Below are 109986 nucleotides of genomic sequence, written 5' to 3' on the forward strand. Positions count from 1 at the left end.
ATCACGCGGATCATCGGCAACCTCGGCATCTACACGAAGATCAACTTTCCCGGCCGTGAAGTCGTGGAGTGCCGGAGCACCTCCTCCATCTTCCGCGGATACAGCGTGTTCATGAAGGGCAAGGACCCGCGGGACTCGCACTTCATCACCAGCCGCATCTGCGGGATCTGCGGCGACAACCACGCCACCTGCTCCGTGTACGCCCAGAACATGGCGTACGGGGTGAAGCCGCCGCCGCTGGCCGACTGGATCATCAACCTCGGCGAGGCGGCCGAGTTCATGTTCGACCACACGATCTTCCAGGACAACATGGTCTTCGTCGACTACTGCGAGCGCATGGTCAGGGAGACCAACCCCGGGGTGCTGGAGCGTGCGGAGCGCACTCCGGCACCCCGCGGCGAGCAGCACGGGCACCGCACGATCGCCGACATCATGCGGTCCTTCAACCCGTTCGAGGGCGAGACGTACAAGCAGGCGCTGGTGATGAGCCGGCTGACCCGTGAGATGTGCTGCCTGATGGAGGGCCGCCACGTCCATCCCTCGACGCTCTACCCGGGCGGCGTGGGGACGGTCGCCACTCCGCAGCTCTTCACCGACTACCTCGTACGCCTGATGCGCTGCATGGACTTCGTCAAGCGCGCGGTCGCCATGAACGACGACGTCTTCGACTTCTTCTACGAGGCGCTGCCCGGCTACGAGGAGGTGGGCCGCCGCCGCACGATGCTCGGGTGCTGGGGCTGCTTCCAGGACCCCGACGTCGTCGACTACGACTACCGGACGATGAACACGTGGGGGAACTCCATGTTCGTCACCCCCGGCATCGTCGTCGACAACGAGCTGGTCACCACCGACCTCGTCGACATCAACCTCGGCATGCGCATCCTGCTGGGCAGCAGCTACTACGAGGACTGGACGGGCGAGGAGACGTACGTCGAGAAGGACCCGCTGGGCAACCCCGTCGACAAGCGCCACCCGTGGAACCAGACCACGCTGCCCGCCCCCCAGAAGCGCGACCTGGACGGCGGCAACTACAGCTGGGTCGTCAGCCCCCGCTGGTACGACAAGCGCACGGGCGACCACCTGGCTCTCGACACGGGCGGCGGCCCCATCGCCCGGCTGTGGGCGACCGCGCTGGCCGGCAAGGTCAGCACCCCGTACGTGCGGTCGACCGGCCGCAGCGTGCAGATCGACCTGCCGAAGACCCCGTCGACGCCCGAGACGCACCTGGAGTGGACGCCGCCGCCGTTCCCCAACACCCTGGAGCGCAACCGGGCCCGTATGTACTTCGTCGCCTACGCGGCCGGCATGGCCATGTACTTCGTGGAGCGGGCGCTGGCGGAGGTGCGGTCGGGGCACACCAAGGTCTTCGAGGACTTCAAGGTGCCGGAGGAGGCCATCGGCGTCGGCTTCCACGAGGCCGTGCGCGGCGTGCTCTCCCACCATCTCGTCATCCGCGACCGCAAGATCGCCAACTACCACCCGTACCCGCCGACCCCGTGGAACGCCAGCCCGCGCGACCACTACGGCACGCCCGGACCGTACGAGGACGCCGTGCAGGGCATGCCGATCTTCGAGGAGAACAGCCCCGAGAACTTCAAGGGCATCGACATCATGCGCACGGTGCGCAGCTTCGACCCCTGCCTGCCGTGCGGTGTGCACATGTACCTCGGCGGCGGCCGGACTGTGCGGGAGCACCACTCCCCCACCTTCGGCGCGCTGGCGTAAGGGCCGCTGCGATGGTCTGGGAAGAGCGCGAAGCACGCGAACACGTCGCCCGTACCGAGAAGTTGCTGTCCGGCCTCGGCGGGATCGCCGACGCCGGCGCCCGCGAGCAGGCACTCGACGCGCTGCACGCACTCGCGGAGCTGTACGGCGAGTGCCTGGCCAGGGTGATGCGCTGCGCGGACGAGAAGACCACCGATGCCGTAGCGGCGGACGAGCTGGTGAGCCATCTGCTCCTCGTGCACGACCTGCACCCCGAACCGGCCGGGGAGCGCGTGCGGCGCGCCCTCGACGGCATGCCGGGGGTGACCGTACTGGCGGTGGAGGAGCCGGTGGTCCGCGTCGCCCTTCGTCCTCAGGGCTGCGGCGCCCCCTCCGGGGAGCAGCTCGCGAGTGCCGTGCGGGAGGCGGTGGCCTGGGCGGCACCCGAGATCGAGCAGGTGGAGACGGAGAAGGCCGCCGCGGACACCGAGACCCTGATCCCGGTGGATTCGCTCTTCCGCGGGCCGGTGCAGCCGGCCGGGAACCGGTGAGCCGGGTGGACCAGGTTGGGCCGGAGGCCGTGCCCCTCGTGGAGGACGCCGCGAGCCCCCGCGGGCTGCGGGAGCTGCTGCGCAGGCCGCGAGCCGGTTCGCGCACGGTGCCCGAGCGGTGCGACCTGTGCTCCGAGCCGCTGCCGGATGACCACCGCCACATGCTGGATGTGACGCAGGACGCCGTGCTGTGCGCGTGCCGGGCGTGCTCGCTGCTGTTCGACCAGAGCGCGGCCGGCGGGAGGCACTACCGGCTCCTGCCCGGGCGGCGGACCGAGCTGAGCGGCCTGCGCTTCGACGACGCGTTGTGGGCGGCGCTGGGCGTGCCCGTCGGGCTCGCGTTCTTCGTACGCGACGGCGCGTCCGGCGAGGTGAGCGTCGGGTATCCGAGTCCGCTCGGCGCGACGCGGGCCGCGGTCGACCCGCAGGTCTGGGAGGAGGTCGTGCGGGGGTACCCGGGCCTGGTGGATCTGACGGACGACGTGGAGGCGCTGCTGGTGCACCGCTCCGGCACCGTCCAGGAGCACTGGATCGTGCCGCTGGACGACTGCTACCGGCTCGTCGCGCTGGTCCGCTCCCACTGGCGGGGGCTGTCCGGCGGCTCCGAGGTGTGGGAGCACATCGGAGCCTTCTTCGCCGGGCTGTCCGAGAAGGACTGATCACGCACAACCAAGGAGTCGGCATGGGCGACATCAAGATCGGCAAACCGGACGTACGGCTCGACAAGAGCGCGCACACGCCGGGCGTACGGCAGGGCAACCACGAGGGCGGCTTCAAGCACCAGCCCGGCCACCTTCCCGACGACACCTCCACGGCACGCAGGTCCACGGGCATCCGCGCGAAGCACATGGACCCGATCATGCCCGGCATGCCCAACCTCTCCCCCGCGTGAAGGCGACCGCTGCCGGGCCCGTCCACAGCGGCGCGGGCCGGACGGACGACGAGGGCCCCGAGCTGGACTTCGCCGTCACCTCCGTACGCCCGATGCCCGGCCAGGCCGTCCCGGCACTGGCCTTCCGGATCGCCGTCACCCGCAGCGGCGGCGGGCCCGTACGCTCCCTCAGCCTCACGACGACGGTGCGGATCGCGGTGGCGCGGCGCCGCTACGAGCACGCGGACCTGCTGACGATGGCGAGGCTCTTCGGGCAGCCCGAGCAGTGGGCGACCAGCATGCAGCCGCTCACCTGGGCCAGGGTCACGACCGTGGTGCCGCCGTTCGACGCACGGACAGAGACCGATCTGCCGGTCCCCTGCACCCGGGACGCGGAGCTGGCGGTGACCTCCTACTTCCACTGCGTACGCGACGGCGAGGTGCCGCTGGACTTCCTCTTCAACGGGACGGTCTTCTACGAAGGCCCCGGGGGCAGGCTGCGCACCGCCCAGATCGCCTGGACCAAGGAGGCCTCCCACCGGCTGCCCGCCGGCATGTGGCACGAGACTCTGGGCCGCTACGGGCAGGGCACGAGCTGGGTGCCGCTCTCCTCCGACGCCCATGACGCGCTCGTCGCACACCGCGACCGGCACGCACTCTCGGGCTGGGAGGAGACGGTCAGAGATCTGCTCGCCCGTGCGGAGACGACCGGCGGGGCCGGGCAGCGAGCGGTACGGGGAGCCACGTGGACGCCGTAGAGAAGATCGCCCGCACCTGCCTCTACGAGGGGTACCTGCTCTGGCCGTACCGGCGGACCGCGCTGAAGAACGCACAGCGCTGGACGTTCGGCGGGGTCTACCCACGAAGCTGCGCCGACGGTCTGGGCGAGCCCTCGCGGATGCGCACTCAGGTGCTGCTGGAGGCGGGGCCCGCCGCGAAGCTGACCGTCCACCTGCGGTTCCTGCAGGTCGTCGACCGCCAGGTGTTCCGGCACGGGCCCTCCGGGCCCGTCCCCGTCGACGAGCTGCGCGTCGCGGGAGAGCGGCACCTGACCTGGCAGGAGGCGACCGAGCGGCGCTGGGTCTGCCCCCCGTGGTCGCCCCGGCGCGGCCCCCGCACCTCCACGGTGGACATCGCGGCGGGCACGGACCGGGAGGCGCTGCGCGCGGAGTCGGGCAGCGTGGCGGGCACGCTGGTGCGGGGATGGAAACGGCTCACCGGCACGGTGCGGCTGGAGACGGAGGCGGTGACCGACAAGGTGCAGCGGGTGACCGTGGAGGTCGAGAACACCACCCCCTGCCCGGTGCCCGTCCCCGGCGCGCGCCGCGCCAGAGACGCGGCGGCCCCCTACGCGTTCGTCTCCACGCACGCGGTGCTGCACACCGACACCGGCGCCTTCGTCTCGCTCACCGACCCTCCGGGCGAGCTGAAGGAGGCCGCCGCGGCGTGCCGCAACACCGGCGTCTGGCCGGTGCTCGTCTCCGACGATCCTGACGCGGCGAGGAGCAGTCCGCACCGCGCCCGGGACGTGCTCTCCTCGCCGATCACGCTGTACGACTATCCGGCCGTGGCCCCGGAGAGCCCGGGGGACATGTTCGACGGGGGCGAGATCGATCAGCTCCTGATCCTCGGCATCCTCAGCCTGACCCCCGAGGAGCAGGAGGAGGCCCGCGCCACCGATCCCCGCGCCCGGGAGATCCTCGACCGTTGCGCGGCGCTCGGCCCGGGCGAGCTGTCCGCGCTGCACGGCACCATCCGCGGATTCCGGCCCGTCCTGGAGGAGAGATGAACGAGGTGCGCGACCGCACTGTGCTGACCGGGGGCGCGGAAGTGGGACGCGGCAGCCGGGTGCGGCTGCGGCCCAGCCACACGTCGGACATCTTCGACCTCGAACTGGGCGGCCGCACCGCCGAGGTCGAAGCGGTCGAGGAGGACATGGAGGGGCGGGTCCACCTCGTGGTCACGCTGGAGGACGACGACGGACGCGACTTCCGCACCGGCCTCGGCCACCGCTTCTTCTTCTCACCGGACGAGGTCGAGCCGCTCGACGGCGGCCACGCGGGACCGCGGATCCTCATCGCGGGCATCGGGAACGTCTTCCTCGCCGACGACGCCTTCGGTCCCGAGGTCGTCGCGGCGATGCGCGGCCGGGAGGTGCCTGCCGGGGTGCACGTCGCCGACTTCGGCATCCGCGGCATGGACCTCGCCTACCGGCTGCTGGACGGCTACGACGTGGCCGTCCTCGTCGACGCGGCGCCCCGTGGGGGCACGCCCGGGACGCTGTACGTCATCGAGGCCGGTACCGAGGCGGACACGCGGGCGGAGACGGCGGACGGAACGGGTGCCGGCGGCCTGCCGGAAGCACACGGCATGGACCCCGTCCAGGTGCTGGCGCTGGCAAGACAGCTCGGCCGCGAGAGGCTGCCGCGCGTCGTCATCCTCGGATGTGAGCCCGCCGTGCGGATGCGCGGCGACGAGCCCGACGTCGTCGTCGGGCTGAGCGAACCGGTGGGAGAGGCGGTCGGCGAGGCGGTCGTGCTGCTGGAGGAGCTCACGGGCGAGCTGCTGCGCGACCCGGGAGGCGACCTCGGCGGTGATCCGAGCGGCCGTCCGAGCCGTGACCTGAGCAGGCGGACAGTGACCGAGTGAGGAGTTGAGAGCATGAGAAGAGGGATCTTCGTCCCGGCGGTGGCGGTACGCATCGCCGTGGGGGCCGTGGCGGCGGCGGTCGTCGCCATGGCCGCGGCCAGCGCACCCGACGCGGTGCGCTACTTCAAGATGAAGACCATGTAGCGCCGCCCCCGGCTCCGGAGGGCGGGAGCGGACGGTGCGGCACAGCGGTGCCCGAGGAGTTCTCCTCGGGCACCGCTGTGCTGCATCTGGAGGCGCCGGATCAGTCGTGCGTCAGGCGCCTTCGGGCGCGTGGGAGTGCACGGTGAACAGACCGCCCTCGGGGTCGAAGAGGCGGGCCGTCCGTCCGAAGGGGTTGTCGGCGGGACTGCTCGCGATGGCACCGCCGGCCGATACGGCCGCCTTGGCCGCGTCGTCCACGTCGTCGACGAAGAAGGACACGTGCCAGCGCGGGCGGATGTGCGGGTCCGGCGCCGACTCGACGGCACCGCCGCGGATCGTGGCGACGGCCCTCCGGTCGACGCGGACGACCACCGCCTCGTACTGGTAGTCGACCTCGCAGCGTCCGCTCTCCGACGCCCAGTCGAAGACCTCGGCGTAGAAGATGGCCGCGGCGAAGGCGTCACGCGTGCGCAGCTCCAGACGCGCGGGCGGAGCGACGCGGGAGACGTCCCAGGCGGGCAGGACCCGGCCCTCCCAGAAGCCGAACGTGGCACCGGCGAGGTCGGCTGCCAGAGCGGTGCGGCCCTCGCCCATGCGGATCGGGCCGACCGCCACGGTCGCGCTCCGCTCGCGCACCCGGGCGGACGCGGTGTCCGCGTCGGGTACGGCGAAGAAGGGCGTCCACTGGACCGCCACACCCATGGTGCGGACGATGGCGCCCATGCCGGCGACGGGAACGTCGCCCGAATAGGCGACGCTGAAGTTCTCGCCGAGGCTTCCCCGCCGGAAGGTCCAGCCGAGCACCTCGGCGTAGAAGCGCTGTGCCGACTCCAGGTCGGCCGTGGCCAGGCTCACCCAGCACGGTGCCCCGTCCACGGGCGCGACTCCGGAGTGCACTCCCGTCCCCTTCGCCTCGTTCGCGTAGCCGATCAGCGGTTGAGCGCCTTCTCGAGCTGCTTCTTGTTCATCGAGGAGCGTCCCTGGATCCCGCGCTGCTTCGCCTCGTTGTAGAGCTGCTCGCGCGTCGGGCCGCTCTTCGGGGGCATCCGGTTCCCGGAGCGCTTGCCGCCTCGCTCGGACGCGGACTTGCCCCTTAGGGACGTCCGGCTCTTCCGGTCGGCCTCGCCGGTGCGCGCCCGCTCCTTGTTGACGGTGCGCGAAGCTATCTCCTTGGCCCGGCCGGTGGGGGCGCCGCGCTTCTTCGCGCCCTCCTTGATGTGCTCGTACTGCCTCTCGCGCTTCGAGTTCGACCCTGCGGGCATGACTCCTCCTCTTCCGTTTCGGAATCAGCCCCCCGATTACCCCTCCAGCCCGTTTGCTAACAACAGCGTGCGAAACGGCACACACGGACGCAATCGGCCGACGGGAAGGTTGAACACGCGACGAGTTCGGCGCCGGGCCGCTACGGCTTGCGCGCGACGGCTGCGTAGCAGGCGGCCTCCGCGTCGGTGACCTGGTACATGTCCTGCTCGGCGTCGGGGCGCCAGCGGTGCGTGACGGTGACCCCAGGCTCCAGCAGCTCCCAGCCGTCGAAGAAGCGGGTGAACTCCTCGCGGTCACGGGCCTGTACGGGAGAACCGGCGGCCTTGTAGGTGCTGACGGTGCGGGCGATGGCTTCCGGGTCGAATTCGGCCGTGACGTGGCTGATGGTGAGAGTGCTGCCCGACGGCAGGACGTCCTTGAAGTATTCGACGACCTCGTGCGCGGTGCGCTCCCCGGGGATGAAGTGGAGGAGGGCGATGAGGCTGAGGGCGACGGGACGGCCCAGGTCCAGGGTCTCCACGAGCTCCGGGGACTTCATCAGGGCCTCGGGGTCCCTGGCATCCCCCTGCGAGTAGGCCGTGCGCCCCTCGGGGCTGCTGCGGAGGAGGGCCTGGGCGTGGGTGAGGACGATGGGGTCGTTGTCGGTGTAGACGACCCGCGCCTCCGGCGCTGTGCGCTGGGCGACCTCGTGCAGGTTCGGCGACGTGGGAATGCCCGTGCCCACGTCCAGGAACTGGCGCATGCCGAGCTCGGTGAGATGGCGCACGGAGCGGTGCATGAACTGGCGGTTCGCCCGCGCCGCGACGAGGACTGCCGGAAAGACGGACATGGCGCGGCCCGCCTGCTCGCGGTCCGCGGGGAAGTTCGTGGTGCCGCCGAGGAAGTAGTCGTACATCCGCGCCGGATGGGCCCGGTCCAGCTCCAGGTCCACAGCGCCTTCGTCAACGGCCACGGCGTCCCGCCTCTCTCGTCTCACTGAACGGATGGCCCGTCATGGTGCGTCATTCCGGCGGACTTGCCCAGGCGGGGCCCCTGGCAAGGGAGAAGACCGGCCACGCCGGGGCATGCGAAGCAGTGAGGGCGCAGGGGTGACGGGGTAGCCACACATTCACCCTGTGTAGTATTTTCCCGGACTCCCGCCGGCCCGCTGAGGGAGCGTCAGCGGAGCCCGCAGTCCGATCTGCCACTTCTCCGCGAGAGGGCTCCTGCATGGGCGCCGAGGACGACCGGCCGCGAGGTCTGACCGAAGCCGAGGCCCGGTCCTGCGACGACCGCCGCCGGTTACTGCTCTCCTTCGACGCCTTCGACACCGCGCACCACCGTCTCTGGCTGCGCTACGCCCACACGCAGGTGGGCAGCCGCGAGGCCGCGCACCGCGTCGTCGAGGACGCCTGCCGGCACCTGCTGGAGCACTGGGAGCACGCCCTGCGGCAGGAGTCGCTGGCGGCGTACGCCTGGACGGTGCTGAAGGAACATGTCGCAAAATGGCTGGCCGAGCGACGTCAGCGGCCCCTGCTGGCGGAGACGGCCGCCTTCCACGCCGCGGCCCGCAAGCCGCTGCTCTGCGAGCTGCGCGACGAATTCGCCGTGCTGGAGGGCGAGATGGGGCTCTACGCCGCCATCGCCCGGCTCCCGGAGCGCCAGTACGACGCCGTCGTGCTGCGGTACCTGCTGGGGTGCACCGAGGAAGAGGTCGCCGACTATCTCGGATTCGAGACGGCGACGGTGCGCTCGCACATAAGCTATGCGAAACGGAAGCTCGCCCGGGAGCTGCGCACCCCTGCCGGGCCCGGGACGGGGATCGGTTGATGCGGGGCCGGCATGAACACCGCACCATCGACGCGCTGTTGAACGAAGCGGAAGTCCTCGCGGACGACTACGACGAGCGCGACGTGGCGGCTATGAGGGAACGGGTGCTGGCCGACCTGACGCTCTCCACTTCGGAGCCGGGCGGTACGGACGGCTCCGCCTCCCCCGCGGACGGCACCGCCGGCGGCCGCGCCGCGCGCTCCCCGTCGGTACGGGCACCCCGGTACTCCACCGAATGCGAACAGGCCGCCCACGACCTGGACTTGGCGGTCTCTCTGGTGCTCAACGCACCCGAGGCGGCGGCGAGTCTCTCGCGCTTCGTCGAGGACGAGGAGTGCGCCGCACCGCAGGGCGCCCTTGTCTTCGGAAGTCTGCTGCACCTCGCCCGGTACCGCGAAGCGGCCCAGTTCTGGTGGCAGTTCGCTGCCGGCGGCGGTTCCCGTACCGCCGCCTTCTGCCTGTACCTGCTCCACCGCCGGCACGGCGAGTTCCGCGACGCGGAGTACTGGCGCGCCCACTCGGAGCGGCTGCCGCGTCGGCCCCGTACGGAGGGGCTTCCGCGCCCGCGGGGCGGCACGCGGCCGCTGCTTCCCGACGGCGTGCTGCACGGGCTGCTCAGTGAATGCCATGGGGGCGGCCGTCCGCGGCTGCCGCATGCGCTGGAGAGCGTCATCCACCGTCTTCCGGTGACGGACGACGACGAGGACTTCGGTGAGATTCCCCAGCCGGCCCGGGACCTGACCCGCCGTCTGACGGCGCCCCGGCCGCGTCACTGACCGCCCCCTGGCATTCCTCTGAACCCTTGTGACCGACACCGGCGGACCGGCCGCGGCGTCCCGTCCCTGGCGGGACGGAGCCGGTGGGCCAGGAGAGCCGGTGTGCCGTCGTCTACAGGCGCCCGCCGGTCATCCGGGTGAAGGGCCCGGCTGCCCGCTTCGCCGAGTAGCGTCCGGCGGCGAAGGACGCGGCGACCGCGGTGACGGCTCCGGTCCCGATGCCGGCGACGATGCCGCGGCGGTTCTTCACGATCGTCCACGTCGCCGACGCCGCCGTGGCGGCGGTGCTGGAGACGGACGCCAGCTTCTGGCGGCCCACTTCGGCGCCCTGGCTGGCGACGCTGCCGACGCGCTTGGTCGCGGCGCCGACGCTGCGGCCGCCGCCCTCGACGGCCTCGCCCACGGAGTGGGTGGCCTCACCGGTCTTGTCGGCGGCCTTGCTGATCCCGCGACCCGCCTTGGCCCCGGCTTCCGCGGGCTTCTTGGTGGCGTTCGCGGCCTTTCCTGCGGTACGTGTGCTCTTGCCGTTGTCAGTCATGGCCAACGGGTTGCCGAGAGTGGCGCCGTTGAAACGTCCCGTACTCCGGCGGCTCGCTGCCCGGCCCGGGACGCGGCGCACGGGAAGCGCGCGTCAGCCCTCGTCACGTGGCAGGAGCGAACCCAGCGGCCCCAGATCGAGGTTGAGGTCCGCCATGGTCAGGCCGTAGCGCTCGCACAGCTCGGTCATGCGCTCCTGGAGGATCATCAGCGTCATGCCGATGCGCTCCTCCTGGTCCTCGGTCAGGTCTCCCTGGTCCACACGGTTCAGCGCCGTGCGTTCCATGAGCTGGCGCAGCAACTCGACGATCGTCAGGACGAGCTTCATCAGGTCCCGCTCGACCGTGTCGGGATCGGTCCTCAGCCGCTGGGCCAGCTTGCCCTCGCCCCGCGCCGCCGCCTCCTCCGGGCCCGCCGGGAGCAGGTCGAAGGCGCGGGCCGCCGAGCGCGCGACGTCGTCCAGCCTGCTGCCCGGCGAGAGCGCCTCGGGAAGCTCTCGCGGGGGCCGTGCGGCCTCCTCGGGCTGCTCGTCGGTCATGGCTGCTTCTCCTCTCCACCGCACCGCGGAGAGCTTCCGCAGGCGCGGGGGGACGGGGCGTCGGACGTCACCACGGTGCCGGGTCGTCCGGTGTGACGGAGTGGATGACCGCGCGCAGGTTGACGCGTACGAGGTCGACGTCGGCGATCGACAGCACGAGGTCGCCCGTCAGGACGGCCCCGCCGGTCAGCAGCCGGTCGAGCAGGTCGATGAGGGCGACCTGGCGTCCCGCGAGCGAGTCCTCCTCGCCGAAGCCGTCCGAGGCCGACCGGGCGCCTTCCTCGACGGCGTCGGCGAAGCTCCTGCCCGTCAGATCACTCTCCATCGGCGTCCGGCTCCCCTGGGCCGCCCGGCTGCCGCGGTGCGGAGGGCGGAGTGGCGAAGGAGTACGGCGCCCACGGACCCGTCAGCTCCACCCGCACGCCCGGGACGTCCTCCGCGAGGCCGCCGACCGCCGCGCGGAAGTCGTCGCTGCGCGCGGCCGGAACCAGATAGGCGTCGTTGACGATGTTCTCCCCCGGCCCCGAGGCGAGCTCGCCCTGCTGCGGCCGGTGGGACACCTTCGCGGTGGCGATGCCGTCCGCGAGTGCGGCAGCCCGTTCGGCGACCGCTCCGGCGGCGCGGTAGGTGTCACGGTGGGTGTTCCGCTGCTTCCTGCGCTGCTGCAGATAGGCCCGCCCGGGGCTGCTCCCGCCACCGGACGTGCCGGAGCCGCCGGCGGGGGCGGCGGGCGCCTCCGAGGGGTTCGCCGCCGAGGCGCCCCGCGGGTCGGCGTACACCTTCACGCCCCACTCGACCTGGCCTTCCAGGCGGCTCAGCAGAGCGGCGAACTCGTCCTTGCGTCCGGTCAGCATCGCCTCGACGCGGCTGTCGTCGAGGTAGACGGTGGCCAGCCGCATCGGCAGCACCGTCGTGTGCTCGTACGCGGACGCGACCACGGCGTGGTGGGAACGGGCGAGGGCCTCCAGCCGCTCCATGTCCTCGAGCTGTGCCTTGAGCCCCTCTTCGTCGTACAACCCGGCCGGGACGCTGCTGACCAGCGCGCCGAGTCCGGCCGCGTACACCGCGCGCACGCCGGCACCGGTGGGCCCTTCCAGACCCTCGGCCGCCGCCTGGAGCGGTGCGTCCTCACGGCCGACCGCGAAGACGTAGCAGACCTGCGCGGCATCCTGCTCCTGCTCCGCACCGGGGGCACGGTCCGCCATCAAGCTCGTCCTCCGCGCTTGCCCTTGTCCTCAGCGCCGGCGGTCTCCGCGCCGGCCTCGTCCGCGCCCGCCCCCTCGGCGGCGGGCAGCTCGGACTGCGTGCGCAGCCGCTCGATCTCCTTGCGAAGACGCTCGTTCTCCGCCGCCAGCTCGCTCTGCCCGTCCGGCTCGGCCGGCACGGATGTGGCGTTCTCGCGGCGCAGCTGCCGCGCGCCCGACGAGAGCGACGGGTCGTTCTCCCACCAGTCGATCCCCATCTCCTTCGCCTTGTCCACGGAGACGACGAGGAGGCGCAGCTTGATGGTGAGCAACTCGATGTCGAGCAGGTTGATCTGGATGTCGCCCGCGATGACGACACCCTTGTCGAGTACACGCTCAAGAATGTCCGCCAGATTGGCGGAAGTGCCTTGCTGCTGGCCGTACGGGACCGCCCTGCTGGAGGACGGTCCCATACGGCCGGCCAGTGAATCGGACACGTGGTATCAGCCTTGCCTGCTGGGTGTCGGTGGCCTCCGGACCGCCGCGCCCGGACAGGCCCTCACGGGGTCAGCGCCGGGCGGCAGCGGCACGGCTCTCCTCATTCTCTTCCATGTCGCTGTCCTCGTCATCGGCCTCGAAATCGTCGTACTCGGCTTCGGGCTCCTCCTCCGCTTCTACCTCGTCGTCGTCCTCGTACTCGGAATCGGCGTCGGCTTCGGCGTCCTCTTCGTCCTCGTACTCGGAATCGGCATCGGAATCGGCATCGGCTTCGTCCTCGTACTCGGCGTCCTCTTCGAGGTCCTCGGGCTCCTCGCCGTCGTCCTCGGAGGGCTCCTCCGCGGCGGCCTCTCCGGCGTCCCCGCCCTCTTCGGACCCTTCGGCTTCGGACCCTTCGGACCCTTCGGACTCTTCCGCCTCGACGGCCTCGTCGTGGTCGAGGACGACCTCGCCGTCACGGATCTCGCCGCGCCAGCCGTCCGTCGCCTCGCCGCGCATCATGATGAACTTGCGGTACAGCTTCAGGTCCAGCCGGGCACGGCGGCCCTGAGCCCGCCAGATGTTGCCGGTCTTCTCGAAGAGCCCCTTGGGGAAGTACTCGAGGACCAGCAGCACCCGGGTCAGGTCGTCGGTGATGCGGTGGAAGGTCACGACGCCCTTGACGGTGCCCTTGGCACCCTCGGTGGTCCAGGTGATGCGCTCGTCCGGGATCTGCTCGGTGACGTTGGCCTTCCAGCTCCGTGTCGACTTGGCGACCTTCACCTTCCAGTTGCTGCTGACGTCGTCCGCCTTCTCGACGCTGACGACGCCCTTGGCGAAGGTGCTGAACTCCTGGAACTGGGTCCACTGGTCGTACGCCTCGCGGACGGGCACGCCGACGTCGATGTCCTCGACGATGGTCACGCTCTTGGACTTGCCTCCGCCGCTCTTGCGTCCCTTGCCGAACATTCCCTTGACCTTGTTCTTGAGCATGTCCTTGACGTGCGACGATCCGACGGCCATCGCCGCCTGCGCGGGCGACTTCCCCTCGCTGAGGGCCTGGCCGCCCTTCGCCAGGCTCCCCGCCAGTCCGGCTCCCGGGAGGCCCTGGCGCGGGTCGGCGAGCTTGGTCACGCTCTGGCCGAGCTTCGAGCCGAGGTCGGTGACCGCCTTCTGCGCGCGTGCCTGGAGGTACGCCTGAAGCTCCTCCTTCAGACGGTCGGTCGCGGGGTTCTTCGCCACCTCGTCCTTGATCCTGTTCAGGGTGGAGTCAGCCATCGCGTCCTCCCCGGCCCGTGGTCTTGCGCGTCCCGGAAGCGGCCGCCTTGCGCGCGGTCCCGCCCGAGCGGCCGCCGCTGGCCGGCTTCGCGGCCTTCTTCGCCGTGCTCTTCGAACTCCGGCCTGCCGCCGCCGACTTGGCGGCGGGCTTCGCGGACTTCGCCGCCCCGGCGGACTTCCGGCCCGCGGCCGGTGCCTTGCGCTGCGGGCGGGGGCGCTCCTCCGGCTCGTCGCCGCCCGGCTCGTCCTCGGCGTCCGCCGCGTGCTCGTCCTCGGGAGGATCCTCGTCGGGCTCTTCGTCGTCCTCGCCGGCCCGGCGGCGCCGTCCGGCGGGATCGCTGAGGTCCCGCGTGCGCTCGTGCAGGGAGTCGGCGAGGCCGTCGGCGCGCTTGGTCACCGCGGAGGTCAGGGCTGACTTCGTGCCGTCCATAAGGTCCCTGCGGACCTGGTCGCTCAGACCGCCGAGGACGGGCGAGTTCGCCGCCATCTTCAGGAGCTGCTGCGGGCTGAGATCGAACTTCTTGCCGGCCAGGACCATTCCCAGGCCGATGGCCAGTTTGGCCTTCTTCGTGCGCCCGAGCAGGTATCCGCCCACCAGGGCCATGCCTATCTTGCCGTTGTCGTTCATCTCTCCGTCACCTCGGTCTTCCCGTACGCGTCGACGGGATCGGTCTGCGGCAGTTCATGAGCGCACCCCTGTCTGTCGCTGGTACGCCTGTCGCCACTCGAGCTCGTCCAGCAACTCGTCCTCCCGCCGGTCGAACTCCTCGTCCGTGATCAGTCCGTCGAGCAACTCCTGTTCCAGTTCAGCCAGTTGGCGGCGTACGGGCTCGGGGTCGTAGTACTGCTGCTCGGCAGTGAGAACGACCTGGTCCATGACCCAGACCGCTCCCCTCACAGGCGCGAGCGGCAGGGTCAGCAGCTGGGTGATGAGGCCCATTGCCAGGCTCCGATCACAGGTCTCAGACGAAGCTGTACGGGGGCAGCGGGCCGTAGAGGGTGAGCTTGTACTCCTCGCCGCGCCGCTGCGACTCCTCGTCCACCGCCTGGGAGAAGGCCGCGGCCTTCTCCCGCCGCACCAGGAACGAGACGTTCACGAAGTGCTGCTGCGTCGACTCGCCGATGTTGTACTGCTGGGCTCCGCCCGCCAGACGCTCCACCAGGTCCTTGGCGTCCGCCTCGTTCCGGGCCTGGACCTCGTTGGAGACCAGCTCGCCCAGCCGCATCTTCTCGTCCTGGGCCTCGGGGTGCTCCCTGGTGAACTCGCGGAGGCGGCGGATCTCCTCGGACTGGCCGATGATCTCCCGCAGCAGTCCTTCCTCCTCACGGGCGGCCTTGAGGTTGTACTCCAGGCAGCCGTCGAGCTCCGACAGCCGCTCCGTGTACCCGCTCTGGCTCTCCTCCAGCACCGAGACGACCGAGTCGTCGTCGGGCCCGACCAGACCGAAGCGCATCGGCAGGGTCGCCCCCTCGGCCATCAGCGCCTCCAGGACGGCCTGATGCGCGGCCAGGTCACGGCGCTTGGCGCGCAGGTCCTCGGGCGCGTCGCTCACGACGGCGCTCAGGGCCTTCGTCTTCACCGAGCGCAGCTCCCCGCCGGGGTCTCCCACTCCCGTCAGCCCTTCGAGCTTCTGCGGGTGGTCCGCCGCGGTGATGGCGTAGATGTAGGTGGCCACGCTCAGTCCTCCTTGCGGCGAGCGGTACGGCGGCTGGACGAGCCGGACGAGGCCTTGCGCGGCTCGCGCTCTTCCTCTTCGTCGTCGCGGCCCCGCTGGATGGACTCGCTGAACGCCTCGACGGCGCCGGTCAGCGCGCCCTTCGACTTGCCCTTGGCGCCGCTCTCCATCGACTCGCCCACGATGTCGGTGAGCTGCGTCGGCTTCTTGCGGCCCGCCTCGAGGTCGAGCCGGTTGCACGCCTCGGCGAAGCGCAGGTAGGTGTCGACGCTGGCGACGACGACCCGGACGTCGATCTTGAGAAGTTCGATGCCCACGAGGGAGACGCGGACGAACGCGTCGATCACCAGACCGCGGTCCAGGATGAGTTCGAGAATGTCGTACAGGTTGCCGCCACCGGCACCACCGGTCGACTGGGGGGAATTCGTCTGCGGGACTACAGTCACGCTCTTTCTCCTTTCGGGATTGCGCGCGCAGCGGAGAAGTCCGGTGATCGCGGAACAGCGGCCGGATCACCGGCAAATGTCATTTCCGCTGATCGATCTGACCGCGTGCGTAACGGCGGGTCCGCTCGTAGCCGAGCAGGTTGCCCTGGCCGTCCAGCTGCACCCGGTAGGAGCCCATGACGCTGGTCGTCTCCGGAATCCGCTCGACCTCGACCACCTCGACGTCGGCCGTCCAGCCCTCGGAGGTGGCTTTGACGGACGAGACCGAACCCGGTTCGCACTGAAGGAGTTCGGCGAGCTGGCCCGCGGCGAGCCGCATGGCCTCGGCGATCGGGACACGGCTCTTCTGCGAACCGCTGCTGCGGTCGGACCGCTTCTCTTCCTTACGGTTCCGACCGTCTTCGTTGGTTTTCTCACCAGTTGTCGCCATGGTCACACTCCTTTCCGATCGACCGAGTTGCATACGTGTGTTCCGGATCTCACCTTGAAAGGCGAGAGGTCTGGTTGGGTGCCCCCGGTGCGCGGACCTATGCGCAAAGCTTGGCGGCGGATCACGATGCACGGGTTCCGTCTCGTCGTCGTAGACGGACAACCGAGGATCAACACCGGCTGGTGGAAGGCGCGTTGAAAGCACCCGGGATGCGGGCGACATGCATTCCGGATCCCGGTGCGACAGGCGTCCCCGCGGGGACGGGGTCTCAGGTCAGACGGCGCTTTCGCGGACGACCAGGCGGTGCGGGACGGTCACCTGGCGGGCCGGGTGACGGCCGAGCCGCCCGTAGACGCGGTCGGCGAGGCACTGCAGGGCCCGCTCGGCGATCTGCGGCTTGTCGGGCGCGACGGTGGCCAGGGACGGTACGCAGTACCGTCCGTCCTCGATGTCGTCGAAGCCGATCAGCGCGACGTCCGACGGGACGCGCAGACCGTGGTCGTGGCAGACGCGCAGGGCACCGAGCGCGAGTTCGTCGCTGAAGCAGAAGACGGCGTCGGGACGGGGCCCGGCGTCCAGCAGTTCACGCATCGCACGGACACCCTCCGCACGGTGCAGCGAGGCCACGGACTTCACCAGCGACGGTTCGGCGGGCAGCGCCGCGGCGGCCAGCGCCTCCCGGTAGCCCTGCGCGCGCTGCTCGGCCGTGCCGTTGGTCAGCTGCGGCTGCAGGCCGATCGCGGCGATGCGCCGTCGGCCGAGCCCGGCCAGGTGGGCGGTCGCCTCGCGGGCGGCCGCGACGTTGTCGATGGCGACGTGGTCGGCGGTGCCACCCGTCTCCTGCTCGCCGAGGACGACCAGGGGCATCGAGGCACTGTGCCGGCCCAGCTCCTCGGGCGTCAGCGACCACGGGCTCATGATCATGCCGTCCACCGTGTGCCGCTCCGAGCCCTCCAGCAGGCGGCGTTCGCGCTCGGCCGTACCGTCCGTACGGTCGATGAGCACCGTCCAGCCGCGGTGCTGGGCCGCGTCGATGAGCAGTTCCGCGATCTCGCCGAAGTAGGGGGAGCTGACTTCGGGGACGGCGAGGCCGATCAGGCCCGTGCGGCCCTGACGCAGGTTCCGGGCAGCGAGGTTGGGGCGGTACTGCAGCTCCTCTATGGCGAGCAGCACGCGCTCCCGTGTGGCGGGCGCCACAGCCGGCGCGTTGTTGACCACGTTGGAGACGGTGCGCACGGACACCCCGGCGCGGGCCGCCACGTCCTTGAGCTTCGCCGCCACCTGGAACCTTTCCTTCCGCCCTGCCCGTCCCGCGTTCTCCGCGCGGGACGGCACCGATCATCCCACGCCACATTCAGCTCGCGGAAGGTTTGCCTCCTCCTATTGCCACGATGCATGCAACGTTGCAAAGTGGCTGGTCACGTAGACGGCCACCCGAGAGCCGCACCGAGAGAGGAGAGCGCCATGACGACCGTGAGCACCGGCCCGGCCGGCGGGACCAGCGCCGCGCAGACCCCGTCGAGCGCGCAGAGCGACGCCCGGACCGTCGACTTCGCCACCGTCGGCGACGTCGTACGGGACCTCTACACCGACGGCGTCAGCGCCCGTAAGGGAGCCTTCTCCGCGGAGTGGGCGGACCGTATGCGCGAGGACATCGAGCACGCCTTCGAGGAGGCGCGGCACCGCCCCGGCGGCGCCGTGGGACGCGGCCCGCACCGCTACTACGTCGAGATGCACCCCGAGCAGATGCGCGGCTTCGTCGACCTCGTCGACCACCCGTGGGTGCGGGCGGTGTGCGAGGCCGTCCTCGGCCGCGACTACTCGATCGTCGAGCTCGGCTTCGACATCCCCTTCGCCGGGGCGGTCAACCAGCCCTGGCACCGCGACTTCCCCATGCCGGACGTCACCCGCGAGCGGCGCCGTCTGAACTCGCTCGCCTTCAACCTCACCGGCGTCGACACCACGGAGGACATGGGGCCCTTCGAGATCGCCCCCGGCACGCAGTGGGACGTGGACGACGGCTTCGAGCACGCCATGTTCCCGCCGCGGGAGGACTACCCCCGGTACCGGGAGCTGGGCGTGCGGAAGTTCCCGCAGCGCGGTGACATCTCCGTACGATCGGCACTGACCATCCACCGGGGAACCGCGAACCACTCCCAGCTCTCGCGCCCCGTGCTGGTGCTCGGCGTCGACGCCCCCGGGGCCGGCAACGACGGCCACCACGACATGGCCGTCACCCACGAGTACTGGCGGACGCTCCCGGAGCGCGTGCGAGCGCATCTGCACTGCCCTGTCGTCGACGAACTCATGCCGATCACGCAGAAGCACACCATCGAGGGCCTCGTCATGGGCGACGCCGAGCCCGACTCCCCCGGCGCCGGTTCGGGCATGGGCATGGGCGGCGGCATGGCCGGAGCGGCCCCCGAAGAGCCCGAGGACGACGACAGCTGACGGCGTGACGCCGTGTACGACCGCAACACGAAAGAGGGCCGCACGTGACCACGCCCGCACCCCCGCAGACGGCCGGCTCGGCCGCTCCGGTTCAGCAGCCTCCGCTGCTCTACGCCGTCGCCGCGATCTCCGCGCTCGGAGGTCTGCTCTTCGGCTACGACACCGGCATCATCGCCAGCGCCCTCGTGGACCTCGGGCGTGACCTCCATCTCTCCTCACGGGCACAGGAGATCGTGGTCAGCGCCATCCTCGTGGGCGCCATGGTGGGCGCGCCCGTCTCCGGGACGCTCGTCGCCCGCTACGGCCGCAAGCCCGTGGTGACCGGCGTCGCCGTCCTCTTCGCCGTCGGCGCCGTCGCCGCGGCCGTCGCGCCCGGGACGGGCACGCTCATCGCCGCCCGCTTCGTGCTCGGGCTGGCCGTCGGCGCGGCCTCGAACACCGTCCCCGTCTACATAGCAGAGACCGCGCCCGCCGCGACCCGGGGACGGCTCATGGTGCTCTTCCAGCTCATGGTCGCCATCGGCCAGCTCGTCTCCTACCTCGTCGGGTACGCCCTGGCCGGGCCGGGCGGCTGGCGCTGGATGTTCGCGCTGGCCGCGATCCCGGCCGCGGTGCTCGCCGTGGGCATGCTGCCGCTGCCCGAGAGCCCCCGCTGGCTGGTCGGCAAGGGACGTACGGACGAGGCCGCCGCCGTGCTCCGCAGGCTGAGGGTCCCCGGCTCGGACATCGACGGCGAGATCGCCGAGATCGTGGACGTGCGGACCAGGGAGCGCGGCGCGGGCTGGCGTGCCCTGCGCGGAAGCTGGGTGCGTCCGGCGCTGGTCGTGGCGCTGGGCATCGCCGCGTTCTCGCAGCTGACGGGCATCAACGCGATGGTGTACTACGCGCCGAAGCTGCTCACCGACGCGGGCTTCGGGGACAGCACCGCACTGCTCACGGGTGTCGGGATCGGCGTGATGCTCGTCCTCGCCGGGATCGCCGGGACCCTCCTCGTGGACCGGACGGGGCGGCGCCGGCTGCTGCTGTGGCTGCTGCCGGGATCGGGGCTCGCCATGGCCGTGCTCGCGCTGGCCTTCCTCGGCGGCGACGGCACGGCGGGGCAGAAGTGGACGGTGATCCTCTCGCTGTTCGCCTACATCTTCCTGAACGGGGCGAGCATGCAGGCCGTCGTGTGGCTGATCGGCCCGGAGGTGCTGCCGCTGGCGGTGCGGGGCCCGGCCATGAGCCTGGCCACGACCGCCGTGTGGGGCTTCGACCTGGTCATCGCGCTGACCGCGCTGACCGCCGTGGACACCTTCGGGCGCACGGCGACCTTCATGGTCTACGCGCTGATGAACGCCGCGTGCTGGATCTTCGTGCTGCGGCGGGTGCCCGAGACGCGGGGCCGGACGCTCGAAGAGATCGAGAAGGCGCTGCGCAGGCCCTCGGCCAGGGCCGAAGAGCCGGTGAACGCCTGAGGGTGCCGTTCCCGTCTCCGTGGCGCAGACCGCGGAGACCGGGGCGGCCGGGGCGGCGGCGCCCGGAGCCGCCCGCGGGTACCGGTGCGGGCCGGCGGGCTCGCGGCGGCCGGGCCGCACCGGGGTGCGGCCCGGCGGTCCGCGTCACTCCTTGACCGCGCCGGTGAGCATGCCCTCGATGAACCGCCGCTGCAGCACCACGTAGACGATCACGACGGGCAGCGCGATCAGCACGGACGCCGCAGCGAGCAGCGCCGTCTCCGAGCTGTGCTGCCCCTGGAAGAAGGCGAGCCCGAGCGGGACGGTGCGGTGTGCCTCGTCGCTGACCATCACCAGCGCCATCAGGAACTCGTTCCACGTCCACATGAAGACGATGACGACCAGGGTGGAGACGGCCGGACGGCCCATCGGGACGAGGACGCGCCACAGCGTGCCCCAGCTGGACGCGCCGTCGAGCCTGGCCGCCTCGATGACGGAGGCGGGCACGCTGCGGAAGTAGCTGCGCATCCAGAAGACGCCGAAGGCGAGGGACTGCGCGGTCTGCGGCAGGATCAACGCCCAGTAGGTGTCGGTCAGTTGCCAGTACCGCAGGTCGAAGTAGAGCGGTACGACGAGGGCTTCCTGCGGGAGCGTGAGGCCGAGCACGAAGGTGTAGAAGAGCAGGCCGGAGCCCGGGAAGCGCATCACGCCGCAGGCGTAGGCGGCCGGCAGGGACAGCAGGGACGTGACGAGGACGACCGCCACGGCGACCAGCACCGAGTTGGAGAGGTAGGTGCCGAAGTGCCCTCGGGTCCAGGCGTCCGCGAAATTGGCCCAGTTGAGGCCGTCGGGCAGCGAGAAGCCGGTGTCCAGGGACGACTGCCTGCCGAACGCGGTGGAGAGGATCCCGGCGACGGGCGTGAGGCTCAGTGCGGCGAAGAGCAGCAGGATGCCGTAGGTGACGGTGCGTTCGAGGCGTCCGGTCATCGGTTCCGTCCTTCCACGAGGCGGGACACGGTGACGGTCAGCGCGAAGATCAGCACGGTGAGCCCCATCCCCATCGCGGCGGCCGCCCCGACCTCGTTGGTCTCGAACGCCCGGTGGTAGACCTCGTACGCGGGCACCGACGTGGCGTTGCCCGGGCCGCCGCTCGTGGTGATGTAGATCAGGTCGAAGTTGCGCAGTCCGGCGACGATGGTCAGCGTGAGCGCGACGGCGATCTCGGCGCGCAGCCCGGGCAGCGTGACGGCGAAGAACTCCCGCAGCGGGCCCGCCCCGTCCACGCGCGCCGCCTCGTACAGCTCGCGTGGGATGCGCTGGGCGCCCGCCAGGAAGAGCACCACGCACAGTCCCGTCTCCACCCAGGTGCCCACCGCGCCGACCGACGGCAGTGCCCACGTGTAGTCGCCGAGCCAGGACCGCGTCAGGGAGTCCAGACCGACGGCGCGCAGCGCGTCGTTGAGCAGCCCGTCCGGTGCGAGGATCGAGCGCCAGGCCACGCCGACGACGACCATCGCCAGCACCTGCGGCAGGAAGAGCACCGTCCGGAAGAAGGCGGCTCCCCTGACGCGGAACCGGGAGAGCGCCGAGGCCAGCAGCAGGCCGAGGGCGACGGGCAGTGCGGAGTAGAAGAGCAGCAGGACGATCGCGTGCAGGAACGGCCCGCGCAGCGACGGATCCGTCAGCAGCGCGGTGTAGTTGTCCGCTCCGGCCCAGGTGGCCGCCGTCAGCCCGTCCCAGTGCAGCAGCGACAGCCAGGCCGTCTGGCCGAGGGGGACGAGCAGGAAGAGGGCGTAGAGGACGAGCGCGGGCAGCACGTACAGGTAGCCGACGGCACGCGGCTGCCCCGGCGCCCGGCCGCTGTGGCGCCCGGCAGCACGGGACGGGGGCCGGATGCGCCGGGACGCCCGCGTGCCGGGGCGTTCCCCGGTGGAGGCGGCGCTCACGGCTTCGGCTTCCGGCCGGCCTGCTTGTCCTGGAAGGACGTGTACGAGCGGTCCATCCGGGTGGAGAGCTCCTCGGGTGTGAGCTTTCCGTCGATGACGCCCTGGAGGTCGGCGGAGAGGGAGTCGTAGAACGTGGGCGTGGTGTAGTCGAGATACGGGACGAGGCCGTCGCTGTCGTTCAACTTCCGCCATCCGTCGACCATTTGCGCGTCGACGCTGCCCTCGGGGAGGCGGCGTGCGGCCTTGCCCGGCAGGGCGGGCAGCACGCCCTCCTCGGTCATCACGTCGGCGGCGTGCGCGCTGGTGATGAAGTCGAGGTAGGCGGCGGCGACTTGGGGGTGCCGTGCGCGCGAGGTGACCGACCAGGCGAGCCCCTGCCCGCCGGTGGTGACCGGTGGTGCTCCCGCGTCGGCCGGCGGTGGCGGCATGAACCCCAGCTTGCCGCCCATGGACTTCTTCAGATCCGCGAGCTGCCAGGTGCCGGTGATGAGGAAGGCGCCCTCGCCGTCGGCGAACTTCTTCGCGGCGTCGTCGTATCCGGTGCCGTTGGCGCCTTCGGGGACGTAGCCGCGCTCCTTCCAGTCGGCGAGCGTCCTGGCGGCCTCGCGCGTCGGGTCGTTGTCGAAGCCCTCGCCCCGGCCGAAGACGCTCTCGCGTGTCTCATCGGCTCCCCCTGCCTGGTTCTGCAGCACGCCGAACGTGTGGATCGCCGGGTACTTGTCCAAGTTGCCGAACTGGACGGGCAGTTCGCCCTCGTCCTTGAGCTCGGGCAGGGCGTCCGTCAGGTCCTTCCAGGTCTCGGGCGGTTCGATGCCGGCGTCGTCGAGGACGTCCTTGTTGTAGTAGACGCCGATGTACTCGCCCGTCTGGGAGATGCCGTAGAGCCGCCCGGTGCCGAAGTTGCGGGCGTCGGCGGAGACCCGGTTGAGGTTGAGCAGGGTGGCCGGGTAGCGGGTGTTCCAGGCGTAGATCCCTGCGTAGTCGTCGAGCGGGCGCAGCAGGCCGGCCTTCACGAAGGCGACCATGTCGGGATAGCCCTGGTTGGCCTGGATGACGTCCGGCGGCTTGTTGCCGGATATCGCCAGCTTCAGGGTCGTCTTCAGATCGGAGAAGCTGCGGGCGACGCGCTTGATGCGCACGTTCGGGTACTTCTCCTCGAACTCCCTGTTGAGGCGCTCCAGTTCGGCGTTCTGACCGCCGCGGATCTCCTGGTCCCAGACCGTCAGCGTGGCCTTGCCCGCCTTGGCGGGGTCGGGCACCTCGCTCGCGGCGGCGCCGGAACCGCCGGCACCGGGTGCGGCGGAGCCGTCCGTCCCGGGAACGCAGGCCGCCGCGAGGAGCGCGGCGGTGAGGGCGGCCGTGAGCGCGGCGGCACGCCGGGCGGCGGCACGCCGGGCGGCCCGCGGTGTGCGGCGGTGCGGAGCCGCGGCTCCACGTCCGGGGGCACTCCCGCCGGCCGGCGGGCTCACAGAGCGCATGGGGTCTCCTCTCGGCGTCCCGGACGTTCGGGCCGCGTCCCGCGCGTCGCCGTCAGCGGCCGGACGGAGCGCGCGGGAAGTGTCGGTGGTCGGGGGCGTTCGGGACTGGGCTTCGGGAACGTTCAGGACGGTGTGTCAGGGCGTTCAGGACGGGGCTTCAGGACGGGCGGAAGCCGATCGTGGGGGTGGCCCTGCGCAGCGACGAACCCCTGCCGGCGCCGGGCAGCAGGTCCGACAGGAAGGCGTAGCGGCGCATCACGTCCTCGCTCTGCCCCCCGCAGCGGGTCGCGTACTGCCACCACGCGGCGACCTCGGGCCACCCGGGGGCGGACAGCGAGCCCCCGAAGTGCTGTACGGACAGAGCCGCCGTGAGGTTGGCGAAGGCGAGCCGGTCGGCGAGCGGCCAGCCCGCGAGCGTCCCGCTGATGAACCCGGCGACGAACACGTCGCCCGCGCCGGTCGGGTCGAGGGCCTGCACGGGCAGCGCGGGCACGTCGGCGCTCTCACCGGTGAGCGAGTCGACGGCGACCGCGCCTTCGGAGCCCTTGGTGACCACGGCGATGGGAACGAGTTCGGCCAGCGCCCGCACGGCCTCCTCGGGTGAGCCGGTGCGCGTGTAGTGCTGGGCCTCGACGGAGTTGGGGAGGAACGCGTGGCAGTAGGAGAGGTCGGCGAGCGTGTCGGGGTCCCAGGCGCCGGTGTCGTCCCAGCCGACGTCGGCGAAGATCTTGCTGCCCTCGTCGTACGCGTCACGTGCCCATCCCTCCAGCCGCCCGGGCGCCAGCGCGGTGAAGCAGGCGCGGGAGCGCGGGCGCTGGGCGGCGCTCACGCAGGGCGCCGGTGCCTCGTGGCCGTGCGAGACCATCGTCCGCTCGCCCTCGTAGGCCATCGAGACGGTGACCGGTGAGTGCCAGCCCGGGGCCCGGTGCGAGGGCGCGAGGTCTATGCCCTCGTTGTCGGCCAGGGACTCCCAGCAGTAGTCGCCGTACACGTCGTCGCCGAACGCCGCCGCCAGGGAGGTGCGCAGCCCGAGGCGGCGCAGCGCGGTGGCCATGTTCGCGACGCCGCCGGGGCTGGAGCCCATGCCGCGGGCCCAGGACTCGGTGCCGCGCACCGGGGCGTGGTCGAGCCCGGTGAAGACGATGTCCAGGAAGACGGTGCCGGTGAGGAAGACGTCCTGCTCGGGGCCGCCGTCGTCGCGCAGCGCGGCCAGCGGGTCCAGTGCCGCCGACGTCGGCGCGGGCTGTGCGCTCCCGGTCGTACTCACTGCTCTTCCCGCCCCTCGTGCCGCCTGCTTGCCGCGACGCCCCGTCCATCCGGCAGGGGGTCTCCGCCTTCCCCCGGCGTCACGCGTTGAGCGGTACCCTGCACGTCAGACCCTGAAAGTGCAAGAGGCCGGTCACACTCGCGCAAAGTCGCTCACTCGCGCTAGATTGCCGGGCATGTTGCGCGAGCACCGCCACGAACAGCTGCTCCGGCTCCTCCGCGAGGAGGGCGTGCTGCCCGTCGGGCAGATCGCCGAACGGCTGGACATCAGCGAGGCCACGGCGCGCCGAGACCTCAACGACCTGGGCAGGGCGGGAAGGCTGACCCGGGTCTACGGCGGTGCGGTGGCCCGCCGGCCCGCCGAGCGGCCGTTCGAGGAGGAGGCCGTCGACGACCTCGCGGACAAGGACGCCGTCGCACGCCGGGCCGCCGCCACCGTCGAGGACGGCGAGGTGGTGCTGCTCGACATCGGTACCACGACGCTTCAGCTGGCCCGCCAGCTCCACGGCCGGAAGATCACCGTGGCGACCAGCAACCTGGCCGTGTACGAGGAGCTGCGGGACGACCCCGACGTCTCCCTCGTGCTGCTCGGCGGGCAGGTGCGCCGCAACTACCGCTCCCTCGTGGGCCACTTGACCGAGGCGAGCCTGGAGGGCATCTACGCCGACCGTCTCTTCCTCGGCACCAGCGGAGTGCTGCCGGACGGCCGCGTCCTCGACACCACCGACGTCGAAGTGCCCGTGAAGAAGGCGATGCTGGGCTCCGCCCGGCAGGTGGTGCTGCTCGCCACCGCACGGAAGTTCCCCGGCACGGGGACGGCCCGCATCTGCGGACCGCAGGACATCGACGTACTGATCACGGGTCAGGCGTCCGACCCCGGCACGCTCGCGGTCTTCCGCGAGGCCGGAGTGGAGGTAACTGTGGAGGTGGCACGAGGATGAGGCTGACCGTGCTGGGCGGCGGGGGTTTCCGCGTGCCCCTGGTCCACCGGGCCCTGCTGGAGGACGCCGGGGACCCGGCGGGCCGCATCACCGAACTCGTCCTCCACGACACCGCGCAGGCGCGGCTCGACGCCGTCCGCGCCGTTCTCGCGCACCAGGCGGAGCGGCACGCGGCGCGAGTCGAGGACTCCGGCCGGCCGCCCACCTCGCCCCCGCCGTCGGTACGCGCGACGACCGACCTCGACGAGGCCCTGCGCGGCGCCGACTTCGTCTTCTCCGCCATCAGGGTCGGCGGCCTGGACGGCAGGACGCGCGACGAGCGCGTCCCGCTCGCCGAGGGCGTGCTGGGCCAGGAGACCGTGGGTGCGGGCGGCGTCCTCTACGGTCTGCGCACCCTGCCCGTCGCGGTGCGCATCGCGGAGCGCGTCGCCGAACTCGCCCCGGGCGCCTGGGTCGTCAACTTCACCAACCCGGCCGGGATGGTCACCGAGGCCATGAACAGGACGTTCCGCGAACGGGGCCTGGGCGAGAGGGTGATCGGCATCTGCGACTCCCCCGTCGGGCTGTGCCGGCGCACCGCCCGCGCGGCCGGGGCGGACCCGGACCGGGCCGACTACGACTACGTGGGGCTGAACCATCTCGGATGGCTGCGCCGCGTCGTCGAGGACGGACGCGACAGGCTGCCCGGACTCCTCGCGGACGAGGCCCGGCTGACGTCCTTCGAGGAGGGCAGGCTCTTCGGCGCGGAGTGGCTGCGCACGCTGGGCGCGGTACCCAACGAGTACCTGCACTACTACTACTTCAACCGGGAGGCCCTGGCCGCCGTGCGGGACGCGGAGGCCACCCGCGGGGAGTTCCTGCGGCAGCAGCAGGCCCGCTTCTACGGGGCGTCGCGCTCGTCCTCGCCGGCTGAGGCCTACGCGGCCTGGGAGCACACGCGGCGGGAGCGCGAGGAGACGTACATGGCCGAGAGCCGCGAGGCCACCGGCGGGTGGGAACGCGACACCTGCGACCTGGAGGGGGGCGGATACGACCGTGTCGCACTCGCCCTGATGCGGGCGATCTCGCGCAACGAGCGCACCAAGCTGATCCTCAACGTGCCCAACCGGGGGGCGGTTCCGGGCCTCGGCGAGGACGCCGTGGTGGAGGTGCCGTGCCTGGTCGACGCGGGCGGCGCCCGGCCGCTGTCGGTGGGGTCCGTCGCGGAGGACCAGCTCGGGCTGATGCTCTGCCTCAAGGCCGTGGAGCGGTCGGCCATCGAGGCGGCGGCGGACGGTTCACGCCGCGCGGCGGTGCGTGCCCTCGCCCTGCACCCGCTGGTGGACTCCGTGCGGGTCGCGGAGCGCATCCTCGACGCGGACGGCTTTCCGGCGGGCTTTCCGGCCGGATGACCGTGCCGGCCCGCCGGTTCCGCGCGGGCCCGTGGCCGGGTGCGCACGCGATCCCCGCGTGCCCCGCCGGGGTCCGCGCGGGTGCGGACCGAGCCCGACTGCCGCCCGTTCAGGGGCTGTTGCTGAAGACGAGCAGGTAGCGCCAGAAGAGCAGCCTGCGGATGCGGCAGCCGGGCAGCAGGCCGGCTGCCTCACGCCGGATCTGCGGCAGCGTCACTTCCGGCTGCCTGGTGGGCGCCGAGACGCGTTCCGCGTCCGAGGGGTCTGCCTTCCCGTCCGAGGGGCCTGCCCCGGGTGACCGGAGCCGCTCCCGTACCGCGACGGCGGCCCGGGCGACGGCGTTGACGGGTACGGCGGCCAGGGACCATGCCCAGTCCCGCCAGGTCCTCGCGGGATAGCAGCCCAGGACCACCAGGACGCCGCCGGGCGCGAGGGAGTCGCGAAGGGCTCCTGCCGTCGAGAAGGGCATGTGGTGGATGCTCGCAAGGCACGAGATGAAGTCGTAGTACCGCGAGGGCAGTTCGAGCTCTGTGACATCGGCCTGGCGGTAGCGGGGAGCGGGGGCGCCAGGGTCGCGGGCCGAGAGGGCGCGGGCGCAGTCGACGGTCTCCCCGGACGGGTCGATCGCGTCGACCTCCAGTCCGAGCCCGGCGAGCCGCCTCGCGAACCGTCCCGTGCCGCACCCGACGTCCAGGGCCGTGCGGGCGCCGGGCGGAACCTGCGACAGCAGCAGCCGGTGGTAGTGGTCGTTGTGGTCGAAGGGCATGGCGCCGACCCTCCCACGCGTCCGCCTGACGCCGCCGGGCCGCACGCGTTCCTCCACGTGCGCCCGGCGCACAGCCCCCTGCACCTGAAGTGCGGTGCGGCTTCCGTCCGTTGGCGAGCCCAGCCTCGGAGCCGCCTCGAAGGGGCCCGGGTCCCCCGATGCTGACGGGACGTCAAGACACCGACTGAAAACGCCAGTTCCCGACATGAAGGAACAACACCACCAAGCAGCACAACCAATGACAGATGTCGTCGGTCACATCACCGCCATCCCCCGTTCCGTCGTCGACACACACCGGAGAGACGAATGAAGCTCCGTACTTCCGCCCTCGCGGCCACGGCCGCCGCCCTGGGGATGACCCTCACCCCCTCCGCCGCCGCGGCCCACAGCGGCAGTCACCCGTTCGAGAACTGCGCAGCCGCCTACGCCGCCGGCTACTCCAAGATCGCCGAGGGGGACGAGCACTACGGGAAGCACCTGGACCGCGACGGCGACGGCATCGGCTGCGACCGGCCCCCGGCGGGCTTCGTCCCCGCGAAGGACCGGAGCGGTGACGGTAAGGCCGGCGGCGGCAGCGAGGACGGCAACGGCGGCGAGGACGGGGGCGCGCTCGCAGAGACGGGCGGCACCAGCGCGACGCCGTACCTGGCGACCGGGGGCGGCCTCGTGCTGGCCGCGGGGGCAGGCGTACTCGTCGCGACACGGAGACGCCGCACGGAACGCTGACGGCTCGGGCACACGCGAGCGCCGCATGCGGGGGCCGCTCCCCCGCACGCGGCCTCCGTCAGCGGACCGGTCCGGTCACGGCCGCGGGAACGCGTTGAGCAGCGGCTCACCCGCGGCGTAGCGGCGGACCTGCTCGACGACCAGACGCTCCGCACGGGGACGGAACGCGGCGGAGCCGCCCGCCACATGCGGCGTGATCAGCACTCCGGGGCACCGCCACAGCGGGTGTCCGGCGGGCAGCGGCTCGGGGTCGGTGACGTCGAGCGCGGCACGCAGCCTGCCCGCCCGCAGCTCCGGCAGCAGAGCCTCCGTGTCGAGCGTACGTCCGCGGCCCACGTTGACGACGAGCGCCCCGTCCGGCAGTGCGGCCAGCTCCGCCTCCCCCAACAGCCCTTCCGTGGACGGGGTTTCGGGGAGCACGAGCACCGCGACGTCCACGTCGGGCAGCAGCTCGAGCAGGTCGGCCGCGGCGTGCACGTCCTCCTCCGGCCTGGCCCTGCGTGCGACGCGTACCACCTGCGCCTCGCACGCCAGCAGCCGCCGCTCGAGCGCCGCGCCGATGGAGCCGTAGCCGATGACGGCGACGCGGCAGTCGGCGAGTGAGCGGGTGAAGTGCGGTTCCCAGCGGTCTTCCCGCTGGTTGTGGACCCACCGCGGAAGGTCGCGCTGGGCGGCGAGGATCAGGCCGAGAGCGTGCTCGGCCGTGCTCGCGTCGTGGAGCCCGCGCCCGTTGTGCAGCGCGGCCCCTTCGGGCAGCACCGGGAGGAGCTTCTCGACACCCGCGCTGAGGGACTGCACGGCACGCAGCGCGGGCATGCGCGGCAGCAGGCGCTCGACCCCCGGGACCGCGTAGGGCATCACCCACAGGCCGGTCGACTCCAGTACGTGCGGCGGCAGTTCGTCATCCGGCGTCGTGCCGTCCCAGACGTGGACGCGCACGTTCGACGGCCATGGCCCGTGCCTGTCCTCGAGTCCGTCCCAGGGCAGGAGCACGTCGAGAGCGGGGGCGGAATCGGGGTTCGCGTGGGTCTCGGGCATCGGTGCACGGCCTCTCGGTCGTCGGCGGCTCGCGGGCGGGAGCCGCGGGGTCCACGGTCGGGCAGGCGGACGGCACGAGCGCCTGTGGCCGTGGCCACGCTCTGGCTGTTGACCGGCGAGGGCAGACACTCGTAACGTCCTTCCCGCCCAGTGAAACACTTTCCACCTCACGGAAAAAAGGGGGTCGGGAATGAAAGGGACACCTTCATCCCGCCTCGGCGGCGGGGGCTTCTGGTCCTCGACCCGAGCCCGGTACCTGATGCCGATCGCGTTCGTCACCTACTCGCTCGCCTACCTCGACAGGTCCAACTACGCGATCGCGTCGGCGGGCGGCATGGCCGAGGAGCTGAATCTCTCGGCGGGCACGGACTCGCTCATCGCCGCGTCCTTCTTCCTCGGCTACTTCTTCTTCCAGATCCCGGGCACGATCTACGCCGAACAGCGCAGCATCCGGCGGCTGGTCGCCGGATCGACGATCGCCTGGGGCGTCCTCGCCACGGCGCAGGGCCTGCTCAGCAGCCCGGAGCAGCTCATCCCCGTGCGCTTCGCGCTCGGCGTGGTCGAGGGCGCGGTGCTGCCTTCGCTGGTGGTGCTGCTGAGCCGCTGGTTCACCAAGGGCGAGCGCGGCCGCGCCAACTCCCTGCTGATCCTGGGCAATCCGATCACCGTGATGTGGCTGTCGGTGCTCTCCGGATGGCTGATCGAGGTCTCGGACTGGCGGATGATGTTCATCATCGAGGGTGTCCCCTCGATCGTGTGGGGACTCGTCTGCCTGCGGCTCATCAAGGACCGCCCCGCGGAGGCCCGTTGGCTCCCCCAGGCCGAGCACGACAAGCTCAGGGCGGACCTCGCCGCCGAGCAGCGCGCAGCCGTGGCCGTCCCCGGTTCGGCCCTCACGGCGGCCGACGTCGGCCGGGCCGGCGAGCCCGGTACCGACGGCGCCGGGAGCGGCCCGGAAAGCGGTGCGACCACCGCCGACGCCCCGCGGGCGACCAAGAGCGACTACGCGAGGGTGCTGCGCTCCCGGCCCGTCGCCGTCCTCGCCACGCAGTACTTCTTCTGGTCGTTCGGCATGTACGGCTTCGTCTTCTGGCTGCCCTCCATCGTCAAGCAGGGCTCCGGCGAGGGCATCGGCGCGACCGGGCTGCTCTCGGCGATCCCGTACGCCTTCGCCGTCGTCGCGATGATGCTCAACTCCCGTGTCTCCGACCGCAGCATGCGCCGCCGCGTCGCTGTGTGGCCGTGGCTGGGCGCGGGCGCGGTGGCGCTGTACGCCTCGTACCTGTCCGGTTCGAACTTCCCGCTGGCCATGACGCTCCTCGTGGTCGCCGGCCTGTGCATGTACGCGCCCTACGGCCCGTACTTCGCGCTCGTCTCCGAACTCGCCCCCGCCGGAGTGGCCGGCGCCGCCGTCGCGGCGGTCAACTCCTTCGGCGCGCTGGGCTCGTTCGCCGGCACCTACCTGGTGGGATGGGTTCGCGGCACGGAACTGGGCGACGCCGGGGCCTTCGGGTTCATGGCCGGCTGCACCCTGCTCTCCGCGGCGCTGATGTTCGGCGTGAGGGAGCCGCGGCCCGCCGTCGCGGCCGGTACGGTGAGCGTCGAGCGGACCGCGACCGCCACCGGCGGGAAGCGCGACTGACCTTGCCGCGCACGACCATCGAAGGAGCACCGACGGTGACCGCACCGCCCGGCGACGACATGCTGAGCCGGGGTCTGCGCCTGCTGACCGTACTGGCCGACAACCCGCCGGGGCTCGGCGTCAGCGCGGCCGCGCGCATCGCCGGGCTGCCGGTCAGCAGCGCGCACCGGCTCCTCGGGCGCCTCGCCGCCGAACGGTTCGTCGCCTACGACGAGGACACCCGGCGATACGCGCTCGGCGTACGGGTGCTGGACTTCTCCCGCGGCTTCCAGCGCTCCCCCGCCGGGTACTCGGCCGCCGCCGACCCGCTGCGCCGGCTGGCGGCGCGTACCGGTCTGCCGGCGATCGCGGGCATCCTCGACGGCGACGAGGTGCTGCTGGTGCTGAGCGTGCAGGGCAGCCAGCATCTGCAGCTCCGCAGCGCCGAGGGCACCCGCAACCCGTGGCATGCGACGTCGATGGGCAGGGCGCTCGTATCGACGCTGCCGGCCCCGGAGTTGGAGTCGCTCCTCGCGGGAGACCTGGCCCCCACCACCTCGCGCACCCTCACCGATCCTGAGGCGCTGCGCGAGGAGGTGGCGCGCGTACAGGCACGCGGCTGGGCCGAGGTGGACGAGGAGAACGAGATCGGGGTCCGCTCCGTCGCCGCCGCGGTGCCGTACGCCGACGGCTACCGCAGACCGCGGCTGGCCGTCTCGCTCGGCGCCGCCGTCGTCCTCACCTCGCGGGAGGAACTGCACGCCTGCGTACCGGCGTTGCTGGCCTGCGCGGAGGAGATCGCCTCCCTGCTGGCCTGAGTCCCGCCGCGGCCTCTCCCGGTCCGGGCGAGCACCCCGCCACACCTTCGCGTGATCGTCCGCGGCCCCGGATCGATCACGGCCCGGGAGGGTAGTGAGGGGGTGCGACCGGGAAGCGAGCGGCCGGGGAGGGCCGCAGGGGGAGGAAGAACTGTGCGTACGGGCATCAAGACCCTGACCTTCGTCGTCGGCACGGGACGCAGCGGCTCGACCGCGCTGTCACAGGTGCTCCGGCTGCATCCGGACGTCCTCAGCCTGAACGAGCTGTACGCGTGCGTCGACGGTCCTCCGGCGCTGAGCCACGAGCCGCTGACGGGACGGGAGTTCTGGCGGTGCCTCACGGAGCCGATGGAGGTCTTCGACCGCATGGTCCGCAGCGGTACGCCGCTGCCGGAGTTCCTCTACAACCGCCACCCGGAGTGGCGCTACTCCGCGGAGACCACGGGCATCCCCGCCGTCAGCATGATGGCGCTGCCGCACCTCACCGACGACCCCGACGCGCTCCTCGACGCGCTGGAACCCGAGGTGACGGCCTGGCCCGAACGCCCCGCACCCCAGCAGTGGGAGGCGTTCTTCGGGGCGCTGGCCTCCCGGGCGGGAGGGCGGGAGGCGGCAGTCGAACGCTCCGGCTACTCGCTGCACCGCGTGGAACTGCTGCGCAGCCTCTTCCCCCACGCCCGCTTCGTGCACCTCTTCCGGGACGGCCCCGACTGCGCCCTGTCCATGAGCCGCCACAACGGCTACCGCATGATCGCGCTGCTGCGGGAGATCCACCGCCGTACGGGCGCCGGCCGGGACGCGCCGCTCGGCAAGCTGACGGAGGAGCAGCTCAAGCAACTGCCCGACGACTTGCGGCATCTGCTGGATTCGGAATTCGACCCCGCGCTCGTGCTCGACCGCACGATGCCCGTACCGGAGTTCGGCACGCTCTGGTCGGAGCTGATCCGCGAGGGGCTCGGGCAGCTCGCCGCCGTCCCGCCGGAGCAGCGCACGACCCTCAGCTACGAGAGCCTGCTGGACGCGCCTCGCCAGGAGCTGGCGCGGCTGGCCGGCTTCATCGGCGTGCAGCCGTTCGCGGAATGGCTCCAGGAGGGCGAGGAGCTCTTCGACGGCGCCGGCAGGCGGGGCTCCGCGCTGCGGCTGCCCGCAGGCGAACTGGCCGAGCTGCGCGAGAACTGTGCGCCGGGAGAAGAGGCGTTGGGCGTCCTGCCCCGGCCGGCACCCTGAACTCCAAGCTGTGGCGGGCGCGTTCGCGGAGCGTGCACGCAACTCGGCGTCGCCGAGGGAAGGCGGGCAGACGGGCGGGGAGGGCAGCGCCCCGGACCGTCGTGAACCGCTCCCGCTGCCACGCGTGCACGGAGCGAGGGCGGCAGCGCCCCGGACCGCGCCTACTCCCCCGTGTCCGCCATGGCTCGGGGCCCCGCTCGCGGGGTCCGCAGGTGTGCATCGTCCGCGCCCCCTGGCGCGGGCCGACGCGCGCGACCGGCGGAGCCCCCAGTTTCCGCGCACCGCGCCCGGGTACCTGCGCCGTGCATTCGCAGTGTGCCCGGGCCCGTCACTCGTACGGGCAGCGGGACGGCCCACCGCCGCCTGAGGAGGAGATCCATGGCTGAGAAGGACCAGTCCGGGAAGAACGACAGCGGGAACGCCCGGGCAACGGACCCCGCGGACCGCGGGCCGGGGGCCCACTCCGGGCGCGAGGAGCAGGCCCGGCCGCACGTGGTTCCCGGAGTCGCCAGCGGCTCGGAGGGCTACTCCACCGGCGGCACCGGCGCGGGCGACCCGCTGCAGGGCGTCCGGGCGGAGGGCGACGGCGAGAAGGAGGCCGAGGACCGGGCACGGGAGGCAGAAGGCGGCGGCGACAGCGGAGCCGGACGGCGCTCGGGCCGCCGGACCGGTTCGGAGGCCGGGGAAGAGGGCTGAGGCCGGTGGGCTGACCCGGGGAGGGCTTGCCCCCGGGCTGACGCACTGACGGGCGGACGCACTGACGGGTGACGGGCCCGTTCGGGCCGGGACCCGTCCCGACGGGGTTCCGGGAGCCCGGAACGCGGGGCCCCGGGACCGCCGGAATCCTGGCGGACGGGCCTCTCCCGGCGCGCGGCGTCACCGCGCGCCCCGTGGCTCCGGGGCGTGGAGCGGCGCCGGGACTGCCGCGTAAGCTGCTGAAGGCGGGCCGGGCCGCGGCGTACCGGCCGCCCGCGTCGCAGGTCACAGCATTGCTGGTCACAGCGTTGCTGGTCACCGCGCCGCAGGCCACCGGCTTGCGGGCCGCGGCTTCGCGAAGCGGCATGCGGTGCGCCGCGTACAGGTCACCAGTTCGTACCGGGGGGTTCGAGGCGGCCGCCCGGGTCCGGCAGGAGCAGAGTGAAAGCACACGACCCGGACTCCGGCCGACAGCGAGGCGCGGGCCGCTACAGACCGCTCGCCGCTGTGCTGGCCGCGATGGGCGTGGCGCTCACCGGCACCCGGATATCGGTCATCGCCCTGCCGTGGTTCGTGCTCGTCACGACCGGAAGCGCCACGCAGACGGGCCTGGTGGCCTTCTGCGAGATGGCTCCGTACGTCGCGGTCAAGGCGTTCGCCGGCCCGCTGGTGGACCGGACGGGCCCCCGCGTCATCTCCTGGACGACGGACGTGGTCAGCGCCGCGGCGGCCGTCGCGATCCCGCTCCTCCACAGCCTCGACAGGCTCGGCTTCTGGCTGCTGCTGCCCCTCGTCGCCCTGATCGGGGCGGCAAGGGGGCCCGGCGATCTCGCGAAGGAGATCCTGATCCCGGAGGCGGCCGAGCGGGCACACGTGCCGCTGGAGCGGGCGACGGGGCTCTCCGGCGTCACCGAACGGCTGGCCTCGACGGTCGGCCCGGCGGCAGGGGGCTCCCTCGTGGCGCTGCTGGGTCCCATGGCGGGGCTCGTCGTCATCGGGGCGTGCTTCGCGACGGGGTCGGCCGTCATCGCCCTGGCGCTCCCCCGCGGCATGGGGGTGGCGTCCGGAGCGCGCGAGGACGGCCGGGAGCCCGGCTACTGGACGCGCTTCGGGCAGGGCTTCCGCTTCCTGCGCGGGGAACCCCTGCTGCTCACCGTCATCGTCATGGTCAGCGTCACCAACCTGCTGGACGCGGCGTTCGCGACCGTGCTGATGCCGGTCTGGGCGAAGGAGTCGGGGCAGGGGCCGAGCGCGATCGGGCTCAGCAGCAGCGTCATGGGCATCGCAGCGGTCGGCGGAAGCCTGATCGCGGCGGCTGTCGCCCACCGCCTTCGGCGCCGTCCGGTCTTCTTCGCCGGGTTCCTGCTCGCGGGTGCGCCGAGGTTCCTCGTCCTCGCGGCGGACGTGCCGATGTGGACGGTGCTGACGGTGTTCGCCGTGGCGGGGTTCGGCGCCGGCTTCCTCAACCCGATCCTCGCGGCGCTCACCTTCGAGCGGGTGCCGCGCCGGCTGCTCGGCCGCGTCAACGCGCTGGGTGACTCGGTCGCCTGGAGCGGCATACCGCTCGGCGGGATGGCGGCCGGAGCGGCGGTGGCGTCCTTCGGGCTCGTACCCGCCCTGCTGACCGCGGGTGTCGTGTACTTTCTGACCACCAGCCTCGCCGGACTGCGCCCCGAATGGCGGCAGATGGAGCGGTTGCGCGCCAAGTCCGTGCCCCGGCGGCCCACTTCACCGGGTGAGGCAAGACCCACCGCGGCCGCCGGCCCGCCGGGGCGTGGTGTGCCCGGGCCTGCCCACCTGCCCGGCGGGCCCTCCGGTGACGCTCCGCCGGGCTCCGACGACGGCGGCCCGGCCGCGTCATGCGGACGCACGGTCACCTGAACCGGCGATCTCCCCGAACTTGCCGGATCCGGCGCGACGTTGCCACGTGCCACGGAGGAACAGGCGGCGCGGACGCCGTGACGGGCCGTCGCCCGCCGGAACGGCCACTCGGTCAGTCCGAAGCCGAAGTCCCGTATGCCGAACGGGAGTTCAGCCAACGTCCGCCGACGGCCGACGACGGGCCCTGGCCCGCCATACGACGAGCGATCCGAGCGCCAGGGCCGCCGCCCCCGTCGCCACGATCCAGACCGGTACGCCTCCCCAGGCCAGGATGCGGGCGTGATGCACGACGGTGCGGTACTCGGTGTCCGAGTGGGCGCGACGCAGCTCGTGGTCACCGCTGATTCGGGCCGGCACCGGGAAGTGCTGCTCGTACACGGTCAGGAAGGGATCACCATCTGCGGAGCTCCCGCCGCCCGGCCGGGCGAACGAGCGGACCTCGTCCGCCGGCTCCTCGACCCGTCCGGCGAACCGCACGCGCGGTGTCTGACCACCGATCGCGCTGCTCGGGCGCATCCGGTGCGGAGCCAGCACGTACAGCCGGAGGCTCTGCGGCTCTTTCGCCGCGCGGGAGAGCCGCATCGGGTAGACGAACCGCTCGGACTCGAACGTGAGGTGCAGCGGCTGCAGCGTGCCGCCGAGCACGCTCTCCCGCTCGTCGGTTCCCGGAGCCAGGCGGATCGCCACGTACTCCCACCGGCGGTCCACGTACGGCTCCAGCTCGCGGTGCAGACGTCCCGGCAGAGCGAACCCGTTGTCGTCCAGCCAGTCCCCGAGCGCGTCCGGGTCGGTGGCGCTGAGCGTGGCGACGTCGAACGGGCCGAGCCTCTTCCAGCCGACGACGTCCACGCCTTCGCCCCGCGCACCGCCGCCCGGTGCGGCGGCGCCGTCCACGTCGTCGTACGGCCAGTCTCCGGAACGCGGCCAGAAGTAGTGCCGGTCACGGTGCTCGGGCGCGGCCAGCCGTCCCAGCTGCGTGAACAGCCGCGGGCTGCCGAGCCGGACGGCCGCCCTGTTCGGCACCGGCATGATCCAGGCCGCCTCTTCGGCGTCGCCGCTGACGTCGAGGCTCATCAGGATCCGCTCGGTCCGCCCGTCCCAGCTCACGGCCGAGGTCTCCCGGTCGACCGCGATGCGCGAACCGCCGCGTGCGACCATCCCGCCGCATCCGCACGCGTACGCGGGCCAAGCCAGCGCGACGAGTTGTGCCGCCAGCACCATCACGACCACCGCCAGCGCACGGCTGGGCCCGCTCCCCCGGTTTCTCTTCACAGGGACCGGGACGACCCTCCGGGGCGGCCGGTTCCTGTCGATGGCGTCAACTGCCCCTGCTCCGCCGGTTCGTGCCCGACCGCCGGCCGGGACGAGGCATCCCGTCCCCACGGGCGGGAACCGGTGCGCACTGCGGACGGCCGGTATGGGATCATCCGCGCGGGCCCTGACAACTCAGGACGCTTCAGCCCGCCGCCCGCCTTCTCCGCACACGCCGCCGTCAGTCGACGCGTACCGGCCCGACCACGGAGGTCTCGTTGTTCTCAGTACCGCTGGGTGACGGCGGCGCGCGGCTGAGGCCGCTGGAGCCCCGTCACGCCGCCGAGTTCCTGGCGCACATCGACCGCGGGCGCGAGTTCATCGGGCGGTACGTCGGACTCCCCGACGTCATAGAGGACTTGGAGTCCGCCCGTGCCTTCCTGACGTCGTACGCCGAGAAGGCAGCGGCCGACACCGGCCGGATCTACGGCATCTGGACGGACGGGGGGCTCGTCGGCGGCGTCATGTTCCGGACGATGGACGTCGAGCAGGGCACAGCCGAGGCGGGCTGCTGGCTGGAGCCTTCCGCGGTGGGGAGGGGCCTGGTCACCGAAGCGATCGGCGTCATCGTCGACTGGGCCGTCGAGGAGCGGGGCATCCACCGCGTGGAGTGGATGGTCTCGGCGGCGAACGAGGCCAGCATCGCCGTGGCGCGGCGGCTCGGGATGACGAAGGAGGGCGTGCTGCGCGAGAGTTACCTGCGCCGGGGAGAGCGGTACGACATCGAGATCTGGTCGGTGCTCGCGCCCGAGTGGCGGGCGGCCCGGCGCGGACGCGGGTAGGCACCGGGCCGGGCCGGTGGTGCGGGTCGGCCGGCACCACCCCCGGCCGGAGAGTCCGGCTCAGCCGTCCGCCTTGATCTCCGCGAACTTCGGGGCGTCCTTCACGAGTCCGCTGGCCCGGTGGAAGCGGCGCGCCGTCTCGTACGGTCCGCGCTCGACCGACGGCGACTCCGGCATCTCCTTCCGGAGGATCGGCACCAGCGCGTCCAGCGCCTTCGCGTCGGTGTCCTTGAGGTACTTCTCCAGCAGCTCCCGCACCTTGTCCGGATCGCCCTGCACGTCGGCCTGGGCGCGCTTCATCGCGCTCTGGAAGCCTTCGGCCTCCTTGGCCTTCTTCTTCAGCAGCTTCTGCGTGGAGAAGACGACGCCGTGCAACGCGCCCTTCATGTCCGGCACATGGCCGGCGGCCGGGGATATCAGGATGCGGCCGGCACCGTCGGCCTCGGCCTGCTGCCCGATCGGCTGGAAGAACGAGAGCGCGTCCACGCGGCCGGACTTGAGCGCCCCGAGAGCCGAAGTCGCCGCGCTGCCGAGGTTGACGAGCGTGGCGTCGGTCTTCGCCTTCTTGCCTATGCCGTCGAAGAGATGCCCGATCAGGGCCTCCGTGCCGCTGCCCGGCCCGGTGATGCCGATCTTCTTGCCGACGAGCGACCTGGTGCGCTCCTCCAGCGGGGCGCCGGCGTCCGGCCCGTCGAAGGACTTCCCCACCACGATGTCGACGTAGTACTCGGTGACGAGGCTGGAGAGCACCCGGGCGCCAGGATCGTTCTGGGCGAGGTTGAACGCGTCCGTGAGCACCCCCGCCCCCAGGTCGATGGAGCCGGACTTGAGGGCGGCGGCCACCTTCGCCCCGGTGCCCAGCCGCGGCCTGTCGCCGAGCTTGATGCCCTCGTCCTTGAAGTAGCCCTTCTCCTCCGCGATGAACAGCGGGAAGAACGCCACGGAGTTGCTGATCTGGCCGATGCTGAGCGTGCCGGCCTTCGTGGTGGAGCCGTGCTCGGCACAGCCTGCGGCCAGTGGCGAGAGGAGAACGGGGGCCGCCGCGAACGACTTCAGCAGCGCCCTGCGCTCGATGTGAGAGTTCATGTCTGCAGCTCCAGTCGCTGAGTTCGCAGCGGATCTGAGGATCGGGGGCCGACAGCCGGGACGGCGGTCAGCCTTGTGCTTCGACCGGCTTCCACCGGTTGACCCGGCGGCCGATGAGGCCGACGAGGACGTTCAGGACGGCGGCGATGACGCTCAGCACGACCAGCGTCGCGAAGACCCCGGCGGTGTCGAACTGAGCGGCGGCGTCGTTGATGAGGTAGCCCAGGCCCTGGTTGGAGGCGACCAGTTCCCCGATCACCGCACCGATCAGCGCGTAGGGGATCGCCACCTTCAGGCCCGTGAGGACTCCCGTCATCGAGGAGGGGAGCACGACCTTGAGCGCGATGTCCTTGCGGCTCCCGCCCATCAGCCGCACCGCGTCGACGAGCCCGCGGTCCACCTCCCGCACCCCGGCGGCGGTGTTGAGGAAGACGAGGAAGAAGACGGTCGCGGCGGCCAGCAGCACCTTCATGTGCATGCCGATCCCGAACCACACGATGAACAGCGGGGCCAGTGCCACCTTCGGAATCGAGTACAGCGCCATCATGAACGGGTCGATCACCCGGTACGCCAGATGCAGGGACGCCAGCACGAAGCCCACGACGGCGCCCGCCACCGCTCCCAGCAGGAACCCGTAGACGATCTCCTGGATGGTCACCAGGCTGTGCGTCCACAGAGTGCCGTCCGCGGACCACTCCCCGAGACGTCCGGCGATGGCGCTGGGTTTGCTGGTGAACGTGATGTCGAAGAGGCTGCCCGCCGTCATCTGCCAGCCGGCCAGCAGCACCGAGACGAGCAGCAGGCGCAGCGCCCACACCGTCGTCGTGCGTCCGTGCCGCTGCCACCAGGTCCGCTCGACGGGGATGCGGACGGGGCCGCCCGCGGAGCTCTGCCGCCCCGGGCTCACGAGCTGTTCCGTCATGACGAGCCCTCCTTGAGCGCGGCGGCCATCGCCGTGTGCAGTTCGACGAAGGCGGGGTCGACGCGCAGCGTGTCCAGGGTGCGGGGCCGCTCCAGGCCGACCTCGCGGTCGGCGACGATGCGTCCCAGCTGCCCGAGCACCACGATGCGGTCGCCCAGCAGCAGGGCCTCCTCGATGTCGTGCGTCACGAACACCACCGTCTGGCCGCTGCCCTGCCACAGCCGCAGCAGTTCCTCCTGCAGTTCGGTGCGCAGCTGCGCGTCGAGCGCGCCGAACGGTTCGTCCATCAGGAGCGTGCGCGGTGTACCGGCGAGCATGCGGGCCAGGCTGGCGCGGCGCCGCATACCGCCGGAGAGTTCACGCGGATAGTGCTTCTCGAATCCCTTGAGGCCGACGCGTTCCAGCAGTTCCGCAGCCGTGCCGCGGCGCTCCTCCGCCCGCACGCCGCGGATCTCCAGCGGCATCTCGACGTTGCGCTGCACGTCCCGCCACGGCATGAGCGTGTCGGACTGGGTGAGGTAGCCGATGTCGACGTCCGGGCCGCTGAGCTTTTTGCCGCGGTACGTCACCACGCCGTCGGACGGCTCGGTGAGCCCGGCGAGAAGGTTGAGCATCGTCGACTTGCCGCAGCCGCTGCGTCCGAGGACGGTGACGAAGCTGCCCTCCTCGACGGTCAGGGAGAACTCCCGCAGGGCGACGATCGCCTGGTCGTCCTTGGCGAACTGCTTCGTGAGCCTCTCCGCCGCGAGCACGCCCGTCATGAGGGCCCTCCCTCGTCGGCCGCCCGCAGCCCGTAGGCGTCGTAGCTGAACTCGCCGGCCGCCCAGCGCTCGCGCAGGCCGTCCTCCTTGACGATGCGCCGCCGCACTGCCAGCACGGTCTCCTCCACGTCGGAGGCCGCGACCGCGGTGACGCCGTCGTCGTCGAGCACCACGACGTCTCCCGGCGCGACGGTCGTGCCGCCTATCTCCACCGGCACGTTCACGCTTCCCCGCTCGCTCTTCGTGGCGCCACGGGCCCGGCGCCAGCGCGTCCACGTCCCGTAGCCGAGCCCTGCCAGGTCGGCGCTGTCCCGCACCGCCGCGTTCACCAGCACGGCAGCGGCTCCGCAGGCGGCGGCCTGGGTGGCGAGGAGGTCGCCGAAGAGGGCCACCGGTTCCGGCTCGGGCATCGTCAGCACCAGCACCTCGCCGGGCCGTACGTGCGGCATCAGCTCGTGGACCGCGCGGTTGTCGCCCTGACCGCAGTAGGCGATGCGGGCGGGACCGGCCGTGCGCCGTCCCGGGGTGAGAGGCGTCCAGTCGGCGTCGAGCAGGCCGCGGCGCCCGTACGCCTCGTAGACCGTCGCCACTCCGGCGTCGGCGAGTTCGGCGAGCGCGGCCTCGGAGCACGGCGTGCCCGTGCACGGGGCGCTCACAGCCCACCGACCACGTGGGGCAGCAGCCGCTGGAAGGCCTCCGCCTGGCGGATCTCCTGGGCGCCGGTCACCTTGCGCGCGTGGTTGCCGCGCTGGTCGGCCCGTTGCGCGTAGTACTCCTGGAGGTACTGCTGAGCAGCCATGCAGCTCATGGCGTCGACCTTACGTTTGAATACGGGCGTTATGTCCACGTAGACGGTGGGTGTGAAACCGCACAGCTCGGGCTGGTGCGGCTCGAAGACCAGGAACTCCGAGGGCGGCGCCGTACGGAAGCCGCTGGCGACCCCCGCCCCCGAGGTCAGCAGCCGGGCCCGGGCGACGGCCTGGTGCGCCACCGGGTGGTCGGGGTTGAAGGGGTCCTTCTCCGGGTGGGTGAGCACGACGTGCGGGGCGAAGTCGCGCATCAGCTCCGCCAGCCGCTCGACGTCCTCCGCGGTGACGTGCAGCGGGTAGTCGCCGAGATCGAAGGCGCGGAAGCCCGCCCCGACGGAGGTGGCGGCCTTGGACGCCTCCTCGTGCCGGATGCGCTTGACGTTCTCCTCGGTCTGGCCCTCCTGCTTCCAGAGCACTCCGGACTCGCCGCGCTCCCCGTAGGAGAGGGCGACGACCAGGGCCTCGCCGCCCGCCGCGGTGTGGGCGGCGACGGCGCCCGCGGCCCGCCAGACGAAGTCGGCGCTGTGCGCGCCGACGACAAGCATGCGTCGCTCAGTCATACGGCGTCGGCCTTCCGGTGTGCGGCGGGGGCGTCGGACAGCGGCTCGGCGCCGACGAGCCAGCGGCTGTTGTGCACCGTCATGGTGCGCACTTCGCCCTCGTCGAAGCCCTCGGCGAGCAGGCGGTCCGCGCACAGGGCGAGACCGTCCTCGACCGGCGGGTTGAAGGGCTGCCCGAGGTCGCTGGAGATCACGGAGTTCTCGGGACCCGCCTCACGGACGGCCCGGAACCACACGTCCCACTCGACCTTGCCGGTGTAGGGCGTGGTGAAGCACCGCTCCAGCAGTGCGCCGCGTGCGGCGAGCTGCTGCTGGCGCTCGACGGCGACCCGCTGCGAGGTGAACTCCGGGTGCGTGACGACGATCCGCTCGACACCCTCGTCCGCGGCGGCGTCGACGACCGCCGCGATCTCGTCCGCGTGCAGATGGCCTGTGGCCAGCACCATGCCGTGCCGTGCGATCAGGCGGAAGACCTGCCGGGCGGCCTCGACGACCATGCCGTCCTCGGCCACGACCTCGACGGGCTCGGCCGCCATGCCGTCCGCGCGCAGATCGTCCTGGAGCTTCGCCCACATGGGAGGCGTCGCGCCCTCGGGCTCGGAGGCCCGGCACTGGCGCTGGTTGGCACTGTCGACCGTGGGGAGCCACACGAACTTCGCTCCCCCGCGCCCGGCGATCTCGACAGCGACGGGGTTGAGCCCTCCGACCGAGGCGTTGAGCGTGATCGCGCCCAGCGCGGAGGCACCCGGCGCGGCTCTGCGGACGACCTCCGCGCGCTCCGCGGTCGGGGCGTAGTGCGACTTGAGGACGAAGCCGGCCAGACCGACTGCCGCGAACCGCTCGGCGAGCGTGACGTCGTCGATGCGCCGGCGCATCACGTCCGGTGCCACGTGGATGTGCACGTCGTACGCGCCCTCGACGAGCTCCCTCGCATGGTTCGACGGCTGGGGGTGATCGGCCATGTCTCTCCTTAGCGATCCTTTGCAGCCATAATCTCCGTGCAGATTGTCAACAATCTTGGCTACAGCAGTCAAGGGGTCGGTGGCGGCGGGTCCGTGCCGCTGCTCCCCGGACCGAGGCGAACGGACCGGACCGGAGGGTGACCGGCCGCAGGCCGACGAACCGCCGGTGCGGCCCTCCGTGGCAGCACCACCGGCCCGCAGACGGAAGCGCCGAGCCCCGGCGCATCCGATCGCGGGGAGCGGATGCGCCGGGGCTCGGCAGCGGTCCGTACGGGACGGGCGCATGTCAGACGGGCGCATGCCCGGCACCCGAGTGGGGCGCCGGCGGTGCGAGTTGCGTCAGGGTCTGTGCCCGGGCTGGGCGTCGACCTCGCGAAGTGCCTCGATGACGCTGCGCAGATGGGCACGGGCCGCACTCTCGGCGGCCTCCGGGTCGTGCGTGCAGATGCCGTCGATGATCGCCAGATGCTCGGGCAGCGAGACCGAGGGCCGCCCGGGGTGCATCGCGAGCCGGAACTGGTGCCGGACGTTCTGACCGCGCAGCCGCTCCAGCACCCGCGAGGCGGTCCGCTGACCGCCGATCTCGCGCACGCGGCGGTGCAGTTCCTGGTTGAGCGCGGAGTATCCGAGCAGGTCCCCGCCGGCCACCGCTTCGCGCATGGACTTGCCGATGCCCTGGAGTTCGCGGACCTCCTCGCCCGTGACGGCCTCGGCGGCCTTGGCGGCGCAGAGCCCCTCCAGCACCATCCGGACCTCGGAGATCTCGATGGCCTCGTCGAGCGGGACGGCGCGCACCCGGGCACCGCGGTTCTGTATGCGCTCGACCAGCCCTTCGTTCGTCAGCTCCAGCAGCGCGGAGCGGACGCCGGCGCGGCTGGCGCCGAACTGCGAGGAGAGATCGGCTTCCACGAGCCGCTGGTTGGGCACGAACTCGCCCCTGATGATCGCCTCGCGGATGGCCTCCACCAGTGGCACCCCGGCCCCGTTGCGTGCCCCGTCCTCAGCCACGATCTCCCCGGTTCCTCTCCGCCGCACAAATACGCACCGATATTGTCAACAATTTTGTCCGAGCCTAGTGTAGCGGCATGCCCTCGGACACCTCATCGGAAGAAGACCGGACCGTGGTGGCAGTCCTCGGTCTCGGCGAAGCAGGCGGTTCCCTCGCGGGGGACCTGGCGAGCGCCGGTGCCGCCGTACGCGGCTACGACCCGGCCGCCGTACCGGTGCCGGAAGGCGTCACCCGCGCGGGCAGCGAGGCCGAAGCGGCGGCGGGCGCGCACGTCGTGCTCAGCGTCAACAGCGCCTCGGCAGCTCAGGGCGCGCTTCTCGCGGGCATCGGGTCGGTGGGCCCCGGCGCGGTGTGGGCGGACCTCAACACCGCGTCACCGGGCGCGAAACGCGAGTTGGCCCAGGCCGCCGCCGAACACGCGGTGGACTTCGCCGACTTCGCCATCATGGCCCCTGTCCCCCGGCGCGGCCTGCGCGTGCCCATGCTCGCCAGCGGGCCCGGCGCGGCCGCGGCCGCGCGGCTGCTGTCGGATCTGGGCGCGCAAGTCGCGCTGATCGAGGGGCCGCCCGGCCGCGCAGCCGAACGGAAGCTGCTGCGCAGCGTCTTCTTCAAGGGACTGGCGGCCGCCGTGGTGGAGGCCCTCGAAGCGGGGCGTGCGGCGGGCTGCGAGGAGTGGGTCAGGGAGAACATCGTCAGCGAGTTGAGCCAGGCGGACGCCGGCACAGTCGACCGGCTCGTACAGGGCACGCACCGCCACGCCGTGCGCCGCACAGCCGAGATGTCGGCGGCCGCGGACATGCTCGGCGAGCTGGGCGTCCAGCCGCGCGTGGCGGCGGCCGCCCGCGATCTGCTGGCCGAACTGGCCGCGGCGAAGTCCGCGCAGCGGGACGAGTAGCGGAACGGAAGCGGGACGGACAGCCGAACGGATAGCGGGACGGACGACCTCGGCGAGCAGCCCGAGGTGTGCCGGAGGGCGAAGCGACGCACCGGAGGACGACGACGCAAGCCGAGCAGACCGTCGACCCCCGCAGCGGTCCATGCCGCGGTGCGGGCACCGGACCCGCCCCGGCTCGGACCACCCGACAGGCGCGGTCAGCCGACCGCCTTCGCCGCGGCCCGCCCCGCCGTACGTCCCGAGAAGAGGCACCCGCCGAGGAACGTCCCCTCCAGGGACCGGTATCCGTGCACGCCGCCTCCCCCGAAGCCCGCGGCCTCCCCTGCCGCGTACACGCCCGGCAGGGGCTCGCCGCCCTCGGTGAGGACCCGCGCGTCGAGGTCGGTCTCGAGACCGCCGAGCGACTTGCGGGTGAGGATGTTGAGCCGTACGGCGATGAGCGGCCCCGCCTTCGGGTCGAGGAGGCGGTGGGGGGCGGCGACCCGGATCAGCTTGTCGCCGATGTACTTCCGCGCGCCGCGGAGGGCGGTCACCTGAAGGTCCTTCGTGAAGGGGTTGAGGATCTCCCGGTCGCGGGCCTCGATCTCCCGGCGCAGGTCGGCCTCGTCGATGAGGGCGTCGCCGGTCAGCTCGTTCATCCGCCGTACGAGCGGGCCCAGTTCACGCTCGATGACGAAGTCCGCGCCGTTGTCCATGAACGCCTGTACCGGCCCCGGCGCGCCGCCGCCGGCCCGGTTCAGCACGCCCCGCACGTCCTTGCCCGTCAGGTCGGGGTTCTGCTCGGAGCCGGAGAGCGTGAACTCCTTCTCGATGATCTTCTGGCTGAGGACGAACCAGGTGTAGTCGTGCCCGGTGTGCATGATGTGGTCGAGGGTGCCGAGGGTGTCGAACCCCGGGTAGAGCGGTACGGGCAGCCGCTTGCCCGTCGCGTCGAGCCAGAGCGAGGACGGGCCGGGCAGGATGCGGATGCCGTGGAGGTTCCAGATCGGGTTCCAGTTCTCGATGCCCTCCGTGTAGTGCCACATCCGGTCGCGGTTGACGACGCGCCCGCCGGCCTTCTCCGTGACGCCGAGCATCAGCCCGTCGACATGGGCGGGCACCCCGGAGAGCATGCGCGCGGGCGGAGTGCCCAGCCGCTGCGGCCAGTTGGCGCGCACGAGGTCGTGGTTGCCGCCGATGCCCCCCGAGGTGACGACGACGGCCTGTGCCCGCAGCTCGAAGTGGCCGGCGACGTCGCGGCTGCTGGCCTCTCCCCGCTCCACGTCGCTGGGTTCGAGGATCTCGCCGCTGACCGTGTCGACGGTCCCGGCGCTGCGCCCGAGCCCGGTGACGCGGTGCCGGAAGCGCAGTTCGACGTTCCCCCGCTCGGCACCCGCGCGCACGCGCCGCTCGAAGGGCTCGACGATGCCCGGTCCGGTGCCCCACGTGATGTGGAAGCGCGGCACCGAGTTGCCGTGGCCGCTCGCGCCGTAGCCGCCGCGCTCCGCCCACCCGACGACGGGGAAGATCTTCAGGCCCTGCTGCCGCAGCCACGCTCTCTTCTCCCCCGCGGCGAAGTCGACGTACGCCTCCGCCCACCGGCGCGGCCAGTGGTCCTCCTCGCGGTCGAAGCCCGCGGTGCCCTGCCAGTCCTGCCAGGCGAGTTCGCGGCTGTCGCGGATGCGCAGGCGGCGCTGCTCCGGCGAGTCGACGAGGAAGAGACCCCCGAAGGACCAGTGGGCCTGGCCTCCCAGTGACTGCTCCGGTTCCTGGTCGAGGAGGATCACCTTGCGGCCGGCGTCGGCCAGTTCGGCCGTCGCCGCGAGCCCGGCGAGGCCTGCCCCGATCACGATGACATCGGCGTCGTACGCCATTGCGTCCCACCTGTTCCACACCCGGCTGTGCGCGCGGACGTTCACCCGGAAGATCTCGTGACCGGAGAGTAACCCCCTGCGGAAGCGGGCGGCACCCCACCGCCGGTGATGGAATGTGCACCATGGCAGACACCACCGGCCGGCAGCCGGCGCCCGAGGACGAGCTGCTCGACATCGTCGACGCCGACGACCGGGTGACGGGACAGGCCCCGCGCGGCGAGGCGACAGTCCGGCGGCTGCGGCACCGCTGCACGGCGATCCAGGTGCGCGATCCGCGGGGCCGGATCTTCGTCCACCGCCGCACTCCCGGCAAGCTGGTCTTCCCCTCCATGTACGACGTGGTGGTCGGCGGTGTCGTCGGCGCGGGAGAGAGCTACGACGACGGCGCGCTGCGGGAGGCCGAGGAGGAGCTGGGCGTGACGGGGCTGCCGCGGCCGGAGCACCGGTTCACGTTCCTCTACGAGTCGCCGCTGCACCAGTGGTTCATGGGTGTGTACGAGGTGGTGTGCGCGCTGCCCGTGCGGCCGCAGACCGAAGAAGTCGACTGGTGGGACTTCGTCGCGGAGGACGAACTGGAGGGCCTGCTGCCCGGATGGGACGTCGTCCCGGACGGGCTGGAGTCCCACCGGCGGCTCCAGGCCTGGCGGGCGTCGAAGCAGCCGATGGATCCTGCCTCCGGCTGAACGGCGCGCGCGGCGTTCAGCCGGAGGCAGGATCCGTTCCGGTACGCCGGGCGGGTTCGGCCCGTGTCCCCGGTCCGGCGCCCAGCCCTGTTTGAGCGGTTGCGCGGAGCGAGTGGCCGCACCGGCTCGGGCGCAGCGCGAGGCGGAGGGGGCCGGCCGCGGGGACAGATCGCCCGGCACCGCGGGGGCCGTAGGCTCGTCGCCATGATCGACCGGCTCCTTGCGACGCTCCGGCTGTGGTTCGCCCCGCAGCGACTGCGGGCTGAGGGTTCCACCCCCGACTACCGCTTCTCACTGGCGAACGAGCGCACGTTCCTCGCGTGGATCCGTACGGCGCTGGCGCTCGTCGCGGGCGGCATCGCCGTGGACCAGTTCCTGACGGGGCTGCGCTGGGCCGTCCGCACGTCCGTCTCGGCGGCCGTCCTGGCGTGCGCCGCAGCCTGCGCGTTCCGTGCCGTCAACCACTGGATGCGCTGCGAGCGCGCCATGCGCCGAGGCGAGGACCTGCCCGTCTCGCGGTTCCCGGTGCTGCTGGCGACGGCGACCGGTGTGGCGGCGCTGCTGGTGCTCGTCGCCGTCGCGCTGGGAGCGGGCAGCTGAGCGGCGGAAGCGGGGGGCGGACCCGCGATCCGGCGGCGCAGCCGGAACGCACCCGCTTCGCCTGGCGGCGCACCACGCTCACCTTCGCCGTGGCCGTCGCACTGGCCGTGCGCGACGTGCTCTACGGCAGCGGCGGTGCGTCCCCGGTGGAGGCGGCCGCCGCGGCGGTGGGGGTGCTGTCCTGGCTGGGGTTCCTGGTGCTCGCCCACCGGCGGATCGCCGCGATGGCCGCCGGCCGTCCGCCCGCCCCGGGCCCGGGGGTGGTGCGAGCGGCGGCGCTGTGCACACTGGCTGTGGCGATGGTGGGAGTGGTGCTGCTGTGGTGAACGAGGAACAGGGACGACGGACGGGGGCCCCGGTGCCGTTGGTCGTGGTGATGGGTGTCGCCGGGTCCGGCAAGTCCACGGTGGGCTCGCTGCTCGCGGAACGTCTCGGTGTGCGGTACGCGGAGGCGGACGACTTCCATCCGCCGGCCAACGTGGCGAAGATGTCGGCCGGTACGCCGCTGGACGACGAGGACCGGCGCCCGTGGCTGGACGCGATCGCGGTGTGGCTGGCCGGACACGCGGACCGGGGAGGGGTCGTGAGCTGCTCCGCTCTCCGCCGCCGCTACCGCGACCGGCTCCGCGAGCAGAGCGGCGCGCGTCTCTTCTTCGTCCATCTCGACGGCTCCGAGGAGCTCGTCTCCGCGCGGATGGCCGGCCGCAAGGGGCACTTCATGCCGCCGGCGCTGCTGCGTTCGCAGTTCGAGACGCTCGAACCGCTGGAGGAGGACGAGCGGGGGGCGGCAGTGCCGGTCGGAGGGCGTCCCGAGGAAGTCACCGACGAAGCGCTCGCCGCACTGACGCCGTAGCCGGAACGCCCGGAGACTGACAACCTGTGCGGCACCGGGTCGCGTGGTGTCGCGGCCGCAACACCCGGACGGCCGGGGGAAGTTCCCCGGTCAGGGACGACGAGGGGGGAGAACGGGCGTATGGCGTCTGCGGCAGTGGCGGAAGACGGCGCGAGCGGCCTGCCGGCCGGCGAGCCGTACACCGAGGAAGTGGCGGACGGCGTACACGCCTACATCCAGCCGGACGGCGGCTGGTGCCTCAACAACGCCGGCTGGGTCAGCGACGGCGGCACGACCCTCCTCGTGGACACGGCGGCGACGCGTCCGCGGGCGCTGCGGCTGCGCGAGGCGCTGCTGGCGAGCGGGGCGCCGGCACCGTCCACGGTCGTCAACACCCATCACCACGGCGACCACACCTACGGCAACGCCGTCTTCACTCCCGGCGCGACGGTGATCGGGCACGAGTCGTGCCGCGAGGAGACCCTGCGGGCGGGACGCCAACTGCACGCGATCTGGCCGGAGGTGGAGTTCGGCGACATACAGGTCACCGCGCCGTCGCTCACCTTCCGCGACGAACTGACGCTGCACGTCGGCGAAACGGAGGTGCGGTGCCTCCATCCGGGCGTCGCGCACACCACCGGCGACACGGTCGTGTGGCTGCCCGGGCAGAGCGTCGTCTTCACGGGCGACCTCGTCTTCCACAAGGGGACGCCGTTCATCCCGATGGGCTCCCTCAGCGGGTCGCTGCACGCACTGGACCGGCTGCGCGCTCTGGGCGCGCGGACGGTGGTCCCGGGGCACGGGCCGCCGGCGGGGCCGGAGGTCTACGACACCGTGGAGCGCTATCTGCGCTTCGTGGAAGAGCTGTCGCGCGACGCGTACGACCGGGGGCTCACGCCGCTGGAGGCCGCACGCACGGCCGACCTGGGCGAGTTCGCCGAACTGGCCGAGAGCGAGCGGCTGGTGGCGAACGTGCACCGCGCCTACGCGGAGTTCGCGGGACGTCCGCCGGGTGATCCGCTCGACATCCTCGCCGTGTGGGGCGACATGGAGCAGATGAACGGCGGCAGGCCGGTCGCGTGCCACGCCTGAGCGGCGGCGCGTGCGGAGGTACGGCGCGCCGCCCGCGTGCGGTGCACCGTCCGCTCGTCCGTGGATCTCGTCACACCCGGGGCCTCCCGGGCGTCCGGAGACCGTCCACCCCCGGGGCGTGTCTCAAAGTCCCGTCTGGGCCCCGGCCTACGGCCGGACGACGCTACTTTGAGACACGCCCTAGACGTCATACCGACTAGTCGGCATGATCGATGCGACTGCGGTTGCCCGTTGCTCGCCGCCCGTGGAGGGGCAGCTTGTCGGTGTGGGCCGCGTCCCGGCCGGGACGCGGCCGCCCGCACGAGCCCGTCCCGAACGTCCCGTCCGAGCAGTGGCGTCCCCCATCACGCAGAGGAGCGCGCAGGCATGACCAAGGAGAATCCACCCGGTCTCGATCTCGGGCGGCTCGCCGGACATCTAGACCGGGAACGCCCCGGCCTGGTGCGGGGGCCGCTGAGAGCCGAGGTCGTCCAGGGCGGCAGATCCAATCTGACGTACAGGGTGACCGACGGGGTGAGCCGCTGGGTCGTACGGCGCCCCCCGCTCGGCCACGTGCTCGCCACCGCCCACGACATGGCCCGCGAGTACCGTGTGATCACGGCGCTGCGCGGGACGGACGTACCGGTGCCGGGCACGGTGCTGCTGTGCGAGGACCCCGACGTGCTCGGGGCGCCGTTCTACGTGATGGAGCACGTCGAGGGCACGCCGTACCGTACGGCCGACGAGCTGGCCGCCCTCGGACCGGAACGCACGCGGGCCCTCGCGCTCGCGCTGCCCGACACCCTCGTGTCTCTGCACGCCGTCGACCCGGAGAGCGTCGGCCTCGGCGACTTCGGACGCCCCGAGGGTTTCCTGGAGCGGCAGTTGCGCCGCTGGGGCAAGCAGCTGGAGGCGTCCCGCAGCCGGGAGCTCAGCGGTATCGACGAACTGCGCGACTCGCTGGCCGGGCAGCTCCCGGACTCGCCCCCGCCGGCCGTCGTGCACGGTGACTTCCGGCTCGACAACGTGCTGGCGACCGCCGACGACCGGATCGCCGCCGTACTCGACTGGGAGATGTCCACTCTCGGCGATCCGCTGACGGACCTCGGGCTCCTCGTGATGTACAGCGAGCGCCTCGACATCCCCGACGCCCCGATCAGCACGACGGCCGAGGCCCCCGGCCACCCCGCGGCGGAGGAGCTCGTCGAGCGCTACGCGGCGGCCTCCGGACGGGACGTCTCACGCGTCAACTGGTACACGGCGTTCGCCTGGTTCAAGCTCGCGGTGATCCTGGAGGGCATCCACTACCGCTTCACGCTCGGGCAGACGGTCGGCCCGGGCTTCGACCGGATCGGCGACCTCGTCCCGGTCTTCATCGACAACGGACTCACCACGCTGCGGAAGGGATGAGGTCAGATGGACTTCGCATTCGACGGACGCACGGAAGAGCTGCGCCGGCGGCTGACCTCGTTCATGGACGAGCACGTCTACCCGGCCGAAGCGGTCGCCGACGCGCAGCGCGCGGAACAGGACTCGCCCTGGGAGACGGTGCCGGTGGTGGAGGAGCTGAAGGCCAAGGCGCGCAAGCACGGCCTGTGGAACCTCTTCCTGCCCGACCGCACCTACGGCGCCGGGCTGACGAACCTCCAGTACGCCCCTCTCGCCGAGATCCTCGGCCGCAGTCCCCGCCTGGCACCCACCGCGGTCAACTGCGCCGCTCCGGACACGGGGAACATGGAGGTGCTCACGGAGTTCGGCAATCCGGAGCAGCGCAGGCAGTGGCTGGAGCCGCTGCTGAGCGGCGAGATCCGCTCCGCGTTCGCGATGACCGAGCCCGACGTCGCCTCGTCCGACGCGACGAACATCGAGACGCGCGTCCGGCGGGACGGCGACGACTACGTCATCACCGGCCGCAAGTGGTACATCTCCGGCGCGATGAACCCGGACTGCAAGATCTTCATCGTGATGGGCAAGACCGACCCGGACGGCCCCGACATCCGCCGCCAGCAGTCGATGGTGCTCGTGCCGCGCGACACCCCCGGTCTGGAGATCCGGCGGGCGATGCACGTCTACGGGTACGAGGACCACTACCACGGCGGGCACGCCGAGGTCGTCTTCGACGGCGTGCGGGTTCCCCGGTCGAATCTGATCGGCGAGGAGGGCGGCGGATTCGCCATCGCCCAGGCCCGGCTGGGGCCCGGTCGGATCCACCACTGCATGCGGCTCATCGGGATGGCCGAGCGCGCGATCGAGCTGATGTGCCGCAGGGCGGTGGAGCGTTCGGCCTTCAGCAAGCCCCTCGCCGAGCAGGGCGTCGTACGGGAGTGGATCGCCGACGCGCGGGTCCAGGTGGAGCAGCTGCGGCTGCTGGTCCTCAAGACCGCCTGGCTCATGGACACCGTCGGGAACAAGGGCGCCCACACCGAGATCCAGGCCATCAAGATCGCCACGCCGCGCGCCGTCGTCGGAATCCTCGACCGTGCCGTCCAGCTGCACGGTGCGGGCGGCGTCAGCCAGGACTTCCCCCTGGCCGAGCTGTGGGCCGCGGCCCGCACGCTCCAGCTTGCGGACGGCCCCGACGAGGTCCACCAACGGTCGCTGGCACGCCGGGAGTTGAAGCCGTACATCGCCGCAGCCGAGTGAGACGCCCCGCGAGCTGAACGGCTGCGCACCGAGCGGACGTGCGGGCCGCCGACGCCCTCCGGGGAGCGTCGGCGGCCCGCAGTCGCGTCCTTCCGCGATGCCGAGCCGGACGACTCGGGTCCGAAAGAGGGCTCTCCCCGGATCAGCACGCCGCCGCCGGGGCCGCGCCGTGGACGTCCAGCACCTTCAACAGGGCGCGGTGGTCCGGGTGTCGGGGGAGTTCAGCCGGCCGGGACAGTGAGCGCCCCCGAACTCCCGCCCCCGGTCCCCCCGTCCGGTTCACCCGCGCGAAGTCGACGCGTTTCCCACTCCCGTCGCACGCGGCCCACTCCCGTTGCCCTCGACCCGCCGCACGCGGTCCGGCCGCGAACCCGTGCAGCGTGCGCGGCGGATGGAACTCCGGGCGCGGCTGCCCGGCCGCTTAGAATCCTGATGCGCTCATGTGGGCGTCCGGCCGGAGCGGTGTACCGAAGGGTGAGGGATGCCGAGGAAACCCGAGAGGGAACCCGACGGCTCAGCAGGGGAGTTCGCGGAGTCCGGGGAGATCCCCGCCACGGGCGGTGGCGGTGAACTCGCCACCATCGGGACGACTGTGCGGTCGACGCGGCGCCTTCTGGGCATGACCGTCGAAGCGCTCGCGTCCCGCGCGGGCGTGAGCACCGGAGCGCTGAGCCAGCTCGAACGCGGTCAGGGGAATCCCTCCCTCCAGACGCTGCAACGGCTGGCCTCCGCGCTCAGCCTTCCGCTGGTGCAGCTGCTTCAGGGCGCGGCGGAGCCCGAGCACCACGTCGTCCGCGCCGGCCACGGGCCCCGGCTGCCCGCGCCGAGCGACGACACGCGCGAACCGCAGGTGCTGCGCGAGCTGCTGACCCCTTCGGGCGGGCGTCTGCAGGTGATCCGGAGCGAGGTGCCTCCCGGCTTCAGCAACGAGGGACGCTCCTACCGCCACCTGGGCCAGGAGTGCGTCGTCGTGCTGTCCGGGCGGCTGAGGGTGAGCATCGGCCAGGAGGTCGTGGACCTGTCGCAGGGCGACACGATCACCTACGACTGCACCGCCGCGCACTGGTGGGCCAATCCCGGGACGGAGACCACCGTGGTGCTCGGAGCGGTCACTCCGCTGGCCTTCTGAACCACCCGCCGCGGGCGGTCCCTTCGGCGCCCGCGCACCGGACCGGCCGAACGGCGGGGTGTGTCCGCGCTCCAGCGACCGGCCCGCGCCGCGGTCGGCACCACCATCAGCGGCCCTGTCCGGACGGGTCCGCGGCGCCGGTGAAGGCTTCGTGCAGCGCGAGGAGCCGCCGCAACTCGCCGACCGGGTCGGGGTGGTCGTCCACCCGCAGGTCGACGCGGGACGCGTTGCGGAGGCCGCCGTCGTCGTCCGGGCCGACGACGCGCAGGGCGGCGCTCTGCCGGCCGCGACTGTCCCCGCCGGCTTCCTCGCCGCTGGCCAGCGCCGCGATCAGACGCCGGGTCAGCGGGCCGGCCGAGGCCAGGAAGGTGTCCCGCAAGGCGTTGAGCACCGGCGTTCCGGCCAGGCAGTTCCCCGTGGCCACGCATCCGGGGCCGAGGAGGTGGCCGGCGGCGCCCGTGCAGTCGGGGCCTGTCCACGCGGCGGCCTCGCCGGCAGGGCCGAGCACCGCGAGTTGCCGCAGCGAACGTCCCGGGTCGGAGGAGATCAGGCGCTCGACCGTCTGCGCCGCGCCACGTCCGCCGCGGAGCTCCGCGATGCCGCGTTCGGCGAACGTCGTGTTGGTGTGAGCCTGCGTCACGAGGGCGCCCGCGCCGGCGGCGACGGCGGGCACGGTGGCGCCCACGGCCAGGGACTTCGACGCGGTGACGACGCCGAAGCTTCCGCCGCCGTCCCGTACCACCAGGGAATAGGTCACAGTCTTCCTCTCTGAACGGCCCGGTGGTTGCCCGAGTCAACTCCGGGTAACGGTTACGGACCGTGTCTTGACCTCACCCGCCGAGGTTCGTAACGTGCCCGCCGTACTTCGTAATAATGACGCTCCTTCATCATAATGAAGAATGGGCGGCGACGACCAGTCGATCGAAGCGGGGGAGGCAGCCATGGGACGGCTGAGCCGTTGGACGTGCGCGGCACTCGCGTCCGCCCTGCTCGGCGCGTGCTCGCCCGGCACGGGCGTGGACCGCGGTCTCAGCAAGGACGGCTCCGGCGTCGTGGCGGCGATCGCGGGCGAGCCCGATCAGCTCGACCCGCACCGTACGTCGGCGTACTTCTCCTTCCAGGTGCTCGAGAACACCTTCGACACCCTGGTCGAGCCGGACCGGAACCTGGACATGAGACCGGCGCTGGCCGAGCGCTGGAAGGTCAGCAAGGACCGGCTCACCTGGACGTTCACGCTCCGAAAGGGCGTCACCTGGCACGACGGCTCCGAGTTCGGCGCCGACGACGTCGTCTACTCGTACAGGCGCATCATCGACGAGAAGCTGGGCAACGCCTGGCGGTTCGACGGCATCGAGGACATCTCGGCCCCCGACGACTCGACGGTCCGGCTCGAGCTCGAGAAGCCCATGTACAACCTGCTCTCCAGGATCGGCGGGCACAAGGGGCTCGCGATCGTGAACAAGAGGAACGTCGAGAGCGGGAGGATCAAGACGCGGCCGGTCGGTACCGGGCCCTTCGCCTTCGACGACCACAACCCCGGCGAGTCGATCCGCCTGAAGGCCAACTCCCGCTGGTGGGGCGGCGCTCCGAAGATCCCGTCGCTCACGTTCCGGTTCATACCCGAGCCCACGACGGCCCTCGCGGACCTGGAGGCCGGCGAGATCAACTGGACGGACAACATCCCGCCGCAGCAGGTCGAGCGCGTCTCGCAGAACGAGGACCTGGAGCTGGACAGGGAAGTGGGCAACGACTACTGGTATCTGGCGGCCAACCAGGACCGCAGACCGTTCGGCGACCCGCGGGTGAGGAAGGCCATCGCCTACGGCATCGACCGCAAGTCCATCGCGCAGGCCACTCAGTACGGCAACGCGAGCGTGAACCAGCTGGCCATACCGAAGACCAACCCCTGGTACACCGCGTACTCGCCCTACTCGCACGACCCGCGCCGCGCGGCCGAGCTCCTCAGGTCGGCGGGCGTCCGCAACCTGAAGATCGACATGCTGGTGACCAAGGAGTACCCGGAGACCGTCATCGCCGGCCAGGTCATCGCGTCCCAGCTGGAGAAGATCGGAATCACGGTCAAGCCGCGCGAAGTCGACTTCGCCACCTGGCTGGACAAGCAGGGCAAGGGCGAATACGACATGCTGATGCTCGGCTGGCTGGGCAACCTCGACGCCGAGGACTTCTACTACGCCCAGCACCACTCCAAGGGGAACTTCAACTTCCAGAAGTACTCGAGCCGCAAGGTCGACAGGCTCCTGGAGGCGGGACAGAAGGAGGCCGGCCGGAAGGCCCGCAAGGAGCGCTACGCGCAGGCCGCCCGGCAGATCGCCGACGACGCCAGCTACATCTACCTCTACAACCCCGACGTCGTGCAGGTGTGGGCACCGCAGTTGCGGGGATACGAGGTCCGCAGCGACGGCGCCATCCGATTCCGGGACGCGAGGCTGGCCGACTGATGCTGCGCTTCACTCTGACCCGCGCCGGGCACGCCGCCGTCGTCCTGCTGGGCGTGACGGTCGTCGTCTTCGCCCTGATGCACCTCGTGCCCGGCGACCCCGTACGGGTCGCTCTGGGCACGCAGTACACGCCCGAGTCCTACCAGGCGCTGCGTTCCGCGTCGGGACTCGACCGGCCCCTGATCAGCCAGTACTTCCACTACGTGGGCAGTGCGCTCACCGGCGACCTGGGCGTGAGCTTCCGCACCGGGGAGCCCGTCACGCTCGTGCTGCTCGAACGCCTCCCGGCGACGCTGTCCCTGGCGTTCGCGGCGATGGTCATCGCCGTAGGCCTCGCCATCCCCCTCGGCGTCTACGCGGCGACGCACCAGGGCAGGATCAGCGACACGATCGTGCGCGTCGTGAGCCAGTTCGGGGTCTCCGTACCGGACTTCTGGCTGGGCATCCTGTTCATCCTGCTCTTCTCCAGCACGCTGGGGTGGCTGCCGCCGTCCGGCTACGTGCCACTGACGGAGGACCCGCTCGGCTGGCTGTCCAGGGTGATCATGCCCGCGACGGCGGTGGGGCTGGTCTCCGGAGCGATCATCACCAGGTTCGTCCGCAGCGCCGTCCTCGAGTCGCTCGGCTCCGAACACGCGCGCACCGCCAGCGCCAAGGGCCTGCGGCGGCGCATCGTGAGGAGCCGGCACGTGGTCCGCAACGCGATGGTTCCCGTCGTCACCGTCATCGGCGTGCAGGCGGCGATCCTGATGGGCGGAGTCATCGTCATCGAAGTGGTCTTCGCATGGCCCGGGTTGGGGCGGCTGACGTTCGACGCCGTCTCGGCACGGGACTACCCCGTGGTGCAGGGGGCGGTGCTGCTGGTCGCGGCGCTGTTCCTGCTCGTCAGCATGGCCGTCGACCTGCTGTACGCGCGAATCGACCCGAGGATATCGATCCGATGAGCGCACGTCCTTTCTCCGCGTGGAGTCACCTGCTGCGGCGCCCCGTCTCGGCGGCCGGACTCGGCGTCGTCGCCCTGCTCGTCGTCCTCGCCGTCCTGGGCCCGCACCTCGCCCCCTACGGCCCGAACGCCGTCGACGTCACCCGGGCCCTGCGGCCACCGAGCGCGGAACACTGGTTCGGCACCGACGACTTGGGGCGCGACATCCTGAGCCGCGTCGTCCTCGCCGCCCGGATCTCACTCCAGGTCAGCCTGGTCAGCGTGGGCATCGCACTGGTCGCGGGGGTGCTCCTCGGCCTGCTCGCGGGCTACTTCCGGGGATGGGCCGACACCGTGATCATGCGGGTCGTCGACGTGGTCTTCGCGTTCCCCATCATGCTGCTGGCCATCGCCATCGTCGCCGTGCTCGGGCCCGGCGTGACGACCGCGACCGTCGCCATCGGCGTGGTGTACGTACCGGTCTTCGCCCGCGTCACCCGCGCGAGCGCGCTGGCGCTGCGCGAGGAGCCGTACGTGAAGGCCGCCGCCGCCATCGGCGCCGGGCCGCTGCGCATCGTCCGCACCCACATACTGCCCAACGTCTCGGCGCCGGTCATCGTCCAGACCTCGCTCAGCCTGGCCTTCGCGATCCTCTCGGAGGCGGCGCTGTCCTTCCTCGGCCTCGGCGTGCAGCCGCCCCAGCCGTCCTGGGGGCGGATGCTCTTCGACGGCAAGGGCTTCACCGACGCCTGGTGGATGAGCGTCTTCCCAGGACTGGCCATCTTCGTCACGGTGCTCGCGTTCAACCTCGTGGGCGACGGGCTGCGCGACGTCCTCGACCCCCGCCAGCGTTCCGCCATGGAGTCCAGGAGAGGCCGATGAACGCACCGGGTTTCGCCGTACAGGACCTCACGGTCGTACTCGGCCGCGGCACGCGCGCGGCCCGCGTCGTACGGGGCGTCTCGTGGTCCGTCGAAGCCGGACAGACGCTCGGCGTGGTGGGGGAATCCGGATCGGGCAAGTCGATGACGGTGCTCGCCTCGGCGGGGCTCCTTCCTCCGCCCGCCACCGTCACGGGCAGCGCCCTGCTCGGCGGACGGGACCTGCTGAAGCTGTCCCGGCGCGAACTCGAAGGCATACGCGGTCGGCGGCTCGGATTCGTCTTCCAGGACCCGATGACCTCGCTCAACCCGCTTCTCACAGTGGAACGGCAGATCACCGAGGGCATCGAGGAACACCTCGGCGCGACACGGCGGGCCGCCCGCGACCGTGCGCGTGAACTCCTCGAGACCGTCGGCATCGCCGACCCGGACCGCCGCCTCGACGCCTACCCCCACCAGCTGTCCGGCGGGATGCGGCAGCGGGTGATGATCGCGATCGCGCTCTCCTGCGAGCCGGACGTCCTCGTGGCGGACGAGCCCACGACGGCGCTCGACGTCACGACGCAGGCGCAGATCCTGGACCTCGTGCGCGAGAGGCAGGAGCGCATGGGCCTGGCGGTCGTCTGGATCAGCCACGACCTCGCCGTCGTAGGCGGACTCGCCGACGACGTCGTGGTGATGTACGGCGGCCAGGTCGTCGAGCAGGCACCCGTCGAGACCCTGCACGGAGCGCCCGCACACCCCTACACACGGGGCCTGCTGGGAGCGCGTCCGGTCCTCGGCAAGCGACGCGACCGCCTCACCGCCATCCCGGGAACACCCCCCGACCCCCGCGCGCTGCCGCCCGGCTGCGTCTTCTTCGACCGCTGCCCCGTCAAGGGGGACCCGCGGTGCGGGACCGAGGTCCCGGACCTGCTGGAGGTCGGCCGGCGCCACTACACCCGCACGTTCTGCCCGGAGGACCAGTGAGCAGCACAGCAGGTCCGGGCGAGGCCCTGGGCACCCGGTCCGAACCGCTGCTGGACGTGCGGAACCTGTGCGTGCGGTTCCCCGGCCCGCGGGAGGGCCGCCACCGCTCGTGGGTGCACGCGGTCGAGGACGTGTCCTTCACGATCGAACGCGGCCGGACGCTGGGTCTGGTGGGCGAGTCGGGGTCCGGCAAGTCGACGATAGGCAACGCGCTGACCCGCCTCGTCCGGCCCACGTCCGGAACGGTCCACCTCGACGGCCAGGACGTGCTGGCGGCACGCGGTGCCCAGGCGCGCGAGCTTCGCCGGCGCATCGCGATGGTCTTCCAGGACCCGTACGCGTCGCTCGATCCGAGACGCACCATCGGGGCGACCGTGCGCGAACCCCTGGACGTGCACCGGATGCTCTCCGGACGCGCCGCACGCAACAGCAGAGCGGCCGAACTGCTCGATCTCGTGGGGCTGGTGCCGGAGACCGCCGCCCGGTACCCGCACGAACTCTCCGGCGGGCAGCGCCAGCGTGTGAGCATCGCGCGCGCCCTCGCGGCGGACCCGGACCTGGTCATCCTCGACGAGTCGACCGCGTCCCTCGACGTCTCCGTCCAGGCGCAGATCATGAACCTGCTGCGGGAACTGCAGGACGAACTCGGTCTGACCTACCTGTTCGTCTCCCATGACCTCGCCGCTGTGGAGCACATGAGCCACCACGTCGTCGTGATGTACCTCGGTCGCCGCATGGAGACGGGCACGACGGACCACCTCTACAGCCGGCCCGCGCACCCCTACACGCAGGCGCTGATGTCCGCGGTGCCCGACACGGACCCGGCCACGGAGAGGAACCGCGAGCGGATCCTCCTCGGTGGCGACCCGCCCAGCCCGCTCGACCCGCCGTCCGGCTGCGTGTTCCGCACCCGCTGTCCTCTGGCAGCCGGCGAATGCGCGGAACCGGTCCCGAAGACCACAGTCTCCGGCGACCACGACGTCTGGTGCGTACGCACCGAGGAGTCGCTGTCGCCGGAGCGGCTGCGCCGCTTCGTGCACTGAGCGGCAGTCACATCGGTCCCCGTCAGAAGGGAGCACCATTTGAACGGTCCCGGCACCGGGGGCAGTTCGGACAGCCGGTCCCAGCAGCACACCGGGAGCACCCGCGGACGGCTGCTGCTCGCTCTCGCATGTACGCCGCGAGGTGAGGCCCCCCGATGAGAGTCCGAGCACGACGCTTCCGAGGCCCCTCAGGCGCGCGGACGACGCGCCGGAACACCCCGACGCCGAGGCCGCTCACGGCAGTTCGCGCGACACCGTGCGGGCGGCCGGCCGCCTGACCCGGGCCGGAAGGCGCCGCGGCAAGGACGGCCGTCTCCCTTCGTGGAGGCAGCCGCGGGCCGCGGCCCGGGAGCACGCCGGTGCCCGACGTTCTTCGACCAGACCGGCCAAGGGCGGTTCCCGTGTCGCGCCGGTGGGTGCAGGGCTCTTCACACGCAACAAGCGCACAGCAAACCGACAAACCGGCGCTGGACGCCGGCCGAGGAAAGGAAGACGAATGACAGCACGTCAACGTCATCCGTCAGCGGCAGTACGTCGCGGTTTGGCGAGGTACGCCAACAAACGCAGCGGCTTTGTCATAGCAGGTGCCTTCGTCGCGAGTTTCGTTGCCGGAGGGACGGCAGCGGCGGACGACCAGGGCCCCGGGGGACCGAACAACGGGCCCGGCAACGGGCCCAGCGTGAGCGCTCCGGACAACGGTCCGGCTGAGGGACCGGACAACGGGCCTCCCGGCCCTGGACCGAACAACGGGCCCGCGCCCGGCCCGGGACCCGACATGGGACCCGGACCCAACAACGCACCCGCCCCCGGCCCAGGACCCGACATGGGACCCGGACCCAACAACGCACCCGCCCCCGGCCCAGGACCCGACATGGGACCCGGACCCAACAACGCACCCGCCCCCGGCCCAGGACCCGACATGGGACCCGGACCCAACAACGCACCCGCCCCCGGCCCAGGACCCGACATGGGACCCGGACCCAACAACGCACCCGCCCCCGGCCCAGGACCCGACATAGGACCCGGAGGCCCTGACAACGGGCCCGCCCCCGGCCCAGGACCCGACATAGGACCCGGAGGCCCTGACAACGGGCCCGCTCCGGGTCCGGGACCGGACCTCGGCCCACCACCCGCTCCGGACCACGACCCCGCCCCCGCACCGGACCTTGGTCCGCCGCCCGCACCAGCTCCTGGGCCGGACAACGGACCTGCTCCGGGTCCGGGACCGGACAACGGCCCACCACCCGCACCGGACAACCAGCCTGCCCCCGCACCGGACCTTGGTCCGCCGCCCGCACCAGCTCCTGGGCCGGACAACGGACCTGCTCCGGGTCCGGGACCGGACAACGGCCCGCCGCCCGCACCAGCTCCTGGCCCCGACAACGCACCCGCTCCAGCTCCAGGACCGGACCTCGGCCCACCGCCCGCTCCGGACAACCAGCCTGCCCCGGCTCCCCCACCGGCTCCTGTACCGAGCAACGAGCCTGCCCCGGCACCGGGTCCGGACAACGGTCCTGCTCCGGGTCCGGCCCCTGCGCCGCCACCCGCACCCGCGGACGGTCCGGCCCCCGCACCCGCACCCGCACCCGCACCACCTGGAGCACCGCTCCCGCCACCACCCGGAGCACCCGTGCCTCCGCCACCCGCACCCGCGGACGGTCCAGCCCCCGCACCACCTGGAGCACCGCTCCCACCACCGCCCGGAGCACCGCTCCCGCCACCCGCACCCGCGGACGGTCCAGCCCCCGCACCCGGAGCACCCGTGCCTCCGCCGCCGGCTCCCGCTCCCCCGCCTCCCCCGGCGGAGCCCCCGGTACGGAGCGACGACACATGGACGATCGTCGTGGGCGGCGCCGGCGACCAGCAGGGGAGGGTGTTCACGGACGCCAACGCCGCAGCCGTGGACCAGCCCGTCGGCTACTCGGCAGCGCTCTTCGGGCTGAGCACCCGGCAGGGCGTGGACGAGCTGAACCGGCTGGTCCGGGAGCATCGCGCTGCGAACCCGGGCCAGCACATCAAGATCGTCGGCTACTCGCAGGGCGCGGCCGTCGTTCACACCTGGACCACGGAGAACTCGGCGTCGATCGACAACGTCAACTCCGTCCTCATCGCCGACCCCAAGCGCCAGGGTGGTCCCGGCACGGGCACGGACGGCCTGTCCAACGAGTGGTTCGCGCAGATCGCGGGCCCGCCCACGACAGGGGTGGACCAGAACTTCGGCAACATCCCCACCACATCGGTCTGCACCGGCGACGTGATCTGTGACAGCAGCGCGCCGTCCGGCTGGGGCGGGTACATCAACGGCGATCACGGGAACTACTCGTTCAACGTCGACGACTACGCCGACAACGGCAACGGGCAGTGGTTCAACGGCCAGTTCAGGCCGTGGTGATCAGTCCCCACCGCTGAATGAAGCGGCCCGGTCGCGCCACGGCACGACCGGGCCGTACCAGCTCGGTGCCGAACCCCGCCCGCGAGCGGTCCCGGTCACATCCTGCGGGCGCCTTCCACGATGGCTTCCCGGATGCGGTTGTACGTGCCGCAGCGGCAGATGTTGCGGATCTCGTCGAGGTCGTCGTCGCCGATGTCCCGGCCTTCGGCCCGGGCCTGCCTGACCTTCGCGACGGCCGTCATGATCTGTCCGGGCTGGCAGTAGCCGCACTGGGCGACGTCGCGCTCCAGCCATGCCTCCTGCATGGGGTGGAGTTCGGCGTCCGCGGTCGCGGGCAGGCCCTCGACGGTGGTCACCTCGTCGTCGTCCGCGATGTCACCGACGCGCACCGAACAGGGGTTGAACGCCTTGCCGTTGATGTGGCTCGTGCAGGCCCTGCAGACCTCGATGCCGCATCCGTACTTGGGTCCGGTGACGCCGAGCAGATCGCGCAGCACCCACAGGAGCCGCACGTCGTCCTCGGCCTCGACGGTGACCTTCTCGCCGTTGAGAGTGAAGGTGTGGGTAGACACGGGGGCTCCTCAGTGGGCGTGGTCCAGGCCGTCGGTCGGGGACTGCGGTATCGGGGGGACGGTGGGCAGCGGCTCGAAGCCCAGGTCTCCGCCGTGGCTGACGGGGAACTCCGTCGGCATCCTGCCGGTCGCGCGTCCGTAGGCGCAGGCGACCGCCGCCATCGCCGCCGCCACGCCGAGTTCGCCCGCTCCGCCGGGCTTGCCGGTGGTCGGGGGCATCACGATGATGTCCAGCTCCGGCGGCACGTTCCACTGGCGCGTGTAGAAGTAGTTGTCCCAGCTTCCTTCGAGGAAGTGGCCGTCCTTCAGGTGGAGGCTGGACGTCAGGGCGTGGGCGATGCCGTCCATGATTCCGCCCATCATCTGGGCCTCCAGGCCCCTGGGGTTGACGGCGAGTCCCACGTCCACGGCGCAGACGGCCTTCGTCACCCGCGGCCCCGTGCGGGCGTCCGGGAGGTCCCGCCGCGCGGTGCCGGGCCGGCAGTCGATCTCGGCGAGGACGGCGACGACGCCGTGGTACTCGGGGTGGACCGCGATGCCCTGCGCCGTGCCCTCGGGCATGCGGCGGCCCCACTCGCCCTTCTCCGCGACCTTCTCCAGCACGGCCGACGCCCGCTCGTCCTTGAGGAACTCGCGGCGGAACTCGTACGGGTCCTTCTTCATCCTCTTCGCCAGCTCGTCGACGACGAGTTCCTGCGCGCACCTGACGTTCGGCGAGTAGATGTTGCGCATGCTGCCGGTGTTGAAGCCCTTGTCGGCCTCGTTGAGGAGCTGGGTCGTCACGCCGAAGTCGTAGGGCGACTCCTGGGTCAGGGTGAAGATGGTCTCGGAGAACGTCAGATCGCCGACGGGCAGCTTCGCCGCCATCGACGTGAGGATCTCGCCCAGGCCGTGGCCGAAGTCCGTGGCGACGCTCGTGTGCCGCTGCTCGTAGCTGAGCACCTTGCCGGGCACGTAGGCCGCCCTGACCCGGGACGTCGACATGGGATGCGTGCGCCCCTGCCGGAAGTCGTCGGTACGGTGCCACATCAGCTTGACGGCCTTGCCCGTCTTCTGGGAGATCTCGGCGGCTTCGAGGGCCGCGTCGTAGAACAGCTTCCGGCCGAACGAGCCGCCGCCTTCCGTGACGTGCACGGTGACGGCGCTCTGCGGCAGGCCGAGCTTCGCGGCGATCTCCTGCTGGGCGACGACGGGTGACTTCAGTCCGGACCAGATCTCCGCCCTGTCCGAACGGACGTCCGCTACAGCGCAGTTGGGCTCCAGCGCCGAGTTGCTGGCGAACCAGAAGGTGAAGTCGGCGTCGACCGTCTCCGTGAGCGGCCCCAAGTCGGGAACGGCCAGGGGGATTTCGGCCCTGCGGAGCTCGCGGAGCATGTCCGCGTCGGACTTGCCTTCGGCGGTGCCCGGGTCCCACGTCACGCGGAGTGCGCGGACCGCGTCGATGCACTGGCCGAAGGTTCGGCCGCGCACGGCGACTCCCGTCGAGACCACCGCCACGTCGGTGATGCCGGGCATCGCCTCCACGTCCGCCTTGTTGTGCACCGACTTGACCTTGCCGTTGATCGTCGGCGGGCGGCAGACCATCGCCGGAGCCGCCCCCGGCACGTCCAGGTCCATGGCGAACTTCTTGCGTCCCGTGACGGCGTCGAGGGCGTCGAGGCGATTCTGCGGCGTGCCGACGAGCTTGAACTCCGACCGTTCCTTGAGCCGTACGGAGACCTGCTTGCTCTCCACACTCGCGGCCTTCTCCGCCAGCGCCCCGTACGTGACGCGCCGTCCGCCCGGGGACAGCACGGCCCCCGCGCGTGTCGTCAACTCCGAGACCAGCGCCCCGAGTTCGAGAGCGGCGGCTTCGAGCAGCCGGCCTCTGGCGATCGCTGCCGCGACGCGGATCGGCGTGAACGTCGAGATCGTGGTGTTGGAGCCGCCGGTGAGCTGGTTGAACAGCAGCTCCGGGCGTGCGTCGGCCAGGGTGACACGCACCTTCTCCAGCGGGACGTCCATCTCCTCGGCCACGATCATCGCGCTCGACGTCGTGATGCCCTGCCCCACCTCGGCCCGCGGCAGGTCGAAGGAGACGGTGCCGTCCTGGTGCACCTGGACGGTTATGAGGTTCGCCGTGGGTTTCGCGGCCAGGGTCAGCAGGTCGTTGAGGTCCAGCAGTTCAGGCGCCTGCGGAGGGCTCGGCACCGCGGCGGCCGCCTCCGGGGCGGCCACGGTCTGCACGCCGACCTCGGCCGCCGCGACGAGAGTGGGCGCCGCGAGCAGGTACCCCACGAACCGGCGGCGGCTGGTGCCGTCCTCGGGGCGCGTCGCCCGCGCGTCCTCCTGGTCCGGCGCGTGACGGTGCGTGGCCATGGGGTTCCTCTCGACGGACCTGGGCGGTCGAACCGCGGCGAACTCTGCGGGCGCGCGGGCGCGAGCCGGCGTGCGACGCGCCCGCCGACGGGAACCGCACGGACCGGGACGCACGGCCCGGCACGATGCGGCACAGGCCTGCACACACGGCTCGGACCGTGGGACCGCAGTGGTGCGCAGCCATGATCGTCCAGGTCACAGCGCCAGGTCCACGGCTGTGATGTGCAGACTCTGTGCCCACCGGAGGCGCGTCCGGCGAACGCACACGTCGTCCGCGGTTCGCGCCCCCGCCGGTGTCGGCGGGGGCGCGAACCAGGGTCTGTCTTCGGGATCTTCGTGGATCAGGCCGCGGCGTCGAATGCGGTGACGGGGCCTCAGGGCTGGATGACGACCCGGCCCGTCGTGATGCCGTCGAAGACACGCTGCACCGCCGCCGCGCCCTCTTCGAGCGGCACCCGCTCGCTGACGAGCGGCTTGACCGCGCCGTCGGCCGCCAGCGCGCACAGCTCCCTGTGGCAGGCGTCCACCGCGGCCGGGTCCTTGGTGTTGTACAGGCCCCAATGCAGGCCGAGGATCGAGTAGTTCTTGATGAGCGCGTGGTTGAGGCCGGGGGTCGGCACGGCCCCGCTCGCGAAACCGACGACGACGATGCGCCCTTCGAACGCGACGCACTTGGCGGACTTGGCGTACGCGTCCCCGCCGACCGGGTCGTAGACGACGTCGGCACCGCGCCCGCCTGTCTCCTCCTTCACCGCCGCGACGATGTCGTCCTGCCTCCGGTCGACGACCACGTCGCAGCCCAGCTCCCGCGCCGTCTCCGCCTTGGCCGATCCGCCGACGACGCCGATGACGCGCGCGCCCGCGGCCTTGCCGAGCTGGACCGCCGCGCTGCCCACGCCCCCTGCCGCGGCGTGCACGAGCAGCGTCTCCCCGGGCTGCAGCCGGGCCCTGCGGTGCAGTCCGAACCACCCGGTCTGGTAGCCGATGTGCAGGGCCGCCGCCTCCGCGTCGTCCAGCGCCGCGGGCGCCTCGCGGGCGCTCGCCGCCGATACGACGGTGCGCTCCGCGAAACCCCCGGCGGGCAGGACGGGCCGGGTGATGATCCGGGTCCCGGCCGCGGGGGCGTCCTCACCCGCCTCACCCGCTTCCAGTACCTCGCCGCACAGTTCGACCCCGGGCGTGAACGGGAGAGGCGGCTTCACCTGGTACTCGCCCCGGCACAGCAGCGCATCGGGGAAGTTGACGTTGGCGGCGCGCACCTTCACGAGCAGTTCACCCGGCCCGGGCCGGGGATCGGGGACCTCCTCCAGCCGCATCACCTCGCGCGGCTCGCCGTTGCTGTGGACGCGCCATGCCTTCACCGTCGCTACCTCCGGAACGTGGGACGTGGATACCTGTGGTCGCTCGTTGGACGTGCGGGTTCCCTAAGACCTGTCCGACGAATGCGTCGCAGGACGCGCGGACTCCTGAACCGCCGCCCGGTGCAGCGCACGCCGCCTGCGCGGGCCGCGGGTTCGCGTCACGGCCGCAACGCCCGCAGCAGCAGGTCGGCGAGGTGATCCGCGACCTGCTGCGGCGTGAGCTTGCCGTCGGGCCGGTACCAGTGGCTCAGGTGGTGAACCGACCCGAAGTGGTAGTCGACCACCAGGTCGGGGGGCGTGTCCGCGTTGAAGACGCCGCTTCGCTGGCCCTCCTCGACGAGGTCGCGGAACCGCTCGTGGTACAGGCGGCGCTCCGCCCGCACCTGCTTCTGCTTCTCGGGGCTGAGCTGGTGCATGGAGCGGAAGAAGATCTTCGCGTCGTCGAGGTTGTCGATGGTGGTGACCACGACGTCGGCGGCGGCTCTCCGCAGCCGCCGCTCGACGGGCTCGTCGGCGTCCGCGTAGGCGTCGAGCCGCTCCTTCTGGCGCCGCAGCAGCCGCCCGTAGATCTCGTGCAGGAGGTCGTCCTTGGAGCCGAAGTAGTGGTAGAGCGCCCCCTTCGTCACCCCTGCCGCCTCGACGATCTCCTGCACGGACGTGCGGTCGTATCCGCGCTCGGAGAAGAGGCGGGTGGCGGCGGCCATCAGCCGCTGGGGTACGGGCGGAACGCCGCCCGTACCGCCCTTGTCCTTGACGCCGCTCCGGGACGCCGTCCTGGGCGTGGCCATGAGCCCTCACCTGCCTCTCTTCCGTGCGCCGGCGTCCCGGCGTCACGCGCCGCGTACTGCACCGGTCCCGCTCGACTGTCCGCTTCCACCGCGGGAACGCAGTTCCCGCCGGAGGATCTTCCCACTGGTCGTTTTGGGCAGTTCCGCCAGGATCTCGATCTCTCGCGGATACTTGTAGGCCGCCAGCCGCTCCTTGCAGTGCCCGGCGAGTTCGTCCGGCCCTGCCGCCGCGTCCGGCCGGAGACTGACGTACGCCTTGACCGACTCGCCGCGGTAGGAGTCGGGCACTCCGACGACCGCCGCCTCCCGCACCGCCGGATGGCTGTAGAGGACATCCTCCACCTCTCGCGGCCAGACCTTGAAGCCGGAGGCGTTGATCATGTCCTTCTTCCGGTCCACGACGTAGAGCCAGCCGTCCGCGTCCATGAACCCGATGTCCCCGGTGAGCAGTTCGCCGCCGGGGAAGGCCGCGGCGGACTCCTCCGGCCTGCCCCAGTAGCCGGGGACGACCTGCGGGCCGCGGACGGTGATCTCGCCGTGCGTGCCGATCGGCACCGGCCTGCCGTCGTCACCGACGATGCGCACCACCGTGTCCGGCCCGGGCACCCCGACGGCCAGCGTGCCCGAGGCGGGGTCCACGGGCGCCCTGCGGCCGGGCGGGACACTCGCGCAGGGCGCGGTGCACTCGGTCAGTCCGTAGCCGTTGCGCAGGTACTGGCCGAACGCCGCACCCAGCTTGTCGACGAGTGCCGGCGGCAGCGGGGCGCCTCCCGAGGCGAGGATGCGGAACGACGAGAAGTGCTCGGGGGTGGCCTCAGGGCGAGCGGCGAGCGCCATGTAGGCGGTGGAGGGCCCCACGGTGAACGCCGGACGGTGCTCCAGGAACGCGTCCAGCACGACGCCCGCGTCGAACCGGTAGGCGAGGGCGAGGGTGCCGCTTCCGGCGATGCAGGCGGCCAGTTCGCAGACCATGCCGGTGATGTGGAAGAGCGGGGCGAGCACGAACACGCAGGAGCCGTCCGGCAGTTCATGGCCCGTGTGCTGACGTTCCGCGTTGTAGGCGATGTTGGCGTGGGTGTTCATGGCGCCCTTGGGCGTGCCGCTGGTACCCGACGTGTAGCTGATCAACGCCACGTCCGCACCGGCCGGTTCGCGGCCCTGCGGAGCGCTCGCCCCGCTGCGCGCCACCGCCAGGAGATCGTCGGCGTCGTCCGCCGGCGCGCAGCGGCCGAAGTCGAGGACACGCTCGTCGTGGCGGGTCTGGAGGTCGAGTTCGCAGGCCGTCAGGACGATCCGCACGGGCGAGGCGGCCGCCGTCCCGCGCAGGTACGACTCCCACGCACGGTCCGCGCACACCAGTGCCGTCACTCCGGCGTCGGCGAGGACGTGGGCGACCTCGCCGCCCTTGTACATGGGGTTGACGGGCACCACTGCCGCTCCGGCCTTCCACGCCCCCAGCAGCGCGATCACGAAGTGCGGGCTGTTCTGGAGCATCAGCGCGAGCCGGTCGCCCTTGGCGAGGCCGCGTCCGGCGAGGTGGGCGGCGACGCCGTCGGAGAGCGCGTCCGCCTCGGCATAGCTGATCCGTCCGTCGAAGTAGGCCAGGGCCGTCCGGTCGGGGACGGCGCGTACCGCGGCGCGGAACGCGTGCAGGACGGTCTCGGGCGGGTCGACCGGGGCCCGCTGCACCTCGTTGAGCTGCTTCAGCCAGGGCCTGTCCTCGTAGGTGGGGGTCAACTCGCCGCTCCCGTCCGCCCGTCGGCGTCCGCCGCCGCGGATGTCCCGCCGGGCGCGGAGGCGCCGTCCGCCTGCTCCAGCACGGCTTCGAGCTTCCGCTGCATCTTGTTCATGCCGCCCAGCCAGCGGTCCGGGTCCCCGGCGCGCGCCGCGTAGTAGCCGGCGGTCTCGGGGTGCGGCAGCACGAGGAAGCGCCGCTCGTCCATCGCCGTGAAAAGGGCGTCCGCGACGGCCTCCGGTTCGATGGCCGTCTCGGCGAGGACGAGGTCACCCGCCGGGCCCGTGCCGGCCAGCATGTCGGTGCGTACGCCCTGCGGGCACACGGCGTGCACGTCGACGCCGCGGTGGCGGTAGGTGGCCGAGAGCCACTCGGCGAAGGCGAGCGCGGCGTGCTTGGTCACGCTGTACGGCGCGGACCCGAGCATCGTGAGGATCCCGGCGGCCGAGACGGTCGCGACGAAACGGCCGCCGCCGGCGGCGAGCCAGTCGGGCACCAGCTCACGCGCGGCCCGTACGTGCGCCATCACGTTGACGTCCCATGCGCCCTCCCACAGCTCCTCCGCCGCTTCGGGCCCGCCGTGCGGTGCGACGCCCGCGTTCGCGCAGAAGGTGTCGATCCTCCCGCCCAGCGCCTTCCGCGCGGCGGGCACGACGGTGGACGCGTCGCCGGGCACCGCGATCCCGCCTATCTCCGCCGCCACGGCACGGGCCTTGTCCGCGTCGAGGTCGTTGACGACCACGCGGGCCCCTTCGGCGGCGAAGCGCCGCGCGTAGGCGGCACCGATTCCGCCTCCCCCGCCGGTCACGACCACGCCGCTGTCGCGCAAAGACTCCATCCCGGAAACTCCCCTTCGCTGCTCCGCACGGTCTCTCCCCCGCTGCGGCAGACTAACCAGTCGGTATGTCATGGGGGAAGGGGGCCCGGAGCCTCCCGCCGGGAAGACGGCGGCCCGGGATCAGGGCTTGCGGCCCACTCCGCCGTACGTCGTCACCGGCATGACCGGGAACGGGGTGTGGTCGGGACGCCAGTGCGTGACCGGCACCAGCCCCGGCTCCAGCAGCTCCAGTCCGTCGAACAGGTGCCCGAGGCTCTCGGGGCTGCGCAGGTGGTACGGGACCGCGCCGCTGCTGTTGTACTTCTCGTGCGCCTGCTGGCGCGCCGCGCTGATGTCGGTGCCGTCGCTGAGGGTGAGGAAGCTGCCCGACGGCAGGGCGTCGAGGAGCCGGCGCACCAGGGAACGGGCGAGGTCGTCGTCGGGGACGTGGCCCATGATGCCGAGCATCATCAGGCCGACCGGCTCGGTGAAGTCCAGTGTGGCGGCGGCCCGTTCGAGGATCACCTCGGGCTCCCGCAGATCCGCGTCGATGTAGTCCGTGACGCCCTCGGGTGTCGAGGTCAGCAGCGCGTGGGCGTGGACCAGCACCAGCGGGTCGTTGTCCACGTAGACGATGCGGGACTCGGGGGCGAGACGCTGCGCGATCTCGTGCGTGTTGTCGACGGTCGGGAGGCCGGTGCCGACGTCGAGGAACTGCCGGACGCCCTCCCGGGTCGTGAGATGCCGGACCGCCCGCGCGAGGAAGTACCGCGAGCCGCGGGCGGCGTCGACGATCCCGGGGAAGATCTTGGCGAACTCGTCACCCGCCTCGTGGTCGACGGGGTAGTTGTCCTTCCCGCCCAGCCAGTAGTTCCAGATGCGCGCCGAATGCGGAACGGTGGAGTCGATCTTCGCAAGCAGGTCCGGGTCCGGATCGTGCTGCTCGTCCGGCATCGTGATCATCTCCCCGTCACCACTGTGGACCGCGCCGGCGGCGGTGCCGGCGTCCCAGGTCCCAACCCTACGGCGTGCGCGCTGACGGCGAGGGCCCTCTCCGCACTCCTCCCGGATCCGTCCACCACCCCGTCCCCTGTGCCCGACTCGCCCTCGCGGACGGCCGGTTGGGCCGCCGCGGAGGGACGGGGCGCGCGAAGGGCACGTGAGGGAAGGGAGAACGTGTTGGGAGGAGCGGTGTGGGAGACCCGACGCGTCTTGATTTCGGGGACGCGCAACGGAAACGCTCTGGTCCGGGCCGGTCGGGCCTCATGTGACCCGCCGGTACTCGCCGTTGCGAGGTCTTCACGATCGATGAGAGATCTGTGAGAACTCATGAGAGCCCCGTGAGAATCCCGCTTCCCTGGGCGTGGCCCCGGCGGGCGAGGGTAGTTCACCGGACCCGGAGGGCCGGCACGCAGCGGCCCGGCACAACTGGAAAGTCAAGTACTTCGTAACGGGGGGGATCCGATTGCGCGGCAGTTGCGTCACATCGCCGACGAGTCGGGTCCAGTCCGTCGGAGGTGGGACTATTGGCCGGTTTCAGAGCCCTCGCAGAACAGGTGCGCGATCCCTACAGGGCACCTTCCCAGCGCCGCCAGGCGCTGCGTAAGTGCCTGGAGCGCTTCGCTCCGTACGGGCACCGCGCGACATGGCAACACCTTTGCGCCCGGGCGGGATTCAGCCCGGACGACCGCGATCCCGACCCGCAGCTTCTGGTCTCCGCGCTGGAGGAGCTGGAGGAAGCGCGCGAGGTGTGGCTCCGGTACGAGGAACAGGTGGCGTCCCGGCGCAGAGCCGAGAAGCGGCACGGCATCAGACAGCCGGCGCCGCACGACGAATGGCACCGCCTGACGTGGGGCGGCAGGTCACTGCTGCCGTGTGACCCCTCGACTCCGCCCACACCGCGGCTGGCGGACGTGCTGCGCCGCATGATCAGCGCCATGGACAAGGACGTGGGCAAGAACGTCATCCGCCTCGCCAGCAGCCGCGCTCCGCGGCAGGAGCTGGAGCCGATGGCCGCATCGCGGGGCTGACGCCGACGCGGGCCGGACAGCGCCCCGTGCGCCGCCGGCCCCCAGCCGCCCTTTCCCGCCGCCACCGCCGCGACCCACCGCGACCCACCGCCATGCCCCACTGCCACGGCCCGCCCGCGAAGGCGGGCCCGCAGCGAGGGCGTTGACAGGCGCCCAGCACCCCCAGCATGCTGAGCGAGCGCTTAGCACGCGGCGGCGCGAGACGTGCGGGAGGTTGCAGGGATGGCGGAACCACGGGTCTTCTCCTCGACCGCCGAGCTGGCGGCCGCGGTCGGCCAGGAACTCGGCGTGAGCGACTGGCTGGAGATCGACCAGAAGCGGATCGACCTGTTCGCCGAAGCGACGGGCGACCACCAGTGGATCCACGTCGATCCTGCCCGCGCGCAGGACGGCCCCTTCGGCACGACCATCGCGCACGGCTACCTCACGCTCTCCCTGCTGCCCGACCTCGTACCGCGCGTCCTGCGCGTCGAGGGAGCCCGCATGGGCGTCAACTACGGCGTGAACAAGGTCCGTTTCCCCGCGCCCGTGCCCGTCGGATCGCGCCTGCGGGCGCGTGTGGAGCTCGTGGACGTCAGCGAGGCCGGCGAAGGCGTCCAGGTCGCCGCGAAGGTGACGGTCGAGCGCGAGGGCGGGGACAAGCCGGTGTGCGTCGCGGAGACTCTCAGCCGCTACTTCTGGTGAGGGCCCCTCCGGCGACGCTCCCTGCGATGCGCAGCCGGACGCGGACCCGGGCGGGCCGGCGGCTCACTCCGCCGGCGCGGGACCGGCCGGCCCCGTGGACGCGACCATGCGCAGCACGAGGTCGGCATAGAGCGCGCCGATCTCGTCGGGCGTCCTGCGGCCCGCGGGGCTGTACCAGCGCGCGACGTCGATGCACAGCGACATCACGGCGAGCGTCGTCCCGCGGATGTCCGCCACCTCGAACTCGCCCGAGGCGCGGCCGCTCTCCAGGATCCCTCGGAGGATCTCCTCGCTGCGCCGGCGGAGCCCCACGATCTCCTCGTAGTGCTCCGCGCCGAGCGCCGCCAGTTCGTACTGGACGACTCGGGCCGTCGTGTGGTGCTCGGCGTGCCACCGCACGAACGACCGGACCGCCTGCGCCAGCCGGACGGCGTCCCCGCCGCCGCTGCCCGCGGCCTCGGCCAGCACGTTCACCGACCGCTCGTGGCCGACCTTGCTGATCTGGAAGAGCAGCTCTTCCTTCGTCTTGTAGTGGATGTAGAGCGCGGCCGGGCTCATGCCCGCGCGTCCCGCGATGTCGCGGGTGGTGGTGGCATGGAAGCCCCGCTCGGCGAAGGCCTCCACCGCTCCGAGCAGCAGGCGCCGGGCGGCGTCGGGGGTGACGCCCTCGAAGGACTCGTCGGTCCGGACCGGCTCCCCTTCGGCCTTCGCGACCGGGGATCCCGTCTCCGCTGCCATCGCGTCCCGCCCTTCCCTCGACCGGCGAACACCATACAACGGGCCCTGAGCAGATGCTTAGGTCTCGTGCGAGGCGGTCGGAGGCCCGTGGCGGGCACGGCACTAGCGGCGCTAGTTTCCGTTCCGGCTCGCTCTACCATGAGGGCCATGGCCCGACCGCCGAAGCCCCTGCTGAGCCGTGGACGCATCGTCGAGTGCGCCCTCGCCCTCGTGGACGCCGAGGGCCTGCAAGCGGTCTCCACCCGGCGCCTCGCCGCGGAGCTGGGGGTCAGCGGGCCGTCCCTGTACAACCACTTCCGCAACAAGGACGAGATCCTCGACGCCGTCGCGGACACCGTGTGCGCGCAGGTCGACGTGTCGATGTTCTCGGACGGCACCGAGTGGCGTCAGGCGCTCCTCGACTGGGCCCGCTCCTACCGCGCCGCGCTCTCCGCCCACCCCAACATCGTCCCGTTCCTGGCCCAGGGGCCCGGCCGCCGCCCGAGCCAACTGCGCATCGCCGACGCGGTGTTCGGCGGGATGACCGACGCGGGCTGGCCCAAGGCCCAGGCCACCCACATCGGCGCCCTGATGCGCTACTTCGTGGCGGGCTCGGCGCTCGGCTCGTTCGCCCGGGGCTTCATCGACGACGAGGAGATCTACGCCCGCGACTACCCGCACCTCGACCAGGCGCACCTCCTGGCGGAGCACCGGCAGCAGGTGGACGAGGGCGCGTTCGAGACCGGTCTGCGCGCGCTCGTCGACGGCCTGGCCGCACGCCATCCGGGAGGAGCGGCCGCCTCCGCGCCGGGCCCGGCGTGAACCGGGCCCGGCGCGGCCTCTTCAGGCGGTACGGCCTCTTCAGGCGGTGCGGCGGCGGAAGAGGACCGCCGCCAGCACGACGGACACCACGGTGACACCCGCACACCAGGCCGCGGCCGACGCGGCGTCCGCGCCGGCCGGAGCGCCGTGCAGCAGGGCACGCAGCGTCTCGATCACCGGAGTCACCGGCTGGTTCTCGGCGAACCCCCGCACCCAGCCCGGCATCGTCTCGACGGGCACGAAGCCGCTGCTGGCATAGGGCAGGAACATGATGGCGAAGCTGAACCCGCTCGCCCCCTCGGGCGTGCGTGCCAGCAGCCCGAAGACCGCGGCCAGCCAGGACAGGGCCCACACGAACATCACCAGCACGCCCGCCGCCGCGATCCATCCCGCCGCGTCCGCCGCGGGCCGGAACCCGATCAGGAACGCCGTGGCCAGCATGAGCGCCGACGCGCAGCCGCAGCGCACCAGGCTCGAGACGACGTGCCCCGTGAGCAGCGAGCCGCCCGCCACGCCCATGGAGCGGAAGCGGTCGACGATGCCCTCCTTCATGTCCCGGGTGACGCTCGTGGCGGTCAGCGCGGAGACGAAGCCCGTGCACACGAGCAGCACACCGGGGAGCACGAAGTCCACGTACTGCTCCGTCGGCGTCCGGATCGCCCCGCCGAACAGGTAGACGAACATCAGCATGATCAGCACGGGCAGGATGAGCGCGGTCAGCAGCCCGTCGATCTCCCGCATCGTCAGCCTGACGCTGCGCTGCGACATGGTGGCGGTCTCCCGGAGGAGCGCCGGCAGCCGGGCGGTGCGGGGGCGGGCGGGCACGCGCGGTTCCGTCAGCTCAGACACGGGCCGCCTCCCCGCCGGTTCCGCCGGATTCCCTTGCCCGGGCGTCCGCGACGGAGGCGGTGGTGCCGCCCGTCAGCGAGATGAACACGTCGTCCATCGAGGGCTCGTGGACGGCGAAGCGTTCGACGAGGTCGCACGCCGGGTCCAACTGGTGGAGCAGGCGGCGCACTTCGGCGGCCGTGCCGTCCGTCGCGACGCTCAGCCCGAAGTCGCCGGCGTCCGCGTGGAGCGCCCTCGGCCCCAGGGCGGCCCGCAGCCGGCCGAAGGCAGCGGGCCCGGACGCCGTGAGGTCCACCCGGCCTCCGCCCACCCGCTGCTTGAGCTCCGCCGGAGTGCCTTCCGCGACGATCCGCCCCCCGTCGAGCACCGCGACCCTGCCCGCGAGGCGATCGGCCTCCTCCAGGTACTGGGTGGTCAGGAGCACCGTCACGCCGGAACGCGCGAGCTCCGAGATCACGGACCACATCGTCTGCCTGCTGCGCACGTCGAGTCCGGTGGTCGGCTCGTCGAGGAAGACGACGGAAGGATCGCCGACGAGTCCGGCGGCGATGTCGAGCCTGCGGCGCATGCCGCCCGAGTAGGTACCGACCCTCCGCCCGGCGGCCTCGGCCAGGTCGAACTGCCCGAGCAGCTCCGCCGCGCGAACCCTCGCCCCGCGGCTGCTCATGCCCGCGAGCCTCGCCATCATCCGCAGGTTCTCGGCACCGGTCTGAAGGTCGTCGAGCGCCGCGTACTGCCCGGTGAGGCTGATGCTGCGGCGCACTCCGCCGCGTTCCCGTTCCACGTCGTATCCGGCCACCCTCGCGCGCCCGGAGTCCGGCGGACTGAGCGTCGCGAGGATGCGGACCATCGTCGTCTTGCCCGCGCCGTTCGGTCCGAGCAGCGCGGAGACGCTGCCGGTCCGCACCGCGAGGTCCACCCCGTCGAGGACGCGCACCGCTCCGTAGGACTTCGTCACGCCCACCGCGTCGATCGCCGTGTCCAACGAGCCCACCCCCTTTCTGCGTATCGGATACGCATTAACTACTGTGTAGGCTATACGCAGAAAAGGACTTGTCAACGTCCTCCACGGATCGATCGGGGCCATGAGCGAGACCACGAGGACCGGGCTGCCCGCCAGCATCGAGCTGGCGTGGGGCTTCCGGGAGCAGCCGAAGAAGGGGCCCAAGCGCGCGCTGACACTCGGCGAGATCATCGACGCCGGGGTCGCGGTCGCCTCCGCGGAGGGACTCCGGGCCGTCTCGATGAGCAGGGTGGCCCAGGAGCTCGGCGTCGCCACCATGTCGCTCTACCGCTACGTCAAGGCCAAGGACGAGCTCGTCACGCTCATGGCCGACGCGGTGTTCGTTCCGGTTCCGGCGGTGCCCGAGGACGGGGACTGGAGGGCCGGGCTGACCCGCTGGGGCGCGGAGTACATGGCGGCCGCCCGGCGCCATCCGTGGTCCGCGGAGGTGGCCATCAGCGGCCCGCCCATCGCTCCGAACTCGGTCAGGTGGATGGAAGCCGGGCTGAGGTGCCTGCGCGCGGCGGGACTCGGACCGGGCGAGCAGATGGCCTCGCTTCTCCTCGTCAGCCAGTACCTGCGGAGCCAGGCCCTGCTGGAGAGCCAGCTCGACGCGGCCATGCGCGCGAGCGGGCACACGGACGAGACCCTCCTGCACGGCTACAGCCGGCAACTCGCCATGCTCACCGGCCCGTCGGAGTTCCCCGCACTGCGCGGGGTCCTGGATGCCGGAGTCTTCGACGGGGCGGCCGCGGACGCCGACGAGGACTTCCACTTCGGCCTCGGGCGGATCCTGGACGGCATCGAGGTGCTCGTCACGGGGCCGGCGCCCGACGTGAAGGACCGCTGACCGCCGGCGCCGCGCCCCTCACGGAAGCCGGACGTCCGCCCACCCGCCCGGAGGAGGCACCGGTGAGGGGTGAACGGACGTACGCGGCAAGGCCGTTACCCGGTCGGCGGCCGTTGCCCGGTCAATCGAAGACCACCAGGGCGCGTCCGCCGCGTCCCGCCAGCATCGCGTCGAAGGCGGCGGGGATGCCGTCCAGGCCGATGCGTTCGGTGACCAGGGCGCCCAGGTCGAGCCGTCCCTCACGCACGTGGTCCGCCAGCACCGGCACGTCCAGGGCGGGGTCGCAGTTCCCGTAGACGCAGCCCGTGAGCGTACGGGCGAAGTGGAAGATCTCCAACGCGGAGAACTGCACCTGCTGTTCCTTGCCCCCGATGCCGACGACGGTCGTACGGCCGCCGCGCCGCGTCGAGTTCCAGGCCGCGCGAATGGTCTCGCCCCGTCCCACGCATTCGACCGCGACGTCCGCGCCGAATCCCCCGGTGAGCCGCCGTATCTCCTTCGCCGTCGTGTCGGAGGCGATCAGGTACTCGTCCGCGCCCGCCCTGCGCGCCAGCTCCTCCTTCTCCGGCGAGACGTCGACCGCCACGACCGTTCCCGCCCCGGCCAGCTTCGCGGACTGGACGGTGGCGAGGCCGACGCCGCCGACCCCGAAGACCGCCACCGACTCGCCGCCGCGTACGCGCGCGCTGTGGTGCACCGCGCCGTACCCGGTCAGAACCGCGCATCCGAGGAGTGCGGCGTCCGTGAGGGGGACTCCCCCGGGGAGCGGCAGCAGCGCGCCCTCCGGTACGACGGTCTCCTCGGCGAAGACGGCCGCGCCCAGGCCGGGGTACAGGTCCTCGCCGCTGGAGGTGCGGGCGTGGGGCACCGTGGTCCCGGCGTTCGCGTTCATGCACAGCCACGGTTCGGAGAGCCGGGCGCAGAAGTGGCATTCCCCGCACGACGGCGCCCAGTTGAGGATCACGCGGTCGCCCGGCGAGCAGCTCTCCACGCCGTCGCCGACCGCGGCGACCGTGCCGGCCCCCTCGTGTCCGAGGACCGCCGGCACGGGCTGCCGCAGCGTGCCGTTGGACAGGGACAGGTCCGAGTGGCACACGCCGGCTGCGGCGAGGCGGACCCGCACCTGCCCGGGCCCGGGCTCGGGAAGGTCGATCTCGGTGATGTCGAGGGGGGCTCCGACGGCGGGGAGTACGGCGGCGCGGACCATGGGGGAAGCTCCTGGCGTGAGGGTTGGGCTCGGGCTGACGGCGGACGGGCGGCGGGCGGACCGGGCGGCGGAGGACGGAGCGCCGAAGTGCGGGCGGTCTTCCGGGAGTCGGGCGGACGGGCCCCGGCACGCCCGCCCGGCTCCCTCACAGCTGCAGCGACTTGGTCTGCAGGTACTCCCCCAGGCCGTACTTGCCCAGCTCCCGGCCGACCCCGGACTGCTTGTAACCGCCGAAGGGGGCCATCGGGTTGAAGCGTCCGCCGTTGATGTCCACCTGTCCGGTCTCCAAACGGCGGGCGAAGGCCACGGCCTCCTCCTCGTCCTCCGACCAGACGGCGCCGGCCAGTCCGTAGACGGTGCCGTTGGCGATCCGGAGGGCGTCCTCGGTGTCCTCGTACTTCAGGATGGAGAGCACCGGACCGAAGATCTCCTCCTGCGCGATCGCCATGCCCGGCGTCACTCCGGCGAAGACGGTGGGCCGTACGTAGCAGCCCCGCTCGAACCCCTCCGGGGCGTCCGGTCCTCCGGCGACCAGTTCCGCGCCGTCCTCGACGCCCCGCTCGATGTAGCCGCTGACCCGGTCGCGCTGCTTGGCGTTGACGACCGGCCCGACGCGCGTCTTCTCGTCCGCGGGGTCGCCCGGGACGTACTTGGCGACGGCCGCGGCGGCGAGCCGCACGGCCTCGTCGTAGTGGGCGGCGTCGACGAGCATCCGCGTCCAGGCGCTGCACGTCTGGCCCGAGTTGGCCATCACGTTGGCGACTCCCACCTTGACTGCCTTGGCCAGGTCGGCGCCGGGGAGGATGACGTTGGCCGACTTGCCGCCCAGTTCGAGCGCCACGTTCTTGACCGCCCCGCCCGCGGCGGCGCCGATGCGCCGGCCCACGGCGGTGGACCCGGTGAACGACACGAGATCGACGTCCTCGTGCTCTGCCAGGGCCTGCCCGGCCACGGGGCCGAACCCCGTGACCAGGTTGAACACGCCCGCGGGCACGCCCGCTTCGTGCACGGCCTCGGCGAACAGCTGGGCGACGAGCGGGGTGTCCTCCGCCGGCTTGAGCACCACGGTGCACCCGGCGGCGAGGGCGGGAGCGACCTTGGCGACGACCTGGTGGAGCGGGTAGTTCCACGGCGTGATGGCGCCCACCACGCCGACCGGCTCGTGGAAGACCCTGGAGTTGCCGATCTTCTCCTCGAAGGCGTATCCGGCCGCCAGTTCCGCGTATCCGGCGCAGACGGCGACGGGCACTGCCGCGTGCACGGCGTGCGAGAAGCCGATGGGAGAGCCGAGTTCGGCGGTGACGGTCTCGGCGATCTCCTCCCGGCGCGCCTCCAGCGCGGCGTGGAGTGCGCCGAGACGGGCCGCGCGTTCGGAGGGCGGGGTCGTGGACCATGCGGGGAACGCCGCGCGCGCCGCCGCGACCGCGGCCGCCACGTCGTCCGCGTTTCCGGCGGGGACGGTGGCGATGAGCGAACCGTCGGCGGGATTGGTCACCTCGATCGTGCCGGGCCCTGCCGCGGGCCGCCATGCGCCGTCGATGTACATGCCGTCGTGTGCCTGCATGGACCCAAACTAGCGCCGCTAGTTTGAGGTGTCAGCAGGACGTCACGTGCCGTGGCTCACGTACGGGCGGGCCCCGTCCCGCGGCCGGCCCCTCTGCGGCTGCGGGGCACTCGGCCGGCGCGCGGGCCGCTCACCCGGTGCGCGCCCCGGCGTCCGCGCCGCTCCGCTCGCTCCCGCCCCCGTCCGCCGCGCCGGGCGCCGGCAGCGACGGAGCGGGCGCCCTCGTCGCCGCGGCGGTGACGGCCGCGCCCAGCAGCAGCGCCCCGAGCAGCACGAAGGGCGCCGCCGCACCGGCGGCTCCGGCGAGCAGCCCGGCCCCGGCGGGTGCCCCGACCTGACCCAGCCGGTTGCCCGTCAGCCGCAGCGCCAGCGCCGTGGAGCGCGCCCGGTCGGGAGCGGCCTGCACGACCGTGCTCATGGTCAGCGGCTGGCCCACTCCGAGTCCGAAACCCAGCACCAGCAGCGCGAACGCGAGCGCCCACACGGGCATCGGGACGGCGAGCAGAGCGCACAGCAGACCCGCGGCCACGCAGCTGGCGACCAGCAGCATCTGCCGTCCCAGCCAGGCCGTCATCGACGGCAGGGCGACGCGCGACACGACGGAGGCGGCGGCCCGCAGGCTCAGCAGCACACCGACGACGCCGGGGGCGATGCCCCGCTCCTCGCCCAGCACGGGCAGGTAGGCGGTGAGCACGTCCGTCGTGGAGAGCACGGCGAGTGAAGTGAGGATCCCCGCGGGAACTCCGCGCGCCCGCAGGATGCGCACCACCGGCACCGGGCTGCCGCTCTCCGCGAGCCCGCCGTCCCGCCCGTCGTCGCGGCGGCGCGCCCGCCGGCTCCCGCGGGTGGCCCGCGGCTCCTCGATCCGCCACAGCGTCGCGTACGCGCAGACGCTCGACGCGCCCGCGGCGAACAGCGCCACCGCACTGCTGTGGCCGCTGAGCCAGCCGGAGGCCCCGCCGCCCACCAGCCAGCCCGAGAGGACAGGTCCCGCGAGCTGGCCCATCGAGCCGCCGATGGTGAAGTAGCTGAAGTTGCGGTCGTGTTCGTGCGGTGCGCTCTGCCGTGCCACCAGCGACTGCGCACCGATCACGAACACCAGGTGCCCGAGGCCCAGCAGCGCGCTCCAGGCGGCCAGCAGCGGCAGCGAGGGCGCCGTCCCGGCCAGCGCGCATCCGGCCGCTATCAGCGCGACGCCGGCCGGCAGCAGCGGCCCGCACCGGCCCCGGTCAGTACGCCGGCCCAGCGGTACGGCGACGGCGAGGGGAAGCAGCGCGAAAGCCGCCGTGACGACGCCGACGGCGCCGGCGTCCGCGCCGAGTCCGAGCGCGTGGTACGAGACGGCGGGCCGTCCCATGCACACCGCTCCCTGCGCGAAGGCGAACGAGACGACCAGCCGCAGCAGCCAGCGGCCGGGCGCGGCGCGGGTGCCGGCACCGTCGCTCGTCTCCTGGCTGCTGCCGTCGCCGGTGCCGCTGGCGCCGCCGGTGCCGCTCACGTACTCCCTGCCTCCGGTGGCGGTCCCGGAGCCTGGACCGCCGCGGCGCGGGCCCCTCCCGCGTCCCCGGCCGACCCGGACGCCCCGGCAGCGGCCCCGGCTCCCTTGGCGTCTCCCGCGCCGGCCCCTGTGGCGGCCTCGACCCGCACAGGGAAGCCGTTGAGCACGGCGGTCCCCGACAGCGGGTCCAGCAGCGTCCCGTCGAGGAGCTGGTTGACGTTCACGCCGGGGTCGGCCGCGGCCACCCGCATCCGCGTGCCGGGACGGTCGTGGCCCCAGCCGTGCGGCAGGCTCACGACGCCGGCGCGTACGGCCCCGGTCACCTCGACCGGGACGGTCACCTCTCCCCCGGCGCCGGTGACGCGCGCGGGGGCACCGTCCTCCAGCCCTAGGCGGTCCGCGTCCGCCGGATTGACCTGCAGGAGACACCGGTTGGTGCCGCCGCGCAGCGAACTGACGTTGTGCATCCAGCTGTTGTTCGACCTCAGATGGCGCCGTCCCACCATGACGAGGCTCTCCGGCGACGCCCGCCGCCTCAGCGCCTCGCGCAGCCGGGCGACGTCCTGCGCCAGCGGCGGGGAACACAGCTCGACCGTCCCCGACCGGGTGCGCAGCACCTCGGGGAGGCGCGGGCGGAGCGGTCCGAGGTCGATGCCGTGGGGATGCGCGAGGACCTTCTCCAGCGACAGGCCGCCGGGGCGGGAGCCGAAGCCCTCCCCGTACGGGCCGAGCCGCAGCATCATGTCCAGCCGCCGCTCCACGCCGTCCCGCCCGGTCAACTCGGCGGCGAGCAGCGCGGGTTCGCGGCCGTGGACCGGTGAGCCGGGATCGGCCGCCGCCTTGCGCAGCGTCCGGTCGACGACCGCGGCGTCCACCGACTCCGGTTCCGCGCCGGGCTGTCCGCCGAGGCGGAGCAGGAGCCGCGCCATGATCTCGCTCTCGGTCTTCTCGCCGTCGCCCGGTTCCACGACGGCCCGGGTGTAGCGGACCTGGTTGCGCACGGGCAGCGCGTTGAAGGCGAAGTCGAAGTGCGCGGTACGGCTGGGCCGGGCCGGCGGCAGCACGACGTGCGCGTGGCGGGTGGTCTCGTTCAGGTACGGGTCGAAGCTGACCATGAACTCCAGCTGCCCCAGCGCCTGTTCGAGCCCCTCGCCGTCGGGTGCGGAGAGCACCGGGTTGCCCGCGACGGTGACCAGTGCCCGCACCCGCCCCTCCCCCGGCGTGGTGATCTCCTCCGCGAGCGCCGCGGCGGGCAGCTCGGACTTGGCCTCCGGATGCCCGCTCACCCTGCTGCGCCAGCGCCCCAGCTCGAATCCCTTGCCGCGTCCGGAGGTTCGCGAGGGGCGAGCGGTCGCCGAGAGGGGGAACATGGCGCCGCCCGCCCGGTCGAGGTTGCCGGTGAGCACGTTGACGACGTCCACCAGCCAGTTCGTGAGCGTCCCGAACTCGACGGTGGAGGAGCCGACCCGCCCGTAGACGGCGGCGCTCGGCGCGCGGGCGACCTCCCGCGTGAGGGAGCGGATCTCCCCGGCCGCCACGTCGCACGCGCCCTCCACGGCTTCCGGCGTGAAGTCGGCGGCGAGCGCCCGTACTTCGTCGACGCCGCTGAGGTGCTCGGCGAGCGGGCCGGCGTCCACCAGGTCCTCGTCGAAGAGCACCTGGACCATGGCCATCAGCAGGAACGCGTCGCTTCCGGGGCGGATGGCCAGATGCCGGTCGGCGAGTCGCGCCGTACGCGTGCGCCGCGGGTCGACGACGGTCAGCCGTCCGCCGCGCCGCCGCAGCCTCTTCAGCCTTCCGGGGAAGTCGGGGACGGTGGCGAGCGAGCCGTTGGACTCGACCGGGTTGGCGCCGAGGATCAGCAGATGGTCCGTACGGTCCACGTCGGGCACGGGGATGGCCTGCGGATCGCCGAAGAGCAGCCCGCAGGAGACGTGCTTCGGCATCTGGTCGAGGGTGCTGGCCGTGTAGAAGTTGCGGGTGCGCAGCGCGGCGAGGAGCAGGGGCGGGTAGAGCGCTCCGGCCATGGTGTGGACGTTGGGGTTCCCCAGGTAGAGGGCCACGGCGTCCGGGTTCCCGCCGGCGAGCACGGCGCCGAGTCCGTCGGCCGCGGCTGCGAACGCCTCCTCCCAGCTCGCCTCGGCGAGGACGCCGTTCGCGTCGCGTACGAGCGGCCTCGTCAACCGGTCCGGGTCCGCGTCGAGTTCACCGAAGGTGGCGCCCTTGGGGCAGACGAATCCCTGGCTGAAGACGTCCTCGCGGTCTCCCCGCGCACCGGTGATCCGCCCTCGGCTGACCGTGACGGACAGGCCGCAGGTCGCCTCGCACAGGGGGCAGATGCGCAGGGCCGAGACCGTCCCGGCGGGGTCGTGGCCCGCCTCGGCGTCCCGATCGGACGGGGTGTTCGACGGGACGCTCACCCCGGGTGTGCCGGTCGCGGACATCGCACTCCCTCTGACGGTGGTGTCACTCCGTGCCACGCACTGTAGGGCCTGCCCCGGTGCACTTCACAGACCCTTCGGAGAACGTGACGGGGGTTGTCGCTGCCGCAACATGCCGGTACGCGCGGACGTCGGCAGGGCGAACCCGCCGTAGCGAGGCGTGATTGACGCGACGGGCGGGCATTCCTATGGTCATACGCAGGAATACAGGGGGATCGATGAGCGGCGGGAGCGTGTGATGGGCCTCGACACCGGTCTGAGCAGCGGAACCAGCGACCAGGACGGCCGGCACGGACAGGAGGGCGCCGATCCCGGGCACGGCCGGGACCGTGAACGGGCACGCAAGACCGCGGAGGGCCTGACGTACCTGTCCGGCTTCGGCAACGAGCACAGCAGCGAGTCCGTGCCCGGGGCGCTCCCCGTGGGTCGCAACTCACCGCAGCGCGCGCCGCTCGGCCTCTACGCGGAGCAGCTGAGCGGTACGGCGTTCACCGAGCCCCGCGCCAGCAACCGCCGCTCGTGGCTCTACCGCATCCGGCCCTCCGCGGCTCACCCCCGGTTCGAGCGCGTCGGCAACGGAAGCTGGCGCAGCGGGCCCTTCACCGAGACGGCGGCCGACCCCAACCGGCTGCGCTGGAACCCGCTTCCGGACCCGCCGCAGGGCACCGACTTCGTCGACGGCGTGTGGACCCTGGGCGGCAACGGCGACGTGGCGCAGCGCTCCGGCATGGCGGTCCACCTCTACGCCGCGAACGCCCCGATGACGGACCGGGTGCTGTGCGACTCCGACGGCGAGCTGCTGATCGTCCCGGAACGCGGGGGCCTGCTGCTGCGCACGGAGTTCGGGCTGCTCAGCGCGGAACCCGGCCACGTCGCACTGATCCCGCGCGGGGTGCGCTTCCGCGTGGAGCCGCTGGAGGAGTCCGCCCGCGGGTACGTGTGCGAGAACTACGGGCAGCCCTTCGTCCTTCCGGAACTCGGCCCCATCGGCGCCAACGGCCTCGCCAACCCGAGGGACTTCATGGCACCCGTCGCCGCCTTCGACGAGCAGGAGGCGGACCGCCCCGTCCAGGTGATCAACAAGTTCTGCGGCAACCTCTGGGCCGCCGACTACGGCCACTCGCCGCTGGACGTCGTCGCCTGGCACGGAAACCACGTCCCGTACGTCTACGACCTGCGGCGCTTCAACGTGCTGGGCACCATCAGCTACGACCACCCGGACCCGTCCATCTTCACGGTGCTCACGTCGCCGTCGGACACCCCGGGCCTCGCCGGCGTCGACTTCGTGGTCTTCGCGCCGCGCTGGCTGGTGGGCGAGGACACCTTCCGTCCGCCCTACTTCCACCGGAACGTGATGAGCGAGTACATGGGCCTCATCGAAGGCGCCTACGACGCGAAGGCCGAGGGGTTCGTGCCGGGAGGCGGCTCGCTGCACAACATGATGTCCGCGCACGGACCGGACCGCGAGACGTTCGAGCGGGCCAGCGCCGCCGAGTTGAAGCCGCAGAAGATCGACGACGGCCTGGCGTTCATGTTCGAGACCCGCTGGCCGGTCCTCCCCACCGCGCAGGCCCTCGAAGCAGGCCACCGGCAGTCCCGTTACGACGAGGTGTGGCAGGGTCTTCAGCGCAACTTCCGTCCTTGATCCGCACCGAGGCGGGGACCGGTCCGCGGCCGCGGCCGGAGCACCGGCCCCCGCCCGCGGCCGGAGCACCCCGGAGGGCACCGTGACCGTCTTCGCTCCCGACTCGCTGGAACTGAACCGCAAGTTGCCGCTGTGGTACCAGGTTTCGCAGTCGCTGCGTGCCTCCATACTCGGCCGCCCCCCGGAGGCTCCGCTGCGCCTGCCGACCGAGGAACGCCTCGCCCAGCACTACGGAGTCAGCGTGCTGACGATGCGTCAGGCACTGAAGGAGCTGGAGAACGAGGGGCTGATCTCCCGGCACAGGAGACGCGGCACGTTCATCGAGCCCGACGCCCGCAGGTCCCGGCCGGTCCGGCTGCTGGGCTCGGTGGACACCATCGTGGCCCAGCAGTCCGGGGAGCGTACGACGCTGCTCGGCCACGGTCCGGAGGCCGTGCCGTCCGAACTGGCCGAGTACTTCCCGCAGATCGCGCGGACGACCGCCTACCGCAGGCTCCGGCACGACCCGGACACCGGTGAGGCGACGAACTGGGCCCAGAACTTCATCCACCCGGGGACGGCTCCGCGCGTCGATCCCGCGGACCTCGAACGCGGCTGGCCCATGACGAAGGTCCTCCGCGACCGTGCCGGCGTACGGATCAGCCGGATCACCGACACCGTCGAGGCGCGCCTCGCGGACCCCGAGACGGCGCGGCTACTCGAAGTGCCCCTGCTCAGCCCGATCATGCACTACACGGGGGTCACCTACGACCAGGACGGCGTGGTCGTGGACGTCGCACTGATCCACTACCGCGGAGACCGCTTCTCCTTCTCGGTGACCGTGGAAGCCCAGCTCGGCAACTGAACGCCCCCGCAAGGGCGTCGGCACCCCTACGGGCGACGGGCGCGGGCCACCCATGACGGCTGTCAGCCCGCGCTCGTAGCATCGAGCGGTGAGCGCAGACCGGCCGGACTCCGAGGACGCACCTCTCGACGCACCCCTGCTCGACGAGGTGATGCCCTGGTCCGTGCCGCCGCTGCGGCTGGGGAGGACCTGGGTCCGCGCACCCGATCCGGCCTGGCTGAAGGCCCGCTGGACGGCGCTGACGCGCACCGAGGACGAGGACGAGCGCGCGGCGCTCTTCGAGGCGAGCCGGTCGCGCACGCCGCGCAGCGCCGTCGCGCCGCTGCCCGGCCGTCCCGCGCCGGAACACCTCCTCGCACACGAGCGCGGGGGCTGCCCGGCGCCGGTGCGGGTGCTCCACGGCCCGTACGACCAGCAGTGGCTGATCCCGGACAACCGCCTCATCGACGGCGCACGCGCCCAGTTGTGGCGGGTGAGCGACGCGCATCAGACGCACCTCGTCGAGACCGGTCACGATCCGGGCCGGTCCGGGCCTCTGCTCGCCTTCACGGCCCTGCTGCCCGACGGCCACTCCCCCGCGGGCCGGTCCGGCCGCATCCGGCCCCTCCACCGGCGCCCCGGCGGCCTCGAACCCAACGTCCTGCCCGGGCTGCTGGACCACCTCGCGAGCCGGCTCGGCGTCGCGGTGGAGGCGGAGGACCTGCTGGCGTGGATCGCCTCCGCCGTACGCGCGGGGCCGGAGGGCCGGGCCGTTCCTCTGACGTCGGACGCCGCCCTGTGGGAGCGGGGCGTGTCCCTGGGCCGGCGGGCGCTGTGGATCCACACCCGGGGAGCACGCTGCGGGCCGGGCCCCGGCGGAGCGGCCGGGCCCAGGCTGCCGGGGGGCCAACGTCCGTACGTCCGCGCCCCGTTGCCGGCCGTCTGCGAGCCGCAGGACGTGGCCTACGACGCCGCGGAACGTGTCCTGCGGGTGGGCGAGGGGCGGGTGGGCCCCGTGGACCCGGCGGCGTGGGAGTTCGAGACGGGCGGGGTGAGGGTGGTCGAGGAGTGGTTCTCGCAGCGCGCCCGGCCCTCGGCCCCGGGGACTCTGGAGGCGCTGCGGCCACGAGGACGGCCTCAGGAGTGGGCGTCGGAACTGCTGGAGCTGATCACGGTGCTGACGATGCTGGCCCGGCTGCGGGCCGGGCAACGGGACCTGGCTCAGCGGCTGGAGGAGGAGCGGGCGCGCAGGAGCGCGAAGAAGCCCGTGGAGGGAGCCGGTTCGGGCATCGGGCGGGCGGAGCTGGAGGAGGCGGGGCTGTTGCCGCCGCCGGCGGCGGCCCGCCGCCCTGCCTCCGTGCTCGATCTCACCGAAGAAGGGCCCGGGGGCCAACTCGCACTGCTGTGAAGGCAGTTGCGTGAAGCAGTTGCGGCCGGGCGCGGGAAGCGCCCTCTGCGGGGCGCACCGGATGAGGGCCGGGCGAACGAACTGGGACGGCAGCCGTACGACGGCCACCGTCCCGGAGCGCAGGGGAGGTCTGGGAAAGCTCTCTCAGCCGCGCCCACCGAACAACGTGCGGCGCAGCTTGCGCAGTGGTGCGAACAGCGAGACGCGCGCACTCCGGCTCGTGGTCCGGTGCCGCGCGGCGTCACGTCGCGTGATCTCACGCATCAGCGTCGTCGCCTCTTCCGTCTGGCGCTGCGGCACGGCGGGACCCGCGAGCACAGACAGATGCCGGTCGAGACGCGAACTCGTCGCGCCCGTACCGCATTTGATCGCAGGCACTCGCGCCCTGCCGCTCACTGTTATCTGTTCCATGACACTCCCCACCCGTACGAGGGCACTCGGCCCGGGCAGAGTAACCCTATCGCCCGACCGCTACTCGCGTGTATCCCGGTCACAGGATTCACCTGCCCCACAACGGCGTTGACGAACACCGCACGCGCCACCCGAGTCCGATCGGTCCCGCTCCGGCAGCGTTCGTCACAGCCGCGGGGGCGGCGCCGAACCGCCCCGAAACCTGCGTGCGCATGCGCCGGTCTTGCCGGATCATGGCGTCCATGTCAGTCGACCGCCGCCCGGCGCACCTCAGCACCGACAGTAGCGAGGCGACCGCCGTACCGGCCTCTCCCGAGGCCGCCCTTCCGGTACGGCTCAACTTCGGCCACACGGATTCACCGTCCGACGTCATCGACGCGTTGCTCCTCGGCCGCTTCACCAGCGGCGAGCAGCCGTTCTCGCGCAGCCACTCCGTCAGCCGCGTCAAGAAGGGCCGGACACTGCTGCCCCCGGGGGCGACCGTGCTGCGCGAGGCACGGGCCGACGGGCAGCACGCGGTCCTCGCCGAGGGCGAGGGCTGGACGGCCGCGGTCTCCCGCTGGAACCAGGGCGCGGACGTCACGTTGACCGCCGTGAGCGACGAACTGGCGGAGAAGCGCCTCAAGGAGGCCGTCGACGGAGCGGAGGACGAACCGGAGCCGCAGTCGGACAAGGTGTCGATGGGGTTCTGGTACCACTCCCCGATGCGCGGTCCCCGCCGCTCCACCCGGTCGATCACGGCGGCGACATGGAAGGAGGTCCGCCCCAACTACACGGCACGGGTGGCGGACGCCATGGACTCCCTGATGGAGATCACGCCCGACGAGATCTCCGGACGCCTGCTCCTCCTGCACGGCCCGCCGGGCACCGGCAAGACCTCCGCGCTGCGCACGCTCGCCCGCGCGTGGCGGGAATGGTGCCAGGTGGACTGCGTCCTGGACCCGGAGCACCTGTTCAACAACATCGGCTACCTGATGGACATCGCCATCGGCGCGGACGACTCGGAGGCGGAGCAGCAGCGCTGGCGGCTCCTACTGCTGGAGGACTGCGACGAGTTGATCCGCGGCGAGGCCAAGCACGCGGCCGGCCAGGCCCTCTCGCGGCTGCTCAACCTGACGGACGGGCTGCTCGGCCAGGGCCGCAACGTCCTCGTGGGCGTCACGACCAACGAGGACCTGGAGCGCCTGCATCCCGCGGTGGTGCGCCCCGGACGCTGCCTCGCCCGCATCGAGGTCGGCGCCCTGGAGCGCGAGGAGGCCGTCGAATGGCTCGGCACCCCGGAGGGCGTGGGCCGCGAAGGGGCGACCCTCGCGGAGCTGTTCGCGCTGCGCAACGGCGTCTCCCCCGCGTCCGTGCAGCCCACCGACGCGGCAGGCCCCGGCCTCTACCTCTGACAGGTATCCGTGACCGGAATCCGTGACAGGCGCCCGCACACGCCGGGTATCGACATGCGGACATGTCGTCGGCGTCGTCGGCGGCGCGCGTGGGCAGAAGCAGCGTCTGCCGATCCGCGCGAAACCACCACGCAGGTCGGACGGCACGGGAGCCCGGGCAGCGCGCCGTGCGTGCCGTACGTGCCGGCGATAACGAGTCGTGCGATGTCGGTGGCCGCTGCCAGAATCTCCGCATGGTCGATAACGTCGCGGAACTCGTGGAGCGCTCGGCGCGGGGTGAGCGCTTCAAGTACCTCTACTTCTGGGGACATCAGCCCCTCCGGGACGGTGGTGCCGGCAAGGGCTGCCTGAGCCAGTGGTGGCCGGCTCCTTTCACGGCCGAGGGCGTCGAGTACGCCACGGCAGAGCACTGGATGATGGCCCGGAAGGCCCGCCTCTTCGGAGACGCGGAGGCGGAACGCCGCGCGGTCGCGGCCCCCGGCCCTCGGCAGGCCAAGGCGGTGGGGCGCAAGGTGAAGGGCTTCGACCAGGAGGTGTGGGAGCGCGAGCGCTACGGCATCGTCGTCGAGGGCAACGCGCGGAAGTTCGAGCACCACGCCGAACTGCGCGAGTACCTGCTGGGCACCAACAGCCGCGTCCTGGTGGAGGCGAGCCCGCTGGACCGGGTGTGGGGCGTGGGTCTGCCGGCCGACGACGAGCGGGTCCGTGACCCCGCGCAGTGGCGGGGGCTCAACCTGCTGGGCTTCGCGCTGATGGAGGCCCGCACGAGGCTCCTCACGCGGACGACGCCGCAGTCCTCACCTTCCTGACCCCCGGACGGGCGGGATCGCGAACCGGCGGGACCGGCAGGCAGGCAGACACGTGTGATCTGCGCGGTCCGCCTGCTCCACGGGACACGACGCGCGGCCCGGGCGGTGGACCTGTTCAGGCGGCGCGGTGCCCGACCGGGCGTGAGCGCTGGGCAGTTGAGCAGCACTTCGCCCCCTTTTCACCTTCCGTGGCGGTACAACCCTTCAGCGGCTTCGCATGTCTGATGGGGCGACAGTACATATACGGGGGAAAGGTCCTGAACATGCGCATGCAGTCATCCCGTCCGGCCCTGGCCGGCACGCTCGCGGCCGTGGCGGCCCTCGGCCTCACGCTGGCGGCGAGCGGCCCGGGAGCCGCCGCGGAGCCGGCGAAGAAGACCCGGGCGCCCGGCTTCCTCGCACCCGGAGACCTGCCTCCGCACTCCTCCTCGGCCTGGTTCGCGGGGAAGGTCACGTCGGGCCTGCCCGAGCAGCCGTTCTGCGTCGACGGCGCACTGCCCTCGGCAGGCAGCCACCACCGCGAGTACCACACGGAGTTGGACACCAACGCGACGCAGATCAGCGTCGTCTCCCGGAACGCGGCGGCCGCGGCGAAGCTGGCCCGCTCCCTGGAGAAGAGGGTCGCCGCCTGCGCCGCGGACTGGCTCCGGGAGACACCGGGCGGCACGGCGTCCTGGCAGAAGTACGGCAAGGTGGCGGCCGGCGACGGCGCCCGCGTCTACGGGGTGCATGTCTCGGTGCCCGAGTCCGAGCCGAGCGTGCACCTCTTCGGCGTCGGCCGCAGCGGGAGGACCGTGACCGTCGTCCGCTGGGGCGAGATGGGCGACCTCGGACAGGCCCCCGTCCCCGCTTTCAAGCAGACGACGAGGACCGCCGTCGACAAGCTCGACTGATCCTCGGCAGACGGGAGTTCGGAACTCCGGCCGCCCTGCGAACCGCGCCGCCGGGTATCCCCCGGCCCGACTCCGCCCGTCCCGGACCGGGCTCCGGCTCCGGATCCGATCAGTCGTACGTCGCGCGCAGGGCGTCCTCGACGGCGGCGAGTGCGGCTCCACGGTCCAGGCCGAGGCGCCGCACTCGCCGTACGTACGACTCCGCCGCCTCCGCCGCCTCCCTGGCCGCCGCGTCCCCGGCTGCCGCGACGAACGTGCCGTGCCGTCCGCGCGTCTCGATGACGCCGTCGGACTCCAGCGCGCGGTAGGCCTTGGCGACGGTGTTCGCTGCGAGACCCAGCTCCTCGGCGAGGCCGCGCACCGTCGGAAGCTTGTAGCCCGTGGGCAGCTTGCCGCTGCGCGCCTGGTCGGAGATCTGGGAGCGGAGCTGCTCGTAGGGGGCGTCCGGCACCCCGGGGTCGATGGCGATCTGCAACGGCACGTGGTCTCCGGATCTGTCGGGGCGGGCACGGAAGCGCGGTGCCGATTCTCCCCCAGGCGTCCGGGGCCCCGGACGCGGCCGCCCCCGGCGCGGTCTCCGTGCCGTACGGAGCGGTGCCGTACGGAGCGGTGTTGTGCGGAGAGCCGTGCTGCGGCTCCGGTCTCAGAGCGCAGCGCGGTTGCCGGTGTCCACCGGCTGGTTGTTGTGAATGCCTCTCTGGGCGTGCCCCTTGACCTGGTCGGCCGTGAGGGCGTATCCGGTCCCCGCGTCGCTGGTGGAGCGGGCGAAGATGACGCCGAGCACCTTGCCGTCCTTGCTCAGCAACGGGCCCCCGGAGTTGCCCGGACGGACGGTGGAGCGGATCGCGTAGATGTCGCGCGTACTGAGGTTGTCGCCGTAGATGTCCTGGCCCTGCGCCGTCACCCGCTGCGCCACGGCGGCGGCCCGCAGGTCGAGGCTGCCGTTCTGCGGATAGCCCGCGACGACGCCCGGAGCTCCGCGGGAGGCGTCGCCCGCGAACTCCAGCGCGGGTGCCTGCAACCCTGGTACGGCGAGGACGGCCACGTCGGTCGCGGAGTCGAAGACCACGACCCGCGCCTCGTACCGTGTGCCGACGCCGCCGACGCGCACTGTCGGTTCGTCGACACCGGCGACGACGTGCGCGTTGGTCATCACGTGCTGGCTCCTGTAGACGAAGCCGCTGCCCTCCTGCCCGCGCGCCCCTCCTTCGACGTCGGCCACGCCCTCGACCTTGACGGTGCTGCGCTTTGCCGCCTCGGTGGCCGCTCGCGTGACGGAGTCACCAGAGGGTTTCGCGACCGTGGCTCCCGGTTCGTTCTCGAAGGGGTTGAAGACAGGGGGGAACCCGGCGGTGGCCAGCGCTCCCGCGGCGTCGTTGAACCATGTGGATGCCTGGTCCGGCATGCGGTCCTGCACCATGCCGAGGATCTGGGAGCTGCGGATCTCCTGGTTGAGCACGGGCGAGGGCGAGACGGCGAGGGCGCTCGCGGCGACCCAGCCGACGACGAGGACCGCGGCCGTGTTGACGGCCACTCCCCCGGCCCCGTCGGCCCAGCGCACCGGCGTCCAGCTCATGGAGCTGCGCAGGCGCCACCCCAGCGGGGAGGCGACGGCTTGGCCCACGGCGGCCGGCACGAGCACGGTCAGCAGCGCCACGACCGTCGCCTCGGTGGTGCCGGGCGCCACCTTCTTCAGGACGAACGGCAGGAGCCACACGCCGACCACGGCCCCGCCCACGAATCCGGCGAGCGAGACGCAACCGGCGACGAGTCCGCGCTGGTAGCCGGAGACGGAGAAGACCACTACCGCGAGCAGCAGCAACACATCCAGCAGGTTCACCGTGCACCCCTTCCGCCTACTCGCCCGGTCTGCTCGCGTCCGCTCCCTTCCCGCGCACGCGCCTGCGATTGTGCCCTGACCGCCCTTGCGCTTTCCCTATGTTGTTGAACACAACGCCGATCAGCGCGCGGTTGGTTCCAGAACCGGACAGGTTCGGGACGTTTCGCGGCGGATCACGGCAACTGCACCACTGCCGCTCACTCGCCCTGTTCATCACCCCTGTCCGGCCCGGACGCCTCTGCCTCCCCGTCGGGATCGAGCCTGCGGGCGACCCGCCCCAGCCCTTCCGCGAGAAGCTTCAGCTCGGCTCCGTCGAGCACGTCGATCAGAGCCTCCCGCACGGCGGCGACGTGACCAGGCGCGGCCTCCTCCAGCACGCGCCGGCCCTCGTCCGTGAGCACCGCGTAGACACCGCGCACGTCGGTGGGGCAGGAACGGCGGCGCACGAGGCCGCGCTTCTCCAGCCGGCCGACCTGGTACGTGAGGCCGCTCTTGGAGGTGACCACGTTCCGGGCGAGTTCGGTCATGCGGATCTCCCCGCCGGGCGCCTCGCCGAGGTGGACGAGGATCTCGTACTGCGGGTGGGAGAGGCCGCTGCCCTCCTTGAGCTGCTGCTCCAGGTGGTGGCCGACCCGGTTGCTCGCCAGCAGGAAGCCCTGCCAGGCAGCCATCTCGCGTGCGTCCAGCCACCGGGGTTCGTTCATGGAACCATCCTAGGGTTGTTCAAATTCGAATCACCGGATAGGGTCGACGAGCGAGTTCAAATTTGAACTACTGCCCTTCCCCGACCCCGGCACCCCGCCGGCGGCACAAGGCGCGGGGCAGGTCCGGCGCACCGATGACGACCAGGGAGTTCACGGGATGACATCCCCTCAGACCGCCTTCAGCGACCCGTCCGCCACCGCTCCGGCCTCCCCGGCCCGCCCGGCCGGACGCCCCGGCACGGAAACGGAGCACGCCCACGGAGCCGGGCTGCTGGTGCTGCGTCTCGCACTCGGCCTGACGATGGCGGCACACGGCGCGCAGAAGCTGTTCGGCTGGTTCGACGGGCCCGGGCTGGAGGGCACAGGCCAGTTCTTCGCGTCCTCCGGTTACCCCGCGCCGGAGGCGATGGCGCTGGTCGCGGCGCTGACGGAGACACTCGGCGGCCTCGCCCTCGCGCTGGGGCTGCTCACCCCTCTGGCAGGCGCGGCCGTGCTCGGCACGATGCTCAACGCGCTCGCAGTGAGATGGGGCGGCGGCTTCTTCGCATCCGAAGGAGTCGAGTACGAGGTGCTGCTCGCGGCAGGTGCCGCCGCACTCACCCTGACCGGCCCGGGACGCTACGCGGTCGACCGCCTGCTGCCCGCGCTCCGCACGCACAGCCTCTCCCGGGGCGTCGCAGCTCTCGTGCTGGGCGTCGTGACGGCCGCGGTCGTCCTGCTGCTCCGGGGCTGAGACCCCCTGCCCGTCCACCGCACGATCCGGTGCCCCGGCCCGTCCGCGCTCCGGCCGGGGCACCGTCCCCGAGAAGGCTGAAACGCCATGACTCACCCGCAGCACAGGGCCGGCACGCACGACGCGCCCGCCCGCGCCCCCGGAACCGCCGCGCAGGCGGACGCGGGAAGCGTCCCGATGCCGGTGCTCTATCTGAGCCACGGCGCGCCGCCGCTGGCCGACGACGCCCTGTGGACGTCCCAACTCGCCGCGTGGAGCGCCCGGTTGCCGCTGCCCAAGGCCGTGCTCATGGTGTCGGCGCACTGGGAGTCGGCTCCCCTCTCCCTCTCGGCGACGCGGACGCTGCCGCTGGTGTACGACTTCTGGGGCTTCCCGGAGCGCTACTACCAGGTGCGCTATCCGGCGCCCGGTGCTCCCGGACTGGCCGCGCGCGTACGGGCGCTGCTCGCCGGCTCCACCGTCCACGAGGACTCAGGACGAGGACTCGACCACGGGGCGTACGTGCCTCTCGTCCAGATGTACCCGGACGCCGACGTGCCGGTGCTGCAGATGTCGATGCCCACGCTCGACCCCGAGCAGTTGCTCCGGATCGGCCGCAGGCTCGCCCCTCTGCGGGACGAAGGGGTCCTCATCGTCGGAAGCGGCTTCTTCACGCACAATCTGAACGGCCTGCGATGGGGCAGCGGCGTCGACGAAGCCCCCGGCTGGTCACGGGAGTTCGACGACTGGGGCCGGGAGACCCTCGCCCGCGGCGACGTGGACGCCCTGCTCGACTTCGAGCGCAAGGCTCCCGCGGGCCGGATCGCCCATCCGCGCAGCGAGCACTTCGCGCCGCTGTTCGTCGCGCTCGGCGCGGGCGAGGCCGACATCGGCGGAGCCCGCACCGTCATCGACGGGTTCTGGGCCGGACTGGCCAAGCGCTCGGTGCAGTTCGGCGGGACCGCCCCGCCGGGCTCCCTGACGGCGGGCGGTGCGGCCCGTCCCGGCGCGGGGACGCCCCAGCTTTAACCGACCGTGAGCCGTCCCTTAAGCGGACCATAAGGATGGGCAGTTGAAGGCTCCGACTGCTGAAACAGCAGCTGAGCGGCGCTAACTTGCAAGTGGCCCCGGCCTCCGTGCCCCCACGGGGAGGCCGGGGCCGTATGCGTCAACCCCCCACCTTCAGGAGTCACAAGATGTCTGCTCGTCGTACGGTGGCACGCATAGCGGCCCTGGGCGCGGCGCCCCTGGCACTCACGATGCTGAGCGCGGTGCCCGCCGGTGCACACGGATCCATGACCGACCCCGTCAGCCGCGTCTCGACGTGTTTCGCGGAGGGCCCCGAGAACCCCCGTTCCGCTGCGTGCAAGGCCGCCGTACAGGCAAGCGGCACCCAGGCGTTCTACGACTGGAACGAGGTCAACATCCCCGACGCGGCGGGCAGGCACAAGGAGATCATCCCCGACGGGAAGCTGTGCAGCGCCGGCCGCGACAAGTACAAGGGCCTCGACCTGCCCCGCACGGACTGGCCGGCCTCCAGGATGAGCGCCGGCACCCACACGTTCTCCTACCAGGCGACGGCGCCGCACAAGGGCTCCTTCGAGCTGTACATCACCAGGTCCGGCTACGACGCCTCCGAGCCGCTGAAGTGGTCGGACCTCGAATCCAAGCCCTTCGCGAAGAGCACCGACCCCCAACTGCAGGGCGGCGCCTACACGTTCGAGGGCAAGGTCCCCCAGCGCAGCGGCCGGCACCTCATCTTCTCCATCTGGCAGCGCTCCGACAGCCCCGAGGCGTTCTACACCTGCTCCGATGTGACGTTCGGCGGCGGCAGGACCGGCAGCGGCGGCGCCCCCACCACGTCCTCGACGCAGGCTGCGACCGTGCCCGACTCCGGGCAGGTATCGGAAGGATTCGAGAAGTCGACAGTGGAGAACGAGGGCAGGGGCGGCGGCCACTCGGGAGCCCACGGCCACGGCGCGCACGAGGAAGGCACCGGCTCCCCTGAGAGCAGCGCCTCCCGCCCCGCGGCTCCCGCACCGAAGACGCAACTGGCCGACACGGGCGCCGAGACGCATACCGGCACCATCGCCGCAGCCGGAGGATCCGTGCTCCTCCTGGGCGGCGCGCTGATGCTGGCCGGTCTCCGCCGCCGGGCCGCCGGCCGTGGCAGGGGCTGAGCCGTGCTCGTAAAGTGCGAGTACGAACCGGGCGTACGGGACTCGTACGCGGTCTACGGAACGGGGGACGCCGGATGGAGCCGCTGGGGCCGGCCACGCCGATGCGGGAAGTCACCTCTGAGGCCGAACTGGTCGAACTGCTGGGCTCTCCGGCCCCCTACGCCGCGCAGAAGGCACGGACCTCGCTGCACGCGGTCGACCGTGAGTGGCTCGCGCACTCGCCGCTGTGCCTGATCGCCACTTCGGGGAGCGACGGTACGTGCGACGTCTCCCCGAAGGGCGATCCGCCCGGGTTCGTGAGGGTGCTCGACGACCGCACGGTCGCCATCCCGGAACGGCCCGGCAACAAGCGGCTCGACGGGTTCAGGAACGTTCTCGTCAATCCGCACGTGGGCCTGATCCACCTGCTGCCGGGCCGCGGTGACACCCTGCGGATCAACGGCAGGGCGCGCATCGTGCGCGAGGCGCCGTTCCTGGACGGCATGACGGTCAGGGGCCACCGGCCCGCCGTGGCGCTCGTGGTGGAGATCGAAGAGATCTTCCACCACTGCTCCAAGGCCTTCCTGCGCTCCTGCGCGTGGGACCCGGGAACCTGGCGGCCGGACGCCCTCCCGGGCCGGGCCCGGATCTCGAAGGCGCTGGAGAGGCCGGACGAGCCGCTGGAGGTACTGGAGGAGCACTACGGCCCCTCGTACGCCGAGAGGCTGTACGAGGGGTAGCACTCCCGCTCGGCTGCTCCGGCCCGGCGGGCGGGAGGCGCGGCCCGGTTCCGTGCGCAGACGGCCCCGGCGCCTACCGGGACAGCGGATCCGGGCGGACGCGGGGCCGTGCGGAGAACCGCCTTCGGCGCCTGGTGACGTGAGGCTCTAGGAGAGGCAGGTCGTCTCGGTGGCGTTCTCCGGGTCGAGGGCGTTGGCCGTCTCGTGCCAGGCCACCCTGTCGGTCAGCGCCACCATGAGGTGCTCGGAGATGTCGGCCGGGCAGAGGTCCTGCACCACGACGTTCTCGACGTCCGGCCCCTCGAGGAACTGCGTCTTGTACGGCGTGACGACCTCGTCGTACTTGGTGGCGATCACCGTGTACTTCACGCCGGGCACGGTGTCCCCGCCCTCGTTGAGACGCTTGATGAAGTCCGAACCCTCCTTCTGCTGCATCAGCGAGGGGCCGAGGTCCTCGATCGCGTCCCCCACCGGCGGAATGAGGTCGACCAGTTTCGTGAGCCCGCTGAGCGTCGTTCCGTGGTTGCTCGGTGCGATACCGACCAGGGCGTTCACCTTGTCGGCACCGTCGAGGAACTTCAGGTAGTAGCGGGGCATCATGCCGCCCTGCGAGTGGCCCACGATGTCGACCTTGCCGGTACCGGTCGCACCGCGCACCTTCTCGACGAACGCGGCCAGTTCCTCGGCCGACTTCTCTATCGGGCCGAGGCCGTAGATCAGCGGGATGCCGTTGTACTTGCCGTAGTCGAGGGAGAAGACGCAGTAGCCGCGGTTCTTCAAGTACGGGGCGAGACCGAGCCAGTTGTCGACGGCGTTGCCTCCGGTGCCGTGGACGAGGACGACGGGCCGGGGGTGTTCCTCGGAGGGCTTGCAGTCGTAGTCGTTCCAGCCGCCGCCCGCCGCCTTCGCCGCGGCGTCCTTCTTGGCGGCGTTCTTCTCGGCGGCTTCCTTCTCGGCGTGCTTCTTCGCTGTCTTGGCCGTGGGAGCAGGGGCGGAGGGGTCCGCCGCCGTGGCACCCGCCGAAGTGACGGGCAGGGCCACAGCGAGGGCGACCACCGCGGCGGCGGCGGGCGTGCGGGCGTGTTTCCAGGACAGCTTCATGCCGTCTCCTCGTGGGGGTGAGGGGGACGTGGCCTCGTGGTGGGGGGCGCGGGGTTACTGGGGGTTGCATGAGGGCCACAGGGGGTGACCTGGGTCACATTGCCGAAGCACCGTCAATTTACGTAGCGGTAACTTGGCAGGGCCATAGGTCTGCTTGTGAAGATTCAGTGACGACCCCGGGCCCGTGTAGGCTTCCGCGGCACCCATCCACCGGCCGACCAGGAGCGGAAGGACACGCGTGGTTCAGCGGATCACCTCCCGCAACGCCCGTTTCCAGCAGTGGCAGTCGCTGCTGAGCAACAGGAACAAGCGCCAGAGGAGCGGTGAGTTCCTCGTCCAGGGCGTACGGCCCATCAGCGTCGCCGTCCAACAGGGCTGGCCCGTACGGACGTTGATCCACTCGACAGAGCGCCCGCTGTCACGCTGGGCCGAGGAGCTGCTGCGCGACGTCCCCGCGGAGCGCGTGGCGATGGACCCCCGCCTCCTCGCCGAGCTGGGCGAGAAGAACGAGTCGGCTCCCGAAGTCGTCGCGGCGGTGGAGATGCCCCCCGACGACCTCTCCCGCATCGAGGCGGGCGGCGACTTCCTGGGTGTGCTGTTCGACCGGCCCACGGGCCCGGGGAACATCGGGACGGTCATCCGCTCCGCCGACGCCTTCGGTGCGCACGGGCTGATCGTCACCGGCCATGCGGCGGATGTCTACGACCCCAAGTCGGTGCGCGCCAGCACCGGTTCGCTCTTCGCGCTGCCCGCCGTCCGCGTTCCCTCGCACCGCGAGGTCGTGCGGTGGCTGGAGGCGAGGCGGGAGCACGGACAGGGGATCACGGTGGTCGGCACGGACGAGGAAGGCGAGGCCGAGCTCTTCGACACGGACCTCACGGGGCCCGTACTGCTGCTGGTCGGGAACGAGACCAAGGGGCTCAGCGCGGCGTGGCGCGAGCTGTGCGACCGCACGGTGCGCATCCCGATGGCGGGGTCGGCCAGTTCGCTCAACGCCGCCGGCGCGGCCACCGCCGTGCTCTACGAGGTCTCCCGCCAGCGCATCGCCGCGGCGCGCGCCGCCGGGCGGAGCTGACCCGGGAGTCCGGGTCCGGCCGCAGCGCGGGCGATCGGCGGCGGGCTGCCCGCGGCTTGCTCCGGGACCGTCCGCGGCAGCCCGCGGCGGCGGGCGGACGGCCGCTCAGGCGGCATCGGGGCTGTCGGCGAGCCCCGCGGGACGGGCCGCCGACGCGCCGAAGCGCTGACGGGCCCGGTCCACGGCGGCCTCGGCGCGCCGGGCCTTCTCCTCGCGGGGGTCCAGGGAGAGCTGCCGGGGGGCGAGTTCGGCCGGTGTCAGCTCCCCGGCCCGCAGGGAGACCGCCCGCACCCGGGCCCGCTGCAGCCCGAGAGCGTCGTGCAGGGCGTAGGCGGCGGCGGTCAACGCCGGTGTGTGCGCGGTCGGTTCGGCGAGCGTGCGGGTGCGGGTGGTGGTGGACCGGTCGGCATAGCGGACGGTGAGGCTCAGCGTACGGGCGGCCTGCCCCTCCGTACGCATGCGGAAGCCCAGCTCGTCGGCGAGGGTGAGCAGCGCGCGGCGTCGGCTGGCGGCGTCGAGTTCGTCCAGGTCGAACCGGTACTCCGAAGCGACGGAACGCGCGGGGGCGCTGGGGACCACGGACGACGGATCGATGCCCCGGGCGCGCTCGTGGAGGCGGCGCCCCGTCTTGGCGCCGAGTATCCGCTGCAGGGTGGCGGGTTCCGCTTCGGCGACCCTCCCGACGGTGTCCAGCCCGTACGCGCAGAGGGTGCGGGCGGTCGACGGGCCGATGCCGTGCAGGGCGGCGACGGGCCGGCCCGCGAGGAACCCGGCGGCCTCCCCGGGCCGCACCACCCGGACGGTGCCCGGCGGGCCCGACTGCGCCGCCATCCGTGCGAGGAGCGGGTTGACGGCGACGCCGACGGTGCAGTCGGTGGCGTGGAGGGCCACCGCGCGGAGGCGGACGAGGCGGGCCAGCGCGGGTGCGTCGCGGTCGAAGTAGCGCAGTGCGCCCCGTACGTCGGCGAGCGCGGCATCGGGCGGCAGCGCCTGCACGACGGGGGTGAAGTCGGCGAGGAGAACGAGGAGTTCGGGGAGTTCGGGGAGTTCGGGGAGCTCCCCACGGGGCCCCGCGCCTTCTCCGTGCGGCGGGCCGCCGCCCGGGCGGCTCCCGGCACCCGGGCGGTTCCCGGCGTCCGCGAAGTGCACGTACAGCACGTGGAGTCGTTCGTCCGGCCGCTCGCTCATCCCGCGCTCCCCGGGCTGGAGTGCCAGAGCTTGCGCAGGGCTCTCGGGGAGTCGGCGGCGTCACCCGGGGGGCGCAGGTCGGCCCAGGGGTGCATCTCGTAGCCCTGGGCGACCTGGATCGTGCGTCCGGGCTTCCCTGCCTCTCCGGTCCCCCGTTCCGCGTCCCGCCCGTCGCCGGGGCCCGGCTCCGGCGGGGTCTCGGCGAGACGCGCGGCGACGGCGTCCAGGCCGCCGGTGCGCCGCAGTTCGACCAGTTCCGACAGGTCCCACGCCGCCGAGCCGACCACGCTGAGGCTGCGCGGTCCGCGCCGCTGCACCACCCCGCGCACCAGCAGCAGCCACGAGTGGAAGACGGTGTGGGCGCAGGCCGCGTGGGCGTCGTCGAAGAACGCGAGGTCGACCAGGCCCGTTCCGTCGTCGAGTGTGCTGAAGATGACACGCCGCCCGGACCGGATCGGCGGCGTCTGGGTGGCGGCCTTGGCCCCGGCGACCAGGACCGTCTCGCCGTGCCGGGCGGACCTCAGCCCCCGCGCCGAGTACGCGCCCAACTCCCGCAGGAACGCGGTGTGGTCGTCCATGAGGTGCCGCGAGGTGTCCATGCCGAGGACGCCGAGTTCCGCTCCCAGCCGTTCACCCGCGTCGAGGTCGGGCAGCCCGGCCGGCTCGGGCACGGCGGCCTCTCCCAGCGCCAGCTGCCCTTCGCGCGCTCCGGAGGCGGCGCGCCGGCCGCGGTGCAGTTCGGCGATGTGCAGCAGCAGGTCGCGCCGGTTGCCGTCGGGGGCGAACGCGTCCAGCGCGCCCACCTGGGCGAGCTTCTCGGCGACGGGACGGGGCGGGCGGGCCCGGCGCCACAGATCGGCCAGCGAGTCGTAGGGCTGTCCGGCCTCGATCCGTTCCGCGTCCGCTTCGCTGATGCCCTGCACCTCGGCGAGGGCGAGGCGTACGCCCCACCGGCCGGCGGAAGCGGAGGAGCCCTCAGGCCCGCCCTGCGCGTCCGGTGCGACCGGTGCGACCGGTGCGACCGGTGCGGCCGAGGACTCCGGCGTGCCCGACGGAGCCTCAACCCCCTTGGAATCAGACACCAGTTCGATGCGATAGGCGGCCGAGGACCGGTTCACGTCCAGGGGCAGCACCCGCACCCCGCGCCGCCGCGCGTCCGCCAGCAGCAGCCGCTTCGGATACATCCCGGGATCGTGCTCCAGCACGCCCGCGTAGAAGGCGGCGGGATGATGGGCCTTCAGCCACGCCGACTGGTAGGTGGGCACGGCGAACGCGACGGCGTGCGCCTTGCAGAAGCCGTAGGACCCGAACGCCTCCACGATCTCCCAGGTCCGCTGGACCGCCTCGTCCGCGTACCCGCGCCGGGACGCCTCCTGCCCGAACCAGGCGCGCACCCTCCCCTGCCGCACCTCGTCCGAGAGCGCGCGCCGCGCCTCGTCGGCCATCGCCCGGCCGCACCCGGTCATGACCGAGATGATCTCGATGACCTGCTCGTGGAAGACCACGACGCCGTACGTCTCGCTCAGCGCCGGCTCCAGGTCCGGGTGCGGGTAGCTCGCGGGCCGCCGCCCGTGCCGGGCCTCGATGAAGGGCCGCACCATGTCGGCGACGACCGGCCCCGGCCTGAACAGCGAGATGTCGACGACGAGATGGTGGAAACTCTCCGGCTGCAGCCTCCCGACCAGGTCACGCTGGCCCGGCGACTCGATCTGGAAGCAGCCGAGCGTCTCCGCGGACCGGATGAGCGCGTACGTCTCCGGATCGCCCTCCGGCACCTTCTCCAGCTCGACCCTCTCACCCGCCGCCCGCTCGATCTCGGCGACGGCGTGCGCCATCGCGGACTGCATCCGCACTCCCAGCACGTCCAGCTTGAGCAGCCCCAGCTCCTCCACGTCGTCCTTGTCGAACTGCGACATGGGGATGGGGGCCCCGCCCTCGCCCGGAGGGCTGAGGGGGACCTCGCCGCTGGTGGGCACCACCGGCGTACGGGCACGGAGCGAGGAGTCCGAGAGCAGCACCCCGCACGGGTGCATGGCGACCCCGCGGGGCAGAGCGTCCAGCGACTCGACCAGGTCCCAGAAGCGGGGGCCGTACCGTTCGACGTCCACGCCGCGCAGCTCCGGAAGTTCGCCGAGCGCGGCGCGCGCGTCCCGCGCCCGGATGTGCGGGAACGCCTTCGCCAGCCGGTCGGTCTCGGCGGGGTCCATGCTCAGCGCGGCGCCCACGTCGCGGATGGCGTGCCGCACCCGGTAGGTCTCGGGCATGGCGACGGTGGCGACGCGCTCCTCGCCGAAGCGCTCGAAGATGGCGCGGTAGACCTCCAGCCGCCGGGCGGACTCCACGTCGATGTCGATGTCCGGGAGGGCCGCCCTGCGCGGCGAGAGGAACCGCTCCATGAGCAGGTCGTGTTCGAGGGGGTCGGCGTGCGCGATGCCCAGCAGGTGGTTGACCAGGGATCCCGCCCCCGAGCCGCGTGCCGCGACCCGCACGCCCATCGCCCGCACGTCCCGTACGACCTGGGCGACGGTGAGGAAGTAGGAGGAGAAGCCGAGCCCCTCGATGATCCCCAGCTCGTGTTCGAGCCGCTCCCAGCGCTTCCGCTGCCCCTCGTACCCCCGCGCCACCATCCCCGCGGCGCAGCGCGAACGCAGCACACGCTCCGCGGTCCTCCCCCGGCTCCCCCTCGGGGCGGCGGACCCACCCATCGACGGGCCGGGGCGCCCGCGCCCGCCGTCCGCGCCCACGAGCCACGGCTCGGGGAAGTGGACCCGGCCGATGCCGATGTCGTACTCGGGGTCGACGCGGCAGTCCCCGGCGGTCTCCTCGGTCAGCGCCAGCAGCCGGTGCGCGGCGTCACTCCGGTAGCCCGCCGCTTCCGCGACGCGCAGCGCGGCCGCCTCCATGGCCTCCGGCCCCTTCAGCCACCGCTCGCCGCTGTCCAGCCCCTTCCGCGGGTCGACGGGCACCAGGCGCCGCGCGGCGTCCAGGACGTCCGCGACCGGGCCCTGGCTGGGGTCGGCGTAGCGCACCGCGTTGGTCAGTACGGGCTTGACGCCCTGCTCGGCGGCGAGCCCCAGCATCCGCGCGGACTCCCGCAGCGGTACGCACCCCGCGACCTCCAGCCGCAGCGCCGCACCGAAGATCTCCCGCCAGCCGGCCAGCAGCCGTGCCGCCTTGTCGGGGCGCCCGGAGGCGAGCGCGCGCCCCACGTCGGACTCGTGCCCGAGCAGCACGGTCAGCGCTCCGCCGTAAGCACCGCCCAGGGCCGCCAGGTCGTCCCACTCCAGCTGGGGCCGCTCGCCTCCGCCGGCGTGCGCCGCGCTCACCAGCCGGCACAGCCCCTCCCATCCGGCACCGCCGCGGGCCGCGAGGAAGACGACCCGCTGTGCCGATTCGTCGATGAAGGCACCGCCCCGGACCGGCGTACGGCGGCGGCGTACCGCGCTCGTACGCTCCGGGCGCTCCGCGACGGCCAGGTCCGCCCCGTAGACGGGGCGCACCCCGGCGTTCGCGCTCGCCCGCGCGAAGCGCACCGCTCCGGCGAGGGTGTCGCGGTCGGTGAGCGCGACCGCGTCCATTCCGCGCTCGCGGGCACGCTCGGCCAGCGTCTCGGGGTGCGACGCCCCGTACCGCAGGGAGAAGCCGGAGGCGACATGGAGATGCACGAATCCAGGCATCGCACGCACCTCCCACCGCACTCGCATCCCTGCTTGCCGAACGCTCCCACCATAGACCAGTAGTCGAACCTACGTTCGAACGGTGTCGGATGGTTCTTCGCAGCTCACCACCGGTGGGGACATGCCGCGGACGGCTCCCGGCACGCGGCACAGGGGGCCCTGCGTTCGAACACGGGGCGCCCCGGCGGCAAGGCGCAGGCACCCCGTTCCGCCCGGCCTCCGCCTGTCCTCCGCCCGGCGGGCAGGCGGGCAGGGACCGCTCCGCTCGGCCCTCGGCAGAACCGCGCCCCGCCGCCCCGCCCGCACGCCACCATCGACCGCATGGCTGAACGCATCGCCGTCCTCTCCGACGTCCACGGCGTCCTCCCCGCCGTGGAGGCGGTACTGGCCGAGCCCGAGGTGCGGGACGCCGGCACCGTCGTCGTCGCCGGCGACCTCCTCGCCGGACCGCAGCCGCTGGAGACGCTGGAGCTGCTGCGCGCACTCGGCGACCGTGCCGTGCTGATCAGCGGCAACGCGGACCGCGAGCTCGTCGCGCTCAGCCGGCGGCCCCCGGACGCGGAAGGCCCGGGAGACGGGACGTACGGGGCGGAGGCGCCCCCTCCCCCGCCCGTCGACGCCTGGGCCGCCGCACAGCTGCGTCCCGCCGACGTCGAACTGCTGGCGGGGCTGCCCCGTTCCGCCCTCCTGGAGGTCGACGGGCTGGGGCCGGTGCTCTTCTGCCACGCCACTCCGCGCGACGACACGGAGACCGTGCTCGTCGACTCCCGTCCGGAACGCTGGGCGGAGGTGCTGGCGGACGTGGACCCGGGTGTACGGGCCGTCGTGTGCGGCCACACCCACATGCCGTTCGTACGGCTCACCCACGGGCGGCTGGTGGTCAACCCCGGAAGCGTCGGCATGCCCTACGGGCGGCCCGGTGCCCACTGGGCGCTGCTCGGCCCGGGAGACGGAGTGACCCTGCGCCGCACCACGTTCGACTCCGCGGCGGCCTGCGAGCGCATCGCCGCGGAGTCCGGCTTCGAGGGCGCCGCACAGTGGGCGGACGAGTACGTGCACGCGCGCAACAGCGCCGAGGACGCCCTGGCGGCTTTCGGACCGGGCGACGGGCGCTACCCCTCCGGCCGGCCCAGCGGATAGGAGACGCGTTCCCGCCAGCCCGACCCGTCCCAGACGACCAGGCCGACCTCGGTGACCTCGGCCGATATCGGGAGCAGCGGCCCGAACCGCGCGGCGAGGGCCTCGTGCGCGGCGTCGTCGCCGTGCGGCGCCTCGCTGACGGCGACCGTCAGATGGGGCTCGAGCCCGCCGTCGAAGATCCCCCGGTAGGGCTCGGCCTCCGGCCAGGCCCGGGTGACCTCCTTGGTGAGGGCTTCGACCGGGTCCTTGGGCAGAGGGTCGAGATAGAGCACCCCCGGGTAGCGGCCGAACCCCTCGAAGGACAGCGTGAAGGCCCCGTGCGCGGCGAACAGGGCAGCCAGCTCGCGGTGTACGGCCTCACCCAGCCGGCTCACGTGCAGAAACGGGTAGAGCACGGTGATGTGCGCGGAGGACCCGGTACGCACCAGTGGGTCGGCTTCGGGAACCCTGATGGACAGGGCGGTGTCGCCGACGACGTCCGGCCAGCCCCCTCCCTCGTCGCCGTCGCTTCTCGTCATGGTCGGACATGCTTGCACGGAGGACGGCTGTGACCGATGTCAAAGAATTGGCAGATCGTAGAGGCAGCAAGGCAGGGTAGAAGAGCCAGCGCCGCTCCCGCGCGCCCCGCGCGAACGGGACGGTCGCCCCCGCACAGGACACTCACAGAAGGAGCCCCATGAGGATCGGGATCGTCGGAGCCACGGGCCAGGTCGGCAGCGTGATGCGGGAGATTCTGGCCGAGCGGAAACTCCCCGTCGACCAGCTGCGGCTGTTCGCCTCCGCCCGTTCCGCCGGGCGCACGCTGCCCTGGCAGGGCGGCGAGGTCACCGTCGAGGACGCCGCGACGGCCGACTACTCCGGACTGGACGTCGTCCTGTTCTCCGCGGGCGGTTCGACGTCGAAGGCCATCGCGGAGAAGGTCGCCGCGCAGGGCCCCGTCGTCATCGACAACTCCTCCGCGTGGCGGCTGGACCCGGAAGTCCCGCTCGTCGTCTCGGAGGTGAACCCCGAGGCGGCCCGGCGCAGGCCCAAGGGGATCATCGCGAACCCGAACTGCACCACCATGGCCGCCATGCCCGTGCTGCGCCCCCTGCACGAGGAGGCGGGGCTGAGCGGACTTGTCGTCGCCACCTACCAGGCGGTCTCCGGAAGCGGCCTGGCCGGCGTCGCCGAGCTGAACGAGCAGGCGTCCAAGGCGATCGAGACCGACGCGACCCGGCTGACCTTCGACGGCGACGCCGTCGACTTCCCGCAGCCGGAGAAGTACGACCGCCCCATCGCCTTCAACGTGCTGCCGATGGCCGGCTCGATCGTCGGGGACGGCCTGGACGAGACCGACGAGGAGCAGAAGCTCCGCAACGAGAGCCGCAAGATCCTCGACATCCCCGGCCTGAAGGTCTCGGGCACCTGCGTGCGGGTCCCGGTCTTCACCGGCCACTCGCTCCAGGTCAACGCCCGCTTCGAGCGGGCGATCACCCCGCAGCGGGCACGTGAACTGCTGGCCGCCGCACCCGGCGTCGAACTGTCCGACATCCCCACGCCGCTTCAGGCGGCGGGCAAGGACGCCAGCTACGTGGGCCGTATCCGTGCCGACGAGACCGTGGAGCACGGCCTCGCCCTCTTCGTCGCCAACGACAACCTCCGCAAGGGCGCGGCGCTGAACGCCGTCCAGATCGCGGAGCTCGTCGCCGCGGAGTGACGTCCCCGTGGCGTCCCTCGCGAGCGCTTCCGGCCGCTGACGTGTGAGGCCGGGCGCGAGCCGCACCAGGAACGACGGAACCCCCCGGGCTGTGCCCGGGGGGTTCCGCTGTGTTCCGTGACAGTGCTCAGTGCGCTTTCACACCGGCATGTGCCCTGTCAGTGCCGTGGCGAGCCGCTTCAGGGAAGCTGGGCGCCCGTGGCCTCGAGGGCGGTCGTCACCGGCTGGAAGAAGGTCTCGCCGCCGGAGGAGCAGTCACCGCTGCCGCCGGAGGTCATGCCGAGAGCCTTGTCGCCGGCGAAGAGGGAGCCGCCGCTGTCGCCGGGCTCGGCGCAGACGTCGGTCTGGATGAGGCCGTTGACGGTGCCCTCCGGGTAGGAGACGGAGGCGTCGAGGGCCTTGACGGTGCCGTCGTGGACCTGCGTGGTGCTGCCGCTGCGGGTGACCTTCTGGCCGACCTCGGCCTCGGCGGCGCCGGTGATCTCCTGCGTGCCGCCGTCGTAGAGGTTCACCTCGCTCGGGTGCTCGGTGTCGCCGGTGTAGGTGGCGATGCCGTAGTCGGCACCCGGGAACTCGCCGTCGCCGCTCTCGGCGATGACCGGACCGCCCTCGGACTCCGACCAGCTGGCGATCGCCGTGGTGCAGTGGCCCGCCGAGAGGAAGGCCGGCTTGCCGTCGAGCGTCACGTTGAAGCCGAGCGAGCAGCGGCCGCCGTCGCCGTGGATGGCGTCGCCACCCGCGATCTTGGTGGTGAACTTGCCCGCGCTGCGCTTGACCTCGACCGCGCTGCCCTGCGCCTTCGCCTGCTTCTTCAGCTTGGCCAGCTTCTCGCCCTTGACCGTCTGGTCGGCGGTGATGACGACCTTGTTGGACTTCACGTCCACGGCACGGGCGGTGCCCGTCATGTCGTTCTTGGTGAGAGTGTCCTTCACCGAGTTCAGCTTGGCCATCGTGTGCTCGACGACCTTGGCCTCGGCGCCGGCGGCCTCGACCTGCTGCTTGTCGGCGGCGTCGGTGACGTTGACGACCAGCTTCTTGGCCTTGGCGTCGTAGTAGGAGCCGGCGTCAGCCTTGATGTCGGACGTGAGCTGCGAGGCAAGCTTCGAAGCCGACGCGCTCGACAGGGACTTGAGACTCGGCGCGTCCTCCGACGCACTGGCGCTCCAGGTCAGCGAACCGGCGACCAGTGCCGCGACACCCGCGCCGGCGATAGCCATCCGCCGCTTCGTTATCTGCTTCTTGTCGCTCAACTCAAAACCTCCAGTGGGGGGTTGGGGCGACCCGGACCAGAGGGAACGCCCCGGAGGAAGTACGGACGCCGAATCTTCCCGGGCAGGGAAGTCACGTCCATGCCAACTCGTACCGAGGAGTATTACGAGAATGAAGCGCACCACACAAGGCCGATTTCACTTCTGCCCGCGAAAAATTGACCCGTCGCAGGCAGTCGCACCCGTCGAAATGTGACGCGCGTCGATCCACAGGCACAAGACACGGCCCCAATAACGAGCAGTCATGCCCTGAACTGGCACAAGATGCAGACTTGTCCTGTTTCGTCCCCCAATTGCGGCCCCACTCACGGGATTTCAACCGCGGAAAGCCGGAGCTAATCAGGAAAGCCATTCCGGTGAAACTCCCGCCCGCGAAGAATCATCTTCACCGGGATTTCACAATCGTTTCGGCGGCTACTCCGCCGTTTCCGTTCTCACGCTTCTCCACTCGCTGCCGGCCACCGCCGCCGGACGGCCGCCACGTCCCGGTCGGCCCGCACAGGAGGCCTCGGCAGCGGTCTTCCAGCAGCTGGGGTCACCGTGCCTCCGACGCCGCAGGCACGTGTCCCGGCACCGCAGTCACGTGTCTCCGACACCGAGGGCACGTGTCTCAGACGCCGCAGTCGCAGCACTCGCAGCAGCAGCCGTCGCACTCGCAGCAGGAGCAGCCCTCGCAACCGCAGTCGCAGCAGTCGCACTTGTGGCACCAGCCCTCGCGGGACTCCCCCGTCCACGGGTCGTGGTACGGGTCCCTGCAGCAGACCTGGCCCGTGCAGCACAGTCCCGTCCAGACCGCGCAGCCCGCGAGGAGGCCGCGGCGCCGCGGCGGCGGGGGCGGCGGACCGGTGGGGTCGCGGGTGATCCACGGGGACTGGCCGGGAGGCCGCTCTCCTGATGCCTGCGGCGGCAGGACGTCCGGCGGCTGCTCACCGGACGGCGGATGCGCGCAGCCGCCCGCGCCGGAGCCGAAGACCCGCCGCACCGAGCGCTGCAGCTCGTGCGCGAGCAGTACGTGCGCCAACCCGCCGTCCACGAAGTCGACTTCACGCAGCGCCAGCCTCACGCCGTGCACGGCGTCGTCGCACAGCCGCCGCGCCTCCGCGAGATCGGTGCCCGTCGCGGTCAGGGGGTTCCACAGGCCCGCTTCCCCGTCGGCCGCCAAGTCCTCCACGGCGTCGAGGAGATGGGCGAGCCTCCCGAAGAGGCGTCCCGCCTCCGCGAGGGGTTCGGCGTTCGCGGGGCGTCCCGCCAGTACGGCGGTGTGCGCGAAGGCCGCCGCGGTGGCCGTCTCCGTCGGCTCGGTCACCGTCAGCAGGGATCCGCCCCGTACGACGGCCAGTTCGGCATCCTGCTGCCGCTCCACGGCGTCGACCAGGACCGCCGTGTCGAACCCGAGCTCCGCCCCTGTACGCGCA

General features: G+C 72.2%; 108 protein-coding genes (2 of these 108 running past the window's edge). 53 read left to right on the forward strand and 55 right to left on the reverse strand.

All coding sequences use genetic code 11. The annotated features are described in order from the left end of the window. The 8 genes in view from H181DRAFT_RS24070 to H181DRAFT_RS30190 are tightly spaced (at most 23 nt apart) and all read left to right on the forward strand, a layout consistent with a single transcriptional unit that may run on beyond the window. Nucleotides 1-1725 carry the 3' portion of a nickel-dependent hydrogenase large subunit gene (locus H181DRAFT_RS24070; protein WP_045866516.1) on the forward strand. 75 nt of this gene lie to the left of the window's left edge, so only the last 1725 of its 1800 coding nucleotides appear in the window; the start codon falls outside the window, past its left edge; its stop codon occupies nucleotides 1723-1725. Between the two features lie 11 nt (nucleotides 1726-1736). Continuing rightward, entirely contained in the window at nucleotides 1737-2255 is a 519-nt protein-coding gene (locus H181DRAFT_RS24075; protein WP_045866517.1) for a hypothetical protein, read from the forward strand. A gap of 5 nt (nucleotides 2256-2260) precedes the next feature. Further along, nucleotides 2261-2914, forward strand: coding sequence for a DUF5947 family protein (locus H181DRAFT_RS24080; protein WP_199810843.1), 654 nt, complete (start codon nucleotides 2261-2263; stop codon nucleotides 2912-2914). A 23-nt stretch (nucleotides 2915-2937) separates the two neighbouring features. Beyond that, entirely contained in the window at nucleotides 2938-3147 is a 210-nt protein-coding gene (locus H181DRAFT_RS24085) for a hypothetical protein (RefSeq protein WP_045866518.1), read from the forward strand. After that, nucleotides 3144-3884 (forward strand): DUF6084 family protein, encoded by a 741-nt coding sequence (locus tag H181DRAFT_RS24090; RefSeq protein WP_199810844.1) that lies wholly within the window; start codon nucleotides 3144-3146, stop codon nucleotides 3882-3884. The genes H181DRAFT_RS24085 and H181DRAFT_RS24090 overlap by 4 nt, the downstream gene beginning before the upstream one ends. Beyond that, the gene (locus tag H181DRAFT_RS24095; protein ID WP_052708698.1) at nucleotides 3872-4915 is read left to right on the forward strand and encodes a hypothetical protein; all 1044 of its coding nucleotides are present in this window, start codon (nucleotides 3872-3874) and stop codon (nucleotides 4913-4915) included. Before H181DRAFT_RS24090 ends, H181DRAFT_RS24095 begins: the two co-directional genes overlap by 13 nt. Further along, the gene (locus H181DRAFT_RS29560; RefSeq protein ID WP_074468030.1) at nucleotides 4912-5775 is read left to right on the forward strand and encodes a hydrogenase maturation protease; all 864 of its coding nucleotides are present in this window, start codon (nucleotides 4912-4914) and stop codon (nucleotides 5773-5775) included. Before H181DRAFT_RS24095 ends, H181DRAFT_RS29560 begins: the two co-directional genes overlap by 4 nt. A gap of 12 nt (nucleotides 5776-5787) precedes the next feature. Next, a complete protein-coding gene (locus H181DRAFT_RS30190; RefSeq protein ID WP_302622655.1) occupies nucleotides 5788-5919 on the forward strand; it encodes a DUF6893 family small protein in 132 nt (43 codons plus the stop codon). A gap of 111 nt (nucleotides 5920-6030) precedes the next feature. On the opposite strand, the gene H181DRAFT_RS24105 is transcribed toward H181DRAFT_RS30190, so the two are convergent. From H181DRAFT_RS24105 to H181DRAFT_RS24115, 3 genes are all read right to left on the reverse strand, one after another. Next, nucleotides 6031-6795 carry a VOC family protein gene (locus H181DRAFT_RS24105; RefSeq protein ID WP_254666954.1) on the reverse strand — a complete coding sequence of 255 codons (765 nt, stop codon included), beginning with the start codon at nucleotides 6793-6795 and terminating at the stop codon, nucleotides 6031-6033. A 53-nt stretch (nucleotides 6796-6848) separates the two neighbouring features. Next, on the reverse strand, nucleotides 6849-7181 hold the full coding sequence (locus H181DRAFT_RS24110; protein ID WP_045866520.1) for a hypothetical protein: 333 nt from the start codon (nucleotides 7179-7181) through the stop codon (nucleotides 6849-6851). 140 nt (nucleotides 7182-7321) lie between these two features. Beyond that, complete coding sequence (locus H181DRAFT_RS24115; protein ID WP_045866521.1) at nucleotides 7322-8134, reverse strand: SAM-dependent methyltransferase; 813 nt, start codon at nucleotides 8132-8134, stop codon at nucleotides 7322-7324. Between the two features lie 257 nt (nucleotides 8135-8391). Between H181DRAFT_RS24115 and H181DRAFT_RS24120 the strand changes: the two genes are divergently transcribed. Both H181DRAFT_RS24120 and H181DRAFT_RS24125 read left to right on the forward strand, forming a co-directional pair. Further along, nucleotides 8392-8991: a sigma-70 family RNA polymerase sigma factor gene (locus H181DRAFT_RS24120; protein WP_052708700.1), complete on the forward strand. Its 600-nt coding sequence runs from the start codon at nucleotides 8392-8394 to the stop codon at nucleotides 8989-8991. Continuing rightward, nucleotides 8991-9767 carry a hypothetical protein gene (locus H181DRAFT_RS24125; protein WP_045866522.1) on the forward strand — a complete coding sequence of 259 codons (777 nt, stop codon included), beginning with the start codon at nucleotides 8991-8993 and terminating at the stop codon, nucleotides 9765-9767. The genes H181DRAFT_RS24120 and H181DRAFT_RS24125 overlap by 1 nt, the downstream gene beginning before the upstream one ends. 112 nt (nucleotides 9768-9879) lie before the next feature. Here the strand turns inward: H181DRAFT_RS24125 and H181DRAFT_RS24130 are convergent, their stop codons facing one another. The 12 genes from H181DRAFT_RS24130 to H181DRAFT_RS24185 form a co-directional block, all read right to left on the reverse strand. Continuing rightward, nucleotides 9880-10305 (reverse strand): hypothetical protein, encoded by a 426-nt coding sequence (locus H181DRAFT_RS24130; protein WP_045866523.1) that lies wholly within the window; start codon nucleotides 10303-10305, stop codon nucleotides 9880-9882. 93 nt (nucleotides 10306-10398) lie between these two features. Continuing rightward, nucleotides 10399-10842 (reverse strand): gas vesicle protein K, encoded by a 444-nt coding sequence (locus H181DRAFT_RS24135; protein WP_078895931.1) that lies wholly within the window; start codon nucleotides 10840-10842, stop codon nucleotides 10399-10401. Nucleotides 10843-10909: 67 nt separating this feature from the next. Beyond that, on the reverse strand, nucleotides 10910-11053 hold the full coding sequence (locus tag H181DRAFT_RS30060; RefSeq protein WP_229711680.1) for a gas vesicle protein: 144 nt from the start codon (nucleotides 11051-11053) through the stop codon (nucleotides 10910-10912). Nucleotides 11054-11156: 103 nt separating this feature from the next. Then, nucleotides 11157-12047 (reverse strand): GvpL/GvpF family gas vesicle protein, encoded by an 891-nt coding sequence (locus H181DRAFT_RS24145; RefSeq protein ID WP_045866525.1) that lies wholly within the window; start codon nucleotides 12045-12047, stop codon nucleotides 11157-11159. Then, entirely contained in the window at nucleotides 12047-12499 is a 453-nt protein-coding gene (locus H181DRAFT_RS24150; RefSeq protein WP_078895947.1) for a gas vesicle protein, read from the reverse strand. Before H181DRAFT_RS24150 ends, H181DRAFT_RS24145 begins: the two co-directional genes overlap by 1 nt. 94 nt (nucleotides 12500-12593) lie before the next feature. Then, nucleotides 12594-13781, reverse strand: coding sequence for an SRPBCC family protein (locus H181DRAFT_RS24155; protein WP_045866527.1), 1188 nt, complete (start codon nucleotides 13779-13781; stop codon nucleotides 12594-12596). Further along, nucleotides 13774-14409: a hypothetical protein gene (locus H181DRAFT_RS29565; protein ID WP_045866528.1), complete on the reverse strand. Its 636-nt coding sequence runs from the start codon at nucleotides 14407-14409 to the stop codon at nucleotides 13774-13776. The genes H181DRAFT_RS24155 and H181DRAFT_RS29565 overlap by 8 nt, the downstream gene beginning before the upstream one ends. 54 nt (nucleotides 14410-14463) lie before the next feature. Then, nucleotides 14464-14721: a gas vesicle protein GvpG gene (locus tag H181DRAFT_RS24165; RefSeq protein WP_045866529.1), complete on the reverse strand. Its 258-nt coding sequence runs from the start codon at nucleotides 14719-14721 to the stop codon at nucleotides 14464-14466. A gap of 22 nt (nucleotides 14722-14743) precedes the next feature. Beyond that, nucleotides 14744-15457: a GvpL/GvpF family gas vesicle protein gene (locus tag H181DRAFT_RS24170; RefSeq protein WP_045866530.1), complete on the reverse strand. Its 714-nt coding sequence runs from the start codon at nucleotides 15455-15457 to the stop codon at nucleotides 14744-14746. A 2-nt stretch (nucleotides 15458-15459) separates the two neighbouring features. Further along, nucleotides 15460-15903, reverse strand: a complete 444-nt coding sequence (locus tag H181DRAFT_RS24175) for a gas vesicle structural protein GvpA (RefSeq protein ID WP_045866531.1) — start codon at nucleotides 15901-15903, stop codon at nucleotides 15460-15462. A 79-nt stretch (nucleotides 15904-15982) separates the two neighbouring features. Then, entirely contained in the window at nucleotides 15983-16333 is a 351-nt protein-coding gene (locus H181DRAFT_RS24180) for a gas vesicle protein GvpO (RefSeq protein ID WP_045866532.1), read from the reverse strand. 273 nt (nucleotides 16334-16606) lie between these two features. Continuing rightward, on the reverse strand, nucleotides 16607-17614 hold the full coding sequence (locus tag H181DRAFT_RS24185; RefSeq protein WP_045866533.1) for a LacI family DNA-binding transcriptional regulator: 1008 nt from the start codon (nucleotides 17612-17614) through the stop codon (nucleotides 16607-16609). Nucleotides 17615-17797: 183 nt separating this feature from the next. Here H181DRAFT_RS24185 and H181DRAFT_RS24190 point away from each other — a divergent pair, with 183 nt between their 5' ends. Next, nucleotides 17798-18784 (forward strand): phytanoyl-CoA dioxygenase family protein, encoded by a 987-nt coding sequence (locus H181DRAFT_RS24190; protein ID WP_078895932.1) that lies wholly within the window; start codon nucleotides 17798-17800, stop codon nucleotides 18782-18784. A gap of 44 nt (nucleotides 18785-18828) precedes the next feature. Beyond that, the gene (locus H181DRAFT_RS24195; RefSeq protein ID WP_045866534.1) at nucleotides 18829-20241 is read left to right on the forward strand and encodes a sugar porter family MFS transporter; all 1413 of its coding nucleotides are present in this window, start codon (nucleotides 18829-18831) and stop codon (nucleotides 20239-20241) included. A gap of 144 nt (nucleotides 20242-20385) precedes the next feature. Here the strand turns inward: H181DRAFT_RS24195 and H181DRAFT_RS24200 are convergent, their stop codons facing one another. The 4 genes from H181DRAFT_RS24200 to H181DRAFT_RS24215 all read right to left on the reverse strand — a co-directional run bounded on the left by H181DRAFT_RS24200 (nucleotide 20386) and on the right by H181DRAFT_RS24215 (nucleotide 24911). Then, nucleotides 20386-21207, reverse strand: coding sequence for a carbohydrate ABC transporter permease (locus tag H181DRAFT_RS24200; protein WP_045866535.1), 822 nt, complete (start codon nucleotides 21205-21207; stop codon nucleotides 20386-20388). Beyond that, nucleotides 21204-22115 carry a carbohydrate ABC transporter permease gene (locus tag H181DRAFT_RS24205; protein ID WP_045866624.1) on the reverse strand — a complete coding sequence of 304 codons (912 nt, stop codon included), beginning with the start codon at nucleotides 22113-22115 and terminating at the stop codon, nucleotides 21204-21206. Before H181DRAFT_RS24205 ends, H181DRAFT_RS24200 begins: the two co-directional genes overlap by 4 nt. A gap of 47 nt (nucleotides 22116-22162) precedes the next feature. Further along, complete coding sequence (locus H181DRAFT_RS24210) at nucleotides 22163-23644, reverse strand: ABC transporter substrate-binding protein (RefSeq protein WP_078895934.1); 1482 nt, start codon at nucleotides 23642-23644, stop codon at nucleotides 22163-22165. A gap of 157 nt (nucleotides 23645-23801) precedes the next feature. Next, the gene (locus tag H181DRAFT_RS24215) at nucleotides 23802-24911 is read right to left on the reverse strand and encodes a carbohydrate kinase family protein (protein ID WP_078895935.1); all 1110 of its coding nucleotides are present in this window, start codon (nucleotides 24909-24911) and stop codon (nucleotides 23802-23804) included. Nucleotides 24912-25086: 175 nt separating this feature from the next. On the opposite strand from H181DRAFT_RS24215, the gene H181DRAFT_RS24220 reads away from it, so the two are divergent. Beyond that, nucleotides 25087-25851 (forward strand): DeoR/GlpR family DNA-binding transcription regulator, encoded by a 765-nt coding sequence (locus H181DRAFT_RS24220; protein WP_045866536.1) that lies wholly within the window; start codon nucleotides 25087-25089, stop codon nucleotides 25849-25851. Further along, nucleotides 25848-27242 carry a 6-phospho-beta-glucosidase gene (locus H181DRAFT_RS24225; protein WP_045866537.1) on the forward strand — a complete coding sequence of 465 codons (1395 nt, stop codon included), beginning with the start codon at nucleotides 25848-25850 and terminating at the stop codon, nucleotides 27240-27242. The genes H181DRAFT_RS24220 and H181DRAFT_RS24225 overlap by 4 nt, the downstream gene beginning before the upstream one ends. Nucleotides 27243-27351: 109 nt before the next feature. Here H181DRAFT_RS24225 and H181DRAFT_RS24230 read toward each other — a convergent pair whose 3' ends face one another. Then, nucleotides 27352-28008 (reverse strand): class I SAM-dependent methyltransferase, encoded by a 657-nt coding sequence (locus H181DRAFT_RS24230; protein ID WP_045866627.1) that lies wholly within the window; start codon nucleotides 28006-28008, stop codon nucleotides 27352-27354. Between the two features lie 306 nt (nucleotides 28009-28314). Here H181DRAFT_RS24230 and H181DRAFT_RS24235 point away from each other — a divergent pair, with 306 nt between their 5' ends. After that, complete coding sequence (locus H181DRAFT_RS24235; protein WP_045866538.1) at nucleotides 28315-28734, forward strand: excalibur calcium-binding domain-containing protein; 420 nt, start codon at nucleotides 28315-28317, stop codon at nucleotides 28732-28734. Between the two features lie 75 nt (nucleotides 28735-28809). Here H181DRAFT_RS24235 and H181DRAFT_RS24240 read toward each other — a convergent pair whose 3' ends face one another. Continuing rightward, the gene (locus H181DRAFT_RS24240) at nucleotides 28810-29772 is read right to left on the reverse strand and encodes a 2-hydroxyacid dehydrogenase (RefSeq protein WP_045866539.1); all 963 of its coding nucleotides are present in this window, start codon (nucleotides 29770-29772) and stop codon (nucleotides 28810-28812) included. Nucleotides 29773-29962: 190 nt separating this feature from the next. On the opposite strand from H181DRAFT_RS24240, the gene H181DRAFT_RS24245 reads away from it, so the two are divergent. From H181DRAFT_RS24245 to H181DRAFT_RS24265, 5 genes are all read left to right on the forward strand, one after another. After that, the gene (locus H181DRAFT_RS24245) at nucleotides 29963-31414 is read left to right on the forward strand and encodes an MFS transporter (RefSeq protein ID WP_052708702.1); all 1452 of its coding nucleotides are present in this window, start codon (nucleotides 29963-29965) and stop codon (nucleotides 31412-31414) included. A gap of 35 nt (nucleotides 31415-31449) precedes the next feature. Then, the gene (locus H181DRAFT_RS24250; RefSeq protein ID WP_254666955.1) at nucleotides 31450-32211 is read left to right on the forward strand and encodes an IclR family transcriptional regulator; all 762 of its coding nucleotides are present in this window, start codon (nucleotides 31450-31452) and stop codon (nucleotides 32209-32211) included. Between the two features lie 153 nt (nucleotides 32212-32364). Next, on the forward strand, nucleotides 32365-33438 hold the full coding sequence (locus H181DRAFT_RS24255; RefSeq protein ID WP_254666956.1) for a sulfotransferase family protein: 1074 nt from the start codon (nucleotides 32365-32367) through the stop codon (nucleotides 33436-33438). A gap of 378 nt (nucleotides 33439-33816) precedes the next feature. Then, nucleotides 33817-34134 (forward strand): hypothetical protein, encoded by a 318-nt coding sequence (locus H181DRAFT_RS24260; protein WP_045866541.1) that lies wholly within the window; start codon nucleotides 33817-33819, stop codon nucleotides 34132-34134. Between the two features lie 441 nt (nucleotides 34135-34575). Beyond that, on the forward strand, nucleotides 34576-36015 hold the full coding sequence (locus H181DRAFT_RS24265; protein ID WP_045866542.1) for an MFS transporter: 1440 nt from the start codon (nucleotides 34576-34578) through the stop codon (nucleotides 36013-36015). 150 nt (nucleotides 36016-36165) lie between these two features. On the opposite strand, the gene H181DRAFT_RS24270 is transcribed toward H181DRAFT_RS24265, so the two are convergent. Next, nucleotides 36166-37287, reverse strand: a complete 1122-nt coding sequence (locus H181DRAFT_RS24270; RefSeq protein WP_368073293.1) for a DUF2330 domain-containing protein — start codon at nucleotides 37285-37287, stop codon at nucleotides 36166-36168. 257 nt (nucleotides 37288-37544) lie between these two features. Here H181DRAFT_RS24270 and H181DRAFT_RS24275 point away from each other — a divergent pair, with 257 nt between their 5' ends. Next, on the forward strand, nucleotides 37545-38108 hold the full coding sequence (locus tag H181DRAFT_RS24275; protein WP_045866543.1) for a GNAT family N-acetyltransferase: 564 nt from the start codon (nucleotides 37545-37547) through the stop codon (nucleotides 38106-38108). A 60-nt stretch (nucleotides 38109-38168) separates the two neighbouring features. Here H181DRAFT_RS24275 and H181DRAFT_RS24280 read toward each other — a convergent pair whose 3' ends face one another. From H181DRAFT_RS24280 to H181DRAFT_RS24310, 7 genes are all read right to left on the reverse strand, one after another. Continuing rightward, nucleotides 38169-39194: an ABC transporter substrate-binding protein gene (locus tag H181DRAFT_RS24280; protein ID WP_045866544.1), complete on the reverse strand. Its 1026-nt coding sequence runs from the start codon at nucleotides 39192-39194 to the stop codon at nucleotides 38169-38171. A 67-nt stretch (nucleotides 39195-39261) separates the two neighbouring features. Continuing rightward, nucleotides 39262-40116, reverse strand: a complete 855-nt coding sequence (locus H181DRAFT_RS24285; RefSeq protein ID WP_052708704.1) for an ABC transporter permease — start codon at nucleotides 40114-40116, stop codon at nucleotides 39262-39264. Continuing rightward, nucleotides 40113-40877, reverse strand: coding sequence for an ABC transporter ATP-binding protein (locus H181DRAFT_RS24290; RefSeq protein ID WP_045866545.1), 765 nt, complete (start codon nucleotides 40875-40877; stop codon nucleotides 40113-40115). The genes H181DRAFT_RS24285 and H181DRAFT_RS24290 overlap by 4 nt, the downstream gene beginning before the upstream one ends. Then, on the reverse strand, nucleotides 40874-41533 hold the full coding sequence (locus H181DRAFT_RS24295; protein ID WP_045866546.1) for an RraA family protein: 660 nt from the start codon (nucleotides 41531-41533) through the stop codon (nucleotides 40874-40876). The genes H181DRAFT_RS24290 and H181DRAFT_RS24295 overlap by 4 nt, the downstream gene beginning before the upstream one ends. Further along, complete coding sequence (locus tag H181DRAFT_RS24300; RefSeq protein WP_045866547.1) at nucleotides 41530-42246, reverse strand: PIG-L deacetylase family protein; 717 nt, start codon at nucleotides 42244-42246, stop codon at nucleotides 41530-41532. Before H181DRAFT_RS24300 ends, H181DRAFT_RS24295 begins: the two co-directional genes overlap by 4 nt. Then, on the reverse strand, nucleotides 42243-43208 hold the full coding sequence (locus H181DRAFT_RS24305) for a DUF6282 family protein (protein ID WP_045866548.1): 966 nt from the start codon (nucleotides 43206-43208) through the stop codon (nucleotides 42243-42245). The genes H181DRAFT_RS24300 and H181DRAFT_RS24305 overlap by 4 nt, the downstream gene beginning before the upstream one ends. A 339-nt stretch (nucleotides 43209-43547) precedes the next feature. Then, the gene (locus H181DRAFT_RS24310; RefSeq protein WP_254666957.1) at nucleotides 43548-44216 is read right to left on the reverse strand and encodes a GntR family transcriptional regulator; all 669 of its coding nucleotides are present in this window, start codon (nucleotides 44214-44216) and stop codon (nucleotides 43548-43550) included. 77 nt (nucleotides 44217-44293) lie between these two features. Here H181DRAFT_RS24310 and H181DRAFT_RS24315 point away from each other — a divergent pair, with 77 nt between their 5' ends. Beyond that, nucleotides 44294-45112: an NAD(P)-dependent oxidoreductase gene (locus tag H181DRAFT_RS24315; protein WP_045866549.1), complete on the forward strand. Its 819-nt coding sequence runs from the start codon at nucleotides 44294-44296 to the stop codon at nucleotides 45110-45112. A 197-nt stretch (nucleotides 45113-45309) separates the two neighbouring features. Here the strand turns inward: H181DRAFT_RS24315 and H181DRAFT_RS24320 are convergent, their stop codons facing one another. Next, on the reverse strand, nucleotides 45310-46965 hold the full coding sequence (locus H181DRAFT_RS24320) for an FAD-binding dehydrogenase (protein ID WP_045866550.1): 1656 nt from the start codon (nucleotides 46963-46965) through the stop codon (nucleotides 45310-45312). 122 nt (nucleotides 46966-47087) lie between these two features. Between H181DRAFT_RS24320 and H181DRAFT_RS24325 the strand changes: the two genes are divergently transcribed. From H181DRAFT_RS24325 to H181DRAFT_RS24360, 8 genes are all read left to right on the forward strand, one after another. Then, complete coding sequence (locus H181DRAFT_RS24325; protein ID WP_045866551.1) at nucleotides 47088-47648, forward strand: NUDIX domain-containing protein; 561 nt, start codon at nucleotides 47088-47090, stop codon at nucleotides 47646-47648. A 204-nt stretch (nucleotides 47649-47852) separates the two neighbouring features. Continuing rightward, entirely contained in the window at nucleotides 47853-48248 is a 396-nt protein-coding gene (locus H181DRAFT_RS24330; protein WP_045866552.1) for a YidH family protein, read from the forward strand. Then, nucleotides 48245-48574 carry a DUF202 domain-containing protein gene (locus H181DRAFT_RS24335; RefSeq protein WP_045866633.1) on the forward strand — a complete coding sequence of 110 codons (330 nt, stop codon included), beginning with the start codon at nucleotides 48245-48247 and terminating at the stop codon, nucleotides 48572-48574. The genes H181DRAFT_RS24330 and H181DRAFT_RS24335 overlap by 4 nt, the downstream gene beginning before the upstream one ends. Before the next feature lie 50 nt (nucleotides 48575-48624). Beyond that, nucleotides 48625-49101: a gluconokinase gene (locus tag H181DRAFT_RS24340; RefSeq protein ID WP_045866634.1), complete on the forward strand. Its 477-nt coding sequence runs from the start codon at nucleotides 48625-48627 to the stop codon at nucleotides 49099-49101. A gap of 120 nt (nucleotides 49102-49221) precedes the next feature. After that, nucleotides 49222-50172, forward strand: a complete 951-nt coding sequence (locus H181DRAFT_RS24345; protein WP_078895936.1) for an MBL fold metallo-hydrolase — start codon at nucleotides 49222-49224, stop codon at nucleotides 50170-50172. A gap of 366 nt (nucleotides 50173-50538) precedes the next feature. Further along, a complete protein-coding gene (locus H181DRAFT_RS24350; RefSeq protein ID WP_045866553.1) occupies nucleotides 50539-51561 on the forward strand; it encodes a phosphotransferase family protein in 1023 nt (340 codons plus the stop codon). Between the two features lie 6 nt (nucleotides 51562-51567). Then, on the forward strand, nucleotides 51568-52794 hold the full coding sequence (locus H181DRAFT_RS24355) for an acyl-CoA dehydrogenase family protein (protein WP_045866554.1): 1227 nt from the start codon (nucleotides 51568-51570) through the stop codon (nucleotides 52792-52794). Nucleotides 52795-53275: 481 nt separating this feature from the next. Then, entirely contained in the window at nucleotides 53276-53923 is a 648-nt protein-coding gene (locus H181DRAFT_RS24360; RefSeq protein ID WP_045866555.1) for a helix-turn-helix domain-containing protein, read from the forward strand. Between the two features lie 106 nt (nucleotides 53924-54029). On the opposite strand, the gene H181DRAFT_RS24365 is transcribed toward H181DRAFT_RS24360, so the two are convergent. Beyond that, nucleotides 54030-54680, reverse strand: a complete 651-nt coding sequence (locus tag H181DRAFT_RS24365; RefSeq protein WP_052708705.1) for a DUF1028 domain-containing protein — start codon at nucleotides 54678-54680, stop codon at nucleotides 54030-54032. Between the two features lie 142 nt (nucleotides 54681-54822). Between H181DRAFT_RS24365 and H181DRAFT_RS24370 the strand changes: the two genes are divergently transcribed. The 6 genes from H181DRAFT_RS24370 (at nucleotide 54823) to H181DRAFT_RS24395 (ending at nucleotide 62589) form a co-directional block, all read left to right on the forward strand. Next, entirely contained in the window at nucleotides 54823-56382 is a 1560-nt protein-coding gene (locus tag H181DRAFT_RS24370; protein WP_217627986.1) for an ABC transporter substrate-binding protein, read from the forward strand. Further along, nucleotides 56382-57326 carry an ABC transporter permease gene (locus H181DRAFT_RS24375; protein WP_045866556.1) on the forward strand — a complete coding sequence of 315 codons (945 nt, stop codon included), beginning with the start codon at nucleotides 56382-56384 and terminating at the stop codon, nucleotides 57324-57326. Before H181DRAFT_RS24370 ends, H181DRAFT_RS24375 begins: the two co-directional genes overlap by 1 nt. After that, entirely contained in the window at nucleotides 57323-58186 is an 864-nt protein-coding gene (locus H181DRAFT_RS24380) for an ABC transporter permease (protein ID WP_045866557.1), read from the forward strand. The genes H181DRAFT_RS24375 and H181DRAFT_RS24380 overlap by 4 nt, the downstream gene beginning before the upstream one ends. Continuing rightward, nucleotides 58183-59154 carry an ABC transporter ATP-binding protein gene (locus H181DRAFT_RS24385; protein WP_045866558.1) on the forward strand — a complete coding sequence of 324 codons (972 nt, stop codon included), beginning with the start codon at nucleotides 58183-58185 and terminating at the stop codon, nucleotides 59152-59154. The genes H181DRAFT_RS24380 and H181DRAFT_RS24385 overlap by 4 nt, the downstream gene beginning before the upstream one ends. Beyond that, complete coding sequence (locus H181DRAFT_RS24390) at nucleotides 59151-60197, forward strand: ABC transporter ATP-binding protein (RefSeq protein ID WP_045866559.1); 1047 nt, start codon at nucleotides 59151-59153, stop codon at nucleotides 60195-60197. The genes H181DRAFT_RS24385 and H181DRAFT_RS24390 overlap by 4 nt, the downstream gene beginning before the upstream one ends. Nucleotides 60198-61959: 1762 nt before the next feature. Beyond that, the gene (locus H181DRAFT_RS24395) at nucleotides 61960-62589 is read left to right on the forward strand and encodes a cutinase family protein (RefSeq protein ID WP_045866560.1); all 630 of its coding nucleotides are present in this window, start codon (nucleotides 61960-61962) and stop codon (nucleotides 62587-62589) included. A gap of 95 nt (nucleotides 62590-62684) precedes the next feature. On the opposite strand, the gene H181DRAFT_RS24400 is transcribed toward H181DRAFT_RS24395, so the two are convergent. The 7 genes from H181DRAFT_RS24400 to H181DRAFT_RS24430 all read right to left on the reverse strand — a co-directional run bounded on the left by H181DRAFT_RS24400 (nucleotide 62685) and on the right by H181DRAFT_RS24430 (nucleotide 71174). Next, a complete protein-coding gene (locus H181DRAFT_RS24400) occupies nucleotides 62685-63161 on the reverse strand; it encodes a (2Fe-2S)-binding protein (protein ID WP_045866561.1) in 477 nt (158 codons plus the stop codon). A gap of 9 nt (nucleotides 63162-63170) precedes the next feature. After that, entirely contained in the window at nucleotides 63171-65519 is a 2349-nt protein-coding gene (locus H181DRAFT_RS24405) for a xanthine dehydrogenase family protein molybdopterin-binding subunit (RefSeq protein WP_045866562.1), read from the reverse strand. Between the two features lie 374 nt (nucleotides 65520-65893). Then, the gene (locus tag H181DRAFT_RS24410) at nucleotides 65894-66880 is read right to left on the reverse strand and encodes an NADPH:quinone oxidoreductase family protein (RefSeq protein WP_045866563.1); all 987 of its coding nucleotides are present in this window, start codon (nucleotides 66878-66880) and stop codon (nucleotides 65894-65896) included. Between the two features lie 158 nt (nucleotides 66881-67038). Beyond that, entirely contained in the window at nucleotides 67039-67584 is a 546-nt protein-coding gene (locus H181DRAFT_RS24415) for a TetR/AcrR family transcriptional regulator (protein WP_045866638.1), read from the reverse strand. Nucleotides 67585-67710: 126 nt separating this feature from the next. Beyond that, nucleotides 67711-69405 (reverse strand): AMP-binding protein, encoded by a 1695-nt coding sequence (locus tag H181DRAFT_RS24420; protein ID WP_045866564.1) that lies wholly within the window; start codon nucleotides 69403-69405, stop codon nucleotides 67711-67713. Continuing rightward, complete coding sequence (locus tag H181DRAFT_RS24425; protein ID WP_045866565.1) at nucleotides 69402-70241, reverse strand: SDR family oxidoreductase; 840 nt, start codon at nucleotides 70239-70241, stop codon at nucleotides 69402-69404. The genes H181DRAFT_RS24420 and H181DRAFT_RS24425 overlap by 4 nt, the downstream gene beginning before the upstream one ends. 120 nt (nucleotides 70242-70361) lie before the next feature. After that, nucleotides 70362-71174, reverse strand: coding sequence for an SAM-dependent methyltransferase (locus H181DRAFT_RS24430; RefSeq protein WP_045866639.1), 813 nt, complete (start codon nucleotides 71172-71174; stop codon nucleotides 70362-70364). Between the two features lie 572 nt (nucleotides 71175-71746). Between H181DRAFT_RS24430 and H181DRAFT_RS24435 the strand changes: the two genes are divergently transcribed. Both H181DRAFT_RS24435 and H181DRAFT_RS24440 read left to right on the forward strand, forming a co-directional pair. Beyond that, nucleotides 71747-72250 carry a hypothetical protein gene (locus tag H181DRAFT_RS24435; RefSeq protein WP_254666958.1) on the forward strand — a complete coding sequence of 168 codons (504 nt, stop codon included), beginning with the start codon at nucleotides 71747-71749 and terminating at the stop codon, nucleotides 72248-72250. A gap of 222 nt (nucleotides 72251-72472) precedes the next feature. Further along, nucleotides 72473-72934 (forward strand): MaoC family dehydratase, encoded by a 462-nt coding sequence (locus H181DRAFT_RS24440; protein WP_045866566.1) that lies wholly within the window; start codon nucleotides 72473-72475, stop codon nucleotides 72932-72934. 63 nt (nucleotides 72935-72997) lie between these two features. On the opposite strand, the gene H181DRAFT_RS24445 is transcribed toward H181DRAFT_RS24440, so the two are convergent. Further along, a complete protein-coding gene (locus H181DRAFT_RS24445) occupies nucleotides 72998-73672 on the reverse strand; it encodes a TetR/AcrR family transcriptional regulator (protein ID WP_045866567.1) in 675 nt (224 codons plus the stop codon). Nucleotides 73673-73819: 147 nt separating this feature from the next. Here H181DRAFT_RS24445 and H181DRAFT_RS24450 point away from each other — a divergent pair, with 147 nt between their 5' ends. After that, on the forward strand, nucleotides 73820-74473 hold the full coding sequence (locus tag H181DRAFT_RS24450; protein ID WP_045866568.1) for a TetR/AcrR family transcriptional regulator: 654 nt from the start codon (nucleotides 73820-73822) through the stop codon (nucleotides 74471-74473). Between the two features lie 39 nt (nucleotides 74474-74512). Here the strand turns inward: H181DRAFT_RS24450 and H181DRAFT_RS24455 are convergent, their stop codons facing one another. Further along, complete coding sequence (locus tag H181DRAFT_RS24455; RefSeq protein WP_045866641.1) at nucleotides 74513-75241, reverse strand: ABC transporter permease; 729 nt, start codon at nucleotides 75239-75241, stop codon at nucleotides 74513-74515. A 73-nt stretch (nucleotides 75242-75314) separates the two neighbouring features. Next, on the reverse strand, nucleotides 75315-76307 hold the full coding sequence (locus tag H181DRAFT_RS24460) for an ATP-binding cassette domain-containing protein (RefSeq protein ID WP_254666959.1): 993 nt from the start codon (nucleotides 76305-76307) through the stop codon (nucleotides 75315-75317). A gap of 100 nt (nucleotides 76308-76407) precedes the next feature. Here H181DRAFT_RS24460 and H181DRAFT_RS24465 point away from each other — a divergent pair, with 100 nt between their 5' ends. Beyond that, complete coding sequence (locus H181DRAFT_RS24465) at nucleotides 76408-77175, forward strand: TetR/AcrR family transcriptional regulator (RefSeq protein WP_045866570.1); 768 nt, start codon at nucleotides 76408-76410, stop codon at nucleotides 77173-77175. Nucleotides 77176-77296: 121 nt separating this feature from the next. On the opposite strand, the gene H181DRAFT_RS24470 is transcribed toward H181DRAFT_RS24465, so the two are convergent. The 4 genes from H181DRAFT_RS24470 to H181DRAFT_RS24485 form a co-directional block, all read right to left on the reverse strand. Continuing rightward, nucleotides 77297-78382 carry a Zn-dependent alcohol dehydrogenase gene (locus tag H181DRAFT_RS24470; RefSeq protein ID WP_045866571.1) on the reverse strand — a complete coding sequence of 362 codons (1086 nt, stop codon included), beginning with the start codon at nucleotides 78380-78382 and terminating at the stop codon, nucleotides 77297-77299. 145 nt (nucleotides 78383-78527) lie between these two features. After that, on the reverse strand, nucleotides 78528-79946 hold the full coding sequence (locus tag H181DRAFT_RS24475; RefSeq protein WP_045866572.1) for an aldehyde dehydrogenase family protein: 1419 nt from the start codon (nucleotides 79944-79946) through the stop codon (nucleotides 78528-78530). A gap of 130 nt (nucleotides 79947-80076) precedes the next feature. Then, on the reverse strand, nucleotides 80077-81351 hold the full coding sequence (locus H181DRAFT_RS24480; RefSeq protein WP_045866642.1) for an MFS transporter: 1275 nt from the start codon (nucleotides 81349-81351) through the stop codon (nucleotides 80077-80079). A gap of 89 nt (nucleotides 81352-81440) precedes the next feature. Next, entirely contained in the window at nucleotides 81441-83888 is a 2448-nt protein-coding gene (locus tag H181DRAFT_RS24485) for a molybdopterin oxidoreductase family protein (RefSeq protein ID WP_078895938.1), read from the reverse strand. A 235-nt stretch (nucleotides 83889-84123) separates the two neighbouring features. Here H181DRAFT_RS24485 and hmgA point away from each other — a divergent pair, with 235 nt between their 5' ends. The 3 genes from hmgA (at nucleotide 84124) to H181DRAFT_RS24500 (ending at nucleotide 87761) form a co-directional block, all read left to right on the forward strand. Further along, complete coding sequence (hmgA, locus tag H181DRAFT_RS24490; RefSeq protein ID WP_078895939.1) at nucleotides 84124-85530, forward strand: homogentisate 1,2-dioxygenase; 1407 nt, start codon at nucleotides 84124-84126, stop codon at nucleotides 85528-85530. An 82-nt stretch (nucleotides 85531-85612) separates the two neighbouring features. Next, complete coding sequence (locus tag H181DRAFT_RS24495; RefSeq protein WP_045866573.1) at nucleotides 85613-86374, forward strand: GntR family transcriptional regulator; 762 nt, start codon at nucleotides 85613-85615, stop codon at nucleotides 86372-86374. 151 nt (nucleotides 86375-86525) lie between these two features. Continuing rightward, nucleotides 86526-87761: a type ISP restriction/modification enzyme gene (locus H181DRAFT_RS24500; RefSeq protein WP_158715464.1), complete on the forward strand. Its 1236-nt coding sequence runs from the start codon at nucleotides 86526-86528 to the stop codon at nucleotides 87759-87761. A 144-nt stretch (nucleotides 87762-87905) separates the two neighbouring features. On the opposite strand, the gene H181DRAFT_RS24505 is transcribed toward H181DRAFT_RS24500, so the two are convergent. Continuing rightward, nucleotides 87906-88172, reverse strand: a complete 267-nt coding sequence (locus H181DRAFT_RS24505; RefSeq protein ID WP_045866575.1) for a hypothetical protein — start codon at nucleotides 88170-88172, stop codon at nucleotides 87906-87908. Between the two features lie 242 nt (nucleotides 88173-88414). Between H181DRAFT_RS24505 and H181DRAFT_RS24510 the strand changes: the two genes are divergently transcribed. The 3 genes from H181DRAFT_RS24510 (at nucleotide 88415) to H181DRAFT_RS24520 (ending at nucleotide 91268) form a co-directional block, all read left to right on the forward strand. Further along, nucleotides 88415-89566, forward strand: a complete 1152-nt coding sequence (locus H181DRAFT_RS24510; RefSeq protein WP_045866576.1) for a DUF5925 domain-containing protein — start codon at nucleotides 88415-88417, stop codon at nucleotides 89564-89566. A 233-nt stretch (nucleotides 89567-89799) separates the two neighbouring features. Then, complete coding sequence (locus tag H181DRAFT_RS24515; protein WP_045866577.1) at nucleotides 89800-90375, forward strand: NADAR family protein; 576 nt, start codon at nucleotides 89800-89802, stop codon at nucleotides 90373-90375. Nucleotides 90376-90638: 263 nt separating this feature from the next. Continuing rightward, nucleotides 90639-91268 (forward strand): hypothetical protein, encoded by a 630-nt coding sequence (locus H181DRAFT_RS24520; protein ID WP_052708707.1) that lies wholly within the window; start codon nucleotides 90639-90641, stop codon nucleotides 91266-91268. Between the two features lie 109 nt (nucleotides 91269-91377). Here H181DRAFT_RS24520 and H181DRAFT_RS24525 read toward each other — a convergent pair whose 3' ends face one another. The 3 genes from H181DRAFT_RS24525 to H181DRAFT_RS24535 form a co-directional block, all read right to left on the reverse strand. Next, a complete protein-coding gene (locus tag H181DRAFT_RS24525; protein WP_045866578.1) occupies nucleotides 91378-91749 on the reverse strand; it encodes a GntR family transcriptional regulator in 372 nt (123 codons plus the stop codon). Between the two features lie 162 nt (nucleotides 91750-91911). Next, on the reverse strand, nucleotides 91912-93108 hold the full coding sequence (locus H181DRAFT_RS24530; protein ID WP_045866579.1) for a MarP family serine protease: 1197 nt from the start codon (nucleotides 93106-93108) through the stop codon (nucleotides 91912-91914). 197 nt (nucleotides 93109-93305) lie between these two features. Beyond that, nucleotides 93306-93812 carry a MarR family winged helix-turn-helix transcriptional regulator gene (locus H181DRAFT_RS24535; protein ID WP_045866580.1) on the reverse strand — a complete coding sequence of 169 codons (507 nt, stop codon included), beginning with the start codon at nucleotides 93810-93812 and terminating at the stop codon, nucleotides 93306-93308. Nucleotides 93813-93969: 157 nt separating this feature from the next. Here H181DRAFT_RS24535 and H181DRAFT_RS24540 point away from each other — a divergent pair, with 157 nt between their 5' ends. The 4 genes from H181DRAFT_RS24540 (at nucleotide 93970) to H181DRAFT_RS24555 (ending at nucleotide 97423) form a co-directional block, all read left to right on the forward strand. Then, a complete protein-coding gene (locus H181DRAFT_RS24540; protein WP_045866581.1) occupies nucleotides 93970-94545 on the forward strand; it encodes a DoxX family protein in 576 nt (191 codons plus the stop codon). Nucleotides 94546-94722: 177 nt separating this feature from the next. Next, on the forward strand, nucleotides 94723-95553 hold the full coding sequence (locus H181DRAFT_RS24545) for a dioxygenase family protein (RefSeq protein ID WP_199810846.1): 831 nt from the start codon (nucleotides 94723-94725) through the stop codon (nucleotides 95551-95553). A 167-nt stretch (nucleotides 95554-95720) separates the two neighbouring features. Continuing rightward, nucleotides 95721-96704, forward strand: coding sequence for a lytic polysaccharide monooxygenase auxiliary activity family 9 protein (locus H181DRAFT_RS24550; protein ID WP_045866582.1), 984 nt, complete (start codon nucleotides 95721-95723; stop codon nucleotides 96702-96704). 74 nt (nucleotides 96705-96778) lie between these two features. Then, nucleotides 96779-97423 carry a pyridoxamine 5'-phosphate oxidase family protein gene (locus tag H181DRAFT_RS24555; protein WP_045866583.1) on the forward strand — a complete coding sequence of 215 codons (645 nt, stop codon included), beginning with the start codon at nucleotides 96779-96781 and terminating at the stop codon, nucleotides 97421-97423. A gap of 147 nt (nucleotides 97424-97570) precedes the next feature. Here H181DRAFT_RS24555 and H181DRAFT_RS24560 read toward each other — a convergent pair whose 3' ends face one another. After that, nucleotides 97571-98524, reverse strand: coding sequence for an esterase/lipase family protein (locus H181DRAFT_RS24560; RefSeq protein ID WP_045866584.1), 954 nt, complete (start codon nucleotides 98522-98524; stop codon nucleotides 97571-97573). A 238-nt stretch (nucleotides 98525-98762) separates the two neighbouring features. Here H181DRAFT_RS24560 and H181DRAFT_RS24565 point away from each other — a divergent pair, with 238 nt between their 5' ends. Then, nucleotides 98763-99599, forward strand: a complete 837-nt coding sequence (locus H181DRAFT_RS24565) for an RNA methyltransferase (protein ID WP_045866585.1) — start codon at nucleotides 98763-98765, stop codon at nucleotides 99597-99599. Nucleotides 99600-99704: 105 nt separating this feature from the next. On the opposite strand, the gene H181DRAFT_RS24570 is transcribed toward H181DRAFT_RS24565, so the two are convergent. Both H181DRAFT_RS24570 and H181DRAFT_RS24575 read right to left on the reverse strand, forming a co-directional pair. Further along, entirely contained in the window at nucleotides 99705-100787 is a 1083-nt protein-coding gene (locus H181DRAFT_RS24570; RefSeq protein WP_078895941.1) for a DNA polymerase Y family protein, read from the reverse strand. Continuing rightward, nucleotides 100784-104464: a DNA polymerase III subunit alpha gene (locus tag H181DRAFT_RS24575; RefSeq protein WP_045866587.1), complete on the reverse strand. Its 3681-nt coding sequence runs from the start codon at nucleotides 104462-104464 to the stop codon at nucleotides 100784-100786. Before H181DRAFT_RS24575 ends, H181DRAFT_RS24570 begins: the two co-directional genes overlap by 4 nt. 321 nt (nucleotides 104465-104785) lie before the next feature. Here H181DRAFT_RS24575 and H181DRAFT_RS24580 point away from each other — a divergent pair, with 321 nt between their 5' ends. After that, complete coding sequence (locus tag H181DRAFT_RS24580) at nucleotides 104786-105604, forward strand: metallophosphoesterase family protein (RefSeq protein ID WP_045866588.1); 819 nt, start codon at nucleotides 104786-104788, stop codon at nucleotides 105602-105604. On the opposite strand, the gene H181DRAFT_RS24585 is transcribed toward H181DRAFT_RS24580, so the two are convergent. Beyond that, nucleotides 105577-106122: a 2'-5' RNA ligase family protein gene (locus H181DRAFT_RS24585; RefSeq protein ID WP_045866589.1), complete on the reverse strand. Its 546-nt coding sequence runs from the start codon at nucleotides 106120-106122 to the stop codon at nucleotides 105577-105579. The genes H181DRAFT_RS24580 and H181DRAFT_RS24585 overlap by 28 nt on opposite strands. Before the next feature lie 158 nt (nucleotides 106123-106280). Between H181DRAFT_RS24585 and H181DRAFT_RS24590 the strand changes: the two genes are divergently transcribed. Then, complete coding sequence (locus H181DRAFT_RS24590; protein WP_045866590.1) at nucleotides 106281-107303, forward strand: aspartate-semialdehyde dehydrogenase; 1023 nt, start codon at nucleotides 106281-106283, stop codon at nucleotides 107301-107303. 179 nt (nucleotides 107304-107482) lie between these two features. Here the strand turns inward: H181DRAFT_RS24590 and H181DRAFT_RS24595 are convergent, their stop codons facing one another. Together H181DRAFT_RS24595 and H181DRAFT_RS24600 are read right to left on the reverse strand one after the other, a co-directional pair. Then, nucleotides 107483-108520 (reverse strand): S1 family peptidase, encoded by a 1038-nt coding sequence (locus H181DRAFT_RS24595; RefSeq protein WP_045866591.1) that lies wholly within the window; start codon nucleotides 108518-108520, stop codon nucleotides 107483-107485. A 661-nt stretch (nucleotides 108521-109181) separates the two neighbouring features. Then, nucleotides 109182-109986, reverse strand: partial view of a DUF5685 family protein gene (locus H181DRAFT_RS24600; RefSeq protein WP_074468031.1) — the 3' portion only. The gene runs 407 nt beyond the window's last position; 805 of the gene's 1212 nt are visible here — the last part of the coding sequence; its start codon lies off the right edge, out of view; it ends in the stop codon at nucleotides 109182-109184.

It is taken from the genome of Streptomyces sp. WMMB 714, from assembly GCF_900090125.1.
GTDB lineage: Bacteria > Actinomycetota > Actinomycetes > Streptomycetales > Streptomycetaceae > Streptomyces > Streptomyces daqingensis.

What these genes read in the sequence shown, in the direction of transcription:
- H181DRAFT_RS24325 (WP_045866551.1), top strand. Translation starts at nt 47,088, where the DNA reads ATGGCAGACACCACCGGCCGGCAGCCGGCGCCCGAGGACGAGCTGCTC.
- H181DRAFT_RS24345 (WP_078895936.1), top strand. Translation starts at nt 49,222, where the DNA reads ATGGCGTCTGCGGCAGTGGCGGAAGACGGCGCGAGCGGCCTGCCGGCC.
- H181DRAFT_RS24320 (WP_045866550.1), bottom strand. Translation starts at nt 46,965, where the DNA reads ATGGCGTACGACGCCGATGTCATCGTGATCGGGGCAGGCCTCGCCGGG.
- H181DRAFT_RS24405 (WP_045866562.1), bottom strand. Translation starts at nt 65,519, where the DNA reads ATGGCCACGCACCGTCACGCGCCGGACCAGGAGGACGCGCGGGCGACG.
- H181DRAFT_RS24210 (WP_078895934.1), bottom strand. Translation starts at nt 23,644, where the DNA reads ATGCGCTCTGTGAGCCCGCCGGCCGGCGGGAGTGCCCCCGGACGTGGA.
- H181DRAFT_RS24570 (WP_078895941.1), bottom strand. Translation starts at nt 100,787, where the DNA reads ATGAGCGAGCGGCCGGACGAACGACTCCACGTGCTGTACGTGCACTTC.
- H181DRAFT_RS24425 (WP_045866565.1), bottom strand. Translation starts at nt 70,241, where the DNA reads ATGGAGTCTTTGCGCGACAGCGGCGTGGTCGTGACCGGCGGGGGAGGC.
- H181DRAFT_RS24085 (WP_045866518.1), top strand. Translation starts at nt 2,938, where the DNA reads ATGGGCGACATCAAGATCGGCAAACCGGACGTACGGCTCGACAAGAGC.
- H181DRAFT_RS24125 (WP_045866522.1), top strand. Translation starts at nt 8,991, where the DNA reads ATGCGGGGCCGGCATGAACACCGCACCATCGACGCGCTGTTGAACGAA.
- H181DRAFT_RS29565 (WP_045866528.1), bottom strand. Translation starts at nt 14,409, where the DNA reads ATGAACGACAACGGCAAGATAGGCATGGCCCTGGTGGGCGGATACCTG.
- H181DRAFT_RS24330 (WP_045866552.1), top strand. Translation starts at nt 47,853, where the DNA reads ATGATCGACCGGCTCCTTGCGACGCTCCGGCTGTGGTTCGCCCCGCAG.
- H181DRAFT_RS24290 (WP_045866545.1), bottom strand. Translation starts at nt 40,877, where the DNA reads ATGACGGGCGTGCTCGCGGCGGAGAGGCTCACGAAGCAGTTCGCCAAG.
- H181DRAFT_RS24145 (WP_045866525.1), bottom strand. Translation starts at nt 12,047, where the DNA reads ATGGCGGACCGTGCCCCCGGTGCGGAGCAGGAGCAGGATGCCGCGCAG.
- H181DRAFT_RS24575 (WP_045866587.1), bottom strand. Translation starts at nt 104,464, where the DNA reads ATGCCTGGATTCGTGCATCTCCATGTCGCCTCCGGCTTCTCCCTGCGG.
- H181DRAFT_RS24465 (WP_045866570.1), top strand. Translation starts at nt 76,408, where the DNA reads ATGAGCGAGACCACGAGGACCGGGCTGCCCGCCAGCATCGAGCTGGCG.
- H181DRAFT_RS24590 (WP_045866590.1), top strand. Translation starts at nt 106,281, where the DNA reads ATGAGGATCGGGATCGTCGGAGCCACGGGCCAGGTCGGCAGCGTGATG.
- H181DRAFT_RS24485 (WP_078895938.1), bottom strand. Translation starts at nt 83,888, where the DNA reads ATGTCCGCGACCGGCACACCCGGGGTGAGCGTCCCGTCGAACACCCCG.
- H181DRAFT_RS24235 (WP_045866538.1), top strand. Translation starts at nt 28,315, where the DNA reads ATGAAGCTCCGTACTTCCGCCCTCGCGGCCACGGCCGCCGCCCTGGGG.
- H181DRAFT_RS24155 (WP_045866527.1), bottom strand. Translation starts at nt 13,781, where the DNA reads ATGGCTGACTCCACCCTGAACAGGATCAAGGACGAGGTGGCGAAGAAC.
- H181DRAFT_RS24180 (WP_045866532.1), bottom strand. Translation starts at nt 16,333, where the DNA reads ATGGCGACAACTGGTGAGAAAACCAACGAAGACGGTCGGAACCGTAAG.
- H181DRAFT_RS24540 (WP_045866581.1), top strand. Translation starts at nt 93,970, where the DNA reads ATGACATCCCCTCAGACCGCCTTCAGCGACCCGTCCGCCACCGCTCCG.
- H181DRAFT_RS24385 (WP_045866558.1), top strand. Translation starts at nt 58,183, where the DNA reads ATGAACGCACCGGGTTTCGCCGTACAGGACCTCACGGTCGTACTCGGC.
- H181DRAFT_RS24360 (WP_045866555.1), top strand. Translation starts at nt 53,276, where the DNA reads ATGCCGAGGAAACCCGAGAGGGAACCCGACGGCTCAGCAGGGGAGTTC.
- H181DRAFT_RS24375 (WP_045866556.1), top strand. Translation starts at nt 56,382, where the DNA reads ATGCTGCGCTTCACTCTGACCCGCGCCGGGCACGCCGCCGTCGTCCTG.
- H181DRAFT_RS24165 (WP_045866529.1), bottom strand. Translation starts at nt 14,721, where the DNA reads ATGGGCCTCATCACCCAGCTGCTGACCCTGCCGCTCGCGCCTGTGAGG.
- H181DRAFT_RS24200 (WP_045866535.1), bottom strand. Translation starts at nt 21,207, where the DNA reads ATGACCGGACGCCTCGAACGCACCGTCACCTACGGCATCCTGCTGCTC.
- H181DRAFT_RS24280 (WP_045866544.1), bottom strand. Translation starts at nt 39,194, where the DNA reads ATGAACTCTCACATCGAGCGCAGGGCGCTGCTGAAGTCGTTCGCGGCG.
- H181DRAFT_RS24285 (WP_052708704.1), bottom strand. Translation starts at nt 40,116, where the DNA reads ATGACGGAACAGCTCGTGAGCCCGGGGCGGCAGAGCTCCGCGGGCGGC.
- H181DRAFT_RS24370 (WP_217627986.1), top strand. Translation starts at nt 54,823, where the DNA reads ATGGGCGGCGACGACCAGTCGATCGAAGCGGGGGAGGCAGCCATGGGA.
- H181DRAFT_RS24450 (WP_045866568.1), top strand. Translation starts at nt 73,820, where the DNA reads ATGGCCCGACCGCCGAAGCCCCTGCTGAGCCGTGGACGCATCGTCGAG.
- H181DRAFT_RS24555 (WP_045866583.1), top strand. Translation starts at nt 96,779, where the DNA reads ATGGAGCCGCTGGGGCCGGCCACGCCGATGCGGGAAGTCACCTCTGAG.
- H181DRAFT_RS24470 (WP_045866571.1), bottom strand. Translation starts at nt 78,382, where the DNA reads ATGGTCCGCGCCGCCGTACTCCCCGCCGTCGGAGCCCCCCTCGACATC.
- H181DRAFT_RS24380 (WP_045866557.1), top strand. Translation starts at nt 57,323, where the DNA reads ATGAGCGCACGTCCTTTCTCCGCGTGGAGTCACCTGCTGCGGCGCCCC.
- H181DRAFT_RS24355 (WP_045866554.1), top strand. Translation starts at nt 51,568, where the DNA reads ATGGACTTCGCATTCGACGGACGCACGGAAGAGCTGCGCCGGCGGCTG.
- H181DRAFT_RS24580 (WP_045866588.1), top strand. Translation starts at nt 104,786, where the DNA reads ATGGCTGAACGCATCGCCGTCCTCTCCGACGTCCACGGCGTCCTCCCC.
- H181DRAFT_RS24225 (WP_045866537.1), top strand. Translation starts at nt 25,848, where the DNA reads ATGAGGCTGACCGTGCTGGGCGGCGGGGGTTTCCGCGTGCCCCTGGTC.
- H181DRAFT_RS29560 (WP_074468030.1), top strand. Translation starts at nt 4,912, where the DNA reads ATGAACGAGGTGCGCGACCGCACTGTGCTGACCGGGGGCGCGGAAGTG.
- H181DRAFT_RS24260 (WP_045866541.1), top strand. Translation starts at nt 33,817, where the DNA reads ATGGCTGAGAAGGACCAGTCCGGGAAGAACGACAGCGGGAACGCCCGG.
- H181DRAFT_RS24135 (WP_078895931.1), bottom strand. Translation starts at nt 10,842, where the DNA reads ATGACCGACGAGCAGCCCGAGGAGGCCGCACGGCCCCCGCGAGAGCTT.
- H181DRAFT_RS24545 (WP_199810846.1), top strand. Translation starts at nt 94,723, where the DNA reads ATGCCGGTGCTCTATCTGAGCCACGGCGCGCCGCCGCTGGCCGACGAC.
- H181DRAFT_RS30190 (WP_302622655.1), top strand. Translation starts at nt 5,788, where the DNA reads ATGAGAAGAGGGATCTTCGTCCCGGCGGTGGCGGTACGCATCGCCGTG.
- H181DRAFT_RS24515 (WP_045866577.1), top strand. Translation starts at nt 89,800, where the DNA reads ATGGTCGATAACGTCGCGGAACTCGTGGAGCGCTCGGCGCGGGGTGAG.
- H181DRAFT_RS24455 (WP_045866641.1), bottom strand. Translation starts at nt 75,241, where the DNA reads ATGTCGCAGCGCAGCGTCAGGCTGACGATGCGGGAGATCGACGGGCTG.
- H181DRAFT_RS24240 (WP_045866539.1), bottom strand. Translation starts at nt 29,772, where the DNA reads ATGCCCGAGACCCACGCGAACCCCGATTCCGCCCCCGCTCTCGACGTG.
- H181DRAFT_RS24520 (WP_052708707.1), top strand. Translation starts at nt 90,639, where the DNA reads ATGCGCATGCAGTCATCCCGTCCGGCCCTGGCCGGCACGCTCGCGGCC.
- H181DRAFT_RS24150 (WP_078895947.1), bottom strand. Translation starts at nt 12,499, where the DNA reads ATGGGACCGTCCTCCAGCAGGGCGGTCCCGTACGGCCAGCAGCAAGGC.
- H181DRAFT_RS24585 (WP_045866589.1), bottom strand. Translation starts at nt 106,122, where the DNA reads ATGACGAGAAGCGACGGCGACGAGGGAGGGGGCTGGCCGGACGTCGTC.
- H181DRAFT_RS24500 (WP_158715464.1), top strand. Translation starts at nt 86,526, where the DNA reads ATGCCCTGGTCCGTGCCGCCGCTGCGGCTGGGGAGGACCTGGGTCCGC.
- H181DRAFT_RS24340 (WP_045866634.1), top strand. Translation starts at nt 48,625, where the DNA reads ATGGGTGTCGCCGGGTCCGGCAAGTCCACGGTGGGCTCGCTGCTCGCG.
- H181DRAFT_RS24230 (WP_045866627.1), bottom strand. Translation starts at nt 28,008, where the DNA reads ATGCCCTTCGACCACAACGACCACTACCACCGGCTGCTGCTGTCGCAG.
- H181DRAFT_RS24305 (WP_045866548.1), bottom strand. Translation starts at nt 43,208, where the DNA reads ATGGCCGATCACCCCCAGCCGTCGAACCATGCGAGGGAGCTCGTCGAG.
- H181DRAFT_RS24350 (WP_045866553.1), top strand. Translation starts at nt 50,539, where the DNA reads ATGACCAAGGAGAATCCACCCGGTCTCGATCTCGGGCGGCTCGCCGGA.
- H181DRAFT_RS24430 (WP_045866639.1), bottom strand. Translation starts at nt 71,174, where the DNA reads ATGCCGGACGAGCAGCACGATCCGGACCCGGACCTGCTTGCGAAGATC.
- H181DRAFT_RS24505 (WP_045866575.1), bottom strand. Translation starts at nt 88,172, where the DNA reads ATGGAACAGATAACAGTGAGCGGCAGGGCGCGAGTGCCTGCGATCAAA.
- H181DRAFT_RS24415 (WP_045866638.1), bottom strand. Translation starts at nt 67,584, where the DNA reads ATGGCCGCCGCCACCCGCCTCTTCTCCGAGCGCGGATACGACCGCACG.
- H181DRAFT_RS24120 (WP_052708700.1), top strand. Translation starts at nt 8,392, where the DNA reads ATGGGCGCCGAGGACGACCGGCCGCGAGGTCTGACCGAAGCCGAGGCC.
- H181DRAFT_RS24475 (WP_045866572.1), bottom strand. Translation starts at nt 79,946, where the DNA reads ATGCAGGCACACGACGGCATGTACATCGACGGCGCATGGCGGCCCGCG.
- H181DRAFT_RS24445 (WP_045866567.1), bottom strand. Translation starts at nt 73,672, where the DNA reads ATGGCAGCGGAGACGGGATCCCCGGTCGCGAAGGCCGAAGGGGAGCCG.
- H181DRAFT_RS24300 (WP_045866547.1), bottom strand. Translation starts at nt 42,246, where the DNA reads ATGACTGAGCGACGCATGCTTGTCGTCGGCGCGCACAGCGCCGACTTC.
- H181DRAFT_RS24440 (WP_045866566.1), top strand. Translation starts at nt 72,473, where the DNA reads ATGGCGGAACCACGGGTCTTCTCCTCGACCGCCGAGCTGGCGGCCGCG.
- hmgA (WP_078895939.1), top strand. Translation starts at nt 84,124, where the DNA reads ATGGGCCTCGACACCGGTCTGAGCAGCGGAACCAGCGACCAGGACGGC.
- H181DRAFT_RS24110 (WP_045866520.1), bottom strand. Translation starts at nt 7,181, where the DNA reads ATGCCCGCAGGGTCGAACTCGAAGCGCGAGAGGCAGTACGAGCACATC.
- H181DRAFT_RS24315 (WP_045866549.1), top strand. Translation starts at nt 44,294, where the DNA reads ATGCCCTCGGACACCTCATCGGAAGAAGACCGGACCGTGGTGGCAGTC.
- H181DRAFT_RS24560 (WP_045866584.1), bottom strand. Translation starts at nt 98,524, where the DNA reads ATGAAGCTGTCCTGGAAACACGCCCGCACGCCCGCCGCCGCCGCGGTG.
- H181DRAFT_RS24130 (WP_045866523.1), bottom strand. Translation starts at nt 10,305, where the DNA reads ATGACTGACAACGGCAAGAGCACACGTACCGCAGGAAAGGCCGCGAAC.
- H181DRAFT_RS24190 (WP_078895932.1), top strand. Translation starts at nt 17,798, where the DNA reads ATGACGACCGTGAGCACCGGCCCGGCCGGCGGGACCAGCGCCGCGCAG.
- H181DRAFT_RS24595 (WP_045866591.1), bottom strand. Translation starts at nt 108,520, where the DNA reads ATGGCTATCGCCGGCGCGGGTGTCGCGGCACTGGTCGCCGGTTCGCTG.
- H181DRAFT_RS24510 (WP_045866576.1), top strand. Translation starts at nt 88,415, where the DNA reads ATGTCAGTCGACCGCCGCCCGGCGCACCTCAGCACCGACAGTAGCGAG.
- H181DRAFT_RS24535 (WP_045866580.1), bottom strand. Translation starts at nt 93,812, where the DNA reads ATGAACGAACCCCGGTGGCTGGACGCACGCGAGATGGCTGCCTGGCAG.
- H181DRAFT_RS24220 (WP_045866536.1), top strand. Translation starts at nt 25,087, where the DNA reads ATGTTGCGCGAGCACCGCCACGAACAGCTGCTCCGGCTCCTCCGCGAG.
- H181DRAFT_RS24550 (WP_045866582.1), top strand. Translation starts at nt 95,721, where the DNA reads ATGTCTGCTCGTCGTACGGTGGCACGCATAGCGGCCCTGGGCGCGGCG.
- H181DRAFT_RS24245 (WP_052708702.1), top strand. Translation starts at nt 29,963, where the DNA reads ATGAAAGGGACACCTTCATCCCGCCTCGGCGGCGGGGGCTTCTGGTCC.
- H181DRAFT_RS24075 (WP_045866517.1), top strand. Translation starts at nt 1,737, where the DNA reads ATGGTCTGGGAAGAGCGCGAAGCACGCGAACACGTCGCCCGTACCGAG.